Source organism: Streptococcus constellatus (assembly GCF_902167705.1).
Classification (GTDB): Bacteria; Bacillota; Bacilli; order Lactobacillales; family Streptococcaceae; genus Streptococcus; species Streptococcus constellatus_A.
In genome coordinates this window covers 57,672-171,436 of the sequence record NZ_CABHMZ010000026.1, presented here as the reverse complement: position 1 = coordinate 171,436, position 113,765 = coordinate 57,672, and the positions used below count along the sequence as shown (strand labels likewise).

Sequence of the window (113,765 nt, the reverse complement as noted above, 5' to 3'; positions counted from 1 at the left end):
ATGGGAGTAGCTCATAGTTTTTCCTCGGGTTCTGTTTGTGTGGTTACTTACAGTTTACACCAATGAAACGCTATGAGATTTTTTGTTGAACTATATTTTACAATTTATCATATATAATAAAGTGGTTTCCTGGATGCTTATTTTGACCCAATCATAAATAAGTAAATGAGAATCATAAATAACAGGAGGTAATGGCTGAGCCTGTGAATGTCCCTCGAAAGACGTTCACAGGTTATCTGTCGTTGGAGAAAAATATAAGAAATAAATGAGAAAAAAGAGATAAGAAAGTAGCCCTCGATTTTGTCGGGGGGGGGGTACAGTAAGGGAGATATGAAATGCTAGGAATATCAAAACGAAAGTGTACGATGGATACCCCAGTATACATTAATGGGAATGAAAAGAAAAAGAAAACTGAATATCGAAATTCTTATATCGCATATCTAAATATTCAAAATGTGATTCCCATGTGCTGCTTACTTGTGTTTGGGGTATGGCTATGGACGGAATTACATATCTCAACAAATCTTAACATATTCTGGATTAATGCTCTTCTTGGTGTAGCAATAATCCTATCTAGTTTTAAATTACTCAAATTTGAAGGCAATCTCTACAATTGTGGGGACGATTGTAGATTAACAGATAGATTACAAAAAAATGGAAGGGGAAAGAAAAAAATCTATGTATAGAAAAGATTCTGAAGGATGGTTAAAACACGCAGACTTTATAGTCTTAGATATGATCTGTTTGCAATTAGCGTATGTTCTGGCATATGCAATTAGCGGATATGGGTTCAATCCATATGAAATTATTATTTATCGCAATATGGCAGTTTTCCTTGAACTGGCAGATCTGGTTATGATTTTTGCATATGGCACCATGAAAAGCGTGTTAAAGAGAGGATACTATCGTGATTTTGTAGTTACGTTAAATCATGCGATTATGGTAGGTACCTTAGCAATTTTATATTTATTCCTGCTTCAGCAGGGACAGGACTTTTCAAGATTAACATTGATGCTGACCATAATAGGTTATCTCATAATTACCTATATTGTCAGAAAACTTTGGAAAAAACTACTGCGAAAACAGATGAAGGATGGCGGAGAACGCAAACTACTGATTGTAACATCAGAAGATGTGGCTGAGCGAGTAGTGTTAAGTATGCAGGAAAATAATTATGCCAGATTCTCGTTAGCTGGTGTGGCTGTAATTGATGCAGACTGGACTGGAAGAGAAATTCATGGAGTTCCGGTGGTTGCCAACGAAGAGACTGCAGCAATGTATGTATGTCAGGAATGGATTGATGAAGTTCTGATTGTTGTTTCAGAAGTTCTTCCATACCCGTCAGAGTTAATTGAGCAGTTATCAGAGACAGGAGTAACCATTCATCTTAATCTTGCAAAGATTACAAGTGTGCCAGGGAAAAAACAGTTTGTGGAAAAGGTTGGTGATTACACAGTCCTTACGACAAGTATCAATTGTGCATCAACCAGACAGTTAATGTTAAAACGATTAATGGATATTGCGGGTGGCTTAGTTGGATGTATTTTTACCGGAATCATTTGTATTTTTGTCGGACCGGCAATTTATATTGCATCACCGGGACCAATTTTCTTTGCTCAGGAACGAGTTGGAAAGAATGGAAAGAAATTTAAAATGTACAAGTTCCGCAGTATGTATATGGATGCAGAAGAACGTAAAGCAGAGCTTATGAAAGATAACAAACTTGGAGATGGAAAGATGTTTAAACTGGACCTTGATCCTCGTGTTATCGGAAATAAGATACTTCCAGATGGGACACATAAGACAGGAATCGGTGATTTTATCAGACGAACAAGTTTAGATGAATTTCCGCAATTCTTTAACGTATTACGTGGCCATATGTCGATTATAGGTACTCGCCCACCCTTGATTTCAGAAACGAATTTGTATGAACTTCACCATCGTGCAAGACTGGCAATTAAGCCTGGAATCACTGGCATGTGGCAGGTAAGCGGACGAAGTGATATTACCGATTTTGAAGAAGTCGTTCGTCTTGATAAAGAGTATATCACAAATTGGAACATTGGGCTAGATATAAAAATATTGTTTAAAACAGTATTAGTTGTGTTTAAGAAAGATGGATCGATGTGAATCCTACAAGCAGCTTATTTTATGGAAAAAATAAGTTGCGAAAGGATAAATATAGATAAGTTATAAATATAAGGAGATTGCTATGCAGAAAGTAAATTTAGAGAATAAAACGGTTTTTATTACGGGTGTTGCTGGGTTTATAGGATCAAACTTAGCTGAGAGATTATTAAAAGAAGTAGAAGGAATAAAAATAGTTGGACTTGATAACATGAATGACTATTATGATGTTCGCTTAAAAGAATATAGATTAGAAAAACTATCATCTAGTAAAATGTTTTCTTTTATAAAGGGAAATTTGGCAGACAAAGAAGTAGTTAATTCGATTTTTGAAAAGTATAAACCACAAGTGGTTGTAAACTTAGGGGCACAGGCAGGTGTAAGATATTCTATTACAAATCCAGACGCATATATAGAAGGCAATTTAGTTGGATTTTATAACATATTAGAGGGCTGTAGGCATTATCCAGTAGAACATTTGGTATATGCATCAAGTTCATCTGTATATGGAAGTAACAAAAAAGTTCCATATAGTACAGAAGATAAAGTAGACAATCCTGTATCGTTATATGCTGCAACGAAAAAAAGTAATGAATTAATGGCTCACGCATATTCAAAGCTCTACAATATTCCATCAACTGGTTTACGTTTCTTTACTGTTTATGGACCGGCAGGGAGACCGGATATGGCATACTTTGGATTTACAAATAAATTGTTAAATGGCGAAACTATTAAAATTTTTAATTATGGAAACTGTAAAAGAGATTTTACTTATGTTGATGACATTGTTGAGGGTGTTGTTCGAGTAATGCAAGGTGCACCAGAGAAGAAAAACGGGGAGGATGGGTTGCCAATTCCTCCATATGCTGTTTACAACATTGGAAATAACCATCCAGAAAATTTACTAGATTTTGTAGAAATTCTTCAGGAAGAGCTTATAAGAGCGAAAGTCTTACCGGAAGATTATGATTTTGAAGCACATAAAGAACTTGTCCCTATGCAACCAGGAGATGTTCCTGTGACATATGCTGATACAGAAGCATTAGAAAGGGATTATGGTTTTAAACCATCAACAACTTTACGTGAAGGATTACGAAAATTTGCTGAGTGGTATAAAGAATTTTATATGTAAATTGAGATTTGATAGTTGAAAGAGAGGTAAATTAAAAATGAGAGAATTTAAAGATTTAAAAATTGCAGTTGCGGGAACAGGTTACGTTGGATTATCTATTGCTACTTTATTAAGCCAGCATCATCAGGTTACAGCAGTAGATATTATTCCAGAAAAGGTAGATTTAATTAATAATAAAAAATCTCCAATTCAGGATGACTACATTGAAAAATATTTAGCAGAAAAAGAATTAAATTTAACAGCAACATTAGATGCGAAAGAAGCATATAGTGATGCTGATTTCGTTGTTATTGCGGCTCCAACAAATTATGACAGTAAGAAGAACTTTTTTGATACTTCTGCAGTAGAGGCAGTTATCAAATTAGTTATTGAATATAATCCAGAAGCAATTATGGTTATCAAATCTACAATTCCAGTTGGATATACAACAAGCGTTAGAGAAAAGTTTCACTGTGATAACATTATCTTCAGTCCAGAATTTTTAAGAGAAAGTAAGGCGTTATATGATAACTTATATCCAAGCCGTATTATCGTTGGAACAGATATTGATAATGTACGTTTGGTAAAAGCTGCTCATACATTTGCAGAACTTCTTCAGGAAGGTGCTATTAAAGAAGATGTAGATACATTGTTTATGGGATTTACAGAAGCAGAAGCTGTCAAATTATTTGCGAATACATATCTTGCCCTTCGTGTTTCTTACTTCAATGAATTAGATACATATGCAGAAATGAAGGGATTAAATACACAGCAGATTATTAACGGCGTGTGCCTTGATCCACGTATTGGAACACATTATAATAATCCATCTTTTGGTTATGGTGGATACTGCTTACCAAAGGATACGAAGCAGTTACTTGCTAATTATGCAGATGTTCCAGAGAATCTTATTGAGGCAATTGTTGAATCTAACCGAACAAGAAAAGACTTTATTGCAGATCGTGTGTTGGAGATTGCTGGAACATATGAAGCGAATGACGACTGGGACGAAAGCAAAGAAAAAGATGTTGTAGTCGGTGTATATCGTCTTACTATGAAGAGCAATAGTGATAACTTCCGTCAGAGTTCTATTCAGGGGGTTATGAAAAGGGTTAAAGCGAAAGGTGCTACAGTTATTGTTTATGAACCTACTTTAAAAGATGGTGAAAAGTTCTTTGGAAGTAAAGTTGTTAATGATTTAGACGAGTTTAAAAAGCAGAGCCAGGCTATAATTGCTAACCGTTATGATGGATGTTTGGATGATGTAAAATCTAAAGTTTACACTAGAGATATTTTTCAGAGAGATTAAAGTAAGGTGAGAACTATGGGAAAAACACATGATAGAGTACCTAGATTATGTTTTGTTTCTTCATCTGGGGGACATTGGGAACAACTTCAAAAACTACAACCTTTAGCGAAAAAATACTCTGGCTTTTTTGTGACAGAAAAAACACAGTTCGAAGCACCGCTTGGAAAATATTTCATGCTTCAAACCGATTTGAAGGATAGATTGATGCCAATTAAAATGTTATGGAATGCTATATATACGTTGTTTATTTGGATAAAAGAGCGACCAGATTTTATTATTACGACAGGAACAATGGTAGCATATCCATTTTATCTTTTGGCAGTGTTGTTTCATAAAAAGTTTATATTTATTGAAACTTTTGGAAGAGCTAATATGCCGACTGTTGCGGGGAAAAAAATGGAAAAACATTCTGATTTATTTATTGTACAGTGGGAATCTCAAAAAAAATATTATAAAAAAGCAATATATGGAGGATGTTTATACTAATGATTTTTGTAACAGTTGGATCACGAAATTATCCATTTGACAGATTGTTTAAAAGATTGGATGCATTATATGAAGATGGAACTTTAACGGAATCAATGTTTGCACAAATAGGTACATCAACGTATAAGCCTAAAAATTATGACTTTAAAGAATTTGTTTCTCCAGAGGAATTCGTTGAATTAATCGAAAAAGCGGATATAGTTGTAACACATGGAGCATCGGGGTCGATTATGAAAGCTCTTAATGCAGGGAAAAAGGTTATAGCAGTCACTAGATTGGAAAAGTATGGAGAACATATTAATGACCATCAAATTCAAAATAATGAAGCATTTAGTAGTAATAAATATGTGTTGATGGCTGACTTGGAATTAGATGATTTAGGGGAGTGCTTCAAGAAAATTTACAATGGTACAGCAGATATTGTTCCATGGGAAAATAAAGACCCTTTGGCAATCGTAAAGATGATTGATAAGTTTATCCAAGAGAATTGGTGAGGTAATAATGTCAAGTAATAAAATATTAAAAAAAATTAAATATGCTATGCGTATTGTTCCTGATAAAGCTTATATCCAAATGTATTATTTTGCTCATTTTAAAAGATTTTGCAATTTGAGAAATCCAGAAACCTATAATGAAAAACTGAACTGGTTAAAATTGCACGATAGAAATGAAGAATATACAAAGCTTGTAGATAAATATGAAGTTAAAGAGTATATTGCATCTATTATAGGTGAGGATTATATTATACCTACTTTGGGTGTGTGGAATCATTTTGATGATATTGATTTTGAAAAATTACCAAATCAATTTGTTCTTAAATGCACACATGATTCAGAAGGTTTGGTAATTGTAAAAGATAAAAGTAAATTAGATAAAGTTGCTGCTAAAGAAAAAATCGAGGCAGCATTAAAACAAAACTTTTATTATATAGGGAGAGAATGGCCTTATAAAAATGTTAAACCAAGGATTATCGCAGAAAAGTATATGGAAGATCATGTAGATGGAGAATTAAGAGATTATAAGTTTTTCTGTTTTGATGGTCAACCTAAAGCGATGTTTATTGCCTCAGATAGAGCGTCAGACCATGTTAAATTTGATTATTTTGATCTTGAGTTTAATCATTTGGATATAAAACAAAAATATCCTCATGCTCAGAATACGTTGCGTAAACCTGAAACATTTGACAAAATGATTGAGTTTTCTAAGATTTTATCAAAAGGGTTTCCACATGTTAGGGTGGATTTTTATGAAGTTGATGGAAGATTATATTTTGGTGAATTAACATTTTATCATTTTAGTGGGTTTATGCCATTTGAACCAAGTAAATGGGACAAAACTTTTGGGGATTGGATACATCTTCCAAAAAAATAATGAAATATTATAGGAAGGAAAAGCTATGGGGTTATATAAAAAAATAGAAACAGTCTTATTAAAACTTTTAACATGGTGCTGGCAATGCTTTATTTTTATTCATGAGATGAAAAATATATGGTCTAAACGTAAATTATTCAAAAACGTAAAGTTGACACAAGAACAAAAAAATGAAATAGATTTATTTTATAAAAAGAATTATGGTAAAAAAATTCCATATTGGTGGCATCGTTTATATCAGAGCTATACAGGAAAATTTGATGCTAAATATATACCAGAATATATATATTAAGTAAAGATAGAGCCTAAAGTTAACAACAGAATAAAAGTATTACCGTTTGAAGATAAAAATCTTCTGGGGGGTACCAAATTTAATGTGAGAATCCCATATACATTTGTAAAATGTGTAAATGGTCATTTTTTTGATGAAAATAGAAATATTATTTCTTATGATCAGGCTGTTGAGAAAGTTATTAAACTTAAAGAAAATAATACAAGTGTAGTTATAAAGCAGACAATAGATACAAGCAGTGGCAGAGGGGTACAAGTTCTAAATTTGAATAAAAACTCAAAAGATTTATTGGATGAGTTGAATTTAGTGTTTAAAAAGATGGGGAGAAATTTTGTTGTTCAGGAACGAATTCATCCTCATGAACATTTTAAAAAATTATATCCCGAAGCAATTAATACGTTACGAGTTGTATCTTATATGTTAAAAGATGATATTAAAACGGCTCCTATTTCAATGAGAATAGGAAGGGGAGGGGCTTTGGTTGATAATGCTCATGCAGGAGGTGTTTTTATTGGTGTAAGAGATGATGGAAAATTGTTAGATACTGCATATACAGAATATCAAGATAGATATTATGAGCATCCGGATACGCATGTTGTCTTTAAAAACTATCAGCTACCTATGATTGATAAGGTTCGCCAAGCCGCAATCGAGTTACACAAAAATTTGCCTAACATGACTTTTATTAGTTGGGATTTTACAATAGATGAAAATAACAATATTGTCTTAATTGAAAGAAATCTCCATTCTCAAACTGTGTGGTTTCCGCAAATGGCACATGGAAAAAGTTTTTTTGGAAAGGATACAGAGGAGGTTTTGAAAAGTATAAAATATTTGTAATTTATGATGAGGTGAAATGCAATGAAAATATTATTTGTTATAACAGGAATGCAATCAGGTGGGGCTGAACGTGTTATGGCAACATTATGTAATGAACTTTCTGAACGGCATGAAGTTAGACTTCTTTCGTTGAAAGATAATGTGTCAGACTATGTTTTATCACCAAGAGTTGAATTTGTTTCAGGAGGGGTGAAAAATCAAAATATTTTGGCTTCGATAAAAGTAATACAAAGCCATATTGATAAATGGAAACCAGATGTTGCAATATCTTTTATGACAAAAACCAACATTGTAGCTCTTTTAGCGAAGAAGATGGCAAAATACAAAGTACCGATGATTATTGCTGAGAGGGCAAATCCATATCATACAAAAAAGATTTTTAAAATTATGCGTAAGCTTACATACCATATGGCAGATGGATGTGTTTTTCAGACTGAACAGGCCAAGGAATATTATAAAAATATATTAAAATGTAAAAGTGAAGTTTTGAGAAATCCGCTTAATCCAGATTTCTCTATTAAACCATATCAAGGACTTCGGACAAAACGTATTGTATCAGTAGGTAGATTATCAGAAGAAAAGAATCAGAAACTGTTGATAAATGCTTTTTCAAAAATAGCGTCAAAGTATATTGACTATAAAGTTGAAATTTATGGAGATGGTCCGTTAAGAAATGAATTACAAGAGTTAATTAATGAAAAAAATATGGAATCTCAAATTAAATTGATGGGAAGAAAAGATTCCATTCAGAAATATATTCAAGATGCAGAAATATTTGTTTTACCATCAAACTCTGAAGGGATGCCTAATGCATTATTGGAGGCTATGGCTTTAGGATTATCATGCATTGCAACAGATTGTCCAATAGGAGGATCGGCCTTTATTATTAATGATGGTGAAAATGGTTTATTAGTTCCTATGGATGATGTAGATAAAATGGTGGAAGCTATAGATAAGTTAATAAATAATAAAGAGTTTGCATCAAAATTGGGATTAAGAGCAGAAGATGTAACTAAAGATTTTAACGCTAAAAAAGTTATTGCTGAATGGGAAAAATATATTTCTAGTGTTGTGCAATAAATATGAGGAGACTAAAATGGGAAAAATTAAACAAATTATGAAAGATCCAGTATATTATTCAATTCTGGCATTAGGACATATCCTTCCAGATACAGTAAATGCAGATGCATTATATCTAAAGTTATTATATAAAAACAGAATGAAAAAAAAATTAGATTTAACTAATCCTAAAACATACAATGAAAAATTACAGTGGTTAAAGCTATATAACCGAAAACCAGAATATACAGTAATGGTTGATAAGTATGCTGTAAAAGGATATGTAGAAAAAATAATAGGAAAGGAATATATTATTCCTACATTAGGGGTTTGGGAACATTTTGATGATATTGATTTTGATAAATTACCAGATCAGTTTGTTTTGAAATGTACACATGATAGTGGCGGTTTGGTAATATGCAAGGATAAAGAGTCACTGGACAAAGAGAAAGCAAAAAAGCAAATAGAACATTGCTTGAAAAGGCGTTATTTTTTAAATACTAGAGAATGGCCATATAAAGATGTGAAACCGCAAATTATTGCAGAAAAATATATGGTAGATGAGTCTGGTTACGAATTGAAAGATTACAAGTTTTTTACATTTGATGGGAAAGTGAAGGCTATGTTTATAGCAACGGATCGGGGATCCGAATCAGAAACTTGTTTTGATTTTTATGATTGTAATTTCGAGCATTTGCCATTTAAAAATGGTCATCCAAATGCAAAAAAGAAAATTATAAAACCTGAAAATTTTGATAAAATGATAGAACTTGCCGAAAAACTAGGAAAAGATATACCACATGCGAGAATTGATTTTTATAATATAAACGGAAAAATCTATTTTGGAGAAATTACATTTTTTCATTGGAGTGGATTGAAACCGTTTGAACCGGAAGAATGGGATTATAAATTTGGAAGTTGGATTCAATTACCGGAGGGGAAATAATGGGAATATTAAATAGCACTAGAAAAATCATGACGAGAATGATTGAAAAAAGTTATAGTATAGGTCAGTTTCATGGAGAAAAGAAAAAGATTTCTGATTCTAGGAGACAAAATCTTATCAAAAAAGTTTCTCTCACTGAATTTGAAAAGAAAAAAATAGATGATTTATTTGTTAAGAACTATGGAAAAAAGATAAAATATGATTGGCATAAATTATATCAATCATTTACAAAAAAATTTGATGAAAAATATTTTCCGGAATATCTTTTTTCAAGTAAATTAGAACCCAAAATGAATGATGCGGAGTATAGGTATGTATTGGATGACAAATTGTTGTTACCATTATTCTGTGAGGGAATTGCAAATGTTAGAACACCAAAAACTTTTTTAACAATTTACAATAATATATGGTTTGATGAAAATAAAAATTTAATCAGTAAACAACAAGTACAAAATTATCGGGGGGGATGCTGATACAGAAGTAATTATAAAACCGGTTCAAGATACTAGTTCAGGTATAGGTGTTGAAAAAGTATGTGGTATTAGAAATATAAAAGATAGAATATTAAATGAAAAAGGAATAGTTGTTGTTCAAGAATGCATAAAACAACATGAGAAATTAAGTACTTTATATCCTAATGCAGTAAATACATTTAGAGTTATTACATATTTGTGGAATGGAAAAGTTAATCATGTGCCTCTTGCACTTAGAATAGGACAAGGAGGAGGATATATGGATAATGCTCACGCAGGAGGGATGTTTATTGGAGTTAGTGATACAGGGCAACTTAATTCCGTTGCCTTTACAGAGTTTGGAGATAGGTATGAAAAACATCCCGATACACAGATTGAATTTAAAAATTATGTAATAGATTTTGTACCTGAAATCATAAAAACTACAGAAAAATTACATTTAAGTACCCCTCAATTGGGAATTATATCTTGGGATATAACGGTTGATGAGTGTAAAATGATTGTATTGATAGAAGCTAATACACGAGGACAAAGTATTTGGTTTCCACAAATGGCTAATGGAAAAGGTGCATTTGGAGAAAATACAAAAGAAATTTTACAGTTTATATCTCCAAAATGATTAAAACTTGGGAGACAAAAAATGAAAAATAAAAAAATTATGTTTGTGACAGGATCATTATCAGATGGTGGAGCTGAAAAGGTAATGTCAATATTGGCTTCAGGATGTGCAGAAATTGGGGCAGATGTTACACTCATAGTATTAAGAGATAAAAAAATCATATATTCAGTATCTGACAAAGTGAAGATTGTTCAATTTAAGGACAATGGAAAATTTGCGACATTTACAAGAATAGTGAAGTTACATAAGGTATTAAAGAGAACAAATGTAGAAGTAGTAATTCCATTTTTACCGATAATATCATTATATACGTTGCTTGCTAATATTGGAGTTGGGAAAAAAATAATTATGTCTGAAAGAGCCGATCCATATGCGAAACTGAGTAAGTTACCATGGAAAGATAAGATTGGAAGTTTTTTGATGAGAAGATGTGGATTGTATGGATTAGCAGATTGGATGGTATTTCAAACGATAGATGCACAATCATATTACAATAAGAAAATTCAAAATAAAAGTTCAATAATTTCTAATCCACTAGATACAGTTAATATGCCTAATCCTTGGAATGGTGAAAGAGAGAAAAAAATTGTTGCAGCTGGTCGCTTTTCTGAAGAAAAGAATTTTCCAATGCTTTTAAAAGCTTTTGTAAGATTTAGCAAAATTCATCCAGAGTATAAACTAATTATTTATGGTGAGGGGAAATTAAGAAAAGAGTATGAAAACTTAATTACAAAACTCAATATAAATAAAATAGTAGAACTTCCAGGATTTTCAGCTAATTTAATAGAAGAAATTCGTAAGGCAAGTATGTATATATCTACTTCAAATCATGAAGGGATTTCTAACTCTATGCTTGAAGCATTAGGTATGGGAATTCCGACTATTGTTACAAACTGTCCAATAGGTGGTTCGAAAATGTTTGTAAGATCAGATGATAATGGGATACTTATTCCAATGAATGATGAAGAAGCTTTATTTAAGGCAATGTGTAAGATTTGTGAAGATACACAGTATGCAGAGCATATTTCTACAAATGCAATAAAAATAAGAAATCAGATATCGACGAAATCTGTATGTAATAGTTGGATGGAGATTATAAATAATTTATAAAAATAAATTAAGAAGGATGAAGAAACAATGATTAGAATTAGTAATAAAAAGAGTTTATTTTCTCTATCAGTTTTATTTCTTATAATTGGATTTTGTTCATTGAGAAAAATCACACCATTGATGTATGCTGCACAATTATTATTTCTTTTGTGTTGTGCTAACAGAATTTCAACAAAAGGAATGAAAATATGTTTTAACGGTTATGTTAAAATGTCTGCGTTATTTGCAGTATTTGCCATGCTATCTTTAATATGGTCATCAAGTGTACAAGATGGAGTAAAAGCACTAAAACCTTTACTCCAATTAACAGTAATAAGTATTCTGTTGAATGATTATTTAGATAATGGATATAAAATAGAAGATGTATGGAAAGCTTTTAGAGTTTCTAGTGTTATATTAGTAGTTTTTCTTTTTTTAATGACACCAGCATCTGTTTGGAAAGCAGCCATGCAAGTTTCAACTAATGCCAGTTCCGCAGCCGATAGAATAGGACCATCTATTGGCTTTCAAGCAAATTGGATGGGGTTAATATGTGCTTTTTCAATTATTTTATGGATATATTATTTGACAGAAGAAAAAGCTAATAAAAAAATTAGTATGATAATGATTTTTATATTGGCTGTTATTGTTATTTTTACAAAGTCTAGGAAAGCTTTTATAGTATTAGTTTGTGGACCAATGATATATTGGTTATTGTACAAACCAAGAAAGAAATCTATTTTGATTATTGTACCTATGCTATTATTGTTAGTATTTGGAGCTATATGGGCAGTTTTTAATATTCCTTTTTTATATAAAATGGTTGGATTTAGATTGATTGGTCTATTTGGTATATTCGATAGTTCAATTGTTGCAGATGCAAGCGTGACTACTAGAGCCGATATGGTACAGATTGGATTAGAATTATTTCGTAAACATCCTATTATCGGAGTGGGATTCGGAAATTTTTCATATCATTATTTTTATAATTATTCTGGTTGGGCAGAAACTTATGCACACAACAATTATGTAGAAATACTTGCTGATACGGGAATAATAGGATTTGTATTGCATTATGCGGTATTGTTTTCTATGATAATTGATTTAATGAGAAATTGGAATAAATATGTATCATATGATCGAAAAATAACAGCATTTTTAGTCACTTTCATAGGCATAAGATTGATTATGGATTATGGAATGGTAGATTATGATGATGAGTTTATTCAGATTTTAACGGTAAATTGTTATTGTGCATTGCAGTGGATGAAAAAAAATTGTATAGAAAGAAGCAGAGAATGTTCGCAGATTTGTAAAAAAGGAAGTTATTATGGATAATAAAACAGTGAATCAAAAAATGGCATCTTCTGTAAAATGGTCAGGTTTAGCAGAAATTTTTGCAAAATTAATACAACCGATATCGAATATGTTTTTAGCTAGATTATTATCTCCAGAAGCTTTTGGAATGGTGGCTACAATAAATATTATTATTAGTTTTGCAGATATGTTTACGGATGCTGGTTTTCAAAAATATGTAATTCAGCATGAGTTTAAGAATGAAAAAGAATTAGAAAAAGGACTGAATGTTGCATTTTGGTCAAACTTTGTGTTATCTGTTGTTTTATGGGGATTAATATTTATTTTTAGAAATCCATTAGCAAAATTAGTTGGTAATCCTGGTTTGGGAAATGTACTTTCAATTGCTTGTGTAATTTTACCGGTAACGTCTTTTTCATCTCTTCAAAGTGGATATTTAAAAAGAAAATTTAATTTTAAGGTTATTTTTAAAGCCAGAATTTCAACAGTATTAGTACCTGTTTTTGTGACAGTACCCTTAGCTTTTATTATGAGAAACTATTGGGCATTAATCATTGGAACAGTAGTAGTTAATATTGTAAATGCTATGGTATTAACATTTTCCTCTGAATGGAAACCCCAATTCTATTTTTCGTTTAATTTGTTGAAAGAAATGCTTTCTTTTAGTTTTTGGACGTTGATAGAGCAATTTTTTATCTGGTTAACAGCATATATTGGAACATTTATAGTAGGACAATATTTAACGGCTTATTATGTTGGTATATATAAAACATCTATGACAACAGTAAACCAGATCATGAACTTAATAACCAGTTCAACTTTACCAGTTCTTTTTGCAGGTTTGTCAAGATTGCAAAACAACAGAGAAGAATTTGTAAATATGTTTTATAAATTTCAAAAAATAATTGCACTGTTTGTTTTACCAATGAGTGTTGGAATTTTTCTTTATAGAAAACTAGTTACATATATTTTGTTAGGAAATCAATGGAATGAGGCAATAGACTTTATTGGATTATGGGCATTGATGAGTGGATTGACTATTGTATTTGGATATTATAGTAGTGAAGTGTACAGAGCGTTAGGAAAACCTAAGCTGTCTGTATTGTCACAGGGACTTCATCTTATAGTTTTGATTCCCTTATTAATATATAGTGCTCAAAAAGGATATGCCACTTTATATGTTGCAAGATCATTGGTAAGATTTCAAGCTATTTTTGTTGATTTACTAATTTTGTGGATAGCTGCAAAAATTTCCCCAATAAAGATGATTAAAAATATGTATCGTTATATAATCGCAACATTAGGAATGGCAGTAGTGTCAATTCTCTTTCAAAAAGTAAGTGAAAATATTATATGGAGTTTTTTTAGTATTATTTGTTGTGTATTTTTATATTTTGCATTTTTGTGTATATTTAAAGAGGAAAGAGAATTGTTGTTTAATACAGTAAGAAATATTGTTAGGAGAAAGGTAAAATGAAGTTTTTTAATAAATTAAAAAGATATTATATAGATCATATTCGTCCGAGCCATGAAAAAAAAGTAAATTATTTAAGAGACAAGGGTGCTGTGATTGGAGAAGGAACAAGGTTAAATTGCACAACGACTGCTTTTGGATCGGAGCCATATTTAATTAAAGTTGGACAAAATTGTTTGTTTGCTGCTAATATAAATTTAATTACACATGATGGTGCTATTAAAGTTTTAAATTCTCTTAATAGATTTGAAGGGAAAATGATGGATAAAATTGGTTCAATCACAATTGGAGATAATGTTTATATTGGCATGGGAGCATATATCATGCCGAATACTATAATTGGAAATGATTGTATAATTGGGGCAGGGGCAATTGTGAAAGGAAATATTCCTGAAAAATCAGTCGTGGTTGGAATTCCTGGAAGAGTAGTGTGTTCTATAGATGATTATTATGAAAGATGTAAGGACAAATTGGAATGGTTGGATGGTATGTCAGTCGAAGAAAAGAAAAAATATTTGATTCAAAAGTATAGGGGATAATAGAATGGAAGAATCTAAAAATAGCGATATAAAATTGAAAACTATAGATTTTTTTAAAGTTTGCATGATGAATAGTGTTGTTTTATATCATTGTAGCTGCATATGGCAAGATGGATGGTCTCCTGTACATTTTGAATGTAGCAGTATGTTTTATGTATTTATTAGTATACTTGGAAAATTTTTAAATTCATTTCATGTATATGGTTTTGTATTTGCATCAGGATATATTTTTTATTATTTAAGGTATGAGAGGGGAAGATATAGGCAAAAATATAGAGATATAGTTAGAAGAGCAAAACAGCTATTGGTTCCATATATTATAGTTATGATTTGCTGGTGCATTCCCTTTTATTATTTTGAATTTGGATTAACCCAAAATGAATTCTTGAAAAAATTTATTTTGGGGATTTCGCCAGCACAATTATGGTTTCTATTAATGCTGTTTGAGATATTTATTACATTCTATTTTTTATCTGATTTAATGATGGTTGGAAAAGAAAAAAATATATTAATATTATTATATATTTTAAGTGTAGTGGCAAGATATCTTATTTCATATAGTGCTGTATTCAATATATTACAGATAGGAAACACAATGAAATTTATGTTTTTCTTTTTTATTGGAATGTGTTGGAGAAAAGAAAATTGGAAATTTTTAAATAAATCTAAAATAAGTTTGTGTTTGCTTGGAAGCTTTTTGGCTAACATAATATTTTATTTTTGTCCTAATTTAAATAATATTGAAAAATGTTTATCTCCATTAATAAGTTTTTTAGGAGTAAGTGCTTTTTTTAGTATAGGATATTATATATGTATGAAGCACAATTATGAAACCAAATCATATTTAAAAATTAAAAAATATAGTATGTCAATTTATTTACTTCATCAGCAAATAATTTATTTAATTGTAAATATTATTGATGGATTAAGAATACCATCATTGGCGGTATTGTGTGTAGTATTTATGTTAGTTCTGCTAACAAGTACGTTATTATCGGAAATAATAGCACATTTTAAAATCGGAGAGACGATTGTGGGAATAAAGTGAAAGGTGATTTTGTATGTTAAATAAAATAAAAAAAGTAATAAATCAACCAGATTTAGTGATTGGTCGAATGAATATGCATGGTTGGTTTAATTGGATGAATGATAAAAGTTACCTAAAATTTATGTTCAAAGTTAAGTTGGGATATAAATTAGATTTAGAAAATCCACAGACATTTAATGAAAAAATGCAGTGGTTAAAATTAAATAATATTCATCCAGAATATTCAAAGTTAGTAGATAAATATGAGGTTAGGGAGTATATAAAAAATAAACTAGGAGAAGAATACTTGATTCCTCTTATAGGGGTATGGGAGTCTCCAGAAGAAATCGATTTTTCTAAACTTCCGATGCAATTTGTATTAAAATGCACACATAATTCGGGAGGAGTTATTGTTTGTAAAGATAAAACGAAATTTGATGAAAAAGCAGCAATAAAAAAATTGAAACGTTTATTGAAAAAAGATTATTATATGCTAGGTAGAGAGTATCCTTATAAAAATGTTAAACCGAGGATTGTGTGTGAAAAATATATGGATGATGGATCGGGAGGATTACCAGCTGATTATAAAATTATATGCTTTAATGGTACACCACAAAACATAATGGTATGTAATAATAGAAGAAGTGGTCATGCGGATTATTACTTTTTTGATCGAGATTGGAAATTCTTGCCATATAACAAGGTGGATATTAACCGATCTAAGGATTTTACGTTACCTAAACCAAAATGTATTGACGAAATGTGGAATATAGCGGAAAAATTAGCAGATCCATATATAATATCCAGAATTGATTTATACGAAATTAATGGAAAAGTATATTTTGGAGAAATAACATTTTTTCCTTCAAGTGGTATGGATACAGATATTACAAAAGAAATTGATATATTATGGGGAAAGAGTGTTAATATTACAGCTCGATAGATGTTGCTAATAATAAATATATTTGATTTATTATATTGTGATATAATTAAGTTTTATATTCTTATACATTTATTTGTATAAGAGGTGTATTGTTTAGTAAATTGGATATATCGAAAAGGTAGTTATTATAGTGAGATAATAAGAGTCTTAGAAAAAACATACTGTGTATGAAAAAGTATTAATATTAGTGAAGCGTTTAGGTGGGAGATGAAAATATGAATATTACATTAGTAATCATGGCTGCCGGTATCGGTTCCCGATTCGGCGGCGGAATCAAACAACTTGCTCCGGTTGGCTTAAATGGAGAAATCATCATGGATTATTCTATCCATGACGCAATCGAAGCAGGCTTCAACAAAATTGTTTTTATTATCCGTAAAGATATTAAGGACGCATTTAAAGAAGCAATCGGTGACCGTATCGAAAAGATTTGCAACAATCTTGATGTAAAGATTGCTTATGCATACCAGGAATTAAATGAACTTCCAGAAGGGGTGGAGCTTCCTGCCGAGCGTACCAAGCCTTGGGGAACAGGACAGGCTGTTCTTGCTTGTAAAGAAGTTCTGCATGAGCCATTTGCAGTTATCAATGCAGATGACTACTATGGAAAAGAAGCATTTGTTAAGCTTCATAATTTCCTTGTAGGTTATACACCAGAAAAAGCCAATCAGTTCTGCATGGCAGGCTTTATTTTAAAGAATACTTTAAGTGAAAATGGTGCCGTTACCAGAGGTATTTGCGAGACAAATGAGGAAGGCTATCTCACAGCAGTTCATGAAACTTCCAATATTGTTAAGACTCCAGAGGGTGCGGCAGTAGACAACGATGGACAGCTCACTTCAATTAATGCGGAATCCTACGCATCCATGAATATGTGGGGACTTACACCGGAGTTTATGCAGACTTTAGAGGATGGATTTAAAGAGTTCTTTGCTAACATGGGAGACAAAGATATTCTGAAAGCAGAATATTTACTGCCAATCTACATAGATGAACTTCTTCAGGCAGGTAAAGTTTCTGTAAAAGTGTTAGATACGAATGACAAATGGTTCGGAGTAACCTATAAAGAGGATAAAGACTATGTAGTGAAATCATTTGCCAAGCTGATAGAAGATGGTGTATATCAGAAGAATTTATTTGAAGATTTGAAATAAATAATAAAGGAGAACGATGGGAAGTAAGATAATCGAAATATTTAATAAAATAGCATATAATGTATTGTCAGCACTTTATCAGCCATTCTGGGCTGCCGTTCTCCTTGCGTTTCTAGCAATGTTCCTGTATTTGTATGCAAAAGAACATGAATGGAAGAAGAACGATTTTGTTAGAAATATGTTTGCAACATGGTGGAGAGCATTTAAAAGTTCTTCAAATTTTCGCCGGACATTCTTATTAGCTTTTTATACAGCAATGATATTACTCCGAACAGTTCTAAATCGTGAGATATGGTTTGATCCGCTTGGAAAGCTTTTTGGAGGATGGGGATTATATGAAGAGGGAAAGTTTACAACAGAATCTATAGAGAATTTTATGTTATTTGTTCCATTTTCTATTTTACTATTGTGGGCATTTCAAAAAGAATTACTTGATGAATCTGAGAATATTAGATTTGGAAAAACCGTTTGGGAAGCTACAAAAGTTGTAGCAGTATTTTCTTTTCTGATAGAATTTACTCAGCTATTATTCCATCTTGGAACATTTCAAATATTAGATCTGACCTATAATACACTTGGTGGAGCAGTTGGCGGTGTCATCTATTATTTGGGATATTCCAGAAAGCGAAAGAAATAAAATAAGAAACAGAGGACAGCTATCGGAGCATTAGGAGGTAGCAGTGAATCCTCTGTTTTAGGTGCAAGACGATTGGATTCACATGAAAATAGGAGTTAAAAAATGGCAGGAAGACCAAAAAAGAAACCAGAATATAATCCAGAACTTCAATTTAATAATTTTCTTCAAGAGTTAAGAGATGCCTATGAAGAGGCAGATTCATTAAGATCACTGGCAGATGAGTTAAATATGAGTTTGCTTAAACTCCGTAAGCTACTTATTACTGCTGATGTGTTCACATCAGATATATGTACAGAAATTAATGATCTGCATCAGTCAGGAAAAAAGATTCCGGAGATTATGAAACTCACAGGTCTTTCCAGAGCATCGGTTCATTCCTATTTGCCCTACACTAAGGGGCTTTATAATGCAGCAGAGATAAGTTTAAATGCGGAGAGATGCAGGACATATAAGATTCGACAAGAGCAGGTTCGGCTTCTAAAGGAAATACCATCAGTGGAAAATCTGTGGCAGGCTGTTATTGCATTTCAGGAGTATCCATTTAAAACAGCAACAGGATTACCATTTCGGTATAAATTAAAGGTTGGTAAAAACGGAGAGTATAACAGAGAGTTGCTGATAGACCGAAGAGAGAAAAGTAAGAGTCTTGCCTGGAGTAGTGTGGTGCTGGCATTTGAAAATAGTAAGAGGATTTCAGAAGAAGTGAAGAAACCGAAGGCACTTGGAGATATTAGAGGAGTTTCATATATTTATCCGATACTATGGCGATTTGCTTTGATCAGAGTTCCGGAAGCAATAGAGAAGAAAATGGGAAAGCAGAGATAAATCCCTGCTTTATTGCTCATAAGCGATTGGATTAACATGAATATATTAAAGAGTTTCTCGTAAAATAGAAAATGCATCAATGATTCCTTGCTTATAGGCAATCCGTATATATTCTATAGATGAAATGTTTTCAGCAGTGATAGCAGCATCAACAGTGTCCCATTGTTGAGGAGTTAGATTAAGATCCCGTATTTTTTCATTGGCTTTATTGCATTTTTTCTGAGCTTTTTGATATTTTACATCGTGCTTTATTGCAATAGGTAATGTAGTTTCCATACGAAAAGCTGCAAGCTGATCTAGAAAATTTTCCTGGTTGGCTTTTAATGAGTGAAGAGTATTCTTGCTGTCATGAAGTAGATATTCGGTGAGTATCTTATAAAGATTATTTCGTAGTTTTTGTTCTTTGTTGCTCATAAGATAAAATCCTCCTTTGAGTTTATGTGAAATGAATCAACGCCATACCGTTAATCTATCATTAAATTGCGAGAATGTCAACGGCATACCGTTAATAAAAAAGGGAGAAATCCTTTATACTGAATATATATTGTGATTTAAGGAGAATTTACATGACGTATTCAGATGCCATAATAAAGAGATTGACTGATTTGTGTGTTGAGAGAGGGATAACGACAAATAAACTTGCTACATTGTCAGGGATTACGCAATCAACGCTTAATAGTATGATGAGGGGAGAAACAAAGAATCCAAAGCTGAAGACTTTGCGTAAGATTGCCATGGGCTTAAACATGACAGTTTCTGAGTTACTGGATTTTCCGGAAATGAATGAAATGGAGTTTGAAGATGAGTGAAAGTGAGTAGAAAAACTTATAGAGAGAATGATTCTTATTAATCATTCTCTCTATAAGCAAGAAAATCAGTCGTTTAATAAATGATATAATTTGCCATCTTCATCAGGGGCAATGGTATATGAACTAGGATTGGACGAGTAGCGTAACAATTTGGAAATTGCTTCATACGTTTTTTTAGAGTCAAGTGGAGACGAGGATGCCAAAGTTTTTATAGAAATTAAGTAGGAATCTAAATCATGCCATTCAGAATGAGAATAGGATTTTTCTTTAATGGCAGATTGAATTTTATTTTTAAAAGCCTCGTCAACTGTTTCTGTTTTTAAAAAAGCGGCTAAATCTTTTGCAGAAATAGATATGTATTCACCATGAAGGCGGAGCTGATTTTTTACAATGTTTTCTTGTTTAGAATTCAATTTTTGGGTGCTTAAGCAAGCAAAATGAATAGTGGGATGTCGATGCCCCTTTCCGGAGGCTAAAGTGACAGCACATCCAAGTGAACATGCTAAGGTTTTTTTGTACAAATCGCTGTGATTAAAGATGAGAGACCAAACATCTCCGGTATCACAGGAAACTAAATGCATAAAAATAGAAACATTATGATAAATTATCATGTTTCCCTCATATTTTTTATAATCAGGAAGTGTATCGGGATCACTATGTTGTTTGGTATTGATCTGTAAACGGACAATACATTCGTTCGTATGGTAAAAATCCCCTAGTTCTAATTCAGCATATAATAATTCATCTGTATAATTGCTTTCGGTAGAAAGAAAATAAATATACATTTTAGATTCGGTCAAATAACCTTTAAAAGCAGGATTGGATACATCATATATCAAATTCGTATTATCTGAAGAAAGTGAATTATTGATAGAGCGAAAAATAGCAAATAAACTTAAGTCAAGTCCATCACAAATTTTTAAAAGGTTAGACAGTGTGGCAGAAGAGGGCTTGTTTAAAATATTGGATATTGAACTTTGTGAAATACCTTTTGCCTTTGGATCTTTTTCTTTGATCTTCTTGGTACATATCTTGGCAAGTTCCTCCTGCGATAAATTCTGTCGTTTTATTTCTGATTTTATCTTATCAATTATTGCGTTCAAAATTTCCCTATTAGTCATATAAGGCTTCCTCCTCCCAACCACTATGTTGATTATAAGTAAACAGTATGTAATAGGGTGATTCTGTGGAAATATCAGAAAAAGAACGCCAACACTTAAAGGCTATAGGAGAGAAGCTGCGAAAGAAAAGGAAAGAATTAGGATTGACACAAACAGCTTTATATATTCAAACTGGTGTTCCTATGAAAAGAATTGGAGAAATTGAAGGCGGTTTACATAATCCTTCGCATGCTATGATCTACCGGTTAGCAACATCGCTTGGAATGACTATGGAAGAATTAACTTCCGAAGATTCCTGTCCATCAAAATGTCCAAAAGAGGAAGAAAAAGAGTTAATAGATATGCTAGATAAGCTATCAATAGAAGAACAAAAGAAAATTATAACGTATTTAGAACTTAGAATAGAGTTAAAAGGGAAATCTTAGTATTTACATGAAAAATGTAGTTACTAAGATTTTTTTAGTAATGAAACGTAATGGGAAAGAGATACAAGCGGAGAATTTATAAAATAAGACGAATTCGTCTCATTAATAAATGAAAATAAGACGTTTTATAGGGCTAAATAAAATTTATTTTTTAGTAGAATTAACTTATCAAATGAAGGAGGAAAAAACTCATGACTCAGGAAGAATTGGAGTTTCGCCGTAGCTGTCCATACGATGCGTTTGGCGATTATTCAGACATACTCAAAGAAATCCGTCAGAAGGAAAATGAGAATAAGACGGACACGGTATCCATAGTAAGCAGAAATAAATAATGTTGGTGAAATCTTAGCACAGTGATTGTGCAAGAAGATTTTCCATACAAGAAGGCAGCAGGCTGGAGCTTCGGTTCCGCTAATAAAAAAAAATTAGCGGAACCGGGGTCTATTTAGCTTAGCTGCCTTTCTTTTTGTCACCGGTTCCTGCGGGAAAGGTGGCAATTATGCTGACATTAAGAACACTGAAAGAACTGATCGACACACCAAAGAGAGGAGAGAAACTTCCTACACCGAAGCAGCTTCGTACAGGGGAATCACCGGTAGTTGCTCATAAAACAACAGGAGCAGGAGTGAATGAGGTACATATTATCGTTTATCAGTCCGGATATGCGGTTTATGGTATCGGAAACAGAGTAACGGTATTCCCAGTAAATCTGGAGTTAGGTTATGGCTATTCTTCTGTAATAGAGGAAAAACACAAAGAAGAAGAAAAATATAACAGCTGGAATCCAGAGACAGGACTTCGTGAAAAAAATATTTTTGTGAGATAGAAGAGAGCTTTTTTGAGGAAGAAGAATGGTATCTTCGCTTGATGCTGATTGGTGAGGATCGTTTAGCACACAATATTTCTAGTCGTGATCGAGGACGATGCATTTCATATAGCGGTATTTCTGAGGATTTTGCAGGTATGGAAGATAAACTTGCAGATGTAGAAGAACGTGTGAATCGTCAGCAGATTGCAGAAGAGATGATGAGTGTACTTAGTGATAAGCAGAAAAAAGTAGTTCAGGAATTTTACTGGAATCAGAAAACACATAAACAGATTGCAAAGGAAAATGGAGTAAAGAGAAATGCCGTAACAGAAATATTGAAATATGCTCTTAATAAAATAGAGAAGAATTATGATGAAGATGGCAAAAAAAGATAAGTAAAATGAGAAGGGGAAGCTGCATGTGTAAAGCAGTTTCCCTGTAAGTTTTTTTCAATTCTAAATAGCATTTATATTCTAAAAATTTTTTTGAAATTTTTCTGACCTTTTGCCCTCTGCCGCCTGTGATTAGTGGAAAGAGGGCAAAGTCATTCAAGACAACACTTCAAATGATTTAATCCCTATCCACCGTACCTTGATAATTGAATAAAAGGTCAGAAGAGGATGAAAGCTCAGCTACGCATTTTGCGGCCAGTGGAAGTTCTCTTCTGATCGGGAATGCTCAATCCTTATTTTTGTTATGCCCGGTTCGCCGGGCGATGACAGTAGACCATGCGTCGGAGTCTCGCTTTTATGCAGGTTCCGGCGTATGACTGTGCTGTCATCAGTAATGATTTTGGCACAAATAATTTAAAACGGGGTGATGCCTATGATTTGATTGTATCAGACAGGTGAAAGCCTGTAAACCGGTAACAGAAAAAATAAAGCAAAGTGAGGTATTGAGAATGAAAGGGACATTGAAAAGAGTAATGTCTGGAGTATTATCTGTTATTACGATTGCAAGTGCTGTGGCACAGCCGATAACTGCTTATGCAGCAGAACCGGAAAAGGCAGCTTCTTCTTTTGAAGCACAGTATCCGGAGTTGGAAGCGGTGAAAGATAAGCTGGCTGAGGATGAGATTTTAACTGCCAATGATTACAGTATTGATTATGGTTCTGATTTTGACATTAAGGTGGATTTTTCCGGTATTGAAGGAATCAATGATGCCAAAGTGAAAGTAGAGCTGTATGAAGCGAAGAATGAGTCAGGAGATGATTTTGACACATACCAGGCAGATACATATAAAGCAGTTTATAAGGTAGAGCCGGTCAGTGGAAATCCTTCTTATCGTATCAGCAGAAATGTAACTGTAAAAGAACCAGAAACAGAACAGCTGACAGAACCAAATACTTCTGAAAATACCGTCGGTGAAGGAAATGCTGGCGAGACAGAAGATTCTGGTAATGCGGAAGAAGATGCCGATGCAGAAGGGCAGACGGAAATAGTAACCGATCTGCCAGAAGAGGAGGAAGTTACAACAGATGAAGAGTCTGGATTAACTGTCTCTGAAGTAATGGATCAGGCAGAGGATAGTGGTATTGACCTTTATTCAATGGAAGAAGGGGAAGCGGTTACTTTTATGGCAAGGGAAGCATCAACCCGAAGTACCAAGAAAGTAACTGTGACCAGAGGAGCCTGCTATCAGTATTCGGATTATGGGTATGGAAGCTATCTGACGTATCAGTACACCGTGAAGTTTGGAAATGTTTCTGCAACCGCTTATTGTATCCAGCCGGAGAAATCCAGTCCTGGAACCGGAACATACGATATTACAAAGCTGAGTGATGGGAAAAAGCTGGCTAAGGTTTGTTATTATGGAACGAAGGCGGCAGGTGATGAAGGATTCTTTACAGAAGAGAACGGTTATGGCAATTTAAGTGCTGGTGCCAGATTTATTCTGGTTCATCTGGCTGCATCCTATGCAAATGGTGGGGATTCCGCTTTTTCCGGAGCAAGCAGCAAAGCAAAAACACTTGCTATGAAACTGTATAATTACTGTATTTCACAGCCGGAGATCCCAGATGTCGATATGAGTTTTTCAGATGCAAATGTAACCGCTTATGTAGATGGCAGCAGCCAGAGAACAAAGGAGATTACATTTAAGGCAGACAAACTACAGAGTATCACGATGAAACTTCCAAGTGGCGTGAAGCTTCATAATGTAACAACCGGAAAGACAAGTAAAGCCGGGGAAGCCGTAGAGATCATTGGTGGAACGAAGTTTTATTTATCAGCACCATTGACACAGGTGCAGGATGTTGCAGGAAGCTGGTCAGCTACGATGAAAGGAAGTGTAACCAAGGACTATTCTGCTTATAAGATCAGTACAGGGTCAGGTTCACAGGATTTAGCACTGGTATTTGGTGAAGGTGTGGAGAGTGATGCTGGATAAAGAGTTTGAAGCGAAGCTGAAAATCATCAAACAGGATGACGAGACAAAGAAAGCAGTGCTTCAGAAGAATACAGAGTTCAAGATTTTCAACATGGACACTGAAAAATATGTGGAGCAGGTAACGACTTATCCGACTACGGTAAAACATAAATCCTATTTTACAGATGAGAAGGGATATTTGATCCTTCCGCAGAATCTTAAAATCGGGCATTACCGCATTGAGGAAGTAAACGCACCTTATGGATATACTCTGAATGAGAATTACTATGAGGTGAATGTAGATTCCAACACAGCATATCAGATGGACGGAACTTCTGGCGATGTTATCATTGAGATTGCATATGAAAATCATCCGGTCAAAGGGGAACTGAACATTGTAAAGCAGGGTGAGGTTCTGAATGGATTTAAGGATGATTTCACTTACCAGAAAGAAAATATGGAAGGTGCAGTTTTTGAAGTATATGCAGCTGAGGACATTTACACAGCAGATTTCCAGAAAGATGACCAGGGCAACCGTATTCTGGAATATGCTTCTGGAGCATTAGTAGGAACGGTTACGACCGATAAAGACGGAAAAGCACAGATTGCTGACCTTCCCCTTGGAACGTATAAGGTTGTCGAAAAGACAGCACCAGAGGGCTTTGTGTTAAACGAAGAGGCACAGACCGTTACTTTCTCTTACAAAGACCAGAAAACACCAGTGATCGAGCAGACAGCTGCTTTTGAGAATGACCGCCAGAAGGTAGAAGTATCCGTAGTAAAACAGGATGCAGAAAATGAGACGGTTGTAGCAGGTGCAGAATTTGGACTTTATGCAAAGGAAGATATTCTTGCTCATGGAGAAGTAGTTGTGAAAGCAGACACTCTGCTTGGAAAAGCAGTCAGCAATGAAGATGGAAGGGTAGTGTTTGAACTTGATCTTCCATTCGGAAGCTATTCTATCAAAGAGCTTGCAGCTCCTGCCGGTTATGTATCTTCATTTGAGACACTGGAAGTAACTGCGAAATATCAGGGACAGGATGTGAAAGTGGTAAAACTGGAATCTGTATTTAAGAACCAGCCAACAAAAGTAACATTCAAGAAGTCGGATATTACTACAGGAGTAGAACTTTCCGGTGCCACTCTTACAGTGCTTGATAAAGATGGAAATGTGGTAGATACATGGAAATCTGTAAAAGGGGAAGAACATCTGATTGAACGACTGACTGCCGGGGAGACTTATACACTTCGTGAAGAAATGGCTCCTTATGGCTATCTGATAGCAGAAGAGATCACATTTACTGTGGAGGATACTGCAGAAATTCAGAAGGTGGAAATGAAAGATGACGTACCGACCGGAACACTGATGATCAATAAAAAAGGTGAGTTCCTGGACAAAGTATCTGCACTGGATTCCATTGGTGGATGGATTAAGCATCTGTTTGAATATTTCTCAGGTTCCTTGAAAGAGGTTACTTTTGAAGTTTATGCCTTAGAGGATATTAAAGCGGCTGATGGTGAGAGTGAGGATTATTACAAAAAGGATGCACTGGTAGCAACCATTACAACGGATGAGACTGGTGTGGCAAAACTGACTGATCTTCCTCTTGGCAAATATTATGTCAAAGAGAAAGAGACAGCAAACGGTTATGTTCTTGATGGGGAAACCCGTGAGGTTGACCTGACTTACCGTGATCAGAATACTGCGGAAGTTACTTACTCTGCGGACTGGCAGAACAAACGTCAGAAGGCAGAAGTGAAAGTGCTGAAAAAAGCGAAAGATTCTGACCGTGTACTGGAAGGAGCCGTATTTGCTCTGTGCAATAAGGATGATATTGTCAATGCAAAAGGTGATGTGATCCTGAAAGCGGATACGGTGATTGAGGAACAGGCTACAGATAAAGATGGAAAACTGACTTTTACTGCGGCTCTTCCTCTTGGTCATACCTACTATGTGAAGGAAACTTCACCAGCACAGGGATTTGCGACCACAGATCAGGTACAGGAGTTTACTTTTGAGTATGGTGGGGCTGAAAAAGAGACTCTTTCCTATGAGTTTACTTTTGAAGATGAGGCAACAACCGTAGAATTTACCAAGACATCTCTGACGGATGGAAAAGAGATTGAGGGAGCAAAACTGAAAGTGACCGATGAAAGTGGAAATACCGTGGATGAATGGACTTCCGGAAAAGAGCCACATATCATTAAAGAACTGACAGTTGGTAAGAAGTATACCATGACAGAGACACTTCCAGCGGATGGCTATGTTACAGCAGAGAGCATTACCTTTACGGTTGAAGATACCAGTGAGGTACAGAAGGTGGAAATGAAGGATGATGTGACAAAAGTGCAGATTTCCAAGACTGATATTTCTGGTAAGGAACTGCCAGGAGCAAAACTGACAATTCTTGATAAAGATGGAAAGACAGTAGAGAGCTGGACATCTGAGGAAAAACCACACTATATTGAAATGCTTCCGATTGGAGAATATACACTTCGGGAAGAGACTGCACCGGATGGATACCTGGTAGCAGAAGATGTGAAGTTTACAGTAAAAGATACAGGAGAGATTCAGAAAGTAGTGATGAAGGACGAAGTGAAGCCGACGGCAACACCAACAGAGACTACAGAGGAAACACCAGAAACAACATCAACACCAGAAACAAAAGATACTGAGACAACAAAGACATCTACTTCACCGAAGACAGGAGATAACACACCGATCCTTTTCTGGATCCTGCTTGCAGGAGTTGGAATGGCAGGAGTCGGAGGTACTGTGATTCTCCGCAAAAAGAAGAAAAAATAAGAGATCCTAAGATTTCTTAAAGAGGAAGAGGGCATTTATGGACAAGTGTTTCATAGATGCCCTTTTTGCCAATACTGATAAAAAAGTGAAGGGAGAAGAAATGGGATGAAAACAGTATTGATCGTTGCAGGGATTATCGTATTCCTGGTATATGGGTTTGTTTTATACTGCTGCATAAGAGTTGGAAAGGAATCCGATGAACAGTATAACAAGCTGAGAGAAGGAAAGGAGCAGGAAGATGACAGAAGTAGGGTATGCAAGTGATAAGCCTTCGGACTGTGCGTATTGTTACTTCTTTAGTGTAGGGAGAAAGAAATGCAAAAGGAAAGAATGTTTTTATCGTATTTCTTCTCCGCCACTTCGCAGGAAGGTAACTCACTGGGAGCCATGTGAAGGCTGTCCTTATGGAAAACATACTCCCTGTCTGGGTTACTGCATTGTGAAGGCTATGAAAGAAGTGAAGGAACATCGGAACACAGGATAATACATATGAATTTCCGTATCATTACGGTGAAGAAGCGGAGTCCTATTCTTTTTACCGTGTGCCTAAAGTCCTTTTTACCAATACGCAGTTTAAGAGCCTTTCCTGTGAAGCGAAATTGCTTTATGGACTTTTGCTTGACCGTATGCAGCTATCTATAAAGAACCGGTGGCTGGATGAAGAGGGAAAGGTATATATCTATTTTTCCCAGGAGCAGATCTCCGGCATGATGGGATGTGGCTTGAAAAAGGTAGGGAATCTGTTAGCAGAGCTTGACAGTCGGAAAGGAATTGGATTGATTACGAGGATACGGCAGGGGTTAGGAAGACCGGATAGGATTTATGTACGCAAATGTACGCAACAGGATATGTATAAAAGGAATATCCAGACACGTCAAAATGACATTTCTGGAAATGTCAAAATGACAGGTACAGATATGTCAGAAATGCCGGGTAATGATACTGAGGATAATAAGACTGAAATAAGTGACACTGATAGGAGTGATACTGAGTATCTTTCTTTCTATTCTGAAGAAAGTGAAGAAATGCACAGGAAACGAATGGAAAGAGAACTATATCATCAGGTGATCTTGACCAACATTGGGTATGAATATCTGGTTGATGTGTGTAACCGGGATATGCTGAACGAGATTGTGGAACTGATTGTGGATACTGTCTGTTCCGAACAGGAAATGATACGGATTGGTGGGGACAGAAAGCCAAAGGATGTGGTTAAAAGTCAGTTTTTGAAACTAAATTCTGAACACATCCGGTTTGTCCTGAAATGCTTGAAGGAGAACACCAGTAAGGTAATCAATATCCGGCAGTATTTACTGACAGTTTTATATAACGCACCACTTACGATCAGCAATTATTATTCCGCACTGGTACAGCACGATATGTATGGCGGAAGTGAAGAATAAACCGGAAGTAAAGGAGGTATCAAAGTGACAAAGAAAGATAAAGCGATTCAAGAACTGTGTGACAGCTTGGGTGGTGATTACAAAGTACAGGATATTGATTTGGAAACCTGTATTTACAGAGATTTTGGAAATGGGTTTGATGTGGAGATAAGCGGAGTTTATACCACAAGCCAGAAGAAGAAAGCAACTATCTATTTATGGTGTGTGGGAGAAGGACATTATTTCCAGATTGTTCGAATTGCAAATGGAGTAGCAAGAGACGAAATCGGAAAGGTTGTCGAGGAACTATTTGCATACAGTGAGGAGCTGATAGCACAGGGGTATGACAGCTATGAGAAAGTTTTGGCTTTTTTAAGACAGCAACGAGAAAAGAAAGGGCGTGGTGTGATTGCAGGATGAAGTGAATGAGAAAACAGTCTCACTTTGTATCCGCTGTGGCAAGGTCACTGCCAACTTGCTGAAAGCTGCCATGGTAAAGGCTCTTGCAAAGATGGAGCAGGAGAAAAAACAGCAGGGACAGAAAACAAACCAGAAACAGCCCCAGAAGGAAAAGGAGGATAAGACCTACAAGGGAAAACAGAGCCTTGATAAGTTGATGAAGCAGAATGTACAGCTGTCCAACATTGAGATCACAGATGGAAACATCAAGTCTTTTGAACGGGTAGCCAAAAAGTACAGCATTGATTTCAGTCTGAAAAAAGATGTGACTGCTGACCCGCCAAGATATTATGTGTTCTTTAAGGCAAGGGATGCCGATGTGATGACTGCCGCTTTTAAGGAATATACAGGACAGACGTTGAATAAGGACAAGAAATCATCTGTAAGGAAGAAGTTGCAGAAGGCGATCACCCAGTCTCTTGCAAAACACAGAGAACTGGAGAAAACAAAAGGAAAGGAGAAAGAGCCGTCATTATGAGCAGATTACAGAAGTTGCTTGGTGTAGGAAAAGGGTACCTGGAGAGATTACCGCCGGTAGATGTACATAAGCTGCTTCGGATTATTTTACTGAATCTTCCGTATATCATGATTTTTTATGTGGGAAATAAGCTGGCATGGTTGTATCAATACTGTGCAGGTAATTCCATGATAGAAAGACTGATGGTGCTGATCTTGAATTTCCAGCTGGCATTTAGCAGGATTCTTCCAAGTATGCATAAAAATGAATTGCTGGTTGGGTTGACCGGAGCCGTGGGAGTGAAGCTCATGGTTTATCTAAAAGGGAAAAATGCCAAAAAGTTCCGGCAGGGAGTGGAGTATGGTTCGGCTAGATGGGGGACAGCAAAAGACATTGCACCCTTTATCGACCCAATATTTGAGAACAATATTCTCCTTACCATGACCGAACGGCTGACTATGAACGGCAGACCCAAGAATCCGAAATTTGCAAGGAACAAGAACGTGATTGTAATTGGCGGATCTGGTTCCGGAAAGACCCGGTTTTATGTAAAACCAAATCTGATGCAGATGGGAAAATATATCAGTTATGTGGTCACGGACCCCAAAGGATTAACCTTATAGGGACAGAGAAAATAATAAAACTTGGAAAGGAGGTAATTCTCATGTCAAATACGAAAAGAACAGGACAAACAGCCCTTTATGAGCGTTTAAGTCGTGATGATGAAATGCAAGGAGAAAGCAATTCCATTACCAATCAAAAGCAATTACTTGAAAGTTATGCCAAAAGAAACGGCTTTGCAAATATCTATCACTATACCGATGACGGAGTTAGCGGAACAACCTTTGTTGAGGTAAGATAACGTAACCTTTTTTGTAGGGGCGGTTATCTTACCTCTTTTTGATATATGTTAGATAGCATAACTCTTTACGTCGGCTCCTATCTGTCTGAAATAGGAGATACTTTCGGTTGGCTTGTCGCCTGTATCAACTCTGCCGACAAAGCTATAAAAGATTTCAATTTTTCGGGTGTTCGTTTCCTTATCCAGTTCGTGAATAAGAATACGGTCGATAAATTCATGGACGTTCTCGTAAGTCAATTCCTCAATCGCCGTATATTTACGGACAAGGGTAACAAACCTTTTCACGTCTGCGCTGCGCTCGGCGGCGGTGTCAAGCTCCTGTGTCAATTCCGCGATACGTCGCGTCAGCGTCTTTTTTTCTTCATCATAGCCGGAAGTCAAGAAAGCAAACTGTTCATCAGAGAGTTTCCCTAAAGCGTTGTCCTCATACAGTTTACGGAATAAGACGTTTAATTCGCTCATTCTGCCCTGTGCCTTGTCAAGCTCCTTGTGCTGCTGCGCCATTGTTTTCTTCATGGCTTGCTCGCTGCACTCATTCGCCGTTTGGATAAATGCCTGTTCATGGGTCTGCACATAGGACAGTACCCGTTGCAGGTCGGCAAGGACAAGTTCTTTCAATACGCTTTTACGGATATAATGCGTGGTGCAAAGCTCCCCGGTTCTGATACGGTTTCGGTATTTCCCGCAAGTGTAAGCGTGTTTGCGTTCCAATGTTCCGGCTCCCTGCTGCAAATACATTTTGTAGCCGCAATCTCCACAAAAGAGAAGTCCCGAAAAAATGTCGATTTCGTTTACTTTCGTAGGGCGATGTTTGGTAGCAATCCGTTTCTGTGCAAGGTCAAAGGTTTCTTCATCAATCAAAGGTTCATGTGTGTTAGGGAAGAAGTATTGCTTTTCTTCCGGGTTCTTCTTTGTCTTTTTTGATTTGTAAGATACCTTATAGCTTTTGCCTGTAATAGTATGCCCCAAATATTCCTTACGGCTAAGAATGTCATACAGCGTCTTATCCGGCCAGTTGTAAATACAGTTCGGGTGTGGGCGCGGGTGGCGGCAGCTCCCGGAACGACGATAACGCATTTCGGAAACGGTCAGTATTTCATGCTCTCGCAGCCAGTTCTGTATTTCACAAATACGGTCGCCGCGCACATACATAGCAAAAATCTGTTTTACAACGTGTGCTGTTTCCGGGTCGGGCAATAAATGATTGCGGTCGTTAGGGTCAGCTATGTAGCCGTAAGGCACTTCGCCATTGACGCGCTCGCCTTTCTGCGCCTTTGCCTGTTTGACCGCCCGAATTTTCTTTGAAGTATCGCGAGCGTAAAACTCATTAAACCAGTTTCGCAGCGGGGTAAATTCGTTGTCGTCCCTTGCTGTGTCTACACCGTCGTTAATGGCAATATAGCGCACTTCGTATTCCGGGAAAACAATTTCGATAAGCTCCCCGGTTTTAAGATAGTTACGTCCAAGACGGGAGAGGTCTTTTGTTATGACCGTTGCCACGTTTCCGGCTTCTACCTCGCGGAGCATGGATTGAAGCCCCTCACGCTCAAAACTTACACCGGAAAATCCGTCATCAACGAAAAAGCGCGTATTGAAAAAATGGTGGTCGTCTGCGTACTTCTGTAAAATTAGCTTTTGGTTCTGTATGCTTTCGCTTTCTCCGGCTTGCATATCCTCTTGACTTAATCTGCAATATAAAGCGGTTATCTTGTCTGCCTGTAACATTTTGTCCTCCTCTCTGACAGCAGACAAGCATGGTATTTGTACTGATAAAATTATACCATGAACCGCTGCTAAAGTCATGTCCTAAATATGAAAAAACGCCCTATTTTCGGGCGTTTGCGGCGTTTAGCTCCATATCTTTACGAATGAGCTTTTTTATCTTTTTATCGAGTGTATCCGTCGCTCGTTCACTCTGCGCCGAACATACAAGATAAGTAACTTTTCCAATTTTGTGTTCCGTTGTGGTAACGGAAGATTGATTTTGCGACAAAAGAAAAGCCCCCTTTCTTTCGCTCGTTTAATAGTTCAGTTTATGAATAGTGGCAAGTCCACTATTCCCGGTAATTTATAAAGGAGCTTTAATCAGACGGTCAATTAGCTTCTTAACCTCACGGGAATTGCACCCCTGCGCGGTTCTCGCGCAGCCCTACCCATTGCCTGCGACGCTTTTAACGCTCGGACTGTGGCTATAAGGGAGTATCATTATGTATTTTGCGCGTCGTCGCCGACAGGCTGCTGTGCCTGTTTTCCGGCGTCGGTGTTGGTCGCTCGGCAATCCGGGGAGGGAAGTCCCGCCGGGGTCGCGTCATAGCGCACCCGCCGCATGGCTCGGCGCAAAAGGAACGTATCTGATTTGCCCTATGCTGCGTCGCCGTTATCTTGCGTCGCTTTCTTTTTCAAGGTTCAAAAGACTGGAATACGCAAAGCGGAAAGGGGTGGAACACTTCGCGTTTTTACTTCTCTGTCTTAAAGGATAGGACAGCCCGCATGAGCTTTGCTTGCAGCCGTTCCCGCAAGTCCTCGTCTACGCCGTAATAGGTATTGCCGCTTTCGTCACGGATTTTCCGCATAGACAGGTGGGCTATGTAGCTTTGGTAGTGCTGCACCACAATTTTCATGGCGTCGGGGTCGCCCTTTGTCGCGGCTAAAATGACCGGGTAGGGTAATAAGCCGCGCTCATTGTCATTACAATTCGTTCCATTCATCAGCGCGTTCCTCCAAATATCGTTTTAGCAGTTCAAAAGAGCTTGTCCGTCTATACTGTACTGTGCTGCGGGGTACTTTCATAAGCTCCGCGATTTCAGCGTCGGTCATGCTGAAAAAGTAATACAGTAAAACGGCTTGCCGTTTTTCTTCCGGCAGGGAGTGCATTGCTTCGGCAAGCAGCTTCGCCGTAATCTTCAAACCGCCCGCACAAAAAGCGTCCTCGTCCTCATTGACAAAATATCTGTCAACGGTATAAAGCTGCTTTTCCTCATGCGGGGCAAGGTCTGAAAAGTTGACTTCGTGCTTTCGCCGACTTTTGCTTTCCCGGCAGGCGTCAATCAGTTCGTTGCGTAGCGTGTGTTTGCAGTACGCGTTAAACTCACATCTCGTCTGCCATTCCAACCGATTAGGGTAATCCATGTTCTCACCCCCTTTCGTCCCGGGGGCGGGTTATTTATCCCCTTTCGGCTGCCTTCCACGGACGTGCCGCAAATTTGCCAAACGGAATAGAAAAGTTTTTCAAAAAAGTTTTGAAAAACGCAAAATGCGCCCGTCTGCAAGGCGCAGACGGACGCAAAGGAAATGTAAAAAGTATTCAGATGATTTGACAGTTCATACTCATAGGTAGACTTACCCGGAGGTGGAGCTATGCTTTTTTTAATTGATGAAGCTCATGGGTATTATGGAATACAAAATTAGACACGGCTGCAACCTCCTAAATGCCGCCGTGTCAGTTCACGGTGTCCGGGTCGTCGCAAGTTTGGGATAGATTGACGAAAAGACACGGCGGCTCTGAAAAATCAAAGCCGCCGAGATAAAATAAGCGCGTGAAAATATGGCTGCTGCACGACGGCTTTTTTTCTTTGCCGTCGTCCGGCAGCTTGTTTTTCCATATCAAGGATTAACGTCAATCAATACAATCTCATAAACAATCGGATAGTAATATGGCGTTTCTTCTGTAAAAGAGTCTTTTAAAGTAACTTTAACCTTATATCCCGGCTTTAAGTCCTCGACAGAAATTGTGCTACCGTCCATATCAAGTAATTTTGTATCTTCACTGATATGCAGAGAGTTTAAAGGATTTCCGTAGATTTCTGTTGTGCGTTCTACAATCAGACGGATTTCCCCGTTAGACATTGTAACAGTTTCCTGCACAACCGCTTCATAGGAAAGATTAGACCAATTAGACGATTGCAATATTACCGCGATTACTACAATAGCAGCAACAACTAACGCCGCAAAAATAATAGGCTTTTTCTTTTTCATAGCCCCCTCCTTATCCGACTTGATGTTTCTTAAACCCAAGCCTTGCAAGGGGAAGCATAACCGCAGTAAGTATCGCATACAGAATAGCCCTCATGGTAAATGCGTCCAAGACAAGCCCGCCAAGCTGATAGGAGATATATTTTCCAATCTCCGGCACGGTGGAACGGTACGGGAGTAGGAATAGAGTCAAGTTATATGCGCCCGTTGTTCCGTTTGGTGAGAGAAACAGCGGAATAAACAGGATAGGCACAAGCACAATAAGCACAAGGTACGAGCTTTTCATCTTTGCCGACAGCAGAAGCGTCAAGCCAAGCATGGCGAACAGCACAAGGTAAACTACTCCCAAATTCACAAGGACAGCTTGCAGGAATGTCCACGGGTACGGTATAGTCGTGTTTACGATTTGCAGCGACAAATCCCAACCGTCAAAGCCAAATGCTGCAAGAGGCAGACAAAACGCAACAATTACATGAAGCGTAAAAGCAAGCGCACCGAACAGATAGGAGGCTACAATTTTAGCTGTTGTTAGTTTCGTTTTTCCGTATTTTGCGGATAATATTACCGCGTCCGTTCCGGCTTCATACTCGCCGGAAAAGACAGGGGCAATCACGATACAGACCGCCAGTAGCGCAAACATCAGCAATTCAAAGCTGCTAATGATGATTTCCCATCCCTCGTAATACCCATACTGAAAAGGTTCATCAACCTTACTGTTCATATCCTGCCAATAGTTTTTCTGTTTCTCGGACAATTCACGGGAAGCGGTATTAAGTAGCTTTTCGATTTTTTCCTGTCTTGCAGCGTAAAAATCCGCGCCCTCTGAAATATCCAAATCTGCTAATGAGCTATACCCCGCGCTTTCGTTTGGATTGACATAGTTTTTCGCAATCATATTTAGCAGACGTTCCCGTGGGGCGATACCGTCCCAATATGCGCTGTCAACCAAAAACTGTTCATAACCGTCATATCCCACATTATCAGGATTTTCAAAAAGCTGCTGTACTTCCCGGATTGTTTCAGTGATATATTCATCTGTTAAAGGAACAGAATAATTTTCTGCTTGTTCCTTTTCATATTCAATACCCGCAAGGCCAGTGATTACACCTTCTTGATTGTAAGTCTGATACCGCAAAATCGGTAAACCAAATAAAATTGCAGTTACAAGCAAACTTGCAACCATGACGATAAGCGTCGATTTTTTACGCAGGATTTTCAAAAATTCGTATTTAATAAGCATTGTTTCATTCGCCCCTTTCTTCTCCGAAGTGGTATAAAAACAAATCCTCCAAGCTCGGCGGTACGGTGATAGCGTCGGCGGCCGGAGATGTATCATGTATCATACGTAACCGCACATTGCCGTTTTCATGGTGCAGATTAACAACGGAAAAGCGTCTGCTGTATTCTGCTGCTTCCCGGTCGCTCACCAAAAGTTCCCATACCTTGCCGTTTATACTGTCTGTGATAGTAGCCATAGGCTCTTGCAGTAAAAATGTACCGTCTTTCATCATCAGAATAGTATCAGCGATATAGGAAACGTCCGATACAATATGCGTAGACAGAATAACAATCTTATCCTTTGCAAAGTCAGATATGAGATTGCGGAAGCGGACACGTTCTTTTGGGTCAAGTCCTGCGGTTGGCTCGTCTAAAATGAGAATGTCTGGGGCGTTCAATTCTGCCTGAGCAATCCCCAAACGCTGTTTCATACCGCCGGAAAAGGACTTAATTTTTTTGTCTGCCACCTCATGCAGATTAACTAATTTCAACAATTCCCCCGTCCGTGTCGTTGCTTCTTTCCTATCCAGTCCCTTTACTGCCGCCATATAGAGCATAAACTCACGGGCTGTAAAATCCGGGTAAAAGCCGAAATCCTGCGGCATATAGCCCAAGTGAGCATAATAATCTTCACCCAACTCGTCAATGCTCTTTCCGTTCAAACAGATACTGCCGGAAGTAGGCTTTAGAACACCGCAAATCATACGCATTAAAGTTGTCTTGCCCGCACCGTTCGCACCAAGCAGACCATATACCCCCGGAGTAAGAACGGTGCTAACATCATTAACAGCCTGCTTTGCACCGTAGCATTTGCTCAAATGCTGTAATTGCAATTCCATATATGAAAACCTCCTTGTCTTTGTGATAGGCGTAGAAAAAAGGTAGGTCGCCTATGCTTATAGTATAGACTACCTACCTTATGGGCGGCTTTGCCGTATCTTAATTTAACCTTAATTTGTGCTTGCTCCACATGGAAGCAGGATTGTAAATTCTGTTCCCAAGCCGGGATTGCTTACCACGGAAATATCACCGCCGTGAAGTGCGATAATCTGTTTTGCGATTGCAAGTCCAAGACCGCTGCTTTCCGGTCGCTCTTTGGTGTTTGTCCCTCTGTAATAGCGGCTCCACAAGCCGGACAGTTCCTTTTCGTCCATGCCTTTGCCGTTATCCCGGACAGAAACAGCAATCTTGTTTCCGGGTATGAGATTGACCGTTACCTTTACTTTGGTATCGACAGGGTTATGCACAAGGGCATTGATAACAATATTCCCGACTGCGCGGCGCAGCAAATCGGGGTCAACTGCAAGCGTCATTTCCTGCATACTACTTTCAAACGCAATCGTTCGTTTTGAAAACGCCGGGTCATTTGCAATGTCGATTACCAACTCTTTTAGAAAACGCACAATTCGGATTTCCTGCGGGGCAAAGGGGAAAGCTCCGGCTTCAAGTTGATAGGTCAGCTTCAAGTCATTTATCAGCTTTTCCATGTGATTGACGTTTTTCAATACGATTTTCCCGTATTCCTGTACCGTCGGCAAATCAAGGCTGCGCCCCTCTGCAAGAAGCTCCGCATATCCCTTTACCGGGGAAAGGGGCGTTTTCAAGTCATGAGTGATGTTCGCGATCCATTCTTTGCGGGCATGGTCAGTTTCCTGCTGTACCTTTTCGCTGTGGCGTATTTTCATATTCATCTCATTCAAAGAACCGTAAATCTCGCTAAACAAGCCTCTTTCTTTCAGTGGTGTATATTGATTTGCCGCTATACTTTTAATGCCGTTGATAATCGTTGCCAGCTTCCGAGACAGCCAAAACGCATAAACAAAGGCAACAAGCACAACCACGCAAGCGGAAAAGAACACTACACTTTTTGTAAATGGTGACAGCCGCGCCACATTCTCACCGTTATAGTAAAGCATAGTTTTTCCTATGGCATAAGGGAAGCCCACAATGTAGTTAAGCGTTCTGTCCGATATGGTAACGTTGCTGATAAAGACGGTATTTCCGTTTTCATAGCCGCTTTCCGTCAACTCCACAAGCTCCGTCATACTGTAACCGTCCGGGTAGTTTTCCGGTTTGTTGTGTGCATATATTTCCTGTCCGTTTTCGTCAAGGATTTGCACCCACAAGCCGTATTCGTCCAAGCGTTCCACACCGATTTGCTCCACGCCGATATTTCCGTCTTTTTCCTCTATCCAAGTGGAAAAATTGTCAGTAAACGTATGCGGCCACGACGCAAGGCTTAGTCCCTCCGGCTCCGGGATAGAAAAAGCATAGTAAAACATACCGATTGCAGAAACAATCAGAATGACAAATAGAATTGCTAATATAACCGCTGTATATAGAATGGGCTTGTGTTTCAATTTATTTTTCATAAGGTTTTACCAACTTGTAGCCCAAGCCTTTCATTGTGATAATGTACTCCGGGGAAGTGGGATTACTTTCTATCTTTTCCCGCAAGTGTCGGATATGTACCATAATTGTATTATCGCAACCGAAGCCGTCCTCACCCCATACGGTTTCATATAGCCTTTCCTTGCTGATAACCCGTCCTATATTTTGTGCCATGTAGTGCAGTATTTCAAACTCACGGGCGGTCAGTTCAATTCCCTTTCCGTCCTTTGTCACACGGCAGCCCTCCGGGTCAATGCTCAATGCACCAACTTTAAGGAGTTGCGCCTTTGTCGGAAGCTGCCTGTATTCTGTACGTCGCAACTGTGCTTTCACACGATAAGCTATCTCTTTCGGACTAAACGGTTTTGTTACATAATCGTCCCCGCCGACTGCCAAGCCAAGTATTTTATCCAGTTCATCATTCTTTGAAGATAGAAACAGGATAGGACAATGAGAAAACTCTCTAATCTGTTTACAGACTTCATACCCGTCAATTCCCGGCAACATAACGTCCAAGATAATCATATCAGGCTGTAATGTGCGGCATGAGTTTACCGCAGAAAGCCCGTTATCTATCTTTGTGATATTTTGGAAGCCCTCAATGGCAAGGGATTTTTCAAGTAGTTCCAATATATCCGGCTCGTCGTCAACTATCATTATTTTGTATTTATTCATGGTCGGTTTCCTCCTGTAATGGCTTAGGACTTCTTTTCTTAAATCTTGCGTCAGTTGGCTTTTCTGCGTCCTTTGGTATCAGCCACATATACCCCAGTTTTGAAACGCCGGGTATACGGTTTTGGTTGCATAATATCTGTACTCGTCTTTCTGAAATTCCCCATTTTTCCGCTGCTTGTGGCGCAGACATATATTCCATAATTTACCCGTCCTTTCTTTACACGTTATCAGTATAATTATACTCGGACAGGCGAATAATAGCAAGTGTCTGATTATGAATTATTTTGGTGCATAGTAGGAATTGTATAGACATATCCAAAGAGAAAGGGGAACAGTAAAATGTAGCTGGGTGAATGAATATGGCAAAAAGACCAGTAGAAAAATATGACTTCAAGGCTTTCGGGCAGGCAATAAAAGCAGCGCGGACAGAAAGAAAAGAGAGCCGCAAGAAAGTGAGCGACGAAATGTATATATCCCCTCGCTACCTTGCGAACATTGAGAACAACGGGCAGCACCCCAGTCTGCAAATCTTTTTTGAGCTTATGCTCCGTTATGATATATCCGTAGACCAGTTTCTTTTAGAGAAGCCGGACACAAAAGACACGCAGCGGCGGCAGCTTGATACTCTGCTTGACAGCATGAGCGACAAGGGCTTGCGTATTGTTGCTGCTACGGCAAAGGAGATAACGGAAGTCGAAAAAGAGGGCGAATGAGAACGTCCGGCACAACTGAATATGGATTTTAGAAAGCGTTGTAATCTTTGCGGATTGCAGCGTTTTTCTTTTCCTGCGGGTGTGTTTGGCAAAATCCCGTCTTTATCGTGGAAGAAAGCGAAAAGATGAATAGCAAGCATAGGAAGCGGGTACCCACTTCCGTATTTTCGCCCTCACGCACTACGGCGTATCGGTTGAAAATTGCTTGTTGGGAAGTGTCCCAAACCCTCGGAATGGAAAGGAGCATTTACGCATGGACGGACGAAAAAGAACGGTGCAAATCAAATTCAGAGTAACGGAAGCAGAACGGGATTTAATTCTTGAAAAGATGAAACTGATACCAACCCGAAATATGGCAGCGTATCTTAGGAAGATTGCCATTGACGGGTATATCCTGCAAGTAGACCACACCGACATAAAGGCTATGACAGCGGAGATACAGAAAATCGGCGTCAACGTCAATCAGATTGCAAAGCGCGTGAACAGTACGGGCAGCGTCTACCAAGAGGACATAGAAGAAATAAAGGGGGTGCTTGCGGAAATATGGCGGTTACAAAGATTAAACCTATTAAGGGAACGCTAAACAAAGCCCTTGACTATATCCAAAATCCCGCAAAGACCGACGAAAAAATGCTTGTGTCCTCCTTTGGCTGCTCCTATGAAACGGCAGACATTGAGTTTGGTTTTACTCTGTCGCAGGCGTTGGATAAGGGCAGCAATTTAGCCCACCATCTGATACAATCCTTTGAGCCAGGGGAAGTCGATTACAGAGAAGCCCATGAAATCGGGCGGCAGCTTGCCGACGCAGTAACCAAAGGACAACATGAGTATGTTTTGACTACCCATATTGACAAGGGGCATATCCATAACCACATCATTTTTTGCGCGGTCAATTTTGTTGACTACCACAAGTACAATTCCAATAAGCGCAGCTATTACGGCATAAGGAATATGAGCGACAAGCTGTGCCGGGAGCATGGCTTGTCCGTTGTCGTTCCAAGCAGGGGCAGCAAAGGGAAAAGCTATGCGGAGTACCAGGCAGAGAAAACGGGTACCAGTTGGAAAGGCAAGCTGAAAATTGCCGTGGACGCGCTCATTCCCCAAGTATCAAGTTTTGAGGAATTACTATCCAAATTACAGGCGGCGGGCTATGAAATAAAGCCGGGAAAATACATTTCCTGCCGCGCTACCGGACAGGAACGGTTTACCCGCCTTAAAACCCTCGGCGCAGATTATACAGAGGAAGCTATCAGCGAACGGATAAGCGGCAAACGCGCCCGCGCTGCGAAAGCTCCCCGCACAGATCGCGGCGGCGTTAGTCTGCTCATTGATATTCAGAACAGTATCAAGGCGCAGGAAAGCCGGGGCTATGAGCAATGGGCGAAAATCCATAATCTGAAACAGGCAGCGAAAACCATGAATTTCTTGACGGAACATAAGATTGAACAGTACGCAGAGCTGACCGCGAAAATCGCGGAAGTTACCGCAGCAAGCGAACAGGCAGCGGACAGCTTGAAAGAGGTTGAAAAGCGTCTTACAGATATGACGCTGCTTATCAAGAATATCACTACCTATCAAAAGACCAAGCCCGCCTATGCTGCATACCGCAAGGCAAAGGATAAGGAGAAATACCGGGCAGCCCATGAGAGCGATATAATTCTCTATGAAGCAGCGGCAAAAGCACTAAAAGCGGCGGGTATCTCCAAGCTCCCAAGCTTTGCCGCCCTGCAAGCAGAGTACGCAGCACTTCAAGAGCAGAAAGAAGCCCTGTATGCCGACTATGGGAAGCTGAAAAAGCAGGTCAAGGAATACGACGTTATCAAGAAGAATATCGACAGTATTTTGAAAGTGGAACGTCAGCCTGAACGGGAAAAAGAAACCGAGCGCGGATAAATGAGCAAAAAAAGAATGGACGCGGCAGCCAATATGTTGGCCACCGCGCCCGTTTTCTCATAGGTGCAGCTTTTGAAATGTTACGCAGTAGAACCGCGATTTTAGGGGTAAAGGTATCAATCCTTTACCTCTTTGTTTTTGTGTCCGAAAAGCCCTGCAATCAAAGGCTTTTTTCGCCCCTACTGCGTAACAAGAGTACGCTTTTTTCTCATGCGCTCGGCTGCCTGTCTGCGAGTGACACGCTTCCGACAGTCCGGGCAGTATTTGACGCTGTTAGAGGTGGACGCAAAGAACGCGCCGCACACGGTACATTTCTTTCTGTCCTCGGTCTGATAGAGTTCCGCATAGAGCAGCTTATCAAGAGGAAGTACGGCAATCCGAAACCACTTACAGAGCAGGGAATAGGAAAGGAGCTGCGGGCATACGCAAGTGTCCCCGTCGTCCAGTAAAATACAGTTGCCATTCTCGCAGTTGCAGCACTCATTTTTCACAAGGGTGTTTACCTTGCGGCTTTGTCGCGGCGACAGCCGCTTAATCCCGGTCATACTTCATCAGCAGGATAAACGGCAAGCTCCCTGTACTCGGCTTCGGTCAGCGCGCCTACTTTGGAAAGGGTGCGCTTTGCAAGCTCCCGTAATCCCGCGTCCATGTAAGGCAGCGCAGCGGTCATGTTCTCTATAAGCTGCGCCTTGCTTCCCTCATGGTAAATGCTCAAAAGGTTTGTTTCCTCAACAGTAAATCTATTCATGCTCATACCTCCAAATCGTGATTTTTTCTTTTTGCCGCTGCCTTTTTCGGGGCGGCTGTTTTCTTATCTGCGGTAAGCTGCGCCCGGACAGAGGGGCGCGGCTTTTTAATCCCTTTGTCCCGGTTCTCTCCCTTGTCAATCAGCGCATACGTCTCATGTCTGCCCTCGATTTTGGAAAAGGAAAGGGTCTTGTAAGGCAGCATGGAGAAAAGGCGGTCAATGTCCTTTGTGTTCGCAAGCTGCATGAACGCCGGGGAAAGCTCCACCATGAAATGGGTCTTGTTCGGGCTGTTCGGCGTGTCATGCCGCTTCATTTCCCGCACAATGCGCCGCGCTTCCGTTTCAATCAGTCCGTCATGCAATGCGGCGATATGGGCCTTAAAATCTCCCGGTGGAAGCTGCTCCCTGTTGCGGTGTTCCTCCCGTAAGAGCCATTTAAGAGCGTCCGGGTCGTTGGGTATGGCTTCAAAGCGTTCAAACTTCCCAAGCTGCGGGTCTGGGCTTCCGTTGAAATACTGTCCGGCGGGTATCATCTGCTCCCCGCGCTCATAAATCAGCTTTACCGTATCGGCGGGCAGCCCTTTTTCTTTGACGCGCTCATAATGGCGGGAATAGTCAAGCTCATACAGATTGCCCTTGATTTTTCCATGCTCCCTGTCTGTCAGCTCGATTGCATAGGCAAGAATACGGTCGCTTGTCTGCTCCATGTAGAAACGCCATGTGTTATGGGGCGCGGTGTCCTTTAGGAACACGTCGCGCTCCCGAAAGCAATGCGTCCCAGACGGTCGGCAAAACCATAAGAGGGTCTTATCCTCTTTCCTCGCACTTGCCGCCGCTTTTGCGATAATCTCCCTGTCAATATCAAAATCGCTTTGAAAAAAGCCTGTGTTCTGCTTCATAATCTCATTGAGGGAAGCGAACACGTCTACATCTTCAAATTTATTTAATTTGCTCATGCGTCAGCTCCTTTCCAAGTCCTGCGACTTCTGCTTTGCGTTCTTCTTTTTCCCCGCCCGTTCTTTATCGGCTTTAAGCTGCGCCCGGATAGAGGGCTTCTCTTTGCCGCGTTCTTTGTCTGCCTTAATCGCTTCCGCAAGGTCAACAAGGGAAATCTGTTCCCCGGCTTTTACCTTTGCTTCCAGTTCGTCAACAGTAGGGGTGTTGTTGATGATACCGTCAAAGCTGTTGTCGTTCTGCTCGATTGTGTCCTCGATATGTTTTAACGGGTTAGCTTTTTCCGGCTGCTCGGCGGCAACGGCAAACGCCCGCGTACCGTTTCCCATAATCAGATATTTCCCGTCGTCGGATTGATGATGAAGTCCATACCCGGCTTCTTTCATCTGTTCAACACTCATATCCGATACATAAAAACTGCCGCGCGGCGTTTTAATCTGTTCCCCGGTCAAATGCTCGTCGGGGATAAGCTGCGGCTGCTTCTCCTGTAAAAACTCCGGCACATTCTGAAAACCGATACTGTCTACATAGTGGGCGGTGTTCCCGCCGTTCTGATGAAGCACCACAATGTCAGAAACGGAAAGGCTGTGTCCCTTAAAATCTTTCGGGTGGTCGATATTGAAACGGGTATAAATATCTTCGAGGGAAGTTCCATGTTCAAGGGGCGCGGTATAGATAAGTTCATAATTTGCCCGGTCAACGGTGTGTCCCGTCGCCTGCAGGCGGTCGTAAGGCTCAAAGCGCAAGTCCCTTGTGGCGTCGCCGCGGGCTAACTGATAAATCCCGTAGCTGTCCTCTTTGCCATAGAGTAAAAGAGCTTCCTTTGTCGGCTCACTTTCCCGTATCTGCTGCTTCATGGCGTTGTATTCATGCAGGGCTTCCCAAGTTTCCTTTTCTACACCGAACAAGCCGCCTTTTTCTGCGTGTTCCTGTAAATCGGTCAGACTGGTAACGGCTCCCTCGGTGCCGTCCTCATAGATACGGAAAACCTCGATACCGTCCTGTGTAAACAAACGCTCGGCGGCTTCCTGTTGCAGCGGAAACATACCGTCCCAAGAATAGCCGTAGTCCTGCATTTCTTTTATGCTGATAGTGGCGTTGGGTACGGGGATTTCCGGCTGCTCCTGCGGTGGTGCGTCTTGCCCGATTTCCTGTACCTCGGAAGTCTGCGCCTGTTCCTGTGCCTTTTGCAGCTCTGCGATATGTTCATCAATGCTGTTGATGATTTCCGCTGCGGTGCTGCGGATTGTTTCAAGAGAGCTTTTCAGTTCGGCAAGCTCCCGTCCGGCACTCCACCCAGCAACGTACCCAAAGGAATAGTCAGAAGTATCAAGCCCGTAATGCTGGCACACGGTATAGGCGATACTTTCTGCCTGTACCTCACGGGTGCGGCGGTCGGGTCTGTTCTCCAAGTCCTCCAAAGGGGCGTTTAGGTCAATGTCGTGCAGCTTCGCATGGGCGATTTCATGGATAAGGGTTTTTAAGGTTTGCAGCTCACTCATGCCCTCATCAAGGGCAATACGCTTGTCCTCCAAGTGGTAGTACCCGTGTGCGCCGCCCTCGATTTTCTCAAAAGCAACGGGAACAGGGGAAGTCTTTTCAAGGGCAGCGAAAACGTCCTTGTAATGCTCCACATCTCCGGTCAGCATATTTACGGCAATGTCGGGGATTTCCTTGCCCTCGGTCTGCGATACATCAAAGACAGATACCACCTTAAAGGCGGGGATTGTGATTTCCTTTTCTTCGGTTACGGGCTTTCCGTCCTTACCGATAATGACTTTCTGTGTCTGCGGGTCGATTTTCTCCATTTCTTTTTTAATCTTAAAGGGCGACGGTGCAAGGATTTTGATACCCTTTTGTCCTTTCATCACATTTCGCCCAAAGTTATTTTTCCATGCGTTAAATCCGGCGATAAGAGAAGCGTCGGGCTTCTGCATGGTGATCAGCAGCGTATTGTTAAAGCTGTAATTATGAAACTTTGACATGACGCGCAGATATTCCTTGTAACGCTCGCTGTCGAACAGCTCCGTAATACCCTGCTCCAAGCGGTCAGTTATTTCTTTGAGCTTTTCGGCGGGTTTCTCGGAAGTTAAGACAATGGGGATAACCGGGCGTGGCTCCTGCGACGTTGCTTCGGGAACAGCCGCTTGTGCTGCCGGGGCTGCGTCCAGTTCTGCGGTCGGCTGCGGGTAGCTCATAATGCGGTAGTCCTCCGGCACGTCCCGCCCCTCAAAGTGTTTCTCCCATGCGTCACCGCTTTCTACAAGATAGCCGTACTCGGTAAAACTGCCTTTTTCCTGTGCTGCGGCGTTTCGTCCAAAGGCGATAGGGTCAATGCTGTTTTTCCATTCAGCGGGCATTTGTACCATGCCGGATTTATTCAGATAGTAGTCGCCTAATTCGCGGGGATTATGTACTTCGGGGATATGCACGAAAAAGTCCTCGTTATAGGTAAAGTCAATGAGCTGCCCGATATTCTCAAAACCGTTCTTTCGCTGTGTGGCGGCGTTCAGCGCGGCAATCCCGGAAGCGTCAAGAGTTTCCAGTCGTGCCGCAAGGAAATTCAGCTCGTCCACCTGTGCCGCGCATACCATGTCATAAGGTAGGGCAATGTGTCTGTCCTCTCGGTCAGAGTAGCCGTGAATGAAAAATTCCTGCGGGTTGTCTGCGGTAATGCCGACGCTTTGCATAGCTTTGTGAAGTTCTTCCTTTGTGGCGGGCATGGAAAGCCAGTAGCCGCCCGGTTCTCCCGTTTCAAAGCGGGTGCGGCTGTCAATCAGGATTGCAAACTGTTCCGTTTCCTGTCCCGGCTCGGTTCTCAGTGCAGCGGCGGGAATGTTGGCGGCGGGCTGCTTGATTTCTTCGCCCTCTATGGTGTAGCCCGGTAAGAGCTGCCCGTTTACCTTGAACGGCTCCGCATACTCCGGCGGGATAGGCGGGGATATTTCTGTAAAGAGCTTTTCATACGCCTTGATACGCCCATTCAGATATTTTTCCATAGCTGCCCGGTCAGCAAATACCTTTCTGTCCTGTCCGGCGATTTTCGTCTGTCCGTATCCGTGGGGGCTGTTGGTGTAGACGTTCCAAGACAGCGTATAGGAATACGGGATAGACTTCTGTGCTGCCTTGTCGTAACGGGTATTTTCGTAAACATGGTAGCTCATTTTATATACCCGGTTGCTGATGGTGTGGCGGTCGTTGTCCTCGTCCTGCCACTTGTTCGCCGTATGCTTCACTTCGGGTATTCTCGCATACTCAATCGCCTTGTCAAATAGCAGGGTCTTTCCTGCCTGTTCCTCCCAGGCGGCAGCCTGTACTTTCAGATTTTCAAATACGGTCTGCTCCGTAGCCGCGCTTTCCTCCCGCAGCTTCATAAGCTCGGCAAGGGGTAAGGCGGTCAGCGGGGAAATATCCGCGCCTTTCGTGTCAAAATAGATACCGCGCTCAATCTTCATCTTGTCGGCGGCTTCCAGTCTGTCATGGTCGTATGAGGAATAACCTGTTTTCCATTCGTCCATTTGCTCGCTCCTTTCTTTTTCAATCATGCGGTGCATAAGTTCGTAGTCCTCAATACTCATGCTCCCGTCAAATACATAAGGGTCAAAATATTCCCCGTCCCGGTATGGCTTTTCGGAAAAGGGAAGCCCCGCTGCATGGGCGGCGGCTCTTGCTTCCTCGATAACCTCCGGGGGAAGCCTGTCGTCATGCGCCCCGATAAAACCGTCAAGGTCATTCCTGCCGTTTTCATAGTGATAGCGCACTCCGGCGGTCAGCTCGTCAAGGCTCATATCCTCGCCTAAATGCCCGCAGTAGTAGCCGTTTAGAATAACGGCGGCGGGGTCAGCCGCTTTGATTTCCTCTAACCGGCTCCTGTCAAACGGTTCTAAAGTACCGTCCACTTCAAGATGAAACAGCTCGGCGTTCCATGAACGTCCCTCTTTCCAAAATGCTACCCATGCAATACCGTCCCTAAGTTCCTCTTGATAGTCCTTTACGCTGTCGCGCAAACTTGCCATGTGTAAAACCTCCTTTCGCGTATGGCAGCGCGGACGCTGCGTTTGTGGTTACATAGTCCTACTACGGTGCGCCCGCATTTCTGCCAAAGATTTTTGAGGATTTTTAGAGGGTTTGGGAAACTTCCCAACAAGCAAAATCCCCGCCAAGCTCGGTAAGAGTGGCAGGGATTTTACGGAAGTGGGTACCCGCTTCCTATGCTTGCTATTCAAGTTGTTTGTCCTTTGAAATGGTTACTTTGTAATTCACATATTTACCGCCCGTGTCGGCTAAAAGTACCGTTCCGTCGTAGGTTTTGCCCGTTTTCGGAGAGTACAGTTTTTTAACTGTTGCCTTGCCGGATTTAAGAAGTGCTGCGGCAATCGACCGGGTAAAGACGGTTTTCCGTTCCTCAAAGAAACGGTCATTTTTCCACATGGTAAAGCTACACTCTTTGTTGGAACAGTAGTAGTTTTTCTTCCCCTCATAGACTGGGGATTTACAGCGGGGACACTTCCCAAGCTCTGTTTTCTCTGCCTTGAAAAGCTCCTGTTTCTCGCCCAACACGGAAGCGTAGGTTTTCACAAGCTCCTGTGCCATTGCTTCAATTCCCTGCATGAAAGCGGCAGGGTCGGCGTTGCCCTTTGCAATCTGCGTCAGATTGTTTTCCCATGCAGCCGTAAGCTGCGGAGAAGTTAAGCTGTCCGGCAGAACGCAGACAAGGTTTGTACCGTCTTTGGTAGGAAGTAGCTGCTTGCCCTTGCGCTCGATAAAGCCGCCTTTTACTAACTTTTCAATGACGGCGGCGCGGGTAGCGGGCGTACCAAGTCCCCGACGTTCTGCATCCGGGTCGGTGTCCTCATTTCCGGCGCGTTCCATAGCAGACAACAGGCTTGCTTCGTTGTGGGGCTTCGGTGGCGTGGTGTCATGCTCCGTAACCGCTGCGGCAGGATTTTCAAAGGTCTGCCCCTCGGTATAATCCGGCACATCTAACGCAAGTTCGTTTTCCTCGTCGTCGCTGTCGGGCTTCTTTTTGAGGGTAGCCCGGTAAAGCCGTTCAATGTTTTTCCACCCGGCAGCGATTACCGTCTTGCCCCTTGCCGTAAATTCATGGTCGGCGCAGGAGAATACCGCCGTTACCGCTTCGTAAACGTGCGGCTCTGCGGTCGCCATGAGTAGACGCGCCCCGGTAAGGATAAGGATATTTCTTTCACTTTCCGGCAGCGTAGTAAGGTCAGTTTTTGCAATTTCCATAGTGGGGATAATGGCGTGGTGGTCTGATACTTTTTTGCTGTTCAGAACGCGGGAAACTTCCGGCGTAAAGGAGACGCCCGCCATAAAAGGCAGCTTGCCGCAAAGCAGCGATACGATACCCGCCGCTGTGTCGCCCATGTCGTCGGTCAGATAGTTGCTGTCCGTTCTCGGATAGGTCAAGAGCTTCTTTTCGTAAAGGGTCTGTGCAAGGTCAAGGGTCTGCTTCGCTGTGTACCCGTAGATACGGTTTGCTTCCCGCTGTAAACTGGTAAGGTCAAAGAGCTTCGGTGGGGCAATGGTTTTCTTTTCACGGGTCAAGGAAGTGCAGACAGCCGCCGACGCTTCGCAGGCCGCTTTCAGTTTGCCCGCTTCATCAGCGGCGCAGATCTTCGCGCTTGCCGCTTCTGCGCCGGGGAGCATAAGGCGCACATGGTAGTAGGTTTCTTTCTTGAAGTTCATAATGGCAGCGTCCCGGTCTACAAGCATTTTTAGGGTTGGGGTCTGAACGCGCCCCACGTTCAAGGTTTTTCCATACAGGCAGGAGAAAAGGCGGGTCGCGTTAATGCCGATAAGCCAGTCAGCCTTTGCCCTGCATAGTGCGGAATGATAGAGAGCGTCATACCTGCGCCCGTCCTTCAGATTGTCAAAGCCGCTTTTGATTGCGTCCGTTTCCATAGAGGAAATCCAAAGACGGGTAAAGGGCTTCTTGCAGCCCGCTTGATGATAGACAAAGCGGAAAATCAACTCGCCCTCGCGTCCTGCGTCGCAGGCGTTCACGACTTCCGAAACGTCGGCGCGGTGCATGAGGTCTTTTAAGATTTTGAATTGTTTTCCCTTGTCGGCAGCTACGGTGTACTGCCATTCCTGCGGCAGAATAGGTAAGCTGTCATAGCTCCATTTCCTGTACTGTTCTCCATAGGCGGCAGCTTCGGAAAGCTGTACCAAATGCCCGATACACCAAGAGATAACATAACCGTTCCCCTCGATATATCCGTCTTTCTTGCCCGTAACGCCAAGGGCGGCGGCAACCGCCGCCCCGACGCTGGGTTTCTCACAAATCACAAGTTTCATTCTTCCTCGTCCTCCTGTTCGGTGTCTGCGCTGTCAGTTTCTTCCTCCGGCTCGTCCTCGTCGTATTCGTCAAAATCAAACTCGTCAAGGTCGGTGCCGCCTTTCACGCTCTGTTTTGGTTTCACAAACTTAACGTAGTAGAGGGCTGCGCCGCCGCCAAGCAAGCCCACGACAAGGAAAATCAAAAGCCCGCCCATGCCGTTTTGGGGCTGCTCCTGCTCGGCGGGTTCTTCCGGTGCGGTTTCCTTGCCTGTGCAGCTATCCATGTTGACAGAGCAGACGGGGCAGGCGGTGTTTACTTCGCCCGCCTTGCATTTCTCGGTACAGTTGCAGACAGCCGGGGACTGCTCGGTCTGTTCCTCCCCGATAATCGCCATAAGGTCGCTTTCGTCTACTTGATTTAGGAAGTGGACAGAATTTTCGCCCTCGGCTGCCCGGTCAACGATGATGTAAAAATAGTTGCCGCCTTTGCTTTTCACGACGATAAACTGCTTATCCTCGGCAGCGTCCCCGTCGATGTCGTCCACAAGGGTCATGTTGCCCTCCGGGGTAAGGGGCTGCGGTTCGGTTTCCACGATTACGCCGCTGTCATCGGTTTCCTCTGTCGGGGTCTGCGCGTAGGCAGTAACGGAAAAGCCGCCCACAAGGACAAGGGCGGCACAAAGTGCGGTAATGCTTGCAAGGATTTTATTCTTCATCTGCATTGTCCTCCTGTTCGTCATAGTCTGTGGGCATAGGGGCAATGCCCGGAATACCGTTGCCGGAGAGCATAGCGGTAAGCTCCTGCGGGGTCAGACGCATAGCGCGTACAAGCTGCACGATTTCAAGGTTTTCCGCTTCGGTTTTCTGTGCTTCCAGTCCGCGCAGCTTGTTCTGATACTCCGTGATTTTCTCACGGGTCTTTTGGATTTCCTTTTCAATTCTTTCGATTTTACTCATTGCCATAAATTTTTTCTCCTTTCGATTTTCAAAAATGTGTCAGTTCCAGTTCATCAGCCCGTACCCTTTGATACAGGCATAGTCAAGGGGATAGCTCTTAATCTTGCAGGCGTCGCCGGAATTGCCCTCCACGGTATAAACGCGGTTTGCGTCCCTGCCGATAACAAGCCCTACATGGTCTGCGCTTCCGTCTAAATCCCAGTCAAAAAAGATAGCGTCACCGGGGGCAATGTTCTCATAGCCCCGCGCGCCCCATTGCCCGTGAGAGGTAAACCACGGAATACCCTGCGACTGGCAGGCGGCAAAGCGCGGCTCGGAAAGTCCCATTTGCCCGTAGCACCAGGACACGAAACAGGCGCACCATTCCACGCGGGAGTTGAAGCCGTACCAGCTCCAATACGGATAGCCGCCCACATTTCCGACTTGCTGCTTTGCAAGGTCAACGATAGCGGTATTACCGGGGCGCGTTCCGTTTACAAAGTCCACGCCGCTTAAATCCTCGGACGCGGAAGTGTCGGGAGAGCCGCCGCCAAAGATAAGGGGCTTGTTCCCGCTTGTCTGCAAGTACACCCGGTACATTTCCAGTTGTTCCGGGGGCAGATTATTTTCCGCAATGGTGGATAGCGGGGTGTTCGTCATCTTGACGTTTAAGATGTAATACTCATAAGGCACTTGTACCGTATAGGTGTCCGTATGCTCGTTGCCGTCCTCGTCTGTCCATGTGTCGGTGCGTTCTTCCTCCCGGTAGCGTATTTCCACTTCCTCGGTCAGCGTCAGCTTGTATTGCTGATTGAAAATCCGTTGTAATTCGCTCTGTACCTCGGCGCGGGTGTAGCTTTGGTATTTTGCGGTCAGATAGGACGCTAATTCGTGGGGGTTATGCCCGATATTTGCAAGGTCATAGCGGTACTCGTCATAGCCGGGGTGGGTGCTTTCGATAGCGTCAATCTCGTTTTGCAGCCCGCTTTCCAGTCCGGCATAGGCATTTTCCACTTCCACAAGGTCGCTGTCCTCGGAGGTATAAGACGTTCCAAGCACGCCGTTTAACGTGCCGGAAAACATTGCACCACAAGAGGACAGCCCGGACAGAAGCATAATGAAAAGTAGCAGCGCCCCGACAGCGATTGCCACGCCCGCCGGGTGTCTTGCCACAAACGCCGCTGTCTGCTTCGTTTTCTCGGCGGCTTTGGCTGCCGCTTTGAGGGTGCGTTCCGCTGCGCCCTTGATACCCTTTGCAGTATTGCGGGCTTCCTTTGCATACTGCTTTTTAATCTGCTGTTTCTGCCAAAAACGGGAAATAGGGTTAGAGGTAAGCTGTGGGTTATCATGCAGGGTCTTATGATACTGAAAATCCACGTTTGCCTTGAAAGCAGCTTTTTCAGCCTTTGCCGCTTCCCGGTAGGGTTTCAGCTTATGGTTGCGGTAGCCCTGCTTGATTTTCCGCGCCCCGTACTTCAATCCCCGTTCTGCGGCTTCCTCGCTCTTGTGTGCGCCCTCCACGCCGGAATTATCCTTTTCGACAGAATGGATTTTGTTATGTACCAAAATCCCGGCTTCCTGTGTGGGGCGGGATAGCGGGTTGTGCTTCTCCTTAAATCCGGGCGGCTTGTCCTTTTCCTCAAAGTGCAGGCGGGTCTTGCCTTTCCCGGTGGTTTCGTCAAAGGTGCGCTCTTTTACCAGTTTCTTTTCTTTGGGGATAGCTGCCTTTGCCTTATCCAAGCGGTCGGCGGCTTTGTCGGATTTCTTGATATACTTTTCAAGCTCCGGGGCAGCGCGTTCCTCGTCGGTAAATTGCAGCCGGGAAGATTTCGTCCCGGCGGTAGCTTCCGCCTGTGCCTTTCGTACCGCTTTTTTAGACGCTTTGCGGGTATGGGCGGCTTCGATATGCTCCATGACGCGCTCCGTTTTGCCTGTGTCCGCTTTGGGGGCAGCTCCCGGCACATGGGGCAAGGGAGAAGTCGGGGAAGCTGCACCTTGTAGCTGTGCTGCCTGTTGCTCCGGGGATTTCTGAAAATCCGCGTCCTGCGTCCGCTTGCTGATACGTTCCGTGTCTCCCGTGGTCTGATTTTCTGCGATAGCCCCGTCGCGGGTCATTTTCTGCGTGATTTTATCACGGGGCTTTAATGGGTCTTTCAAGTGTTACCACCTCCAATCCGCGCCCCTGCAAGGGCGCAATACTCGGCGTTCAGTTCAATGCCGATATAGCGGCGGTCAAGGCTTTTCGCTGCAAGCCCGGTGGTGCCGCTTCCAAAAAACGGGTCAAGGACAACGCCGCCTGCCGGACAGCCCGCCAGTATGCACGTTTCCGCGAGCTTCGGGGGATAGGCGGCAAAATGCCCGCCCTTATACGGTACGGTATTGATAAGCCAAACGTCCCGCTTGTTCCTTGTGGTCGGTATAAGAGCGTCGTCATAATAGCCGCCGCTGCGGGGCTGATTGATACCCTGCACCTTGCCCTGTCCCGGTACTTCCTCGGCGTATTTGTGTCCTGCGCCGCGTCCCTGTCGGTACCGCGCAGCCGTTCCCGGCGCGATCGGCTCCGCAATGGCGGCAGCGTCATAGTAGTATTTCTTTGATTTCGTCAGTAAAAAGATATGCTCATAGCAGCGGCTCGGTCGGTCGCGGCAGCTCTCCGGCATGGGGTTTTCTTTCAGCCAGATAATATCGCTGCGTAAATACCACCCGTCAGAGCGCAGGGCAAAGGCTAAAAGCCACGGAATACCGATTAAATCCTTTTGCTTGCAGCCCGCTTTCATGCCGCTGCCGCAGTATGTGTCCGCGATATTCAGCCAAAATGTCCCGTCGTCTTTGAGTACCCGGCGCAGCTCCCGGAATACTTCTACAAGCCGCCCGATATACTGCTCCGGCGTGTCCTCCCGTCCAATCTGCGCGTCAAGCCCGTAGTCCCTTAGTCCATAGTAAGGCGGGCTTGTGACGCAGCAATTCACGCTTTCACTCGGAAGCTCCCGCAGGGCATAGAGGGCGTCACGGTTGATGATTACGTCCATTTTCATGCTTTGCTCATTTCCTCCGGCTTTGTCGTAAGCAGACGGTAAAGCTCGGTGTCCGTCGGGAAACGGTCAATGAACGGCAGCACCACGTTTCCGTAAAAGATAAGCCCCTCGCCCGCTTCGGTGTGGGTTACATACTTCATCTGCTGCGGGGAGATGTTAAGCTGCTTTGCAAGGATAGCCCGGTCGCCCTGTGCCTGATTGAGCATGAGGACAAAATCAGAGTTTTCAAAAATATTCTCGACTTCGCGGCTGCTCAAAAGGTCTTTGACGTTCTGCGTGATAGCGGTCGGTATGCCGCCCCATTTCCGAAAACGCTTCCAAATCTCCACGCTGTAAGCTGCGGTCTGTTCCTCTTTGAGCAGCAAATGAAACTCGTCCATGTAGTAACGGGTTGCCTTTTTTTCGGCGCGGTTGACGGTCACGCGGTTCCACACCTGGTCTTGCACAATGAGCATACCTAACTTTTTGAGCTGCTTTCCAAGCTGCTTAATATCAAAGCAGACAAGACGGTTATTCAGTTCTACATTGGTACGGTGGTTAAAGACGTTCAGAGAGCCGGAAACATAAAGCTCCAATGCCGCCGCAATGCGGGCAGCTTCCGGCTCCGGCTGCTTCAAAAGCTCGTTGTAAAGGTCGCCCAAAATCGGCATTTTTGCCGGGTCGGGGTCTGCAAGGAAAGGTCGGTACACATTCCTAACGGCGCGGTCAATGACGGTCTTTTCCACGGGCTGCAAGCCCTCTTTGCCGCCGATAACAAGCTCGCAGAGGGAAAGGATAAAGTCGGATTTCAAGGCAAGCGGGTTGTCGTCCTCGGAGTAGTTGAGGTTAATATCCATGGGGTTCACATACTGGGGCTTGCCGTCCATACCTTTTCCTGTTGGCGACAGGCGTATCACTTGCCCGCCCAAACGCTGCACAAGGGAGAAATACTCGGCTTCGGGGTCGCAGATGATAATATCGTCGTCAGTAATGAGAAAAGCGTTTGTCATTTCCCGCTTTGCCGCAAAGGATTTACCGCTTCCCGGTGTTCCAAGAATAAGCCCGTTTGGGTTTTTCAGTTGCTTGCGGTCGCAGAGTATCATGTTATTTGACAGCGCATTTAAGCCGTAGTAAAGGGCTGCGCCCCGCTGAAAAAGCTCCTGCGTGATGAACGGGATAAAAATAGCGGTGCTTGATGTGGTAAGTCCTCTTTGAATGGGGATAAGGTTCTCCCCAAGCGGGATAGAGGACATAAAGCCCGCTTCCTGCAAATAGTCAAGGCGGGTCAGAGCGCAGTTGTTTTTCTGTGCAAAGCCCGCCGTAGCAAATACGTCATTATCTAGTTTCCGTTTTGTGTCTGCCATGTTTACCACAAGGAACGTCAGCAGAAACATTCGCTCGTTGCGGCTCTGTAAATCCTGCAACAGATTTTTTGCTTCGCTGCCGAAAGTAGCAAGGTCGGACGGAATTATATCCATGTCATACCCGCTGCGTACCGCTTTTTTCTGTTCCTCAATCTTCATCTTGTCGAGGTCGGTTATCTTGCGCTTGATAGTCTTGATTGCTTCGCTCTGGTCGATACTGCGGATATGCAGATTGACGATTATCCCGTTTTCAAGGTCGAGAATGTCCGAAAGCATACGGTCATTCAGCTCCGGCGCAAGGATTTCAAGGAACGATACCGCACCAAGTTTTCGCCCCATGCGGAACGTGCGCCCGTCGCCAAAACGGAACGAGGACGGGGCGATAAAGTCCTTTGTAGAAAGCCCCGACGGCACAAGCCAGTCCCAAGAGAAGCGGAACGGCTCGCCCTCCGGGTGGAAAATCCCATGCAGGACGTTCAAGCGTTCCTGTCCGTTCATGGGGCGGGCGGTTACACCAAGCACCTTAAAATTATTCAGTACATCGGTTTCGATACGGGAAAGGCGGGCTTTTGCCGCCGCAAGATTGTCCGCTTCAATGGAAAAGGTAATGTACTTGCACTTTTCCAGTCCGTTGTTGCCTTTTTCAAGCTGATTTTTCAGCATATCCGCGTACTCCCTGCGGATAGAGTTAAAAGCGTCGTCCTGTGCCGGAATTTCGATAGCCGCCTGTGCCTTTTCCTTTCTTGCGCCCTGATTGATGAAAGAGAGCTGCACCGAAACGGAAGCGTCAAAGTAGTTGAGAAAATCGCACCAGTTTTCAAAAATGGCGGTCTTATCATCTGCCTGTGCAAGCTGATAGTTAATATCTTCAAAGACAAGGCTTTTACTGTATTTCTTTTCCGTTACCCTGCAAATCCCGTCCGGGTACATCTGCAAGTAGGGAATGGTCTGCTGCGCGGTGTGGGGCTTCCCGTCGCCCTTTGCCGCCTGTATCACGGCGGCGATTTCTTTCTTTTCTGCGCGGGTCAGCTTACGCTTCACGGGATTTTTTACCGCGCGGGTCATGGTTTTTCGTTCTGCCATTGACAATAGCCGATACCTCCTTTTCCAGTTTTCGTTGTTTTTCTATGACGGCATAAAAATTTTCCGTCTGATAGGGGCGTTCCTTTGGTCGGATAAACTTTGTCTGAATGACGTTCTTTATCACGACTTCAAGGGGCTGCCCGTGTTTTTCATACATTGCCAAGAGGAAGCAGGGAAGCATAACGACAATCATTGCAAATGCCGCCATGCTTGTTCCCGCGCTGTCTTTGAGCAAAAAGAAAAGCGGTAGTCCCATAGCGAGGGCTGCCGCAAAACATATAATCTGCCGCTTTGTCAGATTAAAAGCGACTTTTGTTTTGATTTTTGATAAGTCTTTGGGTACGGGTACATACGCCAAGTGAAAACCTCCTTTCGGTCTTTAATGGGCGTTAAAGATTGACTTCGCAAGTGTGCCTGTTTTGAATAGGGAGAAGCACAAAATCACGGTGTAGGCTGCAAGGGAGAAAATCGCGCTGTGCAGGTTGTCCGCTACAATCATGCTGCCAACCAAAACCGCATAAATGCCGACGCATATCATTATGAGGAAGCCTTGAAAACCGAGGGCGAACAGGGCTTTTAAGTAGTTGTTGCCTATCTGCCCCCACTCTCTGTTGGTCATAGTTGCAAACGGGATAGGCGATACCGAACAGTAAAGGTAAATTTCTATCATTCTGCCGTACAGGATAACCGTGATAAGCACCGACATGATTTTCATGCAAAGGCTCACAAGGCTTGTTTCCATAACGAGCAGTAACAGTTCGGGGATTTCCATAGCGTCAAGTCCGGCTTGCATGGACGAGAGGGCGGCGTCAACGTCGATATTCGTATCGCCGCCGATCACGCCCGCCGCGCCGGAAACAACGTGCTGCGCCATATCGAACACCGCCATAGTGATAGTAAAGGTGTGGGTAACGAGATACACCGCTACCCACGCCTTGAAAAACCACTTAAAGAACATGAACGTGTCAATATCGTGCATATTGTTCTTTTCCGTTACCATGCTGATAAGCTCCACGCATAGAACGTAGGTAATAACAAGCCCCGCAATGGGTACAATCACATTTTCCGACAAGCTCTGTATCATGGAAAATATGCCTGCGTTCCACCCCTGCGGGGTTTGTCCTACCTCTGCGGCGATAGTTCCGACTTTTTCGTTTACGTCCCCGAACATAGTTGACAGATTACCGTTAATGGCTCCAATGAGGATTTCCTTTATCCATTCGTTAATCGCGTCAAGTATGCTCTGCATAGGCTAACCCCGCCGCTTAACCGAACAGTCCGGCAAGCAGAGGTACGAGGGTGCCGCCGATAAGGGCAACGCCGCCGCCCGCCATGAGCTGCTTCATGCCCTGGCTTTTCGCGCCCGGATTGTCGTTTCCGTAGCCCTCCAAGAGGTTGATAACGCCCCAAATGCCAAGACCTGCTCCGAGAGCGATAACGAGTGTCTGCAAAACTCCTACTGCGCTGTTGAAAAATGCCATAATAAAACTCCTTTCTGCCGCTTTGCGGCTGCCCGAAAAAGGGCATAAAAAACGGCGGTCAGTTTTCGATAACTGCCGCGGTCATAAGTCCCCGCGCTGCGTTTGTTGCTGCGGCGCGGCGGTATTCAGTTGTAAGGGTGCGGCTTCCTGCCGCGATACGCGCAAGGAGTAGGGGCGCGTACCATGTAGCCCGTGTTTATTATTTTTACTTTAAGCTCCCTCCTTTTCAAAAAGTGGTGTGTAGACAGGCATAATGCCGTACTGCCGTTCCCGGACAGCTTCGATATACTTGATATAGGAAATACCCGCCTGTCTTGTCCTGCGTTCCTGTTCCCGCTGCATTTCCTCGGCTGCTTCCACAAGCCCGCTGATAGCTCGGATTAGCTGCTGTTTTGCCTTTTTCTTTCTGATACGCTTATTCATTCTGTATCCTCCTGCAAATCTGCTTCGTCAACTTCGTAGTAGTCAAATACCTCGTCCGGCTTCACGATTGCAGGACGGCGGCGCAAGTGCTTTTCCATGTCAAAGGCATTTTCCTTGTCAAAGTCGGAAAGGTACTTGTACTTCGGGTGTTTGGTAATATCATATTTTTCGGAGAAGAACGGGCGCACCCCGCGTAGCTGCAAGATACATTTCCCGCCGTCCATGACCGCAATTTCATCTTCGCTCATAAGCTGCTTGCCTAATTTCTGATAGTTCAGCCCGTGGGAAAGCTCCCGTCCTCTTGTTTCGGAAGTGTTGAAGCTGTCAATGGTTTCTTTCCCCAAGATTTCCGACATTTCTTTAAGGGTCGTTTTCTCCTTGCCGCCTAAGAACAGGGTCGTATCGCAGTTGCCGACAATGGTATCGGCGTTGTCCTTGTAGATAGCCTTTAGCTGCGACTGGCTCTGCAAGATGATGGACGCGGAGATTTCGCGGCTCCTTATCGTGGCAATGAGTTTTTCAAACTTCGGTATCTGCCCGATATTTGCAAACTCGTCAAGCAGACAGCGCACATGAACAGGCAGCCGCCCGCCGTACACATCATCTGCCTTGTCACAAAGCAGATTGAAAAGCTGTGTGTAAAGGATTGATACAACAAAGTTAAAGGTGTCGTCGGTGTCGGAGATAATAACAAAAAGCGCGGTCTTTCGGTCGCCTAAGGTGTCAAGCTCCATTTCGTCGGTTTCCATCAGCTCGCGCAGCTCCCGAATGTCAAAGGGGGCAAGACGCGCACCGCAGGAAATGAGGATAGAGCTTCTTGTTTTTCCGGCAGACAGCAAAAACTTCTTGTACTGGCGCACCGCAAAATGTTCCGGGTCTTTTTCCTCCAAGCGTTCAAACATGAGGTCAACGGGGGATTGAAATTCCGGGTCGTCCTCGCGGGCTTCCGACGCATTTATCATTTCAAGTAGCGTCGTAAAGTTTTTCTCATTCTCCGGGGCTTCGTACCAGATGTAGCCGATAAGGGCGCAGTAAAAAAGCCGTTCCGATTTCACCCAAAAATCCTCGCCGGATTTTTCCCCGTCGCCTTTGGTGTTGGCGATAATGGTATTTACCAGTTTCAAAATATCCTTTTCGCTGCGCAGATAGGCAAAGGGATTGTACCGCATGGATTTCTTGAAATTGATGGTGTTTAGCACTTTGATTTTGTACCCGCCCCGCTGCAAGAGCTTCCCGCACTCGATTAAAACCGTTCCTTTCGGGTCAGTGACTACATAGCTGCTGTGCATTTGCATTAAGTTTGGCTTTACAAAAAACCTCGTTTTGCCGCTGCCGGAGCCGCCGATTACAAGTACATTTTTGTTTCGTGCATATTTCGGGTGCTTCGGGCGGCTTGACATCATCAGCCGTTCGGTCTGCGTCAGCAGCACGTTATTTTCAAAAATGGGGTCGATATACGGCTTTATATCCTCGGCGTTGCCCCAACGTGCAGAGCCGTACTCCATGCCCTTACGGTATTTCTTTGCGTTCTTGCCTTTCACATAGACCGCAAGCCGGATAACGACAGCCCCGACAATGCCGATAAGCAAATCCATAGGGGCAAAACTCGGCAGGGCATTTGAAAAGGCGGCAGAAAAGCCGCTGCCAATGGAAAGCAGCTTGCCGGAGAGGTCAGCCCCCGGAGAGAGCCGCACCGCCTGTCCGACTTTATCAAAGAGATACACAAAGAGCAGATAGGGGGCGTTTAGGATAAGCAGCTTCTTGATATTCGGCTTCATAGCGACACCTCCCTGTCCTTGTGTTTTGTCTTTTGACGGTTCGCGTTAAGCTGCTTTGCTGCTTCCCGGAATGTGGCAAGTGCCTTTCGGATAGAGGGCTTTTGCTCCTGTGTCAGCTTCTTTGCGGAAAACTCCTTAAAGGCTGCGGTCAGAGCGTCCGCGTCCCGCCCCTTGAAAAAGACGAGATAACGGGGCGGCGTTTCGGTGCTGTCTTTCTTTAAGGCAAAGTCGATACCGTATTTTTTCGCCGTCTGCTCAAAGGCTTTGATATTGCCCTCGGTTATCTCAATGTTGGATAGCCCCGCGTTCTGCTTCGCAAGCTGCTTTAGGGTCTGCTTCCCGTGGAGCTGTTTTTCCTGCTGCTTTTTTGCCTGTGCAAGCATGGCTTTGATTGCCTTTTGCAGCATTTCAGCAGTCAGCTTTGCTCCCTTGACAGAGAGCGCAACCACTTTTTCGTTGATTTCGTCTTGCAATGTTTACCGTCCTCCTTTCCCGGTAGTGATAGTGTTAAGGTGGTACGCCGCTTTTGAGTGCGAAAAAAGGGCGTCCGTTCTTCACGTCGCCCCGTTAAATCCGTACCCGCAGCCCGTTCAAATCCTCGGCGCGGATACCCACAAGATACCAGTTGTCCCCGTATTCAATGCGGGTAGGCTTCCATTTGCCGCCTGTGAATACGTCCATGCACTCGCCGCAATGCAGACCGCCGTAATAATCGGCAATGTCAAAGCGAATGTCGTAGCGGTCAGCGGTTTCGTCAAAAATCAAAGCTCCTGTTTTCTGTGCCATGTGGTAAATCCTCCTTTTTTTCGTTTACAGGCTTTCGCCCTCTTTGTAGGTGTAATAGTCCGGGTCGCCGTACTTCGGCTTCCTCGGTGCAAGTGCGCCGCTTGCCATATCGTGAGCCACAAGGGAAGTATAGTAGCTGTCAATGGTAGACGGGGCATTGAAAAGCACCGCCTTTAGGTACTGCTTGATGTTGCGGATTTTCGTGGTGTTCTCCTGCATACAGTCAAGCACAAAGCGGATATGTTCGCTGTTGAGCTTCATAAACTTTGACTTCACAAGCTCTGCGGGGTAGTCGTCCCCGGCGATACGGATTGTCTTTCGTGCTGTGCAGACGGTTTCAAGCATAAGGTCAACAATCTCATTCAGACGGTCGCGGTCAAGGCTTCTGTCCTGCAAGAGAATGTCATAGGCGATATTGTCTTTGATAATTTCCTCATACACTCGGTAAGCGTTGTTCCTTTCCGTTCTTTTCCGTTCCGGCGGCTGTGCCGCTTCGTCCTCGCCATAAGGCAAGGGATTTAGGGAATGGATAGGAATGGAATGGGTAATTGATAAATCCGTATTTGATTTTTCTTTTTTTGGTAAGTTAGTTCTTGATATATCTTTATTTAATTGCGTTGGATTTTCCGACGTCGGATTATCCGTTGTCGGATTTTTCAATATCGGGTTATCCGCTGTTGGATTTTCCAATACCGGGCAATCCAATTCCGGCGGCTGCGGCTGTTCGTAAATGGTGTACTCGATAGCGGTCATTTTGCCTTTCTCGTCGCGTCCCTGCCGTCTTGTGATATATCCGGCTTTTTCAAGCTCCCAAACGGCGGTACGGATAGCGTCGATACTTTCCCGGTTGATGTAGGACAGCCCCGCAAGGGTATAGTCCCAATCCTCCGGCAAGGACAGCATTTGAGATAACAGCCCCTTTGCCTTTAAGGAAAGCTCCTTATTGCGTAAGTGGTGGTTGCTCATTACGGTGTAGCCTGTGTTGCGTTCCACACGGAAAACTGCCATAGCTTCATCACTCCTTTTGCTGTGGATTTGTTACGCAGTAGAACGGCGATTTTGAGGGAAAAGGTATAAATCCCTTGCTGTATAAAAAACGTGTCCGCAAAGCCGCTTATATCAAGGCTTTTTCAGCCCCTACTGCGTAACAAAGGGCATGAAAAAAGCGGCGTTCCTGTTCTTCCGTGTGGAAGTGGGAAACGCCGCTTGTGCGGTGCAATATTTAGTTGTAGTACAAACCATGCTTGTCCGTTGTCCGAAAAACCTTGATTTTACTGTGTTTCAAAAAGTATCGTTATCTAACCTCATCTTTTGATAGACAGGGATTTCAAAAGATGATAAAAGCAGTAGAAGAAAACAAAGTATCTACTGTGATAGTAAAAGATATGAGTAGGTTTGGCAGAGATTATCTCAAAGTAGGCTTTTACACCGAAATACTTTTCAAAGAAAAGGGAGTAAGGTTTATCGCCATCAATAACGGAATAGATAGTGAGAAACAAGCAGAAAGCGACTTTACCCCATTTCTAAACATTATGAACGAATGGTATGCAAGAGATACATCAAGAAAAATACAATCTATCTTCAGAGCAAGAATGGAAGAGGGTAAAAGAGTATCGCCAAGCGTTCCATACGGCTATTATAGAAACCCTAAGAACAAACAGGAGCTACTTGTCGATAAAGAGAGTGCAAAGGTTGTAAAACGCATTTATAGGCTTGTAATAGAGGGATATGGCGTAACACAGATAGCAGATATACTAACCAAAGATAAAGTCCTTATCCCATCAGCCTATGCAGAAATACACTATCCTGAAAATAACCACAGTTCCAAGAAAAGAGGAATAGAAGACCCGTATTTTTGGACACCAACCACAGTAAGCTATATCTTAGAAAAGCAAGAATATATGGGACATACTGTACTTGGTAAAACAATATGCCTTGATTATAAGACCAAGAAACGAAGAAAGGCGGAAGAAGATGAACTCATTATATTCAAAAATACCCATGAAGCTATCATAGATGAAGAAACATGGAATAACGCCCAAAGGTTAAGAAAGACAGTAAGAAGAAGTCCGAAGTACGGGACAACATCCCACCCATTTACAGGACTTTTAATCTGTTCAGATTGTGGAGGAAAGTTAAGTTACAGAGAGCCGGCAGAACATAAAGAAAAGAAATATGATTGTGATTATTGCTTTGTATGCCAACATTACAGACATAGAAAAGGCTCTTGCAGTATGCACTACATCAAAGTAAAAACAGTGAATGAAATTCTCTTAAAATCAATCAAAGAAATCACAGATTTTGCAAAAGAGGAGAAGCAAGAATTTCTAAAAGTGATGAACAAGTTATCTGATGAAAAAAGAGAAGAAAAGTATCAAGGAGATAAAGAAAAGTTAGAAAAACTGTCATCAAGAAATGAAGAACTGACAACCCTTATTACAAAACTATATGAAGACCATGCACTTGGGAAAATTCCTGTAAAACACTTTGATAGATTATTTAATATCTATGATACGGAGCAACAAGATTTAGAAAAACAAATACAGTATTTTGAACAGGAAATTGAAAGCTATCATCAGAGAAAAGTTGATACCGACAAATTCCTAAAAATGATAGAAAAATATACCGATATTGAGGAACTGACAGTACCAATGATAAATGAATATATAGAAAAAGTAGTAGTCCATGAAGCAACAGGAGGAAGAAAAGGCAAAGACAGAAAACAACAAGTCGATGTGTATTTTAACTTTATAGGTAACTGTCAAGTGCCGTAGAAAGACGATATAGAAAAAATGGCTTAAAAATGGTATAATAGTAAATAATTATTATAAAATTCCTATTCAATAGGAGGCTGAGAATGAGTAAAGTAACATTGCTATATGCGTCTGTTCATCATAAGAATACCAAAAAAGTTGTTGATTATATTGAAAGAAATTTTGGATATGAAATGGACGTAATAGATATTACCCAAAATAAATATTATGACTTATCAAAAAGCGAATATATCATTTTTGCTTCTGGAATTTATTTTGGAACTATGCACAAATCAATTATTGAATACATCAACGATACCGATTTATCAGGCAAAAAAATAATTCTTTGTTATACTTGTGGAATTAGGTATAAAGATTATGTTAATTCACTTGGTATCAAGTTGAATAATAAAGATGCTAAATATATGGGAAGCTGTTATTGTAGAGGATATGATACATATGGTTTCCTAAAAAAGATTGGTGGAATTGCAAAAGGACATCCAAATGAAGAAGATTGTTATAGAGTATTAAATGAAATCAGAAAACTAATAGAAAAGAAGAAATAGAGATTAGATGTTTTTATAAAATCAGAATTTGACAATTTGGAGGAACGAAATGTTAAAAGGAATTGGTTATCTATTATTTGGTATAGGTTTAGGTTTTATGTCTCCTAAATTTATCAAGCAATATAAAAAAGACAAAAACATTGAAAATACACTTGAAGTTATTGGAGTTTTATTATTAGCAGCTTCAAGCATTCTTTTAGGTGTTTTGGAATTTATGTAGAATTATAAATCCCAGTTTGCCAGATTAACAACTAAATAAAAATTAACAGAGTAACAGTAAATCAAAAATGGTTTACTGTTTTTTCTTTGCTCAAAAATAGAAAGAGAGGAACACAGAAAATGAAAAACATAGAAGAAAAAATCTTAATGGCAGAAGAAGAAATCAAGCAGTTACAAAACAAAAGAAAAAAGCTCATCAGTCAGCAGAAACAGGAAGAACGAAAAAAGAGAGATAGACGGCTTTATGAAAAAGGGGGAATATTTGAAAGTATCTTTACCGAAAGCAAGGATTTCACCAAAGATGAATTTTATCAGCTAGTCACATTCCCAAATGTCAAAGAAGCAGTAAATCAAAAAATACAAAAAATCATAGATAAGCGAGGACAAAGCGAAAATCAAAATATAGAAACACAAGAAGAAATAACGGAAACAGAGGAATAGTCCCTTGTTTACAAGGGCGCACTTATACACCCTAAAGGGTGTGTGCGTTCTCCGAAGGCTCTTGCAGAGAGCATATCAGCTAACGCTGATACAGGGGAGTTACACTCCCCTACGGAAATAAATTTCCTACCCCTTGTGTACTTCCCAAAAGAAATCGGATAAAAAGCAATCCGATTTTTTTAGTAAGTCTTTATCATCGCCATCGTCCCAACATTAAAAAAGAGAGGAGGTTTTTTCTTATGACGATATATCATCTTAGTATAAAGATTATTTCAAGAGGAAAAGGCAAAAGTGCAGTAGCAGCTTCCGCCTATCGTAGTGGCGAAAAGATAAAAAACGAATATGACGGAATAGTCCATGACTTTACAAGAAAAGGCGGAATAGCCTATACCGAAATTCTATTACCGCAAAATGCACCTGAAGAATTTTCAAACCGTTCTGTATTATGGAACAGTGTTGAGAAAATAGAAAAAAGTAAAAACTCACAGCTTGCAAGAGAAATCGAAATTGCCTTACCCAAAGAACTGAGTAGAGAAAAACAGATAGAGCTTGTAAGGAAATATGTAAAAGAAAATTTTGTGAAAGTCGGTATGTGTGCCGATGTTGCTTTGCACGATAAAAATGACGGAAACCCACACGCACATATCTTACTTACCATGCGACCGTTAAACGAAGATAAAACATGGGGAGCAAAATCAAAAAAAGAATATATCCTTGATAAAAACGGAGAAAAGATAAAACTCAAAAACGGCAATTACAAAACAAGAAAAATCAATACAACCGATTGGAATGAGCAAGAAAAAGCGGAAGAGTGGCGAAAAGCATGGACAGACATTACAAACAAATATCTTGAAGAAAACAGTATACAGGAAAAAGTTGATCACCGCTCCTATGAAAGACAAGGCATAGAACAAATACCGACCATTCATTTAGGAGTATCAGTAACCCAAATGGAGAAAAAAGGTATTGTTACCAACAGAGGAAATATCAACCGAGAAATCAAACATCAAAACAAGATATTAAGAGAAATTGCAAGACGAATAAAAGCCTTAATGAGATGGATAAGGAGTTTAACGAAAGATAAAAATAATGATATTTCAAAAGATAAACAGGACGATATGGCTATACAATCCACTACCCTACCAAAACAAAATGATTTAACAGATATGCTCTCTCATTTCATAAAAGAAAACTCAGATAACAATAATGCAGATTTAGAGAAATATATTGAGAGTTATCAATTACTCAAAGAAAAAAATATCACTTCATTATCTGAACTTAAAGAAAATATAGTTACCCTAAGAGATAAGAATTATAAGACCACAAGAGCCTTAAAAAATACTGAGAATGAGATTGATGAAAAAACACAACTCATCGACCAGTCAGAAAAATATTTGAAGTATAAAGACATCTATAAAGCCTATATCAAATTAAAGAAAAGCAAACGGGAAGATTTTTATAGCGAGCATACCGCAGAGATTATTTTATTTGAGAGTTCAAGAAAATATCTAAAAGAGCATTTAGGAGAAAGTAAGACCTTAAATATATCTCAATGGAAATCGGAACTTGCCACTATGAAGAAAGAAAAAGATAGTCTGTATTATCAAATCATAGACCTACGAAAAGAAGTTGAACAAACTGAAAAAGTTAAGATTTGTATAGAGCAGTTACAGGAACAAGAAAAGCAACTAACACGGGTAAAGAGGAACGGGTTAGACCTATAAAACTAAGTGAAAAAATGGTATAATGATATAAATATTGAGCAAAACAAATTTGAATTTGTGGAGGAGAAAATGATGGATAAATTAAGAAAAGAAATTGCAATTCAGCAGAAAAAAGGATTACCATTTATCATGGCATCGGTGATTATATGGCTTCTGATAGTACTTGTGTCAATTTTAGATATCAATATGAATATAAAAAATTTATTGGTGTTTTGCTGTTCATGCCCATTATTACCGCTGTCTTGGCTAATTGGTAAACTTATAAAGGTGGATATCTTTTCAAAACAAAATCCACTTGGACAATTAGGCTTCATTTTCACCTTAAATCAAATGGTTTATTTATTAATCGTTATGTGGGTGTTTAGTGCGGTTCCGGAAAAGATGATTATGGTATATGCTATGGTGTTTGGAGCGCATTTATTTCCCTATTCATGGTTGTATCAATCAAAGGGATATACAGTTGCTGCAATTTCCATTCCGATGATTTCTTTGATTTTAGGATGTGCATTAAACGGCACAACGGTAGCTGTTGCGGCATGTATTATTGAGATAGTATTTGCTTGTGTATTACATATGGAATTAAAGAAAATGGGAGATAACTAAAACAAATCCCAGTTTGTCTAACCTAAACAACTAAACATAGGCTATAACATAGCAGTTCACAGAACAGTAAGTCAAAAAAGATTTACTGTTTTTTCTTTGTCTAAAAGCAGAAAGGAGGACTTATGGAAGAAGAAAAAAGAGAAATAAAAGAACCACCACATAAACAGTTAATAATGGATATTGGGAAGACAAAATATACTGTAAACCTACATTTCAAGCAAGGTACAGGCGAAAAATACAAGGATAAAATACTAAAGTTAATCAAGAGAGAAACGGAGAAGATATAAATTTATCAAAGAAATTTTGTTTATGTCCTTGACAAATCTTCCCAAAGGGAACGATCATCATTGAGTGCGGAAAGATGCTGGTACGGCATGGATATAAAGTGAAAGTATTGAATACGATCAATTTTTCCAAGAGTATGCATTATAACCCGTTCCACTATATCCATTCAGAAAAAGATATTCTGAAACTGGTGAATACTATCATGGTAAACACCAAAGGGGAAGGGGAGAAGTCCAGTGAGGATTTCTGGACGAAGGCAGAAAGGCTTCTGTACTGTGCATTGATTGGCTATATCTGGTATGAAGCACCGGAGGAGGAACAGAACTTTGCGACGCTGCTTGAATTTATCAACGCATCGGAAACAAGGGAAGATGATGAGACATTTAAAAATGCAGTAGATATGCTGTTTGAGGAACTGGAGAAAGAAGAACCGGAACACTTTGCAGTACGTCAGTATAAGAAATATGAATTAGCCGCCGGCAAAACGGCGAAGTCGATTCTTATTAGCTGTGGAGCAAGGCTGGCACCATTTGATATTGCGGAGCTTCGTGAGATCATGAGCTATGATGAAATGGAACTGGATATGGTAGGAGATCAGAGAACAGCATTGTTTATCATTATTTCAGATACCGATGATACGTTTAACTTTGTTGTGGCAATGATGTACAGCCAGTTATTTAACCTGTTATGTGACAGGGCAGACGATGTACACCATGGACGATTACCATATCATGTCAGAATATTAGCTGATGAATTTGCAAATATCGGACAAATTCCGAAATTTGACAAACTGATTGCAACTATTCGTAGCCGTGAGATTTCAGCATCCATTATCCTCCAGTCGCAGTCACAGCTCAAGACCATTTATAAAGATGCTGCTGAAACCATTTTAGGTAACTGCGATACAATGTTGTTCCTTGGAGGAAAGGAAAATTCGACCTTAAAGGAGATTTCCGAGACACTGGGAAAGGAAACGATTGATTTATACAACACTTCTGATACCCGTGGGCAGAGCCGTTCTTATGGGATGAATTATCAGAAAACAGGAAAGGAATTGATGAGCCGGGACGAGCTTGCGGTCATGGATGGCAGTAAATGTATCCTTCAGCTGAGAGGTGTCAGACCATTTTTCAGTGACAAGTTCGATATTACCAAGCATAAACGATACAAGGAATTGTCGGACTATGATAAGAAAAATGAATTTGATGTGGAAGCATATATGCGGCATCGGATGGAAGTGAAGCTGACAAGGACACAGGAATTTGATCTGTATGCCTTTTCAGAGGAAAGTCTGGCAGAAGAATTAAATACAGAGAACAAGGAAGCAGAGCATGTGAAAGATTTGGACACATAGCTCTTTTTCTTTGCCTTTTACTGGGAGGTGATGGATTTGAGAGTACATGAAAGACCGCCCGTAAGGGCAGAGCCGGAAGGAACTTCTTAAAACACAGATAGAAACTGATGAAAAGCAATGATTTGAAAGGAGACAACGACTATGGCGTTTTTTAATCAGGCAATTAATATTTTACAGACTCTTGTAGTAGCAATCGGAGCTGGTCTTGCAGTATGGGGTGTTATCAACCTGCTGGAAGGATATGGCAATGACAACCCAGGTGCGAAATCCCAGGGGATTAAGCAGCTGATGGCGGGAGGTGGTGTTGTTTTGATCGGCACCCAGCTTGTGCCGTTACTTTCCGGTTTGTTTAGCTGAGAAACTTAGGAGGGAGATGACTCATGGATCGGATATTTGAAGCGATTGAAGAATGGATGAGGAATCTTCTGACAGGCATGGTAAGTTCCAACCTGACAACAATGTATACCGATGTCAATGAAAAGACCGGTCAGATTGCTGCTCAGGTTGGGCAGACACCGCAGGGCTGGAATGGGAACATTTTCAGCATGATACAAAATCTTTCCGATTCGGTCATTGTACCGATTGCCGGTATGATTATTACCTTTGTGCTTTGTTATGAGCTGATTTCCATGTTAACAGAAAAGAACAATATGCATGACATTGATACATGGATGTTCTTTAAATATTTTTTCAAGATGTGGGTAGCAGTCTGGATCGTCAGCCATACTTTCACGATTACCATGGCGGTATTTGATGTCGGGCAGTCAGTAGTGAGCCGGGCCGCTGGTGTCATCAGTTCCGATACAGCGATCAATATAGATACGATGATTACCACGATGGAAACGGCAATGGAATCTATGGAAATCGGTGAACTTGTCATACTGGCACTGGAAACGATGCTTGTGAGCCTGTGTATGAAGGTTATCTCAGTCTTTATTACAGTGATTTTGTATGGGCGTATGATTGAAATCTATCTCTATTCGTCCGTTGGAGTTATTCCATTTGCAACCATGTCTAACCGGGAATGGGGGCAGATTGGAAACAACTATCTTCGTGGATTGTTTGCACTGGCATTTCAGGGATTCTTTATGATGGTCTGCGTGGGAATTTACGCAGTCTTAGTAGCGAATATCCAGATGTCAGATAACATACATTCTGCATTGTTCGGCGTGATGGCATACACGGTAATCCTTTGTTTCAGTTTGATGAAAACAGGAAATTTTGCCCGTAGTATCTTTAACGCTCACTAAGAAAGGGGGAACTGGCGATGGCATTTGTATCAGTGCCTAAGGACTTAACCAAGGTCAAAAATAAGATCATCTTCAACCTGACCAAACGGCAGCTGATCTGTTTTGGGATTGCGGCGGCAGTGGGAGTACCATTTTATTTCCTTACCAGAGGAATCATCGGTTCCAGTAACGCAGCCACCGGGATGTGCCTTTTGATGCTTCCGGCATTTTTATTTGCCATGTATGAAAAGGATGGACTTCCGTTAGAAAAGGTTTTGAAAAATATGATCACCGTGAAATTTATCCGTCCTCCGGTACGAAAGTATCAGATGGAAAATCTGTATGAGAAGAAATTTATCATGGTCAGAAAAAAGAAGGGAGGACAAAAGAGTGTTAAAAAGAAAAAACGATAGACAGCCACCGCAGAGATTGGAAGAAGAACGTTATCCAAATGATTACTGGCTGGATGAAGAGGATGGTGGAGATGATATTCCAGATCCGGCGGTCAGCAGTAAGCCGGTAAGCGGCAGACTGCACAGTGAGCCAATGGTAACGGGTTATGAAGCATTGGAAAGACAGAGAGGGGTACGCCGACCAAACAGGAAGCTGACCCGCCGGGAAAAGAAGGCTTTGAAAAGGGCACAGAAATATGAAGCGAAACTTCATAAAGAGCATGAAAAAGCGGATAAGAAAAATGCGAAGAAAGAAGCGAAGCTTGCGGCAAAAGCAGAGAAACAGGCAATGCGTGAAGCAAAGAAAAGTGCAAAGAAGAAAAAGAGCAGTTCAGCTACAGCACCGCCAAGACAGCAGCTGGAAGGGAAGAAGGTTTCAGGAGGAAAAGGTGGAACCACTGAAAAGAAAGTGGCAAATACTGCCAAAGATAAACGGATTACAGCACAGCAGTCCATTCCTTATCATGAGATGGGGAGAGATGGTATCTGCAGGGTGCAGGATAAATTTTATTCCAAGACCATCCGTTTTTATGACATCAACTACCAGTTAGCTCAGAATGAGGATAAAAATGCAATCTTTGAAAACTGGTGCGACTTCTTAAATTATTTTGACAGCACGATTCATTTTCAGCTTTCCTTTATCAATCAGCACAGCAACATGGCGGAGTATGAAAAGGTTATCCATATCAATCCGCAGGAGGATGAGTTTGATGATCTGCGTATGGAATTTGCACAGATGCTTAATAATCAACTGGCGAAAGGAAATAATGGTCTGATGCGTACCAAGTATATTACGTTTGGTATTGAAGCAGAGAATATCCGGGAAGCACGACCGAAGCTGGAACGTATCGAGTCGGATATTATGAATAACTTCAAGATTCTTGGAGTGACAGCTTATCCGCTGAATGGAACGGAAAGGCTGCAGATCATGTACGAGACATTCAATCAGGATAGTAAAGTCCCTTTCCATTTTTCTTATGATGAGGTAATTCGGACAGGTCTTGGCACAAAGGATTATATCGCACCGACCAGCTTCGTATTTAAGAATGGAAAAGACTTTCAGATGGGTGGACAATAGGAGCCGTTTCTTATCTTCAGATTCTTGCCCCAGAGCTTACGGACAAGATGCTGGCAGAGTTTTTGGAGATGGACAGTAACCTTATGGTGAATTTCCATATCCAGTCCATTGACCAGATGAAAGCGATCAAGCTGGTAAAGAGCAAGGTGACCGATATTAACCGGATGAAGATTGAGGAGCAGAAAAAGGCAGTTCGTGCCGGATATGACATGGACATTATCCCATCAGACTTAAATACATATGGCGGGGAAGCCAAGAGACTTCTGGAAGATTTACAGTCCAGGAATGAGAGGATGTTCCTTGTAACGGCACTGTTTTTAAATACGGCAGAGACAAAGCAGGAGCTTGAAAATGTCGTATTCCAGACTGCCGGTATTGCACAGAAATATAACTGTGCATTGAAACGTCTGGATTATCAGCAGGAGCCGGGGCTTATGAGCTGCCTGCCGCTTGCCATGAATCTTGTGCCAATCAAAAGGGCACTTACCACAACATCTACGGCAATCTTTGTTCCGTTTACCACACAGGAATTGTTTATGGGTGGGGAATCCATTTACTATGGTTTAAATGCCCTTTCCAATAATCTGATCATGGCAGACAGAAAGAAACTGAAAAACCCGAATGGTTTGATTTTGGGTACACCGGGTGCCGGTAAGTCATTTGCGGCAAAGCGTGAGATTACCAACGCATTTATCGTGACAAAAGATGACATTATCGTGTGTGATCCGGAAGGAGAGTATTATCCGTTGTTCCGGGCATTTCATGGACAGGTTATCCGCATTTCACCAACCAGCCATGATTATATCAATCCGATGGACATCAATCTGGATTATGCAGACGATGATGACCCATTTTCCTTAAAGTCCGACTTTATCCTGTCTCTTTGTGAGTTGGTAGTTGGTGGAAAAAATGGACTGGAGCCGGTAGAAAAAACAGTTATTGACCGTTGTGTGCGTCTGGTGTATCAGGACTTCCTTTCTGACCCGGTACCGGAAAAGATGCCGATCTTAGAAGATTTATATAATCTTCTCCGTGAGCAGAAGGAACAGGAAGCACAGCGTCTTGCGACTGCATTGGAAATCTACGTTAATGGTTCTTTGAGAGTATTCAACCACAGAACCAACGTGGAACTGAATAACCGCATGGTATGTTTCGACATCAAAGACTTGGGCAAACAGCTGAAAAAGCTTGGGATGCTGATCGTACAGGATCAGGTATGGAACAGGGTAACGATTAACCGTTCAGCGAATAAGAGTACCAGATACTATATTGATGAGTTTCATCTGCTTTTAAAAGAAGAGCAGACAGCTGCGTACAGTGTGGAGATCTGGAAGCGATTCCGTAAATGGGGCGGTATTCCGACGGGTATCACACAGAACGTAAAAGACCTGCTTGCCAGCCGTGAGATAGAAAATATCTTTGAAAACTCTGACTTTATCCTGATGTTAAACCAGGCATCCGGTGACAGGCAGATTCTTGCAAAGCAGCTGAACATTTCACCACATCAGCTTTCTTATGTTACCAACAGTGGAGAAGGTGAGGGACTGGTCTTTTATGGCAGTACCATTATCCCGTTTAAGGATAAATTTGATAATTCTCTGATGCTGTATGCGTTGATGACTTCTAAGCCAGATGAGGTAGAGAAGCGTAAAAAACTTGGTATCGGAGAAAGAGACGATTAAAAAATATAAAAAACAAAATAGAACAAAAACAGGGGATGAGCCGGGAAAGGATTTCCGGCCTTTTTTCTGCCCAAAAATGAAATGGAGGATCATTATATGAGAGATTATACGAATTTTGAGAGATGCAATGGAGAACCTTGCTGTGTATTTGCAGAGAGGATCTGTGCAGACAATTATAAAGAACTTTTAGAAAAAGGAAAGGACAGTAACGGGGAGGAGGTGTTTGGCGAGATGTTAGATGATCTGCTGTATTTAGCGGAACTGATTGACTTTATGGGGATTACTTCCTGTCTGGCTGCAAGAGGAACATTGAGTGAAAGACTTACAGATAAGCTGACAGATTCCATTGCAGGACTGGCAGATGAGGTACTGGAAAAATGGGAGAACTATCAGGATAAAGCAGAATAACAGGTAAACAGTAAAGGGGATGGTGAGATTTGCAGGAGCATGAGTATAAGGCGAGAGATAAAACCGTCCAGAAGATGAGCCGTGATGGTCTTAGAGAAGAGAATCTTCGGAATAAAGAAGAAAAAAGGATCACTGGACGGGACATGGATACAGAGGTTTCCCGTAGTGAAAAAAAGGATGAACTGGATTTCAGTAAGAGAAGGCGTGAGCATAGCAATGAAAAAATGGAAACAGAACATTCGGAGAAGAGTTCCCCAAAAACCAGATATAGTAGAGAAACTGTACTGGATGAGAAGTCAGAACAAGATATAGATGGAAAACTGGATGGGGAACAAGTAGCCGATGAAAGCACAGCTGCAACGAAATCCGCATTTCGCAGTGAGAGCATCCGTGGACAGCCAAGGGGAGAACGGGCTTATCTGGAAACGGTTGCAGACAGCCAGGATCTCCGTAAGAAAAAGATGGTCAGAGATTATGCGTCAAAAGAAAGACGGAAGGAAAAGGAGGCGTCCGAAGAAAGCAAGACGGCAAAGAGAGAAGCTGCCCGGTACAGGGAAACTTCAGAAGTGGCAGAAGAGTCTCTGGATGGATTTTCAGAGGAGATCAAAGGCAAATCGAAGCGGGAACGTGTGCTGAAAGAACAGCGGAAAAAGAGTTCCAGATTATCGTTTGGCGATGAAAGTGATGGCATGGTACATGGAGCCGGTATCGGTATCCGAAGTTCTGCATCTGCGGTGAAAGATGCTGCGGCTACGGCGGCTCATTGGAAAACCCATGAGGCAGAAGATGATAATGCTGCGGTAGAAGGGGCACACCGGGCAGAGCTTGCAGGAGAAAGCCTTGCAAGAAAATCCATTTATACAAGGGAACGCTTAAAGCAAAGGAGGGAACAGTCAAAAAGACTGAAAGAAAGCGTTCTTGATGAAGCAGAAAAAAGCAGGCTGATGTTTGAATCTGTTTATGGAAATGAAGCAAAAAATATGGTGAAGAAGGAAGCGGAGCAGAAAAGAAAATCTGCATTGCAAAAACTGTTCCAGAAGAAACGCTATCAGAAACAGTATCAGGCAGCAAAGCAGAGTAAAAAGGCAAAGGATGCAGCGATCACTTCAGCACAGAAATTTACAGAAAAGGCGAAAGATGCGGTCAAAATGATTGCGGCACAAAACCGTGGGATTTTTGCTACAGTTGCTATATTTGGATTGATCTTTGTCTTGATTGCAGCAAGTTTTACTAGCTGCAGTGCATCCCTGCAGGGAGCTTCGTCTGCCATTATTTCCACCAGTTATTCCAGTACAGATGAGGACATTTATGCCGCTGAAAATGCATACCGGGCATTAGAAGAAGCCTTAAATACGCAGATCAATCAGATGGAATCCACACATCCGGATTACGATGAATACCGGTACCAGATTGATGAGATTGGCCATAATCCATATCAGCTGATCTCTTATCTGACAGTAAAATACGGTGGTTTTACTTATGATGAAGTGGCAGAGGAGATAGAGTCCATTTTCCGTCAGCAGTATGGTATTACGACAGATTCTACCAGAGAGACAGTTACTGAAACAAAGACAGTCCGGGTAGGAGAATCACTTGGACAGGTTGTCACCAGTGGGTATTGTAACTGCTCCATCTGCTGTGGGCAGTGGAGTGGAGGACCGACAGCCAGCGGTGCGATGCCGACAGCCAATCATACGATCGCAGTAGATGCATCAAATCCTTTTGTACCGATGGGAACCCATGTCGTTATGAATGGCGTGGAATATGTAGTAGAAGATACCGGAGCTTTTGCAAGATATGGTGTTCAGTTTGATGTTTATTATGATAACCATGCAGCAGCTTCCGCACACGGACACCAGACATGGGAGGCATACATAGCAGACAGCAATGGAAGCCAGGAAGTGCAGGTTACGACAACGAAAGAAGTAAACCGTCTGGATGTAACGATGACAAACCGCAATCTGGATACCGTATTGAGAAGCCGCATGACGGAAGAAGAACAGGAAAGATACGATGCGTATAACAAATATTATGGAAATCGTGATTACCTGTTTGACTTAAACAGCATACCCACCGGAAGCGGAGGCTTTGGTTATACCATACCGGCAGATGCTTTATCTGATCCACAGTTTGCAAAGATGATCCGGGAAGCAGAGAAATATCTGGGAGTTCCTTATGTCTGGGGTGGTTATTCCCCAAGTGGATTTGATTGTTCCGGATTTGTAAGCTGGGTTATCAATAATTGTGGAAATGGATGGAATATTGGAAGATGTACTGCCGACGGACTTCGTTCTCACTGTTCGCAGGTATCTCCATCGGAAGCAAAACCGGGAGACTTGATCTTCTTCCAGGGCACTTATAACACAAGTGGAGCGAGTCATGTTGGAATCTATGTTGGCAATAACATGATGATTCATTGTGGTAAGCCAGTGCAATACACAAGTATTGCAAGTGCCTACTGGCAGGAACATTTTATGGCATTTGGTCGTCTGCATTAGAGGAGGTGACAGGCAGATGAACATGAAATTAAAAAAGATTCTGGATGATATTCAGAAGACAGAGGATAAGATCGCAGAGCTGCAGGAACATCTGAAACGGCAGAATACATTAAAACAACAGATGGAAGATGTGGAGATCATCAAATCTTTCCGTTCTATGAAACTGGACAGCCGGGAGTTACTGGTACTGCTTGACGGGATTCAGAAAGGAACCGTTACGATTCAGATGAATGAGGACGGCGGTATCACAGTGGAGGATACCAAGGAGACACCCCAAAAAGAAAGCGATAACAGACCACCTGTGGGGCAGGTGGCAGAAAGAGAGGTTTTAGACGATGAGGAATAAAGTGGTAAAGAAACTTCTGATAATTGCTATGGCGGCAACAATGATTTCGGGAACGTCCATTGCTACTGTTTATGCAAATGCAAATCCACCGGCAGAAGAGACAACGACAGCGGTGGTGGAAGAGACAACAACAGAAAAGAATAAAGATACGGAGAAAGCAGAGGATACGGGAAGAGTTACCGGAGAGAGTAATAATTCTGCTTTTTCTACACCGGGAAATCTGTAGGTACTGCTTACGATACCACAGACCATAAACCAACTACAATCACAACAGCAGACGGTACTACTTATCGTATTGACAGAACAGCTACTAAAGGTAGAGAAAGTGGCAGAGTTGTTGAAGGAACAACCCAAGTTATCTATGTCTACGACAAAGTCGAAAAACCTGCAGAAAAATATGGTAACGTTGTTGTCGATTATCAAGACAAGCAAGACTACGATACAACAGACCACAAGATAACAGCCATTAAGTCTGGTGATAAAGTTTATAACCTTGTTCCTGAAAAGACAAAAGGTAATGAAAAAGGCAAAGTGACTAAGGGTGTAACCGATGTAACTTATGTCTACAAGGAAGTGAAGGCAGAACCAACTAAGAAGGGTACGAATGCTAAAGGTGAAGATGTTAATGGTAAGACAATGCCGTCATTGATTGTGTATTTGGATATATGATAAATGAGTCAAAAATGCTTCATTCTGCTTCTATTTTAAAATTTAAGTTAATCCTTTTCAAATTGAAAAGAGAACAAAAAACCTTTCAATTATCGTTGAAAGGTTTTTAATATTATTGAAAACTATTACTATCCAAGGCTGTCAATGGTTGCATTGATAATTTTAATGGATTCTTTTGTGTAATCTTTTTTTTGTTGTTGCTTCTCAGCTTTTGTCATTGGAAGTGGCTTTACAACGGGGTCTGGTTTTACAACTGGTTTTTGTTGGCTAACCGTATGCGTTTCAACGGCGGGGTCTGGTTGAACAACTGGTTCAGGTTCTACTTCAACGATGGTTTCTTCAACAGGTTGTACAGTTGCAGTATTGTCTTCAACGGGTTGTCTATCCCCCCATTCTTTACGCGCATCTAACTCCCGAAGAACAAATGCTTTTCCACGATATTCTTTTGGAACGATAGTTGCGATTTGTTCTTCTGTGAAAAGTTCGGCTTCGTCAATGTCTACGACGTCCCAAACAATTTCACCGTCAGAATTCCGTATATAATAGCCATTTTCATCTTTTTGCCCAGCTAAGAAACTAGACACACCAATGATTTCTGTGACATTGACATAGCGCATACCTGTGTCAACATCCCAAACACCTGAGAATACAGCTTCAAACAGTGCTTTGTATTGCTCTTCTGAATCTAATGAGAAACCATTGTTCGTTTTCATAGCATTGGCACTGTATGCTCTTGATAGAACTTCAAGTTTCTTTTTATAAGTATCAAAGGATTTGTTTTTCAAGAAGCGATCTTGCTCTAGTGTTAAAATAGGTTTTTCGATTTCTGACATTGTTGTAGACTCCTATTCATTATTATTGATATTAAAGTTTAAGGTAATCAGCATTAGTTTTGGCTGAGCGATTTTAAATAATTTACGAGCTAGTGAAATTTTGAAAATACCGATAATATTTCCTTTTGCATCTTGTCTAAAGTTTTTTCCGACAACTTCTACATTATCTTTGTGACCTTCCTTGACGGCTTCACGGACGGCATCTAACATCGAGCCTTTTATCTCTTCAATACTTGAATATTCACTATAAAACGAGACGGAGTGATGCTTTTTAAAGACAGCACGATAAATCATTTTTCTATAAAATTTTTTATAGATAATGGCAATCAAAAATGGTATGGCTAAGCAGATATCAATGACTGGATTTTTTAAATAATCAAATAATTGATTGTCAAAGTAGCTAATCACTGCTAAGTAACCAAGGGCGGACAAGATTTTAAAGTAATTGCTGGCAATCACGATATCTTCGGAACTATTTGCTACTAAAAATCCGATCAATATATAAATGAAAGAAGTAATTAAAGCTGCAATGTGAATATAATCTAGCGGTATATTGAGAATATTATATGATAGGAGTAGGAGAGCTGTGCCGGCAACGAACACAATGCCTACGAAATAAATCAGTTCAGCTAACCACTTCAGCAAGATTAGAAAGACTAACGATGTGTCTTTTTTCTTTTTTGACATTTTAATCCTTTCTATTCTTTGTTTATTTTTAAGGATAGCCAGACACTAACTTTCCTCATACAAGTACTTTTGTATTATTATATATATTACCAAAATTTCACAAATAATACAATAACATTCATATATTCTACAGGTGAAAATCCTTATCATTTCTACGTTTTCTTTTGTTTTGAGGTGCAATTGCAACAAGTGAAAGAGAAAATACAAAAAAAGAAACTGGAACGAAAGATTCCAGCTTCAAAGCATATTTTATCATGAGCTAACGACGCAGTGGCTGACTTTTCAAGCACGAAAGAGTACATCAGCAAATCATAGTCGTCTGTCTTAGTCCTTATTGCTATCCGTTAGTTTTCTTTTTTATCTAATTTCTTGACCAAGTCAATGATATATTGTTTCAAGTCGTCTTTGACTTGGGGGTGCTTGAGGGCATAGTCAATAGATGTTTTCATAAAGCCAAATTTGTCGCCAACGTCATAACGGTCACCTGTGAATTCGCGGGCAAATACTCTTTGTGTTTTATTGAGAGTATCAATGGCATCTGTCAGTTGAATCTCATTTCCAGCACCTGGAGCTTGCGTTTCCAAAATGGAGAAGATTTCCGGTGTTAATAGATAACGACCGATAATGGCGAGGTCACTTGGTGCATCTTCTGGTTTTGGCTTTTCAACAAAGGTTTCAACGCTGTAGAGTCCATTCACTCCTGCACCTTGTGGGTCAATAACACCGTAAGAAGAAACTTCGTCATGTGGCACTTTCATGACAGCAATGGTTGAAGCGTGCGTTTCTTCGTAATCGTTCATCAATTGTCTCGTTAGCGGTATTGCTTTGTCATTTGTGATATCCATCAAGTCGTCGCCCAACATAACGACAAAAGGCTCATTCCCAACGAAAGCTTTGGCTTGTAAAACAGCGTCTCCAAGACCACGCGGATGACTTTGACGAATGAAGTGCAGACCGATACCAGTTGTTTCATCTACGAGTTTTAAAAGGCCAGATTTACCTTTTTCTTTGAGGTTGTACTCCAATTCAAAGTTTGAATCAAAGTGATCTTCAATAGATCGTTTTGATTTTCCGGTTACGACTAAGATGTCTTTGATACCAGATTTTAATGCTTCTTCGACGATAAATTGAATAGTCGGTTTGTCAACAATAGGCAGCATTTCTTTGGAAAGTGCTTTTGTGGCTGGTAGGAAACGAGTCCCAAGACCGGCAGCAGGAATGACTGCTTTTCTTACTTTTGTCATAGACTAACTCCTTTTTTAGTGTGGCTGATTACGACCATTCGTTTTCAGCTTTGAATTCATTATTCATTATATCATAAATGGCATCTTTTATGTTAAGGTTTTCATAAATGACATGATAAATGGCTTGGGTGATAGGCATGTAAACGTCTAATTCTTGTGCGAGTTCGTAAGCAGCTCTGGTAGTAGAAATCCCTTCGATAACCATGCCCATATTGGCTTCGATATCTTCTAACTTTTCACCGCGACCAAGGGCATCACCAGCGCGCCAATTACGTGAATGAACGGAGGTTCCTGTGACAATTAAATCTCCTACTCCGGATAAACCGCTATATGTCAAGGGGCTGGCACCGAGTTTGACCCCAAGACGCGTAATCTCTGCTAAGCCACGCGTGATAATGGCAGCTTTGGCATTGTCACCGTAACCGAGACCGTGAAGAGCACCTGCTCCGACAGCAATGATATTTTTTAGTGCACCTGCTGTTTCCACGCCGATGACATCTGTATTAGTGTAGAGGCGGAAGTAGTGATTGCTAAAAAGCTCTTGAACGTATTTAGCTGTTTCTAAGTCTTTTGAAGCTGCTGTGATAAGAGTAATGTCACGAACAATGGTTTCTTCAGCATGGCTTGGTCCAGATACAACAACGACTTCACTTCGTAATTCTGCAGATAATTCTTCTTCCAAAATCATGGAAAGTCGTTTGTGAGTGTCGGGCTCTAGACCTTTTGAAGCGTGCATCACTTTAACTGGATGATCAAGCACCTCGGCGACTTGTTTGGCTACAAGACGTGTGACTTTGGTTGGAACAACGAAGAGGATAGCATCCACGCCGTCAAGGGTTTCTTTTAAGTCGTAATATGCTGTAATCTTTTCATCAAGAACAATATCTTTAAAATAACGTTTGTTGGTATGATGTTCATTGATTTCAGTGATTTGTTCGGCAATATTGCCCCAAATGCGAACTTCATGTCCGTTGTCATTTAATACTTGTGCTAAAGCAGTACCCCATGAACCAGGGCCTAAAACAGCAACTGTTTGTTTTTCCATGTTCTTCTCCTTATAGAGTTTTCTAATTTCATTTTACCATAGAAAGCGATAAATTTCTTGTTTAGTAGTAGCTTGTTTTTATAAGTTCTTATTTTATAAGAATCAAGGCTGATTAAAGTGCATAAATAGAGTGTAATGAGACAGGAGTTGTGGCTAGTATAAAAGTTATTTATCACGACCTTTAAAAAAATCAATTGGACGGCTAGCTGGGGAAGTGGTAAGATTGTGTATATCAATGAGGAGGGAATCGTATGAGCAGACCGATTGTTGGAGTGACCGCTAATCTTTGTCCTGTTGATAAGGAAGGTAAAAATATTCACTCATCTGTTTCTAGTAAATTTGCTGAGAGTATCAAAATCGCTGGCGGATTGCCTATGATTATCCCTGTTGGTGATAAAAGCTTGGTGAAGGATTATGTTGAGAGTATTGATAAGCTGATTTTGTCAGGGGGACAACATGTGCATCCCACTTTTTATGGAGAACAGCAGGCGATTGAGAGTGATGATTACAATATGGTGCGAGATGAATTTGAGCTAGCTCTGTTAGCAGAAACTCTTCGACAGGAAAAACCAATTATGGCGATTTGCCGAGGCTTGCAGCTAGTCAATGTTGCTTTTGGTGGAACGCTGAATCAGCACATTGACAACCATTGGCAGGGTTTACCTTTTGGAACTTCACACTCCATTCAAACTGAGAAAGGCAGTGTTGTTGAAGAGCTGTTTGGTCGTGCTAGTCAGATTAACTCTGTCCATCGACAAAGTATTAAGGATTTGGCGCCGAATTTTCGTGCAACGGCTTTTGATCCTAGAGATAAAACCATTGAAGCGATTGAGTCGCTAGATAATAGTCGGATCATTGGGCTTCAATGGCACCCAGAGTTTTTAGTCAATGAAGAAAAAGGAAATCTAGAACTTTTTCAGTACCTTTTGCAGGAATTGTAAATTTAAAATCGTACTTAAGTTTCTTTTAAGAAAGTAGGTTTATAATAAAATTATTCAAATGAAGACCTCCTAACTTTATTTGATGAAATCCTAAAACTTTTTCATAATAATCTCCCTATAAGGGCCACCAAAGAGGTGGTCTTTTTTGTTTTGCGAATATTGGTCATTTAGCATTTTAGTTGATTATATTTTGTGATATAATGATTCAAATTATCAGTAAGGGAGGAGATTAGATGATAAAGAAAGTAGGAATTGTCAGTTTATCAAGCGGAATCATTGGAGAAAATTTCGTTAGACATGAGGTTGATCTGGGATTGAAACGTTTGAAAGACTTGGGACTTGAAGTGACGTTTTTAGAGCATGCACAAAAAGGAATGGATTATCTGGAAGAGCACCCTGAATCGAGAGCGCAAGATTTGATTCAGGCTTTTGAAGATTCTTCAATTGATATGATTTTATGTGCTATTGGTGGAGATGATACATATCGATTGCTGCCCTATTTGTTTGAAGATGATCAGTTAAAAAAGGTTGTGGATCAGAAAGTATTTTTAGGTTTTTCAGACACCACTATAAATCATCTCATGCTTCATAAGTTGGGAATGAAAACTTTTTATGGTCAGTCATTTCTTGCTGATGTTTGTGAGTTAGAGGAAGAAATGTTGCCTTATACGCTTTCATATTTTAAGGAACTGATTGGAACAGAGACTATCTCAGAAATCAGACCGAGCAGTGTTTGGTATGATGAGAGGATGGATTTTAGTGAAAAAGCCTTAGGAATGAAACGGACTCGTCATGAAAATCAAGGTTTTGAATTGCTGAAAGGGAAGGCAACATTTGAAGGGGAAATTTTAGGAGGCTGTTTGGAGTCGCTCTATCAGATATTTGATAATACAAGATATGAGGATACGATTGAACTGTGTGCTCGCTATGCCCTTTTTTCTAGTCTTTCAGAGTGGGCAGGAAAAATCCTTTTGTTGGAAACCAGTGAGGAAAAAACAGAACCAACTTTATATCGAAAAATGCTAAAAGCCCTAAAAGCGACAGGTATTTTTGCTGTTTTAAATGGTGTGCTTGTTGGAAAACCAATGGATGAAACCTACTATGATGAGTATAAGCAAATCCTGCTTGATGTCATTGATATGGATATTCCTATTTTGTATAATTTAAATGTTGGACATGCCACTCCAAGAGCAATTGTTCCTTTTGGGGTGAAAGCTCAAGTGGATGCCAACGAGCAAGTCATTCGATTTTTGAATGAACTGAAATAACTTAAAAAGTGCAGGTTGAAGAATGACCTGCATTTTGCGTGTTTTTTACGAATTTAGTATAATAGGGGAAGCAAAAGTAGAAAAGAGAAAAATATGCGAATTCGTGGTTTTGAGCTTGTTTCAAGCTTTACAAATGAAAATTTATTGCCAAAGCGTGAGACAACTCATGCGGCAGGTTATGACTTAAAAGTGGCAGAGCGTACAGTGATTGCGCCAAAAGAGATTAAATTGGTGCCAACAGGTGTCAAGGCCTATATGCAGGCTGGCGAAGTACTCTATCTTTATGATCGTTCATCTAATCCACGTAAAAAAGGGTTGGTTTTGATTAACTCTGTGGGCGTTATTGACGGGGATTACTACGGTAATCCGGGAAATGAAGGACACATTTTTGCGCAAATGCAGAACATTACAGATCAAGAAGTGGTTTTAGAAGAAGAAGATCGTATCGTTCAAGCTGTTTTTGCGCCGTTTTTGCTTGCTGATAATGATGAAGCAGATGGTGTGCGGACAGGTGGTTTTGGAAGCACGGGGCATTAAGAAAGAGGAATCTATCATAGCCAAGAAAAAAGCGACATTTGTTTGTCAAAATTGTGAATATCATTCCCCCAAGTATCTAGGGCGCTGTCCTAACTGTGGGGCTTGGTCTTCTTTTGTAGAAGAGGTCGAAGTTACAGAGGTTAAGAATGCGCGTGTTTCTCTGACAGGGGAAAAAAGTCGACCGATGAAGTTAGCGGAGGTGACTTCTATCAATGTCAACCGTACCAAGACAGATATGGATGAGTTTAACCGTGTCTTGGGTGGCGGCGTGGTGCCAGGAAGTTTAGTTCTAATCGGAGGAGACCCTGGCATCGGGAAATCTACCCTTTTATTGCAGGTTTCGACCCAACTCTCTCATAAGGGAACGGTATTGTATGTCAGTGGGGAAGAGTCTGCCGAGCAGATTAAGTTGCGTGCGGAGCGATTAGGCGATATTGACAGTGAGTTTTATCTTTATGCTGAGACCAATATGCAGCAGATTCGTGCTGAGATTGAAAAAATTAAGCCAGATTTCTTGATTATAGATTCCATTCAGACGATTCTATCGCCAGAAATTTCCAGTGTGCAGGGGTCGGTTTCACAAGTACGAGAAGTGACAGCGGAGCTGATGCAGTTGGCAAAGACGAATAATATTGCCACCTTTATCGTCGGTCATATGACGAAAGAAGGCACTCTGGCTGGGCCTAGAACTTTGGAACACATGGTGGATACGGTGCTTTATTTTGAGGGTGAGCGGCAGCATACCTTTCGTATTTTGCGGGCGGTCAAAAACCGCTTTGGCTCCACGAATGAAATCGGTATTTTTGAGATGCAATCAGGGGGGCTGGTTGAAGTGCTCAATCCTAGTCAGGTTTTCTTAGAGGAGCGTTTAGATGGGGCAACAGGCTCTTCTATCGTGGTGACTATGGAGGGGACGCGTCCAATCCTTGCGGAAGTGCAGGCTTTGGTGACGCCGACCATGTTTGGCAATGCTAAGCGGACAACGACAGGCTTGGATTTCAACCGTGCCAGCTTGATTATGGCTGTTTTGGAAAAGCGAGCAGGGTTATTATTGCAAAATCAAGATGCCTACCTCAAGTCAGCAGGCGGTGTCAAATTGGATGAGCCAGCCATTGATTTAGCTGTTGCTGTCGCAATTGCTTCTAGTTATAAAGATTTGCCAACGAATCCACAAGAATGTTTTATTGGAGAAATCGGTCTGACGGGGGAAATCCGCCGTGTCAATCGCATTGAGCAGCGCATCAATGAAGCTGCTAAGCTGGGCTTCACCAAAGTTTACGCTCCTAAAAACTCTCTGAATGGATTGAATATTCCTGAAACTATTGAAGTTATTGGTGTGACAACGATTAGTGAAGTATTGAAGAAGGTGTTTGGGTAAGTCAGTGTAACTAAGCATTGAATTGATAGGTGAGGCAGACGGTGGCTCCCACAGTGCTAAGGAAATTCTGTAAATGATTGGAAGAATAATAAAGTTTCATCGTTTCTGTTATTTCTTTTCGACAACTATGTGGTATAATAGTAACGTTTGAAATAAAAACAGGTTTTTCCTGTTAGAAATATAAGATAAAAATTAGGAGATATAAAATTGGCGAATCAAATTCGTGTGCGTTATGCACCAAGTCCAACGGGACTGTTACACATCGGAAATGCGCGGACGGCGCTCTTTAACTATCTTTATGCACGTCATCATGGTGGTGCTTTTATTATTCGGATTGAAGATACAGACCGAAAACGTCATGTGGAAGACGGGGAGCGTTCACAGCTGGAAAATCTGCGTTGGTTAGGGATTGATTGGGACGAAAGCCCAGAAACACATGAAAATTACCGCCAATCTGAACGCTTGGATATTTACCAAGGTTATATCAATGAGTTACTTGAAAAAGGCTTGGCTTACAAGTCATACGTGACGGAGGAAGAGTTGGCAGCAGAGCGTGAACGTCAGGAAGCTGCTGGAGAAACACCTCGCTATATCAATGAATATCTGGGAATGTCTAAAGATGAAAAAGCAGCTTATATCGCAGAGCGTGAAGCAGCAGGCATTGTTCCAACAGTCCGTCTTGCAGTCAATGAATCTGGAATTTACAAGTGGAACGATCTTGTCAAAGGTGAGATTGAATTTGAAGGTGGCAATATCGGCGGTGACTGGGTGATTCAGAAAAAAGACGGCTATCCAACTTATAATTTTGCGGTTGTGGTGGATGACCATCTGATGAAAATTTCCCATGTCATTCGTGGAGATGACCACATTGCCAATACACCTAAGCAGCTCATGGTATATGAAGCGCTCGGTTGGGAAGCGCCACAATTTGGTCACATGACCTTGATTATTAACTCTGAAACGGGTAAGAAATTATCCAAACGTGATACGAACACGCTTCAATTTATTGAAGATTATCGTAAAAAAGGTTATCTGCCTGAAGCTGTCTTCAACTTTATTGCCCTTCTTGGCTGGAATCCTGGCGGTGAAAATGAAATCTTCTCACGCGAAGAATTGATTCAGCTCTTTGATGAACACCGTCTTAGCAAGTCACCAGCTGCTTTTGACCAAAAGAAATTAGACTGGATGAGCAATGAATACATTAAAAATGCGGATTTTGAAACCATTTTTGATATGGCAAAACCTTATTTGGAAGCGGCTGGTCGTTTAACAGATAAGGCTGAAAAGTTGGTTGAACTCTACAAGCCACAAATGAAGTCTGTAGATGAAATCGTACCGCTCACAGACCTCTTCTTTGAAGATTTCCCAGAGCTAACGGCAGAAGAAAAAGAGTTTATGGCAGGTGAAACAGTACCAACTGTTTTGAAAGCATTCAAAGAAAAATTGGAAGCTATGAGTGATGAAGACTTCAAGTCAGAAAATATCTTCCCACAAATCAAGGCAGTGCAAAAAGAAACGGGTATCAAAGGCAAAAATCTCTTTATGCCAATTCGCATCGCTGTTTCGGGAGAAATGCACGGACCAGAATTGCCAGATACCATTTATCTACTTGGACGTGAAAAATCGATTGAACACATTGAAAATATGTTAGAACGTATTCAATAAACTAGCCCAAAAACATCACAATTTTTGAGATTTGTGGTGTTTTTGCTTTCTCTATATGATGAATGCTTGATTTTATGTTATAATAACCCTTAATACTAAATCAAAGTGAGGAATGCCTATGTCAGCCACTAAAATGACCGCTCAGGAAATTATCCAGTTTATCGCGGATGCTAAGAAAAAGACAAATGTAAAAGTGACCTTTGAGGGCGAACTGAAAGGCCCAATTCCTTGGTCTGTTGTGAAGTTGGGGAATGTTCTCTTTGGTGACTGGGAAGAAATTAAACCTCTTTTAGTTAACCTAGAAGAAAATAAAACCTATGTGGTGGAGCAGGATGCCCGCAATTCTGCCGTGCCGCTTTTAGACAAGCGTGAGGTCAATGCTCGGATTGAGCCAGGAGCTATTATCCGCGATCAGGTGGAGATCGGCGATAATGCTGTGATTATGATGGGAGCTGTTATCAATATCGGAGCTGAAATTGGTGCTGGAACGATGATTGATATGGGAGCCATTTTGGGTGGCCGAGCTATTGTTGGGAAAAACAGTCACGTAGGTGCTGGGGCTGTTCTTGCTGGTGTTATTGAGCCAGCTAGTGCTGAGCCAGTTCGCGTGGGAGATAATGTTCTGATTGGAGCTAATGCCGTCGTTATTGAAGGAGTGCAGATTGGCAATGGTTCTGTCGTCGCTGCAGGGGCTATTGTGACGAAAGATGTGCCAGAAAATGTTGTTGTAGCTGGTGTACCTGCGCGTGTGATTAAGAAAATTGATGAACAAACCCAGCAGAAAACAGCATTGGAAGACGCTCTTCGGACGCTTTAAAGAGGGAAATGTATGATTGATTATCAAAAAATTCGCCGAGACTTGCATCAAATTCCGGAAATTGGGCTGGAAGAGTATAAGACTCATGCCTATCTGATGAGAGTGATTGATGAGTTGACTGCTGGCTTGGATTTCGTTGAGATTCGGACCTGGCGTACGGGAATTTTGGTCTTTGTCAAAGGCAGTACACCTGCTAAGACGATTGGCTGGCGGACAGATATTGATGGTTTGCCGATCGTTGAGGAGACGGAGCTTGCTTTTGCTAGTCAGCATGAGGGGCGTATGCATGCCTGTGGGCATGATATGCACATGACGATCGCTTTGGGTTTGTTGGAACAATTAACTACTGTGCAGCCTAAGAATAATCTACTTTTTCTTTTCCAGCCAGCTGAAGAAAATGAAGCTGGAGGCATGCTGATGTATGAAGACGAAGCCTTTGGTGACTGGTTGCCAGATGAATTTTATGCACTTCATGTGCGGCCTGATCTCAAGGTAGGAGATATTGCGACGAATACTAGTACCCTTTTTGCAGGGACTTGTGAAGTCAAATTAACCTTTAAGGGCAAGGGTGGGCATGCTGCATTTCCACATAATGCTAATGACGCTTTGGTAGCAGCCAGCTATTTTATCACTCAGGTTCAGACCGTTGTGAGTCGCAATGTGAATCCAATTGAAGGAGCTGTCGTCACCTTTGGTGAATTCCATGCTGGGACGACGAATAATGTGATTGCTGAAACTGCTTTTTTGCATGGGACCATTCGAACATTAACACAGGAGATGAATTTGCTTACTCAAAAACGCCTGCGGGAAATCGCTGAAGGAGTAGCCCAGTCTTTTGGTGTAGAACTTGATTTGGAGTTGAAACAAGGCGGTTATCTTCCTGTGGAAAATCATCCTGAATTAGCTGCTCAATGTATGAATTTTTTCCAAAAAGAGAGCGGTGTACACATGATTGATATTTCACCCGCAATGACCGGTGAGGACTTTGGTTATCTGCTCAGTAAAGTCAAGGGTGTGATGTTCTGGTTAGGAATTGATAGTCCTTACGCGCTTCATCATCCTAAAATGACACCAGATGAAGCAGCTCTGCCTTTTGCCATTGAAAAATTTGGGAAGCTTTTAAGTGCAAAAGTTAATGAATAACGGGCTGAGAATGTTGATGCCGTTTCTGATCAAGGAGAAGATAAATGAAGGCAGATTTGCGCAAAGCTATAGTTAGAAAGTTGAAAAGGCAGGAATTGATAGTAAAACAGCAGAGAGATGTTTTGCTTACTCAGTACTTGCTGGAATCCTCTGTTTATCAACATGCTAGAACAGTTGCGACTTATTTATCTTTGCCACACGAGTTTGACACAAGGCTTTTCATCGAGCAGGCTCAAGCAGATGGCAAGCGTGTTTTGACGCCTAAGACGTATCCCGAAGGGCGCATGGTTTTCGTGGATTATGATCCAAATGACTTGGAATTGACTGCTTTTGGTGTTTGGGAGCCAAGGAGTGAGCGAGTGGTGGAGAAGGCTCACATTGATTTGATTCATGTACCAGGCGTCGCTTTTAATAAAAGTGGTTATCGGATTGGCTATGGAGGTGGCTATTATGACCGCTACTTGGCTGATTTTAAAGGAGTGACAGTAAGTACAATTTATCCTTGTCAATTAGCGGATTTTCAACCAGATGGTTACGATATTCCTGTTCAGGAGGTATTGATTTGTGAATAAAATTTATGATAAAGAGTATCCTGTGACGAGTATTTTGCTGCTTGTAACGACAGGGATTTTTTTGGCTATGTTTTTGTTACGTGGCTTTGCTTATGATAGTACTCAAACGATTTACGAATTTGGCGCCATGCATGGACGAAGCATCCAATATTTTCCAAGTCAGATTTGGCGCTTGGTATCGGCAATTTTTGTTCATATCGGCTTGGAGCATTTTGTGATGAATATGATTACGCTGTACTTTATCGGACGGCAAGCCGAGGACATTTTTGGCTCGTGGAATTTTCTGTTTCTTTATTTGATGTCTGGGATTTTAGGAAATGTCTTTGTCTTCTTTTTCACTCCAAGTGCTGTGGCGGCAGGTGCCTCTACATCTTTGTTTGGGATTTTTGGCGCTATTATTACTTTGCGCTATGCGGTTCGCAATCCCTATATTCAGCAACTTGGTCAGTCATACTTAGTTCTTCTAGTTATGAACTTGGTATTGAGCTTGACACCGGGAATCAGTCTGGCAGGACATTTAGGCGGTGCAATCGGAGGCGCTCTCTGTGCTGTTATTTTCCCAGTCCGCGGAGAAAGAAGAGCTTATCAAGTGGGACAACGTGTCTTAGCGCTAATTGCCTATTTGATTCTAGTATTGGGAATGGTCTTCCTTGCTTTTAATAGAGGCATATAAAAAGAGGGTGAAATAAACTGCTGTATCTCGCGGCAATCTGTTTCTTCCTCTTTTTGATTTATTTCTGTTGACCAACTAAAATCTTTGCAGCAATGGTGATGTCATGTAATGATGACCAGTCGATTTTTTCAATGTCCATATTGAAAAGAAGAGGAGTCATTTTGAGCAGAGCCATTTTTTCATCTTCCTTTAGTGAAAAAGTGCTGGCAACATCATAGGAATCTGTAATGGTGAAGGTCTCTTTGAAGTGCTCAATGATTTTCTGATTGGAATAATTTGTGTTGGTTAATTGCTCGGCAACGATACCACGAATTTCTTGCAAGTGTTGGCTGCTAGGAATCACCTTAATCAGCAAGCCGTTTTTCCGCAAGACGCGCTGAAATTCTTGGTAATTGGCAGGAGAGAAGATGTCTAAAATCACATCCATGCTGGTATCTTGAATAGGGATGTGCGCCAAATCTCCAACAAACCAATTTACCGCCAGGCTGTGGTCACTTTTGGCTGCCAGCTGAATCGAATCTTTTGACAAATCGAATGCGTAGATGTGTTTGTCTGGCATTTGTGATTGCAAATTTCGAGCATAATAGCCTTCTCCGCAGCCAATGTCCAGCAGATTGCTATGCTGTGGGAAAGTAGTTGCAATTTCGATTAGTTTATTTAAAATCGGCTGGTAAAATCCTGCTTCGAGAATCAATTGTCGATTTTGAAAGTTGGGTTTATCGTAGTCTTTTGATTGCTTCACCTGTGGAGCCAAGTTGACATAGCCGAATTTTGCCAGATCAAAGGAATGCTTATTTTTGCATTTGAGACTATTTTCTGCTAAAAACAAGGCTTGCTGGCAAAAAGGGCAAGCAAAAAGCTTAGCCGTTTCAAAGCGTTTAAGTTTGGGTTTCATGCGTTTTCTCTTTCATAGATTTCTCTGACTAGTGTAACATGTGAGAAATGCTTTGGCAAGTAGATAAAGAAAGGGAAATTTTAAAATGAACCATACTTATAAAGCGGTTGGAGCTAAAACAAGCACTATGACAATACGCTTTTTGCTAAGTGAGAATGAAAAGAAGCTGGAGCGAAAAGTCTCCAGCTTCAAAGTATATAGTACAATAAATCAACATGCAGTAGTTGATTGCTTTTAGTAAGTCAAAACAAAATATTTTTTCTTACCACGACGAATAACAGTTAGTTCATTTTCTAATTTGTCAGCGTCCGTTAATCTGTAGTCAAGGTCTTGAATGCGTTCACCATTGACATAAATAGCGCCGTTTTGGACATCTTCACGTGCTTGGCGTTTAGAATTGACAACGCCAGCCGTTACCAAAAGCTCTACGATATTGAGATTGTCATCTGCTTTCACTTGATAATTTGGCACACCGCGAAGTCCTTGTTTCAGCTCTTTGACAGAAAGATTTTTAATGTTTCCGGCAAAAAGCTGCTCGGTGATATTGAGTGCTTCTTTGTAGGCTTTTTCGCCATGCACGAGTGTAACGACTTCTCGCGCTAAGATTTTTTGCGCCAAACGTTCGTGTGGAGCTGCTTCAAATTGTTTCCCGATTTCTTCGATTTCATCAAGCGGAAGAAGAGTGAAAATTTTAAGGAAACGAACGGCATCAGCGTCCATGACATTCATCCAGAATTGGTACATTTCGTAAGGACTGGTCTTATCAGCATTGAGCCATACAGCGTTGCCTTCTGACTTACCAAATTTCTTGCCAGTTGCGTCTGTGATCAGAGGTACGGTAATGACATGAGCTGTTTTGTCAGCTTTTCGACGAAGCAATTCAGTACCGGCAGTCATATTGCCCCATTGATCAGAACCACCGATTTGTAAAGTGACACCGTATTGCCGATTTAGCTCAAAAAAGTCATACCCTTGCATGATTTGGTAAGCAAACTCGGTATAAGAAATCCCTGTTTCAATCCGTTTTTTAACAGATTCTTTGCTCATCATGTAGTTGACTGTGAAATATTTTCCGACATCGCGTAGAAAGTCAATAAAACTAATGTCGGAGAACCAGTCGTAGTTGTTGACCATTTCAGCCTTGTTGTTGCCATTTTCAAAATCAAGAAAACGCGATACTTGCGCTTGAATGCTCCGTACCCAACCTTCAACTGTGTCTTTTGTTTGTAAACTCCGCTCGGTATCTTTAAATGATGGATCGCCAATTAAGCCAGTTGCACCGCCAACGAGAGCATAAGGTTTGTGACCTGCCAACTGTAAATGTTTCATGACAAGAATTGGAACAAGGTGACCAAGATGTAAGCTATCAGCAGTTGGATCATAGCCAGAATAAAAACTAACATTTCCTTCCGCTAGGGCCTTGCGCAACGCTTCTTCATCAGTTGTTTGAAAAACCAAACCACGTTCTTTTAGCTCATCAAAAATGTGCATATCTGTCTCTCCTTTATAAAATTTCTAGTTATTGTAACATTGTATCACAATCAGGCGTTAGAATGTAGTAAAATTGCAAAAATAATTAAAAAAACGATGATTTCAGCCAAGGATTGCCTTTCCTGTTGTCAGAAGTTTCATAAATTTGCTATAATAGGCACAGAAAGCTCAAGGAGAAAGAATGATTAAACAAGTTTTAGAAAAAATACAACAAGTGTTTGAGAAACTTTTTCAAACAGATCGTCCGAGCAAAAATGAAACAGAAAGCTGGACAATTTGGAGTGTTGGCGGAACTGTCCTTCGTACTCTGAAATTATTATCAAATGTCTTTTTTGTGTTTGTTTTTTTAGGTTGCTTGTTTGGTGGAGGCATTGCATTAGGCTATGGTGCACGAATCTTTGACAAGGTTGAAACTCCTAAAAAAGAAGAGCTCATCAAAAAAATCCAAGACATCTCGGCAATTTCTGAATTAAAATATGCCGATGGTAGCTCGATTTCAGCAATTGATAGCGACTTACTAAGAATATCAGTAGAAAGCAAAGCCATTTCTGATAATGTAAAAAAAGCAGTCATTGCTACTGAAGACGAAAATTTCCATAAGCACAATGGAGTTGTTACGAAAGCTGTTTTGCGGGCAACACTAGGATCTGTCGCAGGAATTGGTTCCTCAAGTGGTGGTTCTACCTTGACTCAGCAGTTAATCAAGCAACAAGTTGTTGGTGATGCCCCAACTTTCAAACGTAAAGCAACAGAAATCATCAGTGCCCTCGCTTTAGAGCGCTATATGAGTAAAGACGATATTTTAACGACTTATTTGAATGTAGCTCCGTTTGGGAGAAACAACAAAGGGCAAAACATTGCCGGTGTGGAAGAAGCAGCACAAGGAATTTTTGGAGTGCCTGCTAGCAAGTTGACAGTTCCTCAAGCAGCTTTTATTGCTGGCTTGCCACAAAGCCCGATTGTTTATTCTCCTTATGCGGCTGACGGCAGTTTGAAAAGTGCTGAGGATATGACATTGGGACTCAATCGTGCAAAAAAAGTCATTTACAATATGTATCGGACGGGTGCGATTAGTAAAGATGAGTACCAATTGTATAAAGACTATGATTTAAAACGAGACTTTTTACCAAGTGATACAACTTCAGCAAGGTCGCATGATTATTTATATTACGTTGCTATGAAAGAAGCTCAAAAAGCAATGTATGAATACTTGATTGGGCGTGATAATGTTTCACAACAGGAATTGAAAAATGATGCAACGGTGAAATCCTATAAAGAATTAGCCGCAAAAGAGTTGAGCGAGGGTGGCTATACCGTTACCACAACGATTAACAAAAATATCCACAATGCTATGCAAAATGCGATTGCTAATTTTGGTGGTGTGTTAGATGATGGCACAGGTGCAGTTGAGGCTGGAAATGTTCTCATGGATAATCAGACAGGTGCTGTTTTGGGCTTTATAGGAGGACGCGATTATGCTTCCAACCAAAACAACCACGCTTTTGATACAGAGCGCTCGCCAGGTTCCACCATTAAACCGATTTTAGCTTATGGCATTGCCATTGACCAAGGTTTGATGGGAAGTGCCAGTGTGCTGTCTAATTATCCGACAAATTTCTCTAGCGGTGAGCCCATTATGCACGTGGATAGCCGCGGTACGGCTATGATGGATTTGCAGGAGGCTTTAAACACTTCTTGGAACATCCCAGCTTATTGGACCTATAAATTGCTTCGTGACAAAGGAGTCAATGTTCAAGGTTATATGGAAAAAATGGGCTATCAAATTGAAAATTACGATATTGAAAGTCTGCCAATGGGCGGTGGTATTGAAGTATCTGTCGCCCAGCACACCAATGGTTTTCAAACTTTAGCTAATAATGGGGCTTATCAAGAGCGTTATATAATTGAAAAGATTACGGCAAAAGACGGAAAAGTTGTATATGAGCATAAAACTAAACCTGTCCAAGTTTATTCCAAGGCCGCAGCAACGATTATGCAAAGTCTCATGCGTGGAGTGTTGGATTCTGGTGCTACGACAACTTTCAAATCTCGTTTAACACAGATCAATAGTGGCTTGGCTAGTGCTGATTGGATTGGGAAAACGGGTACGACCAACAGCAATGGTGATATGTGGCTTATGGTATCCACTCCTAAACTAACGCTGGGTGGTTGGATTGGCCATGACAACAATGCCTCAATGGCAGCTTTGACTGGTTACAACAACAATGCACAGTATATGGCTCACTTGGTGAATGCTATTTACCAAGCTGATCCAAATATTTGGGGAATTGGTGACAAGTTCAATCTGGATTCAAGCGTGATTAGGTCCAATGTTCTCAAAGCAACGGGTGAACGAGCCGGGACAGTTACAGTCAACGGGCGTAGCATGAACCTGACTGGTCAGACAGTTACTAGTTACTGGGCGAAAAATGGTGCTCCGATGACCACCTATAGATTTGGAATCGGTGGCACAGACAGTGATTATCAAAAAGCTTGGGCAGCACTTTTAGGTGGACGCTAAAATAAAAACACTTTCATAAGGAAAGAAACTTGAAAAGCAGAGTAAAATAAGGTATAATACTATTGATAATTTGTCGTCTGCTTTATTTGAAATATTGTCCATATAAAGCTTACAGCAGTTAAATCATACTTTTATAGTCAGATTTAGCTGCTCTTTTTGTGCCTATTTTTAGGATTTTTGTGCTTTGTTATCAAAACTTAAAGATTCTGAAAATTACTCAAAAAGGACAAATGAAAATTGCTACTCTATCATGTAATAGAGAATGTAGAAAGAAGAAGGAGTAAAAAACTTGGCAGGACATGAAGTTCAATACGGGAAACACCGTACTCGTCGTAGTTTTTCAAGAATCAAGGAAGTTCTTGATTTACCAAATTTGATTGAAATCCAGACAGATTCATTCAAAGATTTTCTTGACCATGGTTTGAAAGAAGTATTTGAAGATGTACTTCCTATCTCAAACTTTACAGACACAATGGAGCTGGAGTTTGTTGGTTATGAAATTAAAGAATCCAAATACACTTTAGAAGAAGCACGTATCCATGATGCCAGCTATTCTGCACCTATTTTTGTAACGTTCCGTTTAATTAACAAAGAAACTGGTGAAATCAAGACTCAAGAAGTATTCTTTGGTGATTTCCCAATCATGACAGAAATGGGAACTTTCATTATCAATGGTGGTGAGCGGATTATCGTATCTCAGCTCGTTCGTTCGCCAGGCGTTTACTTCAACGATAAAGTAGACAAAAATGGTAAAGTTGGTTATGGTTCAACCGTCATTCCAAACCGTGGAGCTTGGTTAGAGCTGGAAACAGACTCAAAAGATATTGCTTATACTCGGATTGACCGTACTCGTAAGATTCCGTTTACGACACTTGTTCGTGCACTTGGTTTTTCTGGTGATGATGAAATCTTTGATATTTTCGGCGACAGCGATCTCGTTCGCAACACGATTGAAAAAGATATTCATAAAAATCCAATGGATTCCCGTACTGATGAGGCACTTAAAGAAATCTATGAACGCCTTCGTCCAGGTGAGCCTAAGACAGCTGACAGCTCACGTAGTCTGTTGGTCGCTCGTTTCTTTGATCCACATCGTTACGACTTGGCGGCAGTTGGTCGTTATAAAATCAATAAAAAATTAAACATTAAAACACGTTTGTTAAATCAAACTATTGCAGAACCTTTGGTAGATCCAGAGACAGGTGAAATCTTGGTTGAAGCTGGAACGGTTATGACGCGTAGTGTCATTGATAGCATTGCAGAATACTTGGATGGCGATTTGAATAAAATCACTTATATTCCAAATGATGCAGCTGTGTTGACAGCTCCAGTCGTTCTTCAAAAATTCAAAGTGGTGGCGCCAACTGATCCAGATCGTGTGGTAACTATTATTGGCAATGCCAACCCAGGAGATCGAGTTCATACGATTACACCAGCAGATATTTTGGCTGAGATGAATTACTTCTTGAACCTCGCTGAAGGACTTGGTCGTGTGGACGATATTGACCACTTGGGAAATCGTCGGATTCGTGCCGTTGGTGAATTGCTTGCTAACCAAGTACGTCTTGGACTGTCTCGTATGGAGCGCAACGTTCGGGAGCGCATGAGTGTTCAAGACAATGAAGTGTTGACACCGCAACAAATCATCAACATCCGCCCAGTTACAGCCGCGATTAAAGAATTCTTTGGTTCATCTCAATTGTCTCAATTTATGGACCAACACAACCCACTGTCTGAATTGTCACACAAACGCCGTTTGTCAGCCTTGGGGCCTGGTGGTTTGACTCGTGACCGTGCTGGATATGAAGTGCGTGACGTGCACTACACCCACTATGGTCGTATGTGTCCGATTGAAACACCTGAAGGACCAAACATTGGTTTGATCAATAACTTGTCTTCTTATGGGCACTTGAATAAATATGGCTTTATCCAAACGCCGTATCGTAAAGTGGATCGTGAAACAGGTCTGGTCACCAATGAAATCGTTTGGCTGACAGCGGACGAAGAAGATGAATTTATCGTAGCGCAAGCAAATTCTAAATTAACAGAAGACGGTCGTTTTGCAGAAGCGATTGTCATGGGACGTCACCAAGGGAACAACCAAGAATTTCCTTCAGATCAAGTGGACTTCATGGATGTATCGCCTAAGCAGGTAGTTGCGGTTGCGACAGCATGTATTCCGTTCCTTGAAAATGACGACTCTAACCGTGCCCTCATGGGTGCCAACATGCAACGTCAAGCCGTACCGTTGATTGATCCGCATGCACCATACGTTGGTACTGGTATGGAATATCAAGCAGCTCACGACTCTGGTGCGGCGATTATTGCACAACACGACGGTAAAGTTGTGTATTCTGATGCAGCCAAAGTTGAAGTTCGCCGTGAAGATGGCTCACTTGATGTCTATCATATTACGAAATTCCGCCGTTCAAACTCTGGTACTTCTTACAACCAACGTACACTGGTAAAAGTTGGCGATACAGTTGAAAAAGGAGACTTTATCGCAGACGGACCTTCTATGGAAAAAGGCGAAATGGCGCTTGGACAAAATCCAATCGTTGCTTATATGACATGGGAAGGTTACAACTTTGAAGATGCCGTTATCATGAGTGAACGTTTAGTGAAAGACGATGTTTACACATCTGTTCACTTGGAAGAATTTGAATCAGAAACACGTGATACAAAGCTTGGACCTGAAGAAATTACGCGCGAAATTCCAAATGTTGGGGAAGATGCATTAAGAGACCTTGACGAAATGGGAATTATCCGCATTGGTGCAGAGGTGAAAGAAGGCGATATTCTTGTCGGTAAAGTAACGCCGAAAGGTGAAAAAGACTTATCTGCTGAAGAACGCCTGCTTCATGCAATTTTCGGTGATAAATCTCGTGAAGTACGTGATACTTCCCTTCGTGTACCACACGGTGGTGCAGGTGTTGTCCGTGATGTGAAAATCTTTACTCGTGCGAACGGTGATGAATTGCAATCCGGTGTCAATATGTTGGTGCGTGTTTACATCGCTCAAAAACGGAAAATCCGCGTTGGAGATAAGATGGCCGGACGCCACGGAAATAAAGGGGTTGTTTCTCGTATCGTTCCAGTTGAAGATATGCCTTATCTTCCAGACGGAACACCAGTTGATATCATGCTGAACCCACTTGGGGTGCCATCACGTATGAATATCGGACAAGTTATGGAACTGCACCTGGGTATGGCTGCTCGCAACCTTGGTATCCACATTGCAACGCCAGTATTTGACGGAGCAAGCTCAGATGATCTTTGGGATACAGTTCGTGAAGCTGGCATGGATAGCGATGCTAAGACAATCCTTTATGACGGACGTACTGGTGAGCCATTTGATAATCGTGTATCCGTTGGTGTCATGTATATGATTAAACTTCACCACATGGTCGATGATAAGCTCCATGCCCGTTCAGTTGGTCCTTATTCAACTGTTACGCAACAACCTCTTGGTGGTAAAGCGCAGTTTGGTGGACAACGTTTTGGAGAAATGGAAGTTTGGGCTCTTGAAGCCTATGGTGCTTCTAACGTCCTTCAAGAAATCTTGACTTATAAGTCAGATGATATCAATGGTCGTTTGAGAGCTTATGAAGCCATTACTAAAGGTAAACCAATTCCAAAACCAGGTGTTCCAGAATCCTTCCGTGTCCTTGTAAAAGAATTGCAATCCCTTGGTCTTGACATGCGTGTCCTAGATGAAGATGACAATGAGGTCGAGCTTCGTGATTTGGACGAAGGCATGGATGATGATGTGATTCATGTAGACGATCTTGAAAAAGCACGTGAAAAAGCAGCGCAAGAAGCAAAAGCCGCTTTTGATGCTGAAGGGAAAGAATAAGAACTGATTCAATAGATAATAAAGAAAGGTAAGAAATAGTGGTTGATGTAAATCGTTTTCAAAGTATGCAAATCACCCTAGCTTCTCCTAGTAAAGTCCGCTCTTGGTCTTACGGGGAAGTGAAGAAACCTGAAACAATTAACTACCGCACACTAAAACCAGAACGCGAAGGGCTTTTTGATGAAGTCATCTTTGGTCCTACGAAAGACTGGGAATGTGCGTGTGGAAAATATAAACGGATTCGTTATAAAGGAATCATTTGTGACCGTTGTGGTGTTGAAGTAACTCGTACCAAAGTTCGTCGTGAACGCATGGGGCATATTGAGCTAAAGGCGCCAGTTTCTCATATTTGGTATTTTAAAGGAATCCCAAGCCGAATGGGCTTGACCTTGGATATGAGTCCTCGTGCTCTTGAAGAAGTCATCTATTTTGCAGCTTATGTGGTGATTGATCCAAAAGATACGCCGCTTGAGCACAAATCCATTATGACGGAGCGGGAATATCGTGAACGCTTACGTGAATATGGTCAAGGTTCCTTTGTTGCAAAAATGGGAGCTGAAGCAATCCAAGATCTCTTGAAACAAGTAGATTTGGAAAAAGAAATTGCAGAGCTCAAAGAAGAATTAAAAACAGCAACTGGGCAAAAGCGCGTAAAAGCTATTCGTCGTTTGGATGTTTTAGATGCTTTCCAAAAATCTGGTAACAAACCAGAATGGATGGTCTTAAACATCTTGCCAGTTATTCCGCCAGACTTGCGTCCAATGCTTCAGTTGGACGGTGGACGCTTCGCCTCTTCTGACTTGAACGACCTTTACCGTCGTGTTATCAATCGTAATAATCGTTTGGCACGTCTTTTGGAATTAAATGCTCCTGGAATCATTGTGCAAAATGAAAAGCGGATGTTGCAAGAAGCGGTTGATGCTCTGATTGACAATGGTCGTCGTGGTCGTCCAATTACTGGACCAGGTAGCCGTCCGCTCAAATCATTGAGCCACATGCTCAAAGGAAAACAAGGTCGTTTCCGTCAAAACTTGCTCGGAAAACGGGTTGATTTCTCAGGACGTTCGGTTATTGCAGTTGGTCCGACACTCAAGATGTACCAATGTGGTGTGCCGCGTGAAATGGCTATTGAGCTTTTCAAACCGTTTGTCATGCGTGAAATTGTCGCGCGTGATATTGTGCAAAATGTCAAAGCTGCTAAGCGTTTGGTAGAGCGGAATGATGAACGCATTTGGGATATCTTAGAAGATGTCATTAAAGAACACCCAGTGCTCCTTAACCGCGCACCGACGCTTCACAGATTAGGGATTCAAGCATTTGAGCCAGTCTTGATTGACGGGAAAGCTCTTCGCTTGCACCCGCTTGTGTGTGAGGCCTATAATGCCGACTTTGACGGAGACCAAATGGCGATTCACGTGCCGTTGTCAGAAGAAGCTCAAGCAGAAGCACGGATTCTCATGCTAGCTGCTGAACACATCCTCAATCCAAAAGACGGGAAGCCAGTAGTAACACCTTCACAGGATATGGTCTTGGGGAACTACTACCTGACTATGGAAGAAGCTGGTCGTGAAGGAGAAGGAATGGTCTTTAAAGACCGTGATGAAGCTGTAATGGCTCTCCGCAATGGCTATGTTCACTTACATACGCGTGTTGGGATTGCGACGGATAGTTTAAACAAACCATGGACAGAAGATCAAAAACACAAGATTCTCTTGACAACAGTTGGTAAGATTCTTTTCAATGATATCATGCCAGATGAATTGCCATATTTGCAAGAGCCAAATGCCTCAAACATGGCAGAAGGTGTGCCAGCTAAATACTTCTTAGAGCCTGGTCAAGATGTCAAAGAAGCCATCAGCAAACTTGAATTAAATGTGCCATTCAAGAAGAAAAATCTTGGAAATATCATCGCTGAAATCTTCAAACGCTTCCGTACAACTGAAACCTCTGCTTTCCTTGACCGTCTGAAAGATCTTGGTTATCATCATTCAACACTTGCTGGCTTGACTGTAGGGATTGCTGATATTCCAGTCGTTGAAGACAAGGCAGAAATTATCGAAGAGTCTCACAAACGTGTGGAACAAATCACGAAACAATTCCGTCGTGGTATGATTACAGACGATGAGCGCTATAACGCGGTTACAGCTGAGTGGCGTGCAGCTCGTGAAAAGTTAGAAAAACGTTTGATTGCTAATCAAGATCCTAAGAACCCAATCGTTATGATGATGGACTCTGGAGCCCGTGGTAATATCTCTAACTTCTCGCAACTTGCTGGTATGCGTGGTTTGATGGCGGCTCCGAACGGACGTATCATGGAATTGCCGATTTTATCTAACTTCCGTGAAGGTCTGTCTGTTTTGGAAATGTTCTTCTCTACTCACGGTGCTCGTAAAGGGATGACCGACACAGCCCTTAAGACTGCCGACTCAGGTTATTTGACTCGTCGTTTGGTTGATGTGGCGCAAGATGTTATCATTCGTGAAGACGACTGTGGTACGGATCGTGGTCTTGTGATTCGCTCTATTACTGACGGTAAAGAAATGATTGAGCCGTTAGAAGAACGTTTGATTGGTCGTTATACGAAGAAAACGGTTAAACATCCTGAAACAGGTGAAATCATCGTTGGTCCAGATGTATTGATTACAGAGGATATGGCGCGTGAAATTGTCAACGCTGGTGTTGAAGAAGTCACTATTCGCTCTGTCTTTACATGTAATACACGTCATGGTGTCTGCCGTCGTTGTTACGGTATCAACTTGGCAACGGGTGACGCAGTTGAAGTTGGTGAAGCAGTCGGAACGATTGCTGCCCAATCTATCGGTGAACCTGGTACACAGCTTACCATGCGTACTTTCCACACGGGTGGTGTTGCTTCTAATACGGATATCACTCAAGGTCTTCCTCGGGTTCAAGAAATCTTTGAAGCTCGCAATCCGAAAGGGGAAGCAGTCATCACAGAAGTTAAAGGTGAAGTTACTGCGATTGAAGAAGATGCTTCCACTCGAACCAAGAAAGTCTTTGTTAAGGGTGCAACTGGTGAAGGAGAATACGTTGTACCATTTACAGCTCGCATGAAAGTGGCTGTAGGCGACCAAGTTTCTCGTGGGGCAGCACTAACAGAAGGTTCTATCCAACCGAAACATTTATTGGCTGTCCGTGATGTCTTGTCTGTTGAAACTTACCTGCTGGCTGAAGTACAAAAAGTTTACCGCAGCCAAGGGGTAGAAATCGGTGACAAACACATCGAGGTAATGGTTCGTCAAATGATTCGTAAAGTGCGTGTCATGGATCCAGGAGACACAGACCTTCTCATGGGTACACTCATGGATATCACAGACTTTACTGATGCTAACCGTGATGTGGTTATCTCTGGAGGAGTTCCTGCGACTGCTCGTCCAGTCCTTATGGGAATTACCAAGGCCTCTCTGGAAACCAATAGCTTCCTATCAGCTGCTTCCTTCCAAGAAACCACTCGTGTTCTGACGGACGCGGCTATCCGTGGTAAGAAAGATCATCTGCTTGGTTTGAAGGAAAATGTTATCATTGGTAAAATCATCCCAGCTGGTACAGGTATGGCTCGTTACCGTAACCTTGAACCGCAAGCTGTCAATGAAGTTGAAATTATCGAAGACACAACTGCAACAGAAATGGTTGAAGAAATATCTTCAGCAGAATAATAAAGAGTCGAGTTTTCTCGGCTCTTTTCATATTCAAAATTATTTTGTGAAAACTTTCCTTATATCAAGAAAACTTTTAGAAAATATGATATAATAGTTTCGTATAAAATAGAAAAAGGAGTTTTTGTAACATGGCAAAACTTACTGTTAAAGACGTTGAATTAAAAGGTAAAAAAGTCCTTGTTCGCGTTGATTTCAATGTGCCGCTTAAAGACGGAGTTATCACAAATGATAACCGTATCTCAGCTGCTCTTCCAACAATTAAGTACATCCTTGAACAAGGTGGACGCGCTGTTCTCTTTTCTCACCTTGGACGTGTGAAAGAAGAAGCTGATAAAGAAGGTAAATCTCTTGCACCAGTTGCGGCTGATTTAGCTAAAAAATTAGGTCAAGATGTTGCTTTCCTTCCAGGAGTGACTCGTGGAGCAGAGCTTGAAGCAGCTATCAATGCTCTTAAAGACGGTGAAGTCCTTTTGGTTGAAAACACTCGCTTCGAAGATGTAGATGGCAAGAAAGAATCTAAAAACGATCCAGAACTTGGTAAATATTGGGCAAGCCTTGGAGACGGTATCTTTGTAAATGATGCATTTGGTACAGCTCACCGTGCGCACGCATCTAATGTTGGTATCTCAGCAAACGTTGAAAAAGCAGTTGCAGGTTTCCTTCTTGAAAACGAAATTGCTTATATCAAAGAAGCTGTTGAAAATCCAGTTCGTCCATTCGTAGCCATCCTTGGTGGTTCAAAAGTTTCTGACAAGATCGGTGTTATCGAAAATCTTCTTGAAAAAGCTGATAAAGTCCTTATCGGTGGTGGTATGACTTACACTTTCTACAAAGCTCAAGGTATCGAAATCGGTAACTCACTTGTTGAAGAAGATAAATTGGATGTTGCAAAAGCTCTTCTTGAAAAATCAAACGGTAAACTCATTTTGCCAGTTGACTCTAAAGAAGCAAATGCTTTTGCGGACTACACTGAAGTGAAAGATACTGAAGGTGAAGCAGTAGACCCTGGTTTCCTTGGACTTGATATTGGTCCTAAATCAATCGCTAAATTTGACCAAGAATTAACTGGTGCGAAAACAGTTGTTTGGAATGGTCCAATGGGTGTCTTTGAAAATCCTGACTTCCAAGCTGGTACAATCGGTGTTATGGACGCTATTGTGAAACAACCAGGCGTGAAATCTATCATCGGTGGTGGTGACTCAGCAGCTGCAGCTATCAACCTTGGTCGTGCAGACAAATTCTCATGGATTTCTACAGGCGGAGGCGCAAGCATGGAGCTTCTTGAAGGTAAAGTATTGCTAGGATTGGCTGCTTTGACAGAAAAATAAGGTGGTCAGTCAGAAATCTTTGATTTCGTAGATTGTCACTTCGGATTTTTAGGTGACAACTTCAACTCATCCACTGGAAGGGTTGAACCCCGCAAGGCTGAATAGGTTGGTCACGAGCTTCGCGCAGTGAACTGCCATTTAGCTACTGGGATATAAGTAGATGAAAAGAGCTGGATGTCAGCTCTTTTCTAGTGCATACGCTAGATTTTCCGCGAAACGAAGTGAGCTAAGAAAATCAGTGGAGGTAAAGATAAAGTACTGTAAGGACTTGTAGCACTTACTGAACAATAATTCTAAAGGAGACTGGAACAAAAAATTTCCAGTCTCAAATTTATGTAATCATAAATGATGACTGCAGTAGCTGATTGCTCACAGCAGTGCTTGAAAGTTGCAGTTAGGACTTGTGGAACATGTTTCCGCTTTTTAGAATGAAAAGAAATTGTTTTCATTTCTTGTAATCATTATTATCTTTTCTCTAAAATATGTTAGAATAAAGATAAAAGGAAATGCATGAATGGGTTATTTTAAGAAGTACAAATTTGATAAATCGAAATTTAAATTAGGAATGCGGACCTTTAAGACAGGAGTTGCCGTTTTTATCGTTCTTCTTGTCTTTGGGCTTTTTGGCTGGAAAGGGTTACAGATTGGTGCTCTGACGACCGTTTTCAGTCTGCGCGAAGACTTTGATAAGAGCGTTCATTTTGGGACCTCTCGTATTTTAGGGAATAGCATTGGCGGTTTCTATGCCTTGCTCTTCTTTCTTATCAATAATCTGTTTCATGAGCAGTTTTGGGTAACTTTGTTAGTCGTTCCTATTTGTACTATGCTAACGATTATGACAAATGTTGCTATGAACAACAAGGCGGGGGTAATTGGTGGCGTTTCTGCCATGTTAATCATTACCTTGTCCATTCCGACAGGAGAGACTATTTTATATGTTTTTGCACGGGTATTTGAAACCTTTATGGGTGTATTCGTTGCCAGTCTGGTCAATTCTGATGTGGATCGTCTGCGGAAGGTGTTAAAATTAAAAAACGAAGAATGATGTCAGAAAATATAACATGAATTCTTGACATAGAAATTTTTTCAGATTATAATAGAGCATAAGAAAGGAATTTGCAATGAAGGAAAAGGAATTTCGTCGCAATATGGCTGTTTTTCCCATTGGTAGCGTTATGAAATTGACGGATTTGACAGCACGTCAGATTCGTTATTATGAAGATCAAGAATTGATTAAGCCTGATCGAAATGAAGGAAATCGCCGCATGTATTCATTAAATGATATGGATCGCTTATTGGAGATTAAAGATTATATTTCAGAAGGTTACAATATCGCTGCGATTAAGCGGAAGTATGCTGAGCGCGAAGCGAAATATAAAAAGCCGGTGAGCGAGAAAGATGTTCGTCGAGCCCTTCATAAAGACATTTTACAACAAGGTCGCTTTGCTTCTTCCCTTCCACCATTTGGTCGGATGCATTGACCAATATCAATTTTTTTAAATTTCATAAGGAGATACTCATGCCAATTACAGTAGCTGACATTCGTCGCGAAGTAAAAGAAAAAAATGTTACCTTTATCCGTTTGATGTTTTCGGATGTTTTAGGAACGATGAAAAACGTTGAAATTCCAGCGACAGATGAACAGCTGAATAAAGTTTTATCCAATAAAGTGATGTTCGATGGTTCTTCTATCGAAGGTTTCGTGCGTATCAACGAGTCAGATATGTATCTTTATCCTGACTTGGATACATGGACGGTTTTCCCTTGGGGAGACGAAAACGGAAGTGTCGCAGGACTGATTTGTGATGTCTATACAACAGAAGGAACGCCTTTTAAAGGGGATCCGCGTGGAAATTTGAAACGTGCTTTGCGTCACATGGAAGAATTAGGATTCAAATCCTTTAATTTAGGTCCTGAGCCAGAATTTTTCCTTTTCAAATTGGATGAAAATGGCGACCCAACTCTTGAGGTAAATGATAAAGGTGGCTATTTTGACCTTGCTCCGACTGACCTGGCTGACAATACTCGCCGTGAAATCGTCAATGTCCTTACAACAATGGGATTTGAAGTAGAAGCCAGTCACCATGAGGTAGCTATCGGTCAGCACGAAATTGACTTTAAATATGATGAAGTGCTCCGTGCCTGTGATAAGATTCAGTTGTTTAAGCTAGTTGTTAAGACGATTGCCCGCAAGCATGGTTTGTACGCTACTTTTATGGCGAAACCAAAATTTGGTATTGCCGGCTCAGGTATGCACTGTAACATGTCACTCTTTAATCAAGATGGTCAAAATGCTTTCTTTGATCCAGAAGATCCAAATGGCATGCAATTATCAAAAACGGCCTATTATTTCCTTGGCGGTCTGATTAAGCATGCTTACAATTATACAGCTATCATGAATCCGACTGTCAATTCTTACAAACGTTTGGTTCCTGGCTATGAAGCTCCTGTGTATATTGCTTGGGCAGGACGGAACCGTTCTCCGCTTGTTCGTGTACCAGCTTCACGCGGTATGGGAACACGCTTGGAATTGCGCTCTGTTGATCCAATGGCTAACCCTTATATTGCTATGGCGGTTCTTCTTGAAGTTGGACTTCATGGGATTGAAAATAAAATTGAAGCACCTGCTCCAATTGAAGAAAATATCTATGTTATGACAGCAGAAGAACGTAAAGAAGCGGGTATTACAGACCTTCCGTCTACTCTCCACAATGCAGTGAAAGCACTAACAGAAGATGAAGTTGTAAAAGCTGCCTTGGGTAGCCATATCTATACAAGTTTTGTAGAAGCAAAACGCATCGAATGGGCAAGCTATGCCACTTTCGTTTCCCAATGGGAAGTAGATAACTACCTTGATTTGTATTAAAAAGTTGGAAACGAGGCTTAGAAAAGTCTCGTTTTCTTATCTGATGAATGAGAAATCACTCATCAGAAGAATGCCGCTTTTTCTACATTTTTGAGCAAATGACGAAAAAATGGAGCATATTTATTGAAAATTATGACATTTTCGATATAATAAACAGAACAAAGGGAGGTGAAGCAGGTGTATTGTGTGATTGAAATGTATGGTAAAGATGAACCTTGGTGGTTTTTTGATGATTGGGAAGCTAATATCGTATCTGTACAACATTTTGATGACTATTATACTACTTTAAAGTATTATAAGCGCCAATGGCTGAAGTTAGCAGCTGCTTTTCCTTTCTACAAAAGTCGAAGTGATTTAATGTCTATTTTTTGGGATGCAGGAGATTTGCGCTGGTGTGAGGAATGTAGTGATTCTGTCCAGCAATACCATTCTCTCGCTTTGTTGGAAAATGATAGTGCCATTCCTAAAGAGAAATGGAGACCGGGCTATAACAAACAAAATAGTGAAGAGGAACATCGTGCTTGCTCTCTAACGTTTAAATAATTTACAAAATGGTGATTTTTCATCATTTTTTTATTTTCTTCTGCGAATAGTATAAAGTGAGGAGGAGATATGGTTCAAAATATTGCACAGGCTATTATTCGCCAAGCTAAGGAAGAACAGGCGCAGGACATTTATTTTGTTCCAAAGGAAAATGTGTACGAGCTGTATATGCGAATTGGTGATGAACGGCGTTTTATGCAACAGTATGCATTTGAAGAACTGGCAGCGGTGATTAGTCATTTTAAGTTTACAGCTGGGATGAATGTCGGCGAAAAACGTAGAAGCCAACTCGGTTCTTGCGATTATCGATATGGTGACAAGAAAGCGTCACTCCGATTGTCAACGGTAGGGGATTATCGCGGATATGAAAGTCTGGTAATTCGTCTATTGCATGATGAAGAAGCAGAGTTGAAGTTTTGGTTTGCTCAAATTTCAGAGTTGAAAGAATGCTTTAAACAACGCGGACTTTACCTTTTTTCAGGACCGGTAGGAAGTGGCAAAACGACTCTCATGCACCAACTAGCTCAAGAGCGTTTTGCTGGTCAGCAAATCATGTCCATTGAAGACCCTGTTGAAATTAAACAAGCTGACATGTTGCAATTGCAACTCAATGAAGCGATTGGTTTGACTTATGAAGGTTTGATTAAACTCTCTCTTCGACATCGACCGGATTTATTGATTATCGGAGAAATCCGAGATGCGGAGACGGCGCGGGCAGTTGTACGGGCTAGCTTGACAGGAGTGACTGTCTTTTCAACGATTCATGCTAAAAGCGTGCGAGGTGTCTATGAACGGTTGCTAGAATTGGGAGTGACAGAAGCAGAGCTGAAAATTGTCTTGCAAGGGATTTGTTACCAACGCTTAATTGCGAAAGGAGGAATAGTGGATTTTGTCAGTGAAAAGTATCAAGAACACGAGCCAAGCGACTGGAATCGACAGATTGATCAGCTTTATGCAGCAGGACATATCAATCTTGAGCAGGCAGAAGCGGAAAAAATTATCCACAGTTAAGCAGAAAAAGGTCGTAGAGTTGCTGAATAATCTTTTTTCTAGCGGCTTTCATTTGGCAGAAATTATTGACTTTTTGAAGCGGAGCGCCCTGTTAGAAAAAGCTTATGTAGAAAAGATGAAAGAGGGTTTAGCAACAGGAAAACCTTTTTCAGACATCATGGCAAGCTTAGGCTTTTCAGATAATGTGGTGACACAGCTTTCATTGGCGGAGTTACACGGAAATCTCTCACTCAGCTTGAGTAAGATTGAGGAATACTTGGAAAATGTCTCAAAAGTCAAGAAAAAGTTAATTGAGGTAGCCACTTATCCATTCATTTTACTCATCTTTTTAGTGTTCATCATGTTAGGGCTGCGCAATTATTTGCTTCCGCAGTTAGAGCGTCAAAATGTAGCAACGCAGCTGATTAGTCAGTTGCCGCACATTTTTCTGGGGTCACTAGGAGTAGTCCTTGTTTTGTTCGCGATAGGTTTTTATTGGTTTAGAAAAAGCTCAAAAATAGTAGCCTTTGGTTTGTTGGCTCGCCTTCCTTTTTTGGGCACTTTTATTCAAACGTATTTGACAGCTTATTATGCGAGAGAATGGGGAAATATGATTGGTCAAGGTTTAGAACTTAGTCAGATTTTTCAGATGATGCAAGGGCAACGCTCTGCTATGTTCCAAGAAATTGGGAAAGATTTAGAAATTGCGTTGCAAAATGGTCAGGAATTTTCACAAGTAGTGAAATATTATCCATTTTTTAAAAAGGAATTAGGCTTGATAATTGAATACGGTGAAGTGAAATCCAAATTGGGGTGTGAATTAGAAGTTTATGCTCAAAAAACACGGGAGATATTTTTTAAACGTGTTCATCAAGCAATGAATGTTATTCAGCCACTAGTGTTTGTCTTTGTGGCCTTGATGATTGTATTGTTATATGCAGCCATGTTGCTGCCAATTTATCAAAATATGGAGGTTCAATTATGAAAAAATTAAAAAGTTTGAAGGTTAAAGGTTTTACTTTAGTAGAAATGTTAGTCGTGCTTCTTATCATTAGTGTTTTGATGCTCTTGTTTGTGCCGAATTTGACCAAGCAAAAAGAAGCGGTAACGGAAAAAGGAAATGCAGCTGTGGTAAAAGTTGTGGAAAGCCAAGCGGAGCTGTTTGAGGTCAATCACACCAATGAAAAAGCGACACTCTCAAAATTAGTCAACGAAGGCACAATAACAGACAAGCAAGCGGCCTCCTATAAGGCTTACTATGCGAAACATACAAAAGAAGCTCGTTCCATTGCAGATTAAGGGATTTACGCTTTTGGAAAGTTTGCTGACCTTATTTGTAACAAGTTTTTTATTGCTTGTGGTATCGGGCTCTGTTCGTTCTTCTTTTGAACAGGTGGAAGAGCAGATTTTCTTTCTGGAGTTTGAGCATTTTTATCGGGAAAGTCAGAAGTTGAGCAGTTCAGCTCAAAGTCAGTTGGATATGAATTTTTCTCGTGAGAGGATTTCCAATGGTTACACACATTTGGCGGTTCCTCGCTCGATTCAAGCTCCAGATGATTTGACACTTCATTTTGATAAGGCAGGTGGTAATTCATCGCTCGGAAAGATTGTGTTTCAGACAAAAAAGCAGACAATTACATATCAATTATATCTAGGAAATGGGAAATTTAAGAAAACAACACGTTAGAGGAACGATTTTATTAGAAGCGCTGCTGGTTTTAGGTGTTTTTGCGACCATTGTGACCCTGTTGTTAGGGCAAATTCACCAGTCTCGAAAAGTCGAAAATGATTTGCTGAGAGAAGAAGAAGTTCTAAGGGTAGCTAACATGGCCTTGCAGACAAAGCAAAGCTATTTAACAATGAACAGTATTGAAGTGCGTGTTGAAAAAAGTCAACAAGGTATCCAGATTTATCATGGGAAGGAGCTGATTCTTGGTGTTCAAGGCAAATAAAGTGAAAGCTTTTACCCTTTTAGAGGCTCTGGTTGCCCTCTTTGTCATTAGTGGAAGCGTGTTGCTGTTTCAATCTATGACGCGGCTTCTGGCTTCTGAGGTCCAAGCTCGGCAACACAGTGAACAACGAGAATGGCTTTTGTTTGCTGACCAACTAGAAGCGGAATTAGTTCGTTCTTCATTTGAAAAAGTGGAGAACAATCGTTTATACATGAAGCAGGACAGCAAGGTGTTTGCATTTGGAAAGTCAAGTGGACAAGATTTCAGAAAAACCAATGCGAATGGGAGAGGTTACCAGCCTATGGTTTATGATGTGAAAAAAGCAGAAATCTCACAGAAAAATGAGCTGATTCATATTAGATTGACATTTAAGCGGGGATTGGAAAGGGAGTTTGTCTATCGTGTGGAAACAAAAAGTTAAAGCAGGTATTATGCTCTATGCCCTTTTTATAACAGCTGTTTTTAGCTTGCTTTTGCAATTTTATCTTCATCGTCAAACTGCTAATCATAGGAATTTCACCCTAAACCGAGAACGAACACAGGCTTATGCAATGGCGGTTCTAGCCAACGAAAATTCTAAGCAAAGGGAATTTGATAAAGGGCATGTGCAAGACCAAAAGGGTGAGAAAGAGCTTATCCTGACCGTAACAATGAAGACTGGTCGTCGTTATCAATTTTCTTTTCCGCTTGAGAAGACCAGCCAAATCAATGACAAACTAGACAAATAAGCGAGAATAGAACTGTATGTAAGTAACTGAGACCTTGCTCGCAAAAAGAGTTAAATTTTGGTATGATAGGGAGCGGAGGATGCTATGAATTTTGAAAAAATAGAACAGGCTTATACGCTTTTGTTAGAAAATGTCCAAGAGCTCCAAAATGCTCTTTTAACGAATTTTTATGATGCTTTGGTAGAACAAAATGGGATTTATCTGGATGGAAATACAGAGCTAGCTACTGTCAAAAAAAATAATGAAACACTCAAATCTTTGAAATTAAACAAAGAAGAATGGCGCCGAGCATACCAATTTTTGCTGATGAAAGCAGCTCAAACAGAGCCTTTGCAAGCCAATCATCAATTTACTCCAGATTCTATCGGGTTTATCTTAACTTTTCTCATTGATCAATTCAGTAAAAAAGAAAACATTGATATTTTGGAAATTGGGAGCGGAATGGGAAATTTGGCAGAAACCATTCTCAATAATACAAAGAAAAATGTCGATTATCTAGGGCTGGAATTGGACGATCTGCTAATTGATATATCAGCCAGTATCGCAGATGTGATGGACGCAAAAGTTAGTTTTGTGCAAGGTGACGCAGTACGCCCACAAGTATTGAAAGAAAGCGATGTGATTATTAGCGATTTACCAGTTGGCTTTTATCCTGATGATAGCATTGCGGCGCGCTATGAAGTGGCTAGTACACAGGAGCATACCTATGCTCATCATTTGTTAATGGAACAATCGCTCAAGTATCTCAAGTCAGGCGGTTATGCTATTTTCCTTGCACCAAATGATTTATTGACTAGTTCGCAAAGTGATTTGCTGAAAACTTGGCTGCAAAATCATGCGCAGATAGTTGCGATGATTGCATTACCAGAGTCTCTTTTTGGAAATGCAGCGTATGCCAAGACAATTTTTGTACTGAAAAAGCAAGATGAACAAGCTGTTCAGCCATTTGTTTATGCTTTGTCTGATTTGCAAAATCAAGCTGATTTATTGACATTTAGCGAAAAATTTCAAAATTGGAGCTAAGAAAGTGAAATTTAAACAAGTTTTTGATATAATGAATGAAAACGCTTAAAAGAGGTAACTTATGTCAAAAACAATTTCAATCAATGCCGGAAGTTCTAGTTTAAAATGGCAATTATACGAAATGCCAGCTGAAAAAGTCATTGCCAAAGGGCTGATTGAACGAATTGGTCTTAAAGATTCCATTTCAACGGTAAAATTTGATGGTCGTGCGGAAAAACAAATTTTAGATATTGATGACCACACACAAGCTGTAAAAATTTTGTTAGATGATTTGATGCGCTTTGATATTATTAAATCCTATGATGAAATCACAGGTGTCGGTCATCGCGTTGTTGCAGGTGGTGAATATTTTAAAGAATCTGCACTTGTTGATAGCGAAGAAGTGATTCAAAAAGTAGAAGAATTGGCACTTCTTGCACCGCTTCATAACAAAGCTAATGCAGCAGGAATTCGTGCCTTTAAAGAATTGTTGCCAGACATTACAAGTGTCGTTGTGTTTGATACGTCATTTCATACAACAATGCCTGAAAAGGCTTACCGTTATCCATTACCAACTAAGTATTATACGGAAAATAAAGTGCGTAAATATGGAGCGCATGGAACAAGTCATCAGTATGTTGCCAAAGAAGCGGCTAAAGTGCTTGGTAAGCCATTGGAAGAGCTCAAGCTGATTACTTGTCATATTGGGAATGGCGCTTCTATTACAGCGGTTGATAAAGGAATTTCTGTAGATACCTCAATGGGCTTTACTCCGCTAGGTGGCGTGATGATGGGAACTCGCACAGGGGATATTGATCCGGCTATCATCCCTTATTTGATGGAGCATACAGATGATTTTAATACACCAGAAGCTATTAGCCATATTTTAAATCGGGAATCCGGTCTTCTAGGAGTTTCTGAAAAATCCAGCGATATGCGAGACATTCATGCGTCCATGCGTGCGGGTGATGAAAAATCACAATTGGCGAATGATATGTTCGTTGATCGCATTAAGAAATATATTGGACAATATTTCGCCGTATTAAATGGTGCAGATGCAATCATTTTCACCGCAGGGATTGGTGAAAATTCAGTTACCATTCGTCGCCTAGTTATTGAAGGAATGTCTTGGTTTGGCTGTGATGTGGATCCGGAAAAAAATGTTTATGGCACTTTTGGCGACATTTCAACGTCAAATGCAAAAGTACGGGTTCTGGTTATTCCAACCGATGAAGAGTTAGTTATTGCGCGTGATGTTGAACGATTTAAAAATCAAAAATAAAATTTTAAAAAGTTGAATTTATAGCAATAATATTTAAGAAGAGGCTGGGGCATCCAGTCTTTTTCGTTTCTAGTTAGTAAAAACATTGATGAAATGGATGCCTGATGTTTTTGAAACATGCAATGTAAATAAAGATGCCTAACTCTACTAGTAGAGAAATAAGCTCTTTTAAAGTCTTTTGATTTCCTCTATACTTTCTTTTTGAACTATACCAATTTTATTGTTGACAAATTCACAATAAAATTATATACTGACTTAGCTTGTTTTGTATAGATATTATTAGACTATACCAATTTATAAAATAAAGGAGGATATAGCAATTTAATTGCTATAAGTATCAATATGTGTGGAATCGTTGGAGTTGTTGGAAATCGAAATGCAACAGATATTTTAATGCAAGGTCTAGAAAAATTAGAATACCGGGGTTATGATTCAGCTGGAATTTTTGTGACAACTGGGAAAACATCTAGCTTAGTCAAATCGGTTGGTCGCATTGCTGACCTTCGTTCAAAAATCGGGATTGATGTAGCTGGAACGGCTGGTATTGGTCACACACGCTGGGCAACGCACGGAAAACCAAGTGAGAGCAATGCACAT

General features: G+C 41.2%; 113 protein-coding genes and 6 pseudogenes (1 of these 119 only partly in view). 83 read left to right on the top strand and 36 right to left on the bottom strand.

Features of this window, described 5'->3' with window-relative positions; genetic code table 11:
• The first annotated feature begins 678 nt into the window (after positions 1–678).
• The 21 genes from FQ204_RS08135 to FQ204_RS08035 all read left to right on the top strand — a co-directional run bounded on the left by FQ204_RS08135 (position 679) and on the right by FQ204_RS08035 (position 19,638).
• Positions 679–2,130 (top strand): sugar transferase, encoded by a 1,452-nt coding sequence (locus FQ204_RS08135; protein WP_144210506.1) that lies wholly within the window; start codon positions 679–681, stop codon positions 2,128–2,130.
• Between the two features lie 82 nt (positions 2,131–2,212).
• Entirely contained in the window at positions 2,213–3,259 is a 1,047-nt protein-coding gene (locus FQ204_RS08130; protein WP_144210504.1) for a GDP-mannose 4,6-dehydratase, read from the top strand.
• Positions 3,260–3,296: 37 nt separating this feature from the next.
• A complete protein-coding gene (locus FQ204_RS08125; protein ID WP_117983567.1) occupies positions 3,297–4,547 on the top strand; it encodes a nucleotide sugar dehydrogenase in 1,251 nt (416 codons plus the stop codon).
• A gap of 15 nt (positions 4,548–4,562) precedes the next feature.
• Complete coding sequence (gene pssD / locus FQ204_RS08120; RefSeq protein ID WP_117983568.1) at positions 4,563–5,033, top strand: PssD/Cps14F family polysaccharide biosynthesis glycosyltransferase; 471 nt, start codon at positions 4,563–4,565, stop codon at positions 5,031–5,033.
• Entirely contained in the window at positions 5,033–5,527 is a 495-nt protein-coding gene (locus tag FQ204_RS08115) for a glycosyltransferase (RefSeq protein ID WP_117983569.1), read from the top strand. Before pssD ends, FQ204_RS08115 begins: the two co-directional genes overlap by 1 nt.
• A gap of 7 nt (positions 5,528–5,534) precedes the next feature.
• Positions 5,535–6,404 carry an ATP-grasp fold amidoligase family protein gene (locus FQ204_RS08110; RefSeq protein ID WP_144210502.1) on the top strand — a complete coding sequence of 290 codons (870 nt, stop codon included), beginning with the start codon at positions 5,535–5,537 and terminating at the stop codon, positions 6,402–6,404.
• A gap of 25 nt (positions 6,405–6,429) precedes the next feature.
• Entirely contained in the window at positions 6,430–6,696 is a 267-nt protein-coding gene (locus FQ204_RS08105; RefSeq protein WP_144210500.1) for a hypothetical protein, read from the top strand.
• 6 nt (positions 6,697–6,702) lie between these two features.
• On the top strand, positions 6,703–7,536 hold the full coding sequence (locus tag FQ204_RS08100; protein ID WP_144210498.1) for a sugar-transfer associated ATP-grasp domain-containing protein: 834 nt from the start codon (positions 6,703–6,705) through the stop codon (positions 7,534–7,536).
• Positions 7,537–7,557: 21 nt separating this feature from the next.
• On the top strand, positions 7,558–8,616 hold the full coding sequence (locus FQ204_RS08095; RefSeq protein WP_144210497.1) for a glycosyltransferase: 1,059 nt from the start codon (positions 7,558–7,560) through the stop codon (positions 8,614–8,616).
• 16 nt (positions 8,617–8,632) lie between these two features.
• Positions 8,633–9,541 carry an ATP-grasp fold amidoligase family protein gene (locus tag FQ204_RS08090; RefSeq protein WP_144210495.1) on the top strand — a complete coding sequence of 303 codons (909 nt, stop codon included), beginning with the start codon at positions 8,633–8,635 and terminating at the stop codon, positions 9,539–9,541.
• Complete coding sequence (locus FQ204_RS08085; RefSeq protein WP_144210493.1) at positions 9,541–10,014, top strand: hypothetical protein; 474 nt, start codon at positions 9,541–9,543, stop codon at positions 10,012–10,014. Before FQ204_RS08090 ends, FQ204_RS08085 begins: the two co-directional genes overlap by 1 nt.
• On the top strand, positions 9,995–10,633 hold the full coding sequence (locus FQ204_RS08080) for a sugar-transfer associated ATP-grasp domain-containing protein (protein WP_144210491.1): 639 nt from the start codon (positions 9,995–9,997) through the stop codon (positions 10,631–10,633). Before FQ204_RS08085 ends, FQ204_RS08080 begins: the two co-directional genes overlap by 20 nt.
• Positions 10,634–10,654: 21 nt before the next feature.
• Positions 10,655–11,743, top strand: coding sequence for a glycosyltransferase (locus FQ204_RS08075; RefSeq protein ID WP_117983875.1), 1,089 nt, complete (start codon positions 10,655–10,657; stop codon positions 11,741–11,743).
• Between the two features lie 27 nt (positions 11,744–11,770).
• The gene (locus FQ204_RS08070) at positions 11,771–13,060 is read left to right on the top strand and encodes an O-antigen ligase family protein (RefSeq protein WP_144210489.1); all 1,290 of its coding nucleotides are present in this window, start codon (positions 11,771–11,773) and stop codon (positions 13,058–13,060) included.
• Positions 13,053–14,516: a lipopolysaccharide biosynthesis protein gene (locus FQ204_RS08065; protein ID WP_222103242.1), complete on the top strand. Its 1,464-nt coding sequence runs from the start codon at positions 13,053–13,055 to the stop codon at positions 14,514–14,516. The genes FQ204_RS08070 and FQ204_RS08065 overlap by 8 nt, the downstream gene beginning before the upstream one ends.
• A complete protein-coding gene (locus tag FQ204_RS08060) occupies positions 14,513–15,052 on the top strand; it encodes an acyltransferase (RefSeq protein ID WP_117983937.1) in 540 nt (179 codons plus the stop codon). The genes FQ204_RS08065 and FQ204_RS08060 overlap by 4 nt, the downstream gene beginning before the upstream one ends.
• Before the next feature lie 4 nt (positions 15,053–15,056).
• Positions 15,057–16,100: an acyltransferase family protein gene (locus FQ204_RS08055; protein WP_144210487.1), complete on the top strand. Its 1,044-nt coding sequence runs from the start codon at positions 15,057–15,059 to the stop codon at positions 16,098–16,100.
• 13 nt (positions 16,101–16,113) lie between these two features.
• Positions 16,114–17,022: an ATP-grasp fold amidoligase family protein gene (locus FQ204_RS08050; protein WP_144210485.1), complete on the top strand. Its 909-nt coding sequence runs from the start codon at positions 16,114–16,116 to the stop codon at positions 17,020–17,022.
• Between the two features lie 215 nt (positions 17,023–17,237).
• Positions 17,238–18,176, top strand: coding sequence for an NDP-sugar synthase (locus FQ204_RS08045; protein WP_117983669.1), 939 nt, complete (start codon positions 17,238–17,240; stop codon positions 18,174–18,176).
• Positions 18,177–18,192: 16 nt separating this feature from the next.
• Entirely contained in the window at positions 18,193–18,813 is a 621-nt protein-coding gene (locus FQ204_RS08040) for a VanZ family protein (RefSeq protein WP_144210483.1), read from the top strand.
• 102 nt (positions 18,814–18,915) lie between these two features.
• Complete coding sequence (locus FQ204_RS08035; RefSeq protein ID WP_144210481.1) at positions 18,916–19,638, top strand: hypothetical protein; 723 nt, start codon at positions 18,916–18,918, stop codon at positions 19,636–19,638.
• A 45-nt stretch (positions 19,639–19,683) separates the two neighbouring features.
• Here the strand turns inward: FQ204_RS08035 and FQ204_RS08030 are convergent, their stop codons facing one another.
• Complete coding sequence (locus FQ204_RS08030) at positions 19,684–20,052, bottom strand: hypothetical protein (RefSeq protein WP_144210479.1); 369 nt, start codon at positions 20,050–20,052, stop codon at positions 19,684–19,686.
• Positions 20,053–20,204: 152 nt separating this feature from the next.
• Here FQ204_RS08030 and FQ204_RS08025 point away from each other — a divergent pair, with 152 nt between their 5' ends.
• Positions 20,205–20,447, top strand: a complete 243-nt coding sequence (locus FQ204_RS08025) for a helix-turn-helix domain-containing protein (RefSeq protein ID WP_144210477.1) — start codon at positions 20,205–20,207, stop codon at positions 20,445–20,447.
• Between the two features lie 65 nt (positions 20,448–20,512).
• Here the strand turns inward: FQ204_RS08025 and FQ204_RS08020 are convergent, their stop codons facing one another.
• A complete protein-coding gene (locus FQ204_RS08020) occupies positions 20,513–21,568 on the bottom strand; it encodes a helix-turn-helix domain-containing protein (protein WP_144210475.1) in 1,056 nt (351 codons plus the stop codon).
• Positions 21,569–21,633: 65 nt separating this feature from the next.
• On the opposite strand from FQ204_RS08020, the gene FQ204_RS08015 reads away from it, so the two are divergent.
• From FQ204_RS08015 to FQ204_RS07970, 13 genes and pseudogenes are all read left to right on the top strand, one after another.
• On the top strand, positions 21,634–21,993 hold the full coding sequence (locus FQ204_RS08015; protein WP_144210473.1) for a helix-turn-helix domain-containing protein: 360 nt from the start codon (positions 21,634–21,636) through the stop codon (positions 21,991–21,993).
• Positions 21,994–22,184: 191 nt separating this feature from the next.
• Entirely contained in the window at positions 22,185–22,325 is a 141-nt protein-coding gene (locus tag FQ204_RS10535; protein WP_186286709.1) for a hypothetical protein, read from the top strand.
• 167 nt (positions 22,326–22,492) lie between these two features.
• On the top strand, positions 22,493–22,819 hold the full coding sequence (locus tag FQ204_RS08010; protein WP_144210471.1) for a hypothetical protein: 327 nt from the start codon (positions 22,493–22,495) through the stop codon (positions 22,817–22,819).
• 137 nt (positions 22,820–22,956) lie between these two features.
• Positions 22,957–23,196: a sigma-70 family RNA polymerase sigma factor gene (locus FQ204_RS08005; protein ID WP_186289953.1), complete on the top strand. Its 240-nt coding sequence runs from the start codon at positions 22,957–22,959 to the stop codon at positions 23,194–23,196.
• A 506-nt stretch (positions 23,197–23,702) separates the two neighbouring features.
• Positions 23,703–25,190 (top strand): thioester domain-containing protein, encoded by a 1,488-nt coding sequence (locus tag FQ204_RS10615; RefSeq protein ID WP_222103241.1) that lies wholly within the window; start codon positions 23,703–23,705, stop codon positions 25,188–25,190.
• Positions 25,180–27,975, top strand: a complete 2,796-nt coding sequence (locus FQ204_RS08000) for a SpaA isopeptide-forming pilin-related protein (protein ID WP_222103240.1) — start codon at positions 25,180–25,182, stop codon at positions 27,973–27,975. Before FQ204_RS10615 ends, FQ204_RS08000 begins: the two co-directional genes overlap by 11 nt.
• A 105-nt stretch (positions 27,976–28,080) precedes the next feature.
• A complete protein-coding gene (locus FQ204_RS10530) occupies positions 28,081–28,239 on the top strand; it encodes a hypothetical protein (protein WP_167338125.1) in 159 nt (52 codons plus the stop codon).
• A gap of 278 nt (positions 28,240–28,517) precedes the next feature.
• Positions 28,518–28,670: pseudogene (locus FQ204_RS10780) on the top strand (replication initiator protein A); the annotation flags it as partial.
• A 12-nt stretch (positions 28,671–28,682) separates the two neighbouring features.
• Positions 28,683–29,378: a DUF6017 domain-containing protein gene (locus tag FQ204_RS07990; protein ID WP_411572732.1), complete on the top strand. Its 696-nt coding sequence runs from the start codon at positions 28,683–28,685 to the stop codon at positions 29,376–29,378.
• A gap of 24 nt (positions 29,379–29,402) precedes the next feature.
• On the top strand, positions 29,403–29,777 hold the full coding sequence (locus tag FQ204_RS07985) for a hypothetical protein (RefSeq protein WP_118314574.1): 375 nt from the start codon (positions 29,403–29,405) through the stop codon (positions 29,775–29,777).
• On the top strand, positions 29,767–30,294 hold the full coding sequence (locus tag FQ204_RS07980; RefSeq protein WP_144210464.1) for a PcfB family protein: 528 nt from the start codon (positions 29,767–29,769) through the stop codon (positions 30,292–30,294). Before FQ204_RS07985 ends, FQ204_RS07980 begins: the two co-directional genes overlap by 11 nt.
• Before the next feature lie 107 nt (positions 30,295–30,401).
• Positions 30,402–30,884: pseudogene (locus FQ204_RS07975) on the top strand (type IV secretory system conjugative DNA transfer family protein); the annotation flags it as partial.
• A gap of 53 nt (positions 30,885–30,937) precedes the next feature.
• Positions 30,938–31,120, top strand: a pseudogene (locus tag FQ204_RS07970) (recombinase family protein); the annotation flags it as partial.
• Positions 31,121–31,183: 63 nt separating this feature from the next.
• Here the strand turns inward: FQ204_RS07970 and FQ204_RS07965 are convergent.
• The 10 genes from FQ204_RS07965 to FQ204_RS07915 all read right to left on the bottom strand — a co-directional run bounded on the left by FQ204_RS07965 (position 31,184) and on the right by FQ204_RS07915 (position 39,650).
• A complete protein-coding gene (locus FQ204_RS07965) occupies positions 31,184–32,860 on the bottom strand; it encodes a recombinase family protein (protein ID WP_144101561.1) in 1,677 nt (558 codons plus the stop codon).
• Positions 32,861–32,960: 100 nt separating this feature from the next.
• On the bottom strand, positions 32,961–33,128 hold the full coding sequence (locus FQ204_RS07960) for a transposon-encoded TnpW family protein (RefSeq protein ID WP_118592106.1): 168 nt from the start codon (positions 33,126–33,128) through the stop codon (positions 32,961–32,963).
• Between the two features lie 463 nt (positions 33,129–33,591).
• Entirely contained in the window at positions 33,592–33,843 is a 252-nt protein-coding gene (locus FQ204_RS07950; protein WP_144210461.1) for a helix-turn-helix domain-containing protein, read from the bottom strand.
• Positions 33,824–34,264 carry an RNA polymerase sigma factor gene (locus tag FQ204_RS07945; RefSeq protein ID WP_118592104.1) on the bottom strand — a complete coding sequence of 147 codons (441 nt, stop codon included), beginning with the start codon at positions 34,262–34,264 and terminating at the stop codon, positions 33,824–33,826. Before FQ204_RS07945 ends, FQ204_RS07950 begins: the two co-directional genes overlap by 20 nt.
• Positions 34,265–34,738: 474 nt before the next feature.
• Complete coding sequence (locus FQ204_RS07940) at positions 34,739–35,110, bottom strand: hypothetical protein (RefSeq protein WP_144210459.1); 372 nt, start codon at positions 35,108–35,110, stop codon at positions 34,739–34,741.
• A 10-nt stretch (positions 35,111–35,120) separates the two neighbouring features.
• Complete coding sequence (locus FQ204_RS07935; protein ID WP_144210457.1) at positions 35,121–36,347, bottom strand: ABC transporter permease subunit; 1,227 nt, start codon at positions 36,345–36,347, stop codon at positions 35,121–35,123.
• A gap of 4 nt (positions 36,348–36,351) precedes the next feature.
• Positions 36,352–37,224, bottom strand: a complete 873-nt coding sequence (locus FQ204_RS07930; RefSeq protein WP_144210455.1) for an ABC transporter ATP-binding protein — start codon at positions 37,222–37,224, stop codon at positions 36,352–36,354.
• Positions 37,225–37,335: 111 nt separating this feature from the next.
• Positions 37,336–38,757 carry a sensor histidine kinase gene (locus tag FQ204_RS07925; protein WP_144210453.1) on the bottom strand — a complete coding sequence of 474 codons (1,422 nt, stop codon included), beginning with the start codon at positions 38,755–38,757 and terminating at the stop codon, positions 37,336–37,338.
• Positions 38,747–39,451, bottom strand: coding sequence for a response regulator transcription factor (locus FQ204_RS07920; protein WP_144210451.1), 705 nt, complete (start codon positions 39,449–39,451; stop codon positions 38,747–38,749). The genes FQ204_RS07925 and FQ204_RS07920 overlap by 11 nt, the downstream gene beginning before the upstream one ends.
• On the bottom strand, positions 39,444–39,650 hold the full coding sequence (locus FQ204_RS07915) for a helix-turn-helix domain-containing protein (protein ID WP_144210449.1): 207 nt from the start codon (positions 39,648–39,650) through the stop codon (positions 39,444–39,446). Before FQ204_RS07915 ends, FQ204_RS07920 begins: the two co-directional genes overlap by 8 nt.
• Positions 39,651–39,810: 160 nt before the next feature.
• Between FQ204_RS07915 and FQ204_RS07910 the strand changes: the two genes are divergently transcribed.
• The 3 genes from FQ204_RS07910 to FQ204_RS07900 all read left to right on the top strand — a co-directional run bounded on the left by FQ204_RS07910 (position 39,811) and on the right by FQ204_RS07900 (position 42,057).
• A complete protein-coding gene (locus tag FQ204_RS07910) occupies positions 39,811–40,164 on the top strand; it encodes a helix-turn-helix transcriptional regulator (protein ID WP_144210448.1) in 354 nt (117 codons plus the stop codon).
• Between the two features lie 253 nt (positions 40,165–40,417).
• Positions 40,418–40,747, top strand: coding sequence for a plasmid mobilization protein (locus tag FQ204_RS07905; protein WP_144210520.1), 330 nt, complete (start codon positions 40,418–40,420; stop codon positions 40,745–40,747).
• A complete protein-coding gene (locus FQ204_RS07900; RefSeq protein ID WP_144210446.1) occupies positions 40,708–42,057 on the top strand; it encodes a relaxase/mobilization nuclease domain-containing protein in 1,350 nt (449 codons plus the stop codon). Before FQ204_RS07905 ends, FQ204_RS07900 begins: the two co-directional genes overlap by 40 nt.
• 179 nt (positions 42,058–42,236) lie before the next feature.
• Here the strand turns inward: FQ204_RS07900 and FQ204_RS07895 are convergent, their stop codons facing one another.
• From FQ204_RS07895 to FQ204_RS07810, 18 genes are all read right to left on the bottom strand, one after another.
• Positions 42,237–42,602: a cysteine-rich VLP domain-containing protein gene (locus tag FQ204_RS07895; protein ID WP_144210444.1), complete on the bottom strand. Its 366-nt coding sequence runs from the start codon at positions 42,600–42,602 to the stop codon at positions 42,237–42,239.
• Positions 42,599–42,805 (bottom strand): transposon-transfer assisting family protein, encoded by a 207-nt coding sequence (locus tag FQ204_RS07890; protein WP_186286707.1) that lies wholly within the window; start codon positions 42,803–42,805, stop codon positions 42,599–42,601. The genes FQ204_RS07895 and FQ204_RS07890 overlap by 4 nt, the downstream gene beginning before the upstream one ends.
• A gap of 2 nt (positions 42,806–42,807) precedes the next feature.
• Positions 42,808–43,761, bottom strand: a complete 954-nt coding sequence (locus tag FQ204_RS07885) for a hypothetical protein (protein ID WP_144210440.1) — start codon at positions 43,759–43,761, stop codon at positions 42,808–42,810.
• A gap of 3 nt (positions 43,762–43,764) precedes the next feature.
• A complete protein-coding gene (locus FQ204_RS07880) occupies positions 43,765–47,775 on the bottom strand; it encodes a YodL domain-containing protein (protein ID WP_144210438.1) in 4,011 nt (1,336 codons plus the stop codon).
• Positions 47,776–47,977: 202 nt separating this feature from the next.
• Complete coding sequence (locus FQ204_RS07875) at positions 47,978–50,077, bottom strand: DNA topoisomerase 3 (RefSeq protein ID WP_144210435.1); 2,100 nt, start codon at positions 50,075–50,077, stop codon at positions 47,978–47,980.
• Complete coding sequence (locus tag FQ204_RS07870; RefSeq protein WP_186286705.1) at positions 50,074–50,775, bottom strand: DUF4366 domain-containing protein; 702 nt, start codon at positions 50,773–50,775, stop codon at positions 50,074–50,076. Before FQ204_RS07870 ends, FQ204_RS07875 begins: the two co-directional genes overlap by 4 nt.
• A complete protein-coding gene (locus FQ204_RS07865) occupies positions 50,765–51,022 on the bottom strand; it encodes a DUF4315 family protein (RefSeq protein WP_118592089.1) in 258 nt (85 codons plus the stop codon). The genes FQ204_RS07870 and FQ204_RS07865 overlap by 11 nt, the downstream gene beginning before the upstream one ends.
• A gap of 33 nt (positions 51,023–51,055) precedes the next feature.
• Entirely contained in the window at positions 51,056–53,110 is a 2,055-nt protein-coding gene (locus FQ204_RS07860) for a CHAP domain-containing protein (protein WP_144210518.1), read from the bottom strand.
• A 38-nt stretch (positions 53,111–53,148) separates the two neighbouring features.
• Complete coding sequence (locus FQ204_RS07855) at positions 53,149–54,030, bottom strand: DNA-methyltransferase (protein WP_144210431.1); 882 nt, start codon at positions 54,028–54,030, stop codon at positions 53,149–53,151.
• On the bottom strand, positions 54,027–56,456 hold the full coding sequence (locus FQ204_RS07850; protein ID WP_144210516.1) for a VirB4-like conjugal transfer ATPase, CD1110 family: 2,430 nt from the start codon (positions 56,454–56,456) through the stop codon (positions 54,027–54,029). The genes FQ204_RS07855 and FQ204_RS07850 overlap by 4 nt, the downstream gene beginning before the upstream one ends.
• Entirely contained in the window at positions 56,404–56,814 is a 411-nt protein-coding gene (locus FQ204_RS07845; RefSeq protein ID WP_035290041.1) for a PrgI family protein, read from the bottom strand. Before FQ204_RS07845 ends, FQ204_RS07850 begins: the two co-directional genes overlap by 53 nt.
• A 21-nt stretch (positions 56,815–56,835) precedes the next feature.
• Positions 56,836–57,705: a VirB6/TrbL-like conjugal transfer protein, CD1112 family gene (locus FQ204_RS07840; protein WP_144210429.1), complete on the bottom strand. Its 870-nt coding sequence runs from the start codon at positions 57,703–57,705 to the stop codon at positions 56,836–56,838.
• Positions 57,706–57,721: 16 nt separating this feature from the next.
• On the bottom strand, positions 57,722–57,937 hold the full coding sequence (locus FQ204_RS07835) for a Maff2 family mobile element protein (RefSeq protein WP_035290046.1): 216 nt from the start codon (positions 57,935–57,937) through the stop codon (positions 57,722–57,724).
• Positions 57,938–58,147: 210 nt separating this feature from the next.
• Complete coding sequence (locus FQ204_RS07830; protein WP_005928546.1) at positions 58,148–58,360, bottom strand: hypothetical protein; 213 nt, start codon at positions 58,358–58,360, stop codon at positions 58,148–58,150.
• Entirely contained in the window at positions 58,357–60,138 is a 1,782-nt protein-coding gene (locus tag FQ204_RS07825; RefSeq protein ID WP_118592085.1) for a VirD4-like conjugal transfer protein, CD1115 family, read from the bottom strand. The genes FQ204_RS07830 and FQ204_RS07825 overlap by 4 nt, the downstream gene beginning before the upstream one ends.
• On the bottom strand, positions 60,135–60,611 hold the full coding sequence (locus FQ204_RS07820; RefSeq protein ID WP_118592084.1) for a PcfB family protein: 477 nt from the start codon (positions 60,609–60,611) through the stop codon (positions 60,135–60,137). The genes FQ204_RS07825 and FQ204_RS07820 overlap by 4 nt, the downstream gene beginning before the upstream one ends.
• Before the next feature lie 94 nt (positions 60,612–60,705).
• The gene (locus FQ204_RS07815; RefSeq protein ID WP_005422968.1) at positions 60,706–60,924 is read right to left on the bottom strand and encodes a DUF5348 domain-containing protein; all 219 of its coding nucleotides are present in this window, start codon (positions 60,922–60,924) and stop codon (positions 60,706–60,708) included.
• Between the two features lie 24 nt (positions 60,925–60,948).
• On the bottom strand, positions 60,949–61,932 hold the full coding sequence (locus FQ204_RS07810; RefSeq protein WP_144210427.1) for a DUF6017 domain-containing protein: 984 nt from the start codon (positions 61,930–61,932) through the stop codon (positions 60,949–60,951).
• Positions 61,933–62,228: 296 nt separating this feature from the next.
• Here FQ204_RS07810 and FQ204_RS07805 point away from each other — a divergent pair.
• From FQ204_RS07805 to FQ204_RS10775, 18 genes and pseudogenes are all read left to right on the top strand, one after another.
• Positions 62,229–63,698, top strand: a pseudogene (locus tag FQ204_RS07805) (DUF4368 domain-containing protein); the annotation flags it as partial.
• A gap of 83 nt (positions 63,699–63,781) precedes the next feature.
• Positions 63,782–64,243, top strand: a complete 462-nt coding sequence (locus tag FQ204_RS07800) for a flavodoxin domain-containing protein (RefSeq protein WP_144210425.1) — start codon at positions 63,782–63,784, stop codon at positions 64,241–64,243.
• 49 nt (positions 64,244–64,292) lie between these two features.
• Positions 64,293–64,463, top strand: coding sequence for a hypothetical protein (locus FQ204_RS10525; protein WP_004829918.1), 171 nt, complete (start codon positions 64,293–64,295; stop codon positions 64,461–64,463).
• Positions 64,464–64,582: 119 nt separating this feature from the next.
• Positions 64,583–64,903 (top strand): DUF3847 domain-containing protein, encoded by a 321-nt coding sequence (locus tag FQ204_RS07790; RefSeq protein WP_144210423.1) that lies wholly within the window; start codon positions 64,583–64,585, stop codon positions 64,901–64,903.
• Positions 64,904–65,142: 239 nt separating this feature from the next.
• Complete coding sequence (gene mobQ, locus FQ204_RS07785) at positions 65,143–66,627, top strand: MobQ family relaxase (protein WP_144210421.1); 1,485 nt, start codon at positions 65,143–65,145, stop codon at positions 66,625–66,627.
• 69 nt (positions 66,628–66,696) lie between these two features.
• Entirely contained in the window at positions 66,697–67,230 is a 534-nt protein-coding gene (locus tag FQ204_RS07780) for a DUF7010 family protein (RefSeq protein WP_144210419.1), read from the top strand.
• 122 nt (positions 67,231–67,352) lie between these two features.
• Positions 67,353–67,517: a transposon-encoded TnpW family protein gene (locus FQ204_RS07775; RefSeq protein ID WP_144210417.1), complete on the top strand. Its 165-nt coding sequence runs from the start codon at positions 67,353–67,355 to the stop codon at positions 67,515–67,517.
• A 41-nt stretch (positions 67,518–67,558) separates the two neighbouring features.
• Positions 67,559–68,869: pseudogene (locus FQ204_RS07770) on the top strand (VirD4-like conjugal transfer protein, CD1115 family); the annotation flags it as partial.
• A gap of 141 nt (positions 68,870–69,010) precedes the next feature.
• Complete coding sequence (locus FQ204_RS07765) at positions 69,011–69,226, top strand: Maff2 family mobile element protein (protein WP_005338487.1); 216 nt, start codon at positions 69,011–69,013, stop codon at positions 69,224–69,226.
• Positions 69,227–69,249: 23 nt separating this feature from the next.
• Positions 69,250–70,119 (top strand): VirB6/TrbL-like conjugal transfer protein, CD1112 family, encoded by an 870-nt coding sequence (locus FQ204_RS07760; protein WP_144210415.1) that lies wholly within the window; start codon positions 69,250–69,252, stop codon positions 70,117–70,119.
• A 17-nt stretch (positions 70,120–70,136) separates the two neighbouring features.
• The gene (locus tag FQ204_RS07755; protein ID WP_055052947.1) at positions 70,137–70,511 is read left to right on the top strand and encodes a PrgI family protein; all 375 of its coding nucleotides are present in this window, start codon (positions 70,137–70,139) and stop codon (positions 70,509–70,511) included.
• A gap of 328 nt (positions 70,512–70,839) precedes the next feature.
• Positions 70,840–73,310, top strand: a pseudogene (locus FQ204_RS07750) (VirB4-like conjugal transfer ATPase, CD1110 family).
• A gap of 231 nt (positions 73,311–73,541) precedes the next feature.
• The gene (locus tag FQ204_RS10605) at positions 73,542–73,718 is read left to right on the top strand and encodes a hypothetical protein (RefSeq protein ID WP_222103236.1); all 177 of its coding nucleotides are present in this window, start codon (positions 73,542–73,544) and stop codon (positions 73,716–73,718) included.
• A gap of 84 nt (positions 73,719–73,802) precedes the next feature.
• Complete coding sequence (locus FQ204_RS10600) at positions 73,803–74,030, top strand: hypothetical protein (RefSeq protein ID WP_222103235.1); 228 nt, start codon at positions 73,803–73,805, stop codon at positions 74,028–74,030.
• A gap of 149 nt (positions 74,031–74,179) precedes the next feature.
• A complete protein-coding gene (locus FQ204_RS07740; protein ID WP_260843570.1) occupies positions 74,180–76,216 on the top strand; it encodes a CD1108 family mobile element protein in 2,037 nt (678 codons plus the stop codon).
• Positions 76,217–76,232: 16 nt separating this feature from the next.
• Complete coding sequence (locus FQ204_RS07735; RefSeq protein WP_117456759.1) at positions 76,233–76,562, top strand: DUF4315 family protein; 330 nt, start codon at positions 76,233–76,235, stop codon at positions 76,560–76,562.
• Position 76,563: 1 nt separating this feature from the next.
• Complete coding sequence (locus FQ204_RS07730) at positions 76,564–76,788, top strand: hypothetical protein (protein WP_222103234.1); 225 nt, start codon at positions 76,564–76,566, stop codon at positions 76,786–76,788.
• Positions 76,789–77,093: 305 nt separating this feature from the next.
• On the top strand, positions 77,094–77,231 hold the full coding sequence (locus tag FQ204_RS10775) for a hypothetical protein (RefSeq protein ID WP_411572731.1): 138 nt from the start codon (positions 77,094–77,096) through the stop codon (positions 77,229–77,231).
• Positions 77,232–77,359: 128 nt separating this feature from the next.
• Here FQ204_RS10775 and FQ204_RS07725 read toward each other — a convergent pair whose 3' ends face one another.
• The 4 genes from FQ204_RS07725 to FQ204_RS07710 form a co-directional block, all read right to left on the bottom strand.
• Complete coding sequence (locus FQ204_RS07725) at positions 77,360–78,064, bottom strand: hypothetical protein (protein WP_144210411.1); 705 nt, start codon at positions 78,062–78,064, stop codon at positions 77,360–77,362.
• 12 nt (positions 78,065–78,076) lie between these two features.
• The gene (locus FQ204_RS07720; protein ID WP_144210409.1) at positions 78,077–78,751 is read right to left on the bottom strand and encodes a hypothetical protein; all 675 of its coding nucleotides are present in this window, start codon (positions 78,749–78,751) and stop codon (positions 78,077–78,079) included.
• Positions 78,752–79,095: 344 nt separating this feature from the next.
• The gene (gene galU, locus FQ204_RS07715; RefSeq protein ID WP_144210406.1) at positions 79,096–79,995 is read right to left on the bottom strand and encodes a UTP--glucose-1-phosphate uridylyltransferase GalU; all 900 of its coding nucleotides are present in this window, start codon (positions 79,993–79,995) and stop codon (positions 79,096–79,098) included.
• A 28-nt stretch (positions 79,996–80,023) separates the two neighbouring features.
• A complete protein-coding gene (locus FQ204_RS07710; protein WP_144210405.1) occupies positions 80,024–81,040 on the bottom strand; it encodes an NAD(P)H-dependent glycerol-3-phosphate dehydrogenase in 1,017 nt (338 codons plus the stop codon).
• A 251-nt stretch (positions 81,041–81,291) separates the two neighbouring features.
• Here FQ204_RS07710 and FQ204_RS07700 point away from each other — a divergent pair, with 251 nt between their 5' ends.
• From FQ204_RS07700 to FQ204_RS07660, 9 genes are all read left to right on the top strand, one after another.
• Complete coding sequence (locus FQ204_RS07700; protein WP_144210403.1) at positions 81,292–81,981, top strand: gamma-glutamyl-gamma-aminobutyrate hydrolase family protein; 690 nt, start codon at positions 81,292–81,294, stop codon at positions 81,979–81,981.
• 233 nt (positions 81,982–82,214) lie between these two features.
• On the top strand, positions 82,215–83,249 hold the full coding sequence (locus FQ204_RS07695) for a S66 peptidase family protein (protein WP_144210402.1): 1,035 nt from the start codon (positions 82,215–82,217) through the stop codon (positions 83,247–83,249).
• A 93-nt stretch (positions 83,250–83,342) separates the two neighbouring features.
• Entirely contained in the window at positions 83,343–83,786 is a 444-nt protein-coding gene (locus tag FQ204_RS07690; RefSeq protein WP_144210401.1) for a dUTP diphosphatase, read from the top strand.
• Entirely contained in the window at positions 83,746–85,164 is a 1,419-nt protein-coding gene (gene radA, locus FQ204_RS07685; protein WP_144210399.1) for a DNA repair protein RadA, read from the top strand. Before FQ204_RS07690 ends, radA begins: the two co-directional genes overlap by 41 nt.
• 207 nt (positions 85,165–85,371) lie before the next feature.
• Positions 85,372–86,829, top strand: a complete 1,458-nt coding sequence (gltX, locus tag FQ204_RS07680) for a glutamate--tRNA ligase (RefSeq protein WP_144210397.1) — start codon at positions 85,372–85,374, stop codon at positions 86,827–86,829.
• 118 nt (positions 86,830–86,947) lie between these two features.
• Positions 86,948–87,646: a 2,3,4,5-tetrahydropyridine-2,6-dicarboxylate N-acetyltransferase gene (gene dapD / locus FQ204_RS07675; protein WP_144210395.1), complete on the top strand. Its 699-nt coding sequence runs from the start codon at positions 86,948–86,950 to the stop codon at positions 87,644–87,646.
• 12 nt (positions 87,647–87,658) lie between these two features.
• Positions 87,659–88,789 (top strand): N-acetyldiaminopimelate deacetylase, encoded by a 1,131-nt coding sequence (locus FQ204_RS07670; protein WP_144210393.1) that lies wholly within the window; start codon positions 87,659–87,661, stop codon positions 88,787–88,789.
• A 44-nt stretch (positions 88,790–88,833) separates the two neighbouring features.
• Entirely contained in the window at positions 88,834–89,361 is a 528-nt protein-coding gene (locus tag FQ204_RS07665; protein ID WP_144210391.1) for a 5-formyltetrahydrofolate cyclo-ligase, read from the top strand.
• Positions 89,354–90,034: a rhomboid family intramembrane serine protease gene (locus FQ204_RS07660; RefSeq protein WP_144210389.1), complete on the top strand. Its 681-nt coding sequence runs from the start codon at positions 89,354–89,356 to the stop codon at positions 90,032–90,034. The genes FQ204_RS07665 and FQ204_RS07660 overlap by 8 nt, the downstream gene beginning before the upstream one ends.
• A gap of 58 nt (positions 90,035–90,092) precedes the next feature.
• Here FQ204_RS07660 and FQ204_RS07655 read toward each other — a convergent pair whose 3' ends face one another.
• The gene (locus FQ204_RS07655; protein ID WP_144210387.1) at positions 90,093–90,929 is read right to left on the bottom strand and encodes a putative RNA methyltransferase; all 837 of its coding nucleotides are present in this window, start codon (positions 90,927–90,929) and stop codon (positions 90,093–90,095) included.
• A 234-nt stretch (positions 90,930–91,163) separates the two neighbouring features.
• A complete protein-coding gene (gene tyrS / locus FQ204_RS07650) occupies positions 91,164–92,420 on the bottom strand; it encodes a tyrosine--tRNA ligase (RefSeq protein WP_144210385.1) in 1,257 nt (418 codons plus the stop codon).
• Positions 92,421–92,601: 181 nt separating this feature from the next.
• Here tyrS and pbp1b point away from each other — a divergent pair, with 181 nt between their 5' ends.
• The 18 genes from pbp1b to glmS all read left to right on the top strand — a co-directional run.
• Positions 92,602–94,941 carry a penicillin-binding protein PBP1B gene (gene pbp1b, locus FQ204_RS07645; RefSeq protein WP_144210383.1) on the top strand — a complete coding sequence of 780 codons (2,340 nt, stop codon included), beginning with the start codon at positions 92,602–92,604 and terminating at the stop codon, positions 94,939–94,941.
• Positions 94,942–95,230: 289 nt separating this feature from the next.
• Positions 95,231–98,797 carry a DNA-directed RNA polymerase subunit beta gene (gene rpoB / locus FQ204_RS07640; RefSeq protein ID WP_144210381.1) on the top strand — a complete coding sequence of 1,189 codons (3,567 nt, stop codon included), beginning with the start codon at positions 95,231–95,233 and terminating at the stop codon, positions 98,795–98,797.
• A gap of 38 nt (positions 98,798–98,835) precedes the next feature.
• Entirely contained in the window at positions 98,836–102,474 is a 3,639-nt protein-coding gene (rpoC, locus tag FQ204_RS07635; protein ID WP_144210379.1) for a DNA-directed RNA polymerase subunit beta', read from the top strand.
• A 131-nt stretch (positions 102,475–102,605) separates the two neighbouring features.
• A complete protein-coding gene (locus FQ204_RS07630) occupies positions 102,606–103,805 on the top strand; it encodes a phosphoglycerate kinase (protein ID WP_144210377.1) in 1,200 nt (399 codons plus the stop codon).
• 514 nt (positions 103,806–104,319) lie between these two features.
• Positions 104,320–104,850: an FUSC family protein gene (locus tag FQ204_RS07625; protein ID WP_144210375.1), complete on the top strand. Its 531-nt coding sequence runs from the start codon at positions 104,320–104,322 to the stop codon at positions 104,848–104,850.
• 76 nt (positions 104,851–104,926) lie between these two features.
• The gene (locus FQ204_RS07620; RefSeq protein ID WP_003028467.1) at positions 104,927–105,286 is read left to right on the top strand and encodes a MerR family transcriptional regulator; all 360 of its coding nucleotides are present in this window, start codon (positions 104,927–104,929) and stop codon (positions 105,284–105,286) included.
• A 38-nt stretch (positions 105,287–105,324) separates the two neighbouring features.
• A complete protein-coding gene (gene glnA, locus FQ204_RS07615; RefSeq protein WP_126466436.1) occupies positions 105,325–106,671 on the top strand; it encodes a type I glutamate--ammonia ligase in 1,347 nt (448 codons plus the stop codon).
• A 177-nt stretch (positions 106,672–106,848) separates the two neighbouring features.
• Positions 106,849–107,214, top strand: a complete 366-nt coding sequence (locus tag FQ204_RS07610; protein ID WP_144210373.1) for a DUF1033 family protein — start codon at positions 106,849–106,851, stop codon at positions 107,212–107,214.
• Positions 107,215–107,283: 69 nt separating this feature from the next.
• The gene (gene comGA / locus FQ204_RS07605) at positions 107,284–108,225 is read left to right on the top strand and encodes a competence type IV pilus ATPase ComGA (RefSeq protein ID WP_144210371.1); all 942 of its coding nucleotides are present in this window, start codon (positions 107,284–107,286) and stop codon (positions 108,223–108,225) included.
• Positions 108,167–109,189: a competence type IV pilus assembly protein ComGB gene (gene comGB, locus FQ204_RS07600; protein WP_260843571.1), complete on the top strand. Its 1,023-nt coding sequence runs from the start codon at positions 108,167–108,169 to the stop codon at positions 109,187–109,189. Before comGA ends, comGB begins: the two co-directional genes overlap by 59 nt.
• Positions 109,186–109,503: a competence type IV pilus major pilin ComGC gene (gene comGC / locus FQ204_RS07595; RefSeq protein ID WP_144210367.1), complete on the top strand. Its 318-nt coding sequence runs from the start codon at positions 109,186–109,188 to the stop codon at positions 109,501–109,503. The genes comGB and comGC overlap by 4 nt, the downstream gene beginning before the upstream one ends.
• Complete coding sequence (gene comGD / locus FQ204_RS07590) at positions 109,463–109,891, top strand: competence type IV pilus minor pilin ComGD (RefSeq protein ID WP_186286703.1); 429 nt, start codon at positions 109,463–109,465, stop codon at positions 109,889–109,891. Before comGC ends, comGD begins: the two co-directional genes overlap by 41 nt.
• A complete protein-coding gene (gene comGE, locus FQ204_RS07585; protein ID WP_144210365.1) occupies positions 109,863–110,156 on the top strand; it encodes a competence type IV pilus minor pilin ComGE in 294 nt (97 codons plus the stop codon). The genes comGD and comGE overlap by 29 nt, the downstream gene beginning before the upstream one ends.
• Positions 110,140–110,577, top strand: coding sequence for a competence type IV pilus minor pilin ComGF (gene comGF, locus FQ204_RS07580; RefSeq protein WP_144210510.1), 438 nt, complete (start codon positions 110,140–110,142; stop codon positions 110,575–110,577). Before comGE ends, comGF begins: the two co-directional genes overlap by 17 nt.
• Complete coding sequence (comGG, locus tag FQ204_RS07575) at positions 110,558–110,884, top strand: competence type IV pilus minor pilin ComGG (RefSeq protein ID WP_260843569.1); 327 nt, start codon at positions 110,558–110,560, stop codon at positions 110,882–110,884. The genes comGF and comGG overlap by 20 nt, the downstream gene beginning before the upstream one ends.
• An 84-nt stretch (positions 110,885–110,968) precedes the next feature.
• The gene (locus tag FQ204_RS07570; protein ID WP_144210363.1) at positions 110,969–111,907 is read left to right on the top strand and encodes a class I SAM-dependent methyltransferase; all 939 of its coding nucleotides are present in this window, start codon (positions 110,969–110,971) and stop codon (positions 111,905–111,907) included.
• A gap of 61 nt (positions 111,908–111,968) precedes the next feature.
• Complete coding sequence (locus FQ204_RS07565; RefSeq protein ID WP_144210361.1) at positions 111,969–113,168, top strand: acetate kinase; 1,200 nt, start codon at positions 111,969–111,971, stop codon at positions 113,166–113,168.
• Positions 113,169–113,510: 342 nt separating this feature from the next.
• Positions 113,511–113,765, top strand: partial view of a glutamine--fructose-6-phosphate transaminase (isomerizing) gene (glmS, locus tag FQ204_RS07560; RefSeq protein ID WP_144210359.1) — the 5' end (the start) only. 1,560 nt of this gene lie beyond the right edge of the window; the window shows 255 of its 1,815 coding nt (coding positions 1–255); it begins with the start codon at positions 113,511–113,513; its stop codon lies beyond the right edge, outside the window.

Bases quoted from the DNA above. Each gene is read 5' to 3' on its own strand.
- FQ204_RS07790 (WP_144210423.1), top strand. From the start codon at position 64,583: ATGAAAAACATAGAAGAAAAAATCTTAATGGCAGAAGAAGAAATCAAG.
- FQ204_RS10615 (WP_222103241.1), top strand. From the start codon at position 23,703: ATGAAAGGGACATTGAAAAGAGTAATGTCTGGAGTATTATCTGTTATT.
- FQ204_RS07925 (WP_144210453.1), bottom strand. From the start codon at position 38,757: ATGAAAAATAAATTGAAACACAAGCCCATTCTATATACAGCGGTTATA.
- FQ204_RS08115 (WP_117983569.1), top strand. From the start codon at position 5,033: ATGATTTTTGTAACAGTTGGATCACGAAATTATCCATTTGACAGATTG.
- FQ204_RS07710 (WP_144210405.1), bottom strand. From the start codon at position 81,040: ATGGAAAAACAAACAGTTGCTGTTTTAGGCCCTGGTTCATGGGGTACT.
- FQ204_RS07695 (WP_144210402.1), top strand. From the start codon at position 82,215: ATGATAAAGAAAGTAGGAATTGTCAGTTTATCAAGCGGAATCATTGGA.
- FQ204_RS10605 (WP_222103236.1), top strand. From the start codon at position 73,542: ATGTTAGATGATCTGCTGTATTTAGCGGAACTGATTGACTTTATGGGG.
- FQ204_RS08055 (WP_144210487.1), top strand. From the start codon at position 15,057: ATGGAAGAATCTAAAAATAGCGATATAAAATTGAAAACTATAGATTTT.
- FQ204_RS07815 (WP_005422968.1), bottom strand. From the start codon at position 60,924: ATGGCACAGAAAACAGGAGCTTTGATTTTTGACGAAACCGCTGACCGC.
- FQ204_RS07890 (WP_186286707.1), bottom strand. From the start codon at position 42,805: ATGAATAGATTTACTGTTGAGGAAACAAACCTTTTGAGCATTTACCAT.
- FQ204_RS08095 (WP_144210497.1), top strand. From the start codon at position 7,558: ATGAAAATATTATTTGTTATAACAGGAATGCAATCAGGTGGGGCTGAA.
- comGC (WP_144210367.1), top strand. From the start codon at position 109,186: ATGAAAAAATTAAAAAGTTTGAAGGTTAAAGGTTTTACTTTAGTAGAA.
- FQ204_RS07870 (WP_186286705.1), bottom strand. From the start codon at position 50,775: ATGAAGAATAAAATCCTTGCAAGCATTACCGCACTTTGTGCCGCCCTT.
- FQ204_RS07840 (WP_144210429.1), bottom strand. From the start codon at position 57,705: ATGCAGAGCATACTTGACGCGATTAACGAATGGATAAAGGAAATCCTC.
- FQ204_RS08090 (WP_144210495.1), top strand. From the start codon at position 8,633: ATGGGAAAAATTAAACAAATTATGAAAGATCCAGTATATTATTCAATT.
- FQ204_RS07835 (WP_035290046.1), bottom strand. From the start codon at position 57,937: ATGGCATTTTTCAACAGCGCAGTAGGAGTTTTGCAGACACTCGTTATC.
- FQ204_RS07860 (WP_144210518.1), bottom strand. From the start codon at position 53,110: ATGACCCGCGACGGGGCTATCGCAGAAAATCAGACCACGGGAGACACG.
- FQ204_RS07905 (WP_144210520.1), top strand. From the start codon at position 40,418: ATGGACGGACGAAAAAGAACGGTGCAAATCAAATTCAGAGTAACGGAA.
- FQ204_RS08130 (WP_144210504.1), top strand. From the start codon at position 2,213: ATGCAGAAAGTAAATTTAGAGAATAAAACGGTTTTTATTACGGGTGTT.
- comGD (WP_186286703.1), top strand. From the start codon at position 109,463: ATGCGAAACATACAAAAGAAGCTCGTTCCATTGCAGATTAAGGGATTT.
- radA (WP_144210399.1), top strand. From the start codon at position 83,746: ATGGTGTGCGGACAGGTGGTTTTGGAAGCACGGGGCATTAAGAAAGAG.
- FQ204_RS08040 (WP_144210483.1), top strand. From the start codon at position 18,193: ATGGGAAGTAAGATAATCGAAATATTTAATAAAATAGCATATAATGTA.
- FQ204_RS07850 (WP_144210516.1), bottom strand. From the start codon at position 56,456: ATGGCAGAACGAAAAACCATGACCCGCGCGGTAAAAAATCCCGTGAAG.
- FQ204_RS08135 (WP_144210506.1), top strand. From the start codon at position 679: ATGTATAGAAAAGATTCTGAAGGATGGTTAAAACACGCAGACTTTATA.
- FQ204_RS07865 (WP_118592089.1), bottom strand. From the start codon at position 51,022: ATGGCAATGAGTAAAATCGAAAGAATTGAAAAGGAAATCCAAAAGACC.
- glnA (WP_126466436.1), top strand. From the start codon at position 105,325: ATGCCAATTACAGTAGCTGACATTCGTCGCGAAGTAAAAGAAAAAAAT.
- FQ204_RS08030 (WP_144210479.1), bottom strand. From the start codon at position 20,052: ATGAGCAACAAAGAACAAAAACTACGAAATAATCTTTATAAGATACTC.
- FQ204_RS07740 (WP_260843570.1), top strand. From the start codon at position 74,180: ATGGTCAGAGATTATGCGTCAAAAGAAAGACGGAAGGAAAAGGAGGCG.
- FQ204_RS07945 (WP_118592104.1), bottom strand. From the start codon at position 34,264: ATGGATTACCCTAATCGGTTGGAATGGCAGACGAGATGTGAGTTTAAC.
- galU (WP_144210406.1), bottom strand. From the start codon at position 79,995: ATGACAAAAGTAAGAAAAGCAGTCATTCCTGCTGCCGGTCTTGGGACT.
- FQ204_RS07570 (WP_144210363.1), top strand. From the start codon at position 110,969: ATGAATTTTGAAAAAATAGAACAGGCTTATACGCTTTTGTTAGAAAAT.
- pssD (WP_117983568.1), top strand. From the start codon at position 4,563: ATGGGAAAAACACATGATAGAGTACCTAGATTATGTTTTGTTTCTTCA.
- FQ204_RS07825 (WP_118592085.1), bottom strand. From the start codon at position 60,138: ATGAAGCCGAATATCAAGAAGCTGCTTATCCTAAACGCCCCCTATCTG.
- FQ204_RS08020 (WP_144210475.1), bottom strand. From the start codon at position 21,568: ATGACTAATAGGGAAATTTTGAACGCAATAATTGATAAGATAAAATCA.
- FQ204_RS07765 (WP_005338487.1), top strand. From the start codon at position 69,011: ATGGCGTTTTTTAATCAGGCAATTAATATTTTACAGACTCTTGTAGTA.
- FQ204_RS07620 (WP_003028467.1), top strand. From the start codon at position 104,927: ATGAAGGAAAAGGAATTTCGTCGCAATATGGCTGTTTTTCCCATTGGT.
- FQ204_RS07700 (WP_144210403.1), top strand. From the start codon at position 81,292: ATGAGCAGACCGATTGTTGGAGTGACCGCTAATCTTTGTCCTGTTGAT.
- FQ204_RS07915 (WP_144210449.1), bottom strand. From the start codon at position 39,650: ATGGAATATATGTCTGCGCCACAAGCAGCGGAAAAATGGGGAATTTCA.
- FQ204_RS07990 (WP_411572732.1), top strand. From the start codon at position 28,683: ATGATGGGATGTGGCTTGAAAAAGGTAGGGAATCTGTTAGCAGAGCTT.
- FQ204_RS07720 (WP_144210409.1), bottom strand. From the start codon at position 78,751: ATGTCAAAAAAGAAAAAAGACACATCGTTAGTCTTTCTAATCTTGCTG.
- FQ204_RS08085 (WP_144210493.1), top strand. From the start codon at position 9,541: ATGGGAATATTAAATAGCACTAGAAAAATCATGACGAGAATGATTGAA.
- FQ204_RS07755 (WP_055052947.1), top strand. From the start codon at position 70,137: ATGGCATTTGTATCAGTGCCTAAGGACTTAACCAAGGTCAAAAATAAG.
- comGE (WP_144210365.1), top strand. From the start codon at position 109,863: ATGGGAAATTTAAGAAAACAACACGTTAGAGGAACGATTTTATTAGAA.
- FQ204_RS07920 (WP_144210451.1), bottom strand. From the start codon at position 39,451: ATGAATAAATACAAAATAATGATAGTTGACGACGAGCCGGATATATTG.
- FQ204_RS07855 (WP_144210431.1), bottom strand. From the start codon at position 54,030: ATGAAAATGGACGTAATCATCAACCGTGACGCCCTCTATGCCCTGCGG.
- FQ204_RS07670 (WP_144210393.1), top strand. From the start codon at position 87,659: ATGATTGATTATCAAAAAATTCGCCGAGACTTGCATCAAATTCCGGAA.
- FQ204_RS07655 (WP_144210387.1), bottom strand. From the start codon at position 90,929: ATGAAACCCAAACTTAAACGCTTTGAAACGGCTAAGCTTTTTGCTTGC.
- FQ204_RS10525 (WP_004829918.1), top strand. From the start codon at position 64,293: ATGTTAAAAGGAATTGGTTATCTATTATTTGGTATAGGTTTAGGTTTT.
- FQ204_RS07830 (WP_005928546.1), bottom strand. From the start codon at position 58,360: ATGAATAAGCGTATCAGAAAGAAAAAGGCAAAACAGCAGCTAATCCGA.
- dapD (WP_144210395.1), top strand. From the start codon at position 86,948: ATGTCAGCCACTAAAATGACCGCTCAGGAAATTATCCAGTTTATCGCG.
- FQ204_RS07885 (WP_144210440.1), bottom strand. From the start codon at position 43,761: ATGAGCAAATTAAATAAATTTGAAGATGTAGACGTGTTCGCTTCCCTC.
- FQ204_RS07775 (WP_144210417.1), top strand. From the start codon at position 67,353: ATGGAAGAAGAAAAAAGAGAAATAAAAGAACCACCACATAAACAGTTA.
- FQ204_RS07965 (WP_144101561.1), bottom strand. From the start codon at position 32,860: ATGTTACAGGCAGACAAGATAACCGCTTTATATTGCAGATTAAGTCAA.
- FQ204_RS08010 (WP_144210471.1), top strand. From the start codon at position 22,493: ATGCTGACATTAAGAACACTGAAAGAACTGATCGACACACCAAAGAGA.
- mobQ (WP_144210421.1), top strand. From the start codon at position 65,143: ATGACGATATATCATCTTAGTATAAAGATTATTTCAAGAGGAAAAGGC.
- FQ204_RS07565 (WP_144210361.1), top strand. From the start codon at position 111,969: ATGTCAAAAACAATTTCAATCAATGCCGGAAGTTCTAGTTTAAAATGG.
- FQ204_RS08035 (WP_144210481.1), top strand. From the start codon at position 18,916: ATGGCAGGAAGACCAAAAAAGAAACCAGAATATAATCCAGAACTTCAA.
- FQ204_RS08110 (WP_144210502.1), top strand. From the start codon at position 5,535: ATGTCAAGTAATAAAATATTAAAAAAAATTAAATATGCTATGCGTATT.
- FQ204_RS10530 (WP_167338125.1), top strand. From the start codon at position 28,081: ATGAAAACAGTATTGATCGTTGCAGGGATTATCGTATTCCTGGTATAT.
- FQ204_RS07935 (WP_144210457.1), bottom strand. From the start codon at position 36,347: ATGCTTATTAAATACGAATTTTTGAAAATCCTGCGTAAAAAATCGACG.
- FQ204_RS08025 (WP_144210477.1), top strand. From the start codon at position 20,205: ATGACGTATTCAGATGCCATAATAAAGAGATTGACTGATTTGTGTGTT.
- FQ204_RS08065 (WP_222103242.1), top strand. From the start codon at position 13,053: ATGGATAATAAAACAGTGAATCAAAAAATGGCATCTTCTGTAAAATGG.
- FQ204_RS07875 (WP_144210435.1), bottom strand. From the start codon at position 50,077: ATGAAACTTGTGATTTGTGAGAAACCCAGCGTCGGGGCGGCGGTTGCC.
- comGA (WP_144210371.1), top strand. From the start codon at position 107,284: ATGGTTCAAAATATTGCACAGGCTATTATTCGCCAAGCTAAGGAAGAA.
- FQ204_RS08050 (WP_144210485.1), top strand. From the start codon at position 16,114: ATGTTAAATAAAATAAAAAAAGTAATAAATCAACCAGATTTAGTGATT.
- FQ204_RS07690 (WP_144210401.1), top strand. From the start codon at position 83,343: ATGCGAATTCGTGGTTTTGAGCTTGTTTCAAGCTTTACAAATGAAAAT.
- FQ204_RS08060 (WP_117983937.1), top strand. From the start codon at position 14,513: ATGAAGTTTTTTAATAAATTAAAAAGATATTATATAGATCATATTCGT.
- FQ204_RS07930 (WP_144210455.1), bottom strand. From the start codon at position 37,224: ATGGAATTGCAATTACAGCATTTGAGCAAATGCTACGGTGCAAAGCAG.
- FQ204_RS07910 (WP_144210448.1), top strand. From the start codon at position 39,811: ATGGCAAAAAGACCAGTAGAAAAATATGACTTCAAGGCTTTCGGGCAG.
- FQ204_RS07900 (WP_144210446.1), top strand. From the start codon at position 40,708: ATGGCGGTTACAAAGATTAAACCTATTAAGGGAACGCTAAACAAAGCC.
- FQ204_RS08070 (WP_144210489.1), top strand. From the start codon at position 11,771: ATGATTAGAATTAGTAATAAAAAGAGTTTATTTTCTCTATCAGTTTTA.
- FQ204_RS07895 (WP_144210444.1), bottom strand. From the start codon at position 42,602: ATGACCGGGATTAAGCGGCTGTCGCCGCGACAAAGCCGCAAGGTAAAC.
- FQ204_RS08125 (WP_117983567.1), top strand. From the start codon at position 3,297: ATGAGAGAATTTAAAGATTTAAAAATTGCAGTTGCGGGAACAGGTTAC.
- comGB (WP_260843571.1), top strand. From the start codon at position 108,167: ATGCAGCAGGACATATCAATCTTGAGCAGGCAGAAGCGGAAAAAATTA.
- FQ204_RS07810 (WP_144210427.1), bottom strand. From the start codon at position 61,932: ATGGCAGTTTTCCGTGTGGAACGCAACACAGGCTACACCGTAATGAGC.
- FQ204_RS07940 (WP_144210459.1), bottom strand. From the start codon at position 35,110: ATGAAAAAGAAAAAGCCTATTATTTTTGCGGCGTTAGTTGTTGCTGCT.
- FQ204_RS08105 (WP_144210500.1), top strand. From the start codon at position 6,430: ATGGGGTTATATAAAAAAATAGAAACAGTCTTATTAAAACTTTTAACA.
- FQ204_RS07665 (WP_144210391.1), top strand. From the start codon at position 88,834: ATGAAGGCAGATTTGCGCAAAGCTATAGTTAGAAAGTTGAAAAGGCAG.
- FQ204_RS07625 (WP_144210375.1), top strand. From the start codon at position 104,320: ATGGGTTATTTTAAGAAGTACAAATTTGATAAATCGAAATTTAAATTA.
- FQ204_RS10535 (WP_186286709.1), top strand. From the start codon at position 22,185: ATGACTCAGGAAGAATTGGAGTTTCGCCGTAGCTGTCCATACGATGCG.
- FQ204_RS08000 (WP_222103240.1), top strand. From the start codon at position 25,180: ATGCTGGATAAAGAGTTTGAAGCGAAGCTGAAAATCATCAAACAGGAT.
- pbp1b (WP_144210383.1), top strand. From the start codon at position 92,602: ATGATTAAACAAGTTTTAGAAAAAATACAACAAGTGTTTGAGAAACTT.
- FQ204_RS07950 (WP_144210461.1), bottom strand. From the start codon at position 33,843: ATGAATGGAACGAATTGTAATGACAATGAGCGCGGCTTATTACCCTAC.
- FQ204_RS07880 (WP_144210438.1), bottom strand. From the start codon at position 47,775: ATGGCAAGTTTGCGCGACAGCGTAAAGGACTATCAAGAGGAACTTAGG.
- FQ204_RS08005 (WP_186289953.1), top strand. From the start codon at position 22,957: ATGGAAGATAAACTTGCAGATGTAGAAGAACGTGTGAATCGTCAGCAG.
- FQ204_RS08075 (WP_117983875.1), top strand. From the start codon at position 10,655: ATGAAAAATAAAAAAATTATGTTTGTGACAGGATCATTATCAGATGGT.
- tyrS (WP_144210385.1), bottom strand. From the start codon at position 92,420: ATGCACATTTTTGATGAGCTAAAAGAACGTGGTTTGGTTTTTCAAACA.
- FQ204_RS07760 (WP_144210415.1), top strand. From the start codon at position 69,250: ATGGATCGGATATTTGAAGCGATTGAAGAATGGATGAGGAATCTTCTG.
- FQ204_RS07780 (WP_144210419.1), top strand. From the start codon at position 66,697: ATGATGGATAAATTAAGAAAAGAAATTGCAATTCAGCAGAAAAAAGGA.
- FQ204_RS08045 (WP_117983669.1), top strand. From the start codon at position 17,238: ATGAATATTACATTAGTAATCATGGCTGCCGGTATCGGTTCCCGATTC.
- FQ204_RS07800 (WP_144210425.1), top strand. From the start codon at position 63,782: ATGAGTAAAGTAACATTGCTATATGCGTCTGTTCATCATAAGAATACC.
- FQ204_RS07725 (WP_144210411.1), bottom strand. From the start codon at position 78,064: ATGTCAGAAATCGAAAAACCTATTTTAACACTAGAGCAAGATCGCTTC.
- FQ204_RS07735 (WP_117456759.1), top strand. From the start codon at position 76,233: ATGAACATGAAATTAAAAAAGATTCTGGATGATATTCAGAAGACAGAG.
- FQ204_RS10600 (WP_222103235.1), top strand. From the start codon at position 73,803: ATGGTCTTAGAGAAGAGAATCTTCGGAATAAAGAAGAAAAAAGGATCA.
- FQ204_RS07630 (WP_144210377.1), top strand. From the start codon at position 102,606: ATGGCAAAACTTACTGTTAAAGACGTTGAATTAAAAGGTAAAAAAGTC.